The sequence below is a fragment of the Leucobacter celer subsp. astrifaciens genome, assembly GCF_001273835.1.
GTDB lineage: Bacteria > Actinomycetota > Actinomycetes > Actinomycetales > Microbacteriaceae > Leucobacter > Leucobacter celer.
The window spans coordinates 341717-454579 of the sequence record NZ_JHEI01000136.1 but is presented as its reverse complement, the minus strand read 5'-3'; the positions used below and the strand labels follow the sequence as shown (position 1 = coordinate 454579).

General features: G+C 68.6%; 100 protein-coding genes, 8 tRNA genes, 1 other RNA gene and 5 pseudogenes (2 of these 114 only partly in view). 49 read left to right on the top strand and 65 right to left on the bottom strand.

The window, feature by feature from the left end:
• Positions 1-2998: the 5' portion of an isoleucine--tRNA ligase gene (ileS, locus tag AMS65_RS10260; protein WP_053384035.1), read on the bottom strand. It extends 407 nt beyond the left edge of the window; the window shows 2998 of its 3405 coding nt (coding positions 1-2998); the start codon lies at positions 2996-2998; its stop codon lies beyond the left edge, outside the window.
• Positions 2999-3686: 688 nt separating this feature from the next.
• Here ileS and AMS65_RS10255 point away from each other — a divergent pair.
• The 4 genes from AMS65_RS10255 (at position 3687) to AMS65_RS10240 (ending at position 8770) form a co-directional block, all read left to right on the top strand.
• Positions 3687-5036 (top strand): quaternary amine ABC transporter ATP-binding protein, encoded by a 1350-nt coding sequence (locus AMS65_RS10255; RefSeq protein WP_053384034.1) that lies wholly within the window; start codon positions 3687-3689, stop codon positions 5034-5036.
• Positions 5036-5941: an ABC transporter permease gene (locus AMS65_RS10250; protein ID WP_053384033.1), complete on the top strand. Its 906-nt coding sequence runs from the start codon at positions 5036-5038 to the stop codon at positions 5939-5941. Before AMS65_RS10255 ends, AMS65_RS10250 begins: the two co-directional genes overlap by 1 nt.
• A 70-nt stretch (positions 5942-6011) precedes the next feature.
• Positions 6012-6914 carry a glycine betaine ABC transporter substrate-binding protein gene (locus AMS65_RS10245; RefSeq protein ID WP_053384032.1) on the top strand — a complete coding sequence of 301 codons (903 nt, stop codon included), beginning with the start codon at positions 6012-6014 and terminating at the stop codon, positions 6912-6914.
• Positions 6915-7150: 236 nt separating this feature from the next.
• The gene (locus tag AMS65_RS10240; RefSeq protein ID WP_083451619.1) at positions 7151-8770 is read left to right on the top strand and encodes an ATP-binding cassette domain-containing protein; all 1620 of its coding nucleotides are present in this window, start codon (positions 7151-7153) and stop codon (positions 8768-8770) included.
• Positions 8771-8855: 85 nt separating this feature from the next.
• Here the strand turns inward: AMS65_RS10240 and AMS65_RS10235 are convergent, their stop codons facing one another.
• On the bottom strand, positions 8856-9263 hold the full coding sequence (locus AMS65_RS10235) for a RidA family protein (protein WP_053384030.1): 408 nt from the start codon (positions 9261-9263) through the stop codon (positions 8856-8858).
• 75 nt (positions 9264-9338) lie between these two features.
• On the opposite strand from AMS65_RS10235, the gene AMS65_RS10230 reads away from it, so the two are divergent.
• The 4 genes from AMS65_RS10230 to AMS65_RS10215 all read left to right on the top strand — a co-directional run bounded on the left by AMS65_RS10230 (position 9339) and on the right by AMS65_RS10215 (position 13611).
• Entirely contained in the window at positions 9339-9974 is a 636-nt protein-coding gene (locus AMS65_RS10230) for a TetR/AcrR family transcriptional regulator (protein WP_053384029.1), read from the top strand.
• A 99-nt stretch (positions 9975-10073) separates the two neighbouring features.
• Positions 10074-12677 carry a valine--tRNA ligase gene (gene valS / locus AMS65_RS10225; protein ID WP_053384028.1) on the top strand — a complete coding sequence of 868 codons (2604 nt, stop codon included), beginning with the start codon at positions 10074-10076 and terminating at the stop codon, positions 12675-12677.
• 2 nt (positions 12678-12679) lie between these two features.
• A complete protein-coding gene (locus AMS65_RS10220) occupies positions 12680-12946 on the top strand; it encodes a hypothetical protein (RefSeq protein ID WP_053384027.1) in 267 nt (88 codons plus the stop codon).
• A 26-nt stretch (positions 12947-12972) separates the two neighbouring features.
• Positions 12973-13611: a hypothetical protein gene (locus tag AMS65_RS10215; protein ID WP_053384026.1), complete on the top strand. Its 639-nt coding sequence runs from the start codon at positions 12973-12975 to the stop codon at positions 13609-13611.
• Here the strand turns inward: AMS65_RS10215 and AMS65_RS10210 are convergent.
• The 8 genes from AMS65_RS10210 to AMS65_RS10180 form a co-directional block, all read right to left on the bottom strand.
• Complete coding sequence (locus AMS65_RS10210) at positions 13608-13964, bottom strand: hypothetical protein (RefSeq protein WP_053384025.1); 357 nt, start codon at positions 13962-13964, stop codon at positions 13608-13610. The two genes, AMS65_RS10215 and AMS65_RS10210, sit on opposite strands and share 4 nt — an antisense overlap.
• The gene (locus tag AMS65_RS19435) at positions 13961-14581 is read right to left on the bottom strand and encodes a hypothetical protein (RefSeq protein ID WP_157502201.1); all 621 of its coding nucleotides are present in this window, start codon (positions 14579-14581) and stop codon (positions 13961-13963) included. Before AMS65_RS19435 ends, AMS65_RS10210 begins: the two co-directional genes overlap by 4 nt.
• 76 nt (positions 14582-14657) lie before the next feature.
• Positions 14658-15932 carry an ATP-dependent Clp protease ATP-binding subunit ClpX gene (gene clpX / locus AMS65_RS10205; RefSeq protein WP_053384024.1) on the bottom strand — a complete coding sequence of 425 codons (1275 nt, stop codon included), beginning with the start codon at positions 15930-15932 and terminating at the stop codon, positions 14658-14660.
• 117 nt (positions 15933-16049) lie between these two features.
• On the bottom strand, positions 16050-16688 hold the full coding sequence (locus AMS65_RS10200; protein ID WP_053384023.1) for an ATP-dependent Clp protease proteolytic subunit: 639 nt from the start codon (positions 16686-16688) through the stop codon (positions 16050-16052).
• Positions 16689-16715: 27 nt separating this feature from the next.
• Entirely contained in the window at positions 16716-17312 is a 597-nt protein-coding gene (locus AMS65_RS10195) for an ATP-dependent Clp protease proteolytic subunit (RefSeq protein WP_075200940.1), read from the bottom strand.
• A 215-nt stretch (positions 17313-17527) separates the two neighbouring features.
• Positions 17528-19000, bottom strand: a complete 1473-nt coding sequence (gene tig / locus AMS65_RS10190; RefSeq protein WP_053384021.1) for a trigger factor — start codon at positions 18998-19000, stop codon at positions 17528-17530.
• 50 nt (positions 19001-19050) lie between these two features.
• Positions 19051-19128 (bottom strand) — tRNA-Pro (locus tag AMS65_RS10185).
• A gap of 106 nt (positions 19129-19234) precedes the next feature.
• Positions 19235-19804 carry a dihydrofolate reductase family protein gene (locus tag AMS65_RS10180; RefSeq protein WP_157502199.1) on the bottom strand — a complete coding sequence of 190 codons (570 nt, stop codon included), beginning with the start codon at positions 19802-19804 and terminating at the stop codon, positions 19235-19237.
• 183 nt (positions 19805-19987) lie between these two features.
• Here AMS65_RS10180 and AMS65_RS10175 point away from each other — a divergent pair, with 183 nt between their 5' ends.
• On the top strand, positions 19988-20617 hold the full coding sequence (locus AMS65_RS10175) for a phosphoribosyltransferase (RefSeq protein ID WP_053384155.1): 630 nt from the start codon (positions 19988-19990) through the stop codon (positions 20615-20617).
• Between the two features lie 202 nt (positions 20618-20819).
• On the opposite strand, the gene AMS65_RS10170 is transcribed toward AMS65_RS10175, so the two are convergent.
• The 7 genes from AMS65_RS10170 to dusB form a co-directional block, all read right to left on the bottom strand.
• A tRNA-Gly gene (locus AMS65_RS10170) sits at positions 20820-20890 on the bottom strand.
• A gap of 80 nt (positions 20891-20970) precedes the next feature.
• On the bottom strand, positions 20971-21609 hold the full coding sequence (locus AMS65_RS10165) for a gamma carbonic anhydrase family protein (protein WP_083451592.1): 639 nt from the start codon (positions 21607-21609) through the stop codon (positions 20971-20973).
• 53 nt (positions 21610-21662) lie between these two features.
• A tRNA-Asn gene (locus AMS65_RS10160) sits at positions 21663-21735 on the bottom strand.
• 116 nt (positions 21736-21851) lie between these two features.
• Positions 21852-22700, bottom strand: a complete 849-nt coding sequence (locus tag AMS65_RS10155; RefSeq protein ID WP_053384019.1) for an ATP-binding cassette domain-containing protein — start codon at positions 22698-22700, stop codon at positions 21852-21854.
• A gap of 11 nt (positions 22701-22711) precedes the next feature.
• A complete protein-coding gene (gene dnaG, locus AMS65_RS10150; RefSeq protein ID WP_053384018.1) occupies positions 22712-24640 on the bottom strand; it encodes a DNA primase in 1929 nt (642 codons plus the stop codon).
• Between the two features lie 85 nt (positions 24641-24725).
• A complete protein-coding gene (locus AMS65_RS10145; RefSeq protein ID WP_277620062.1) occupies positions 24726-26021 on the bottom strand; it encodes a deoxyguanosinetriphosphate triphosphohydrolase in 1296 nt (431 codons plus the stop codon).
• On the bottom strand, positions 26014-27210 hold the full coding sequence (gene dusB / locus AMS65_RS10140; RefSeq protein ID WP_053384017.1) for a tRNA dihydrouridine synthase DusB: 1197 nt from the start codon (positions 27208-27210) through the stop codon (positions 26014-26016). Before dusB ends, AMS65_RS10145 begins: the two co-directional genes overlap by 8 nt.
• Before the next feature lie 234 nt (positions 27211-27444).
• Here dusB and AMS65_RS10135 point away from each other — a divergent pair, with 234 nt between their 5' ends.
• Positions 27445-29247, top strand: a complete 1803-nt coding sequence (locus AMS65_RS10135; protein ID WP_053384016.1) for an HNH endonuclease signature motif containing protein — start codon at positions 27445-27447, stop codon at positions 29245-29247.
• 60 nt (positions 29248-29307) lie between these two features.
• Here the strand turns inward: AMS65_RS10135 and AMS65_RS10130 are convergent, their stop codons facing one another.
• Both AMS65_RS10130 and recO read right to left on the bottom strand, forming a co-directional pair.
• Positions 29308-30090: an isoprenyl transferase gene (locus AMS65_RS10130; RefSeq protein ID WP_053384015.1), complete on the bottom strand. Its 783-nt coding sequence runs from the start codon at positions 30088-30090 to the stop codon at positions 29308-29310.
• Positions 30091-30100: 10 nt separating this feature from the next.
• On the bottom strand, positions 30101-30823 hold the full coding sequence (gene recO / locus AMS65_RS10125) for a DNA repair protein RecO (protein ID WP_053384014.1): 723 nt from the start codon (positions 30821-30823) through the stop codon (positions 30101-30103).
• Between the two features lie 16 nt (positions 30824-30839).
• On the opposite strand from recO, the gene AMS65_RS10120 reads away from it, so the two are divergent.
• Positions 30840-31643, top strand: coding sequence for a trimeric intracellular cation channel family protein (locus AMS65_RS10120; RefSeq protein WP_053384013.1), 804 nt, complete (start codon positions 30840-30842; stop codon positions 31641-31643).
• A 17-nt stretch (positions 31644-31660) separates the two neighbouring features.
• Here AMS65_RS10120 and ruvC read toward each other — a convergent pair whose 3' ends face one another.
• Genes ruvC through thrS form a run of 4 tightly spaced genes read right to left on the bottom strand, consistent with a single transcriptional unit; the run spans position 31661 to position 35601 of the window.
• A complete protein-coding gene (gene ruvC, locus AMS65_RS10115) occupies positions 31661-32263 on the bottom strand; it encodes a crossover junction endodeoxyribonuclease RuvC (RefSeq protein ID WP_053384012.1) in 603 nt (200 codons plus the stop codon).
• 21 nt (positions 32264-32284) lie between these two features.
• Positions 32285-33049, bottom strand: coding sequence for a YebC/PmpR family DNA-binding transcriptional regulator (locus AMS65_RS10110; protein ID WP_053384011.1), 765 nt, complete (start codon positions 33047-33049; stop codon positions 32285-32287).
• Between the two features lie 54 nt (positions 33050-33103).
• On the bottom strand, positions 33104-33646 hold the full coding sequence (locus tag AMS65_RS10105) for an HIT family protein (RefSeq protein ID WP_053384010.1): 543 nt from the start codon (positions 33644-33646) through the stop codon (positions 33104-33106).
• Entirely contained in the window at positions 33634-35601 is a 1968-nt protein-coding gene (gene thrS, locus AMS65_RS10100; RefSeq protein WP_053384009.1) for a threonine--tRNA ligase, read from the bottom strand. Before thrS ends, AMS65_RS10105 begins: the two co-directional genes overlap by 13 nt.
• 105 nt (positions 35602-35706) lie before the next feature.
• Here thrS and AMS65_RS10095 point away from each other — a divergent pair, with 105 nt between their 5' ends.
• Complete coding sequence (locus AMS65_RS10095; RefSeq protein ID WP_241489409.1) at positions 35707-36507, top strand: AAA family ATPase; 801 nt, start codon at positions 35707-35709, stop codon at positions 36505-36507.
• Between the two features lie 62 nt (positions 36508-36569).
• Here the strand turns inward: AMS65_RS10095 and AMS65_RS10090 are convergent.
• Both AMS65_RS10090 and AMS65_RS10085 read right to left on the bottom strand, forming a co-directional pair.
• Positions 36570-36642, bottom strand: a tRNA-Val gene (locus AMS65_RS10090).
• Positions 36643-36748: 106 nt separating this feature from the next.
• A complete protein-coding gene (locus AMS65_RS10085) occupies positions 36749-37768 on the bottom strand; it encodes an AAA family ATPase (RefSeq protein WP_053384007.1) in 1020 nt (339 codons plus the stop codon).
• A 174-nt stretch (positions 37769-37942) separates the two neighbouring features.
• On the opposite strand from AMS65_RS10085, the gene AMS65_RS10080 reads away from it, so the two are divergent.
• From AMS65_RS10080 to AMS65_RS10070, 3 genes are all read left to right on the top strand, one after another.
• Positions 37943-38018, top strand: a tRNA-Gly gene (locus AMS65_RS10080).
• A 43-nt stretch (positions 38019-38061) separates the two neighbouring features.
• A tRNA-Cys gene (locus tag AMS65_RS10075) sits at positions 38062-38132 on the top strand.
• Positions 38133-38160: 28 nt separating this feature from the next.
• Positions 38161-38232: transfer RNA gene (locus AMS65_RS10070), tRNA-Val, on the top strand.
• 142 nt (positions 38233-38374) lie between these two features.
• On the opposite strand, the gene AMS65_RS10065 is transcribed toward AMS65_RS10070, so the two are convergent.
• Together AMS65_RS10065 and AMS65_RS10060 are read right to left on the bottom strand one after the other, a co-directional pair.
• Positions 38375-38878, bottom strand: a complete 504-nt coding sequence (locus AMS65_RS10065; protein ID WP_075200939.1) for a hypothetical protein — start codon at positions 38876-38878, stop codon at positions 38375-38377.
• A 49-nt stretch (positions 38879-38927) separates the two neighbouring features.
• Positions 38928-39689: a YqjF family protein gene (locus tag AMS65_RS10060; protein ID WP_053384005.1), complete on the bottom strand. Its 762-nt coding sequence runs from the start codon at positions 39687-39689 to the stop codon at positions 38928-38930.
• Between the two features lie 127 nt (positions 39690-39816).
• Between AMS65_RS10060 and AMS65_RS10055 the strand changes: the two genes are divergently transcribed.
• Together AMS65_RS10055 and AMS65_RS10050 are read left to right on the top strand one after the other, a co-directional pair.
• Positions 39817-40239 (top strand): DUF1801 domain-containing protein, encoded by a 423-nt coding sequence (locus AMS65_RS10055; RefSeq protein WP_053384004.1) that lies wholly within the window; start codon positions 39817-39819, stop codon positions 40237-40239.
• A gap of 38 nt (positions 40240-40277) precedes the next feature.
• Positions 40278-40919, top strand: coding sequence for a Pr6Pr family membrane protein (locus AMS65_RS10050; protein WP_241489408.1), 642 nt, complete (start codon positions 40278-40280; stop codon positions 40917-40919).
• 51 nt (positions 40920-40970) lie between these two features.
• Here the strand turns inward: AMS65_RS10050 and AMS65_RS10045 are convergent, their stop codons facing one another.
• Both AMS65_RS10045 and AMS65_RS10040 read right to left on the bottom strand, forming a co-directional pair.
• Positions 40971-41156: a CsbD family protein gene (locus AMS65_RS10045; RefSeq protein ID WP_053384003.1), complete on the bottom strand. Its 186-nt coding sequence runs from the start codon at positions 41154-41156 to the stop codon at positions 40971-40973.
• 113 nt (positions 41157-41269) lie between these two features.
• The gene (locus tag AMS65_RS10040; protein WP_053384002.1) at positions 41270-41506 is read right to left on the bottom strand and encodes an Rv0909 family putative TA system antitoxin; all 237 of its coding nucleotides are present in this window, start codon (positions 41504-41506) and stop codon (positions 41270-41272) included.
• A 209-nt stretch (positions 41507-41715) separates the two neighbouring features.
• Here AMS65_RS10040 and AMS65_RS10035 point away from each other — a divergent pair, with 209 nt between their 5' ends.
• The gene (locus tag AMS65_RS10035; protein WP_053384001.1) at positions 41716-42066 is read left to right on the top strand and encodes a VOC family protein; all 351 of its coding nucleotides are present in this window, start codon (positions 41716-41718) and stop codon (positions 42064-42066) included.
• A gap of 28 nt (positions 42067-42094) precedes the next feature.
• Here the strand turns inward: AMS65_RS10035 and AMS65_RS10030 are convergent, their stop codons facing one another.
• Genes AMS65_RS10030 through AMS65_RS10020 form a run of 3 tightly spaced genes read right to left on the bottom strand, consistent with a single transcriptional unit; the run spans position 42095 to position 44918 of the window.
• Positions 42095-42625 carry a type II toxin-antitoxin system PemK/MazF family toxin gene (locus AMS65_RS10030; RefSeq protein WP_241489407.1) on the bottom strand — a complete coding sequence of 177 codons (531 nt, stop codon included), beginning with the start codon at positions 42623-42625 and terminating at the stop codon, positions 42095-42097.
• Entirely contained in the window at positions 42622-43686 is a 1065-nt protein-coding gene (gene zapE / locus AMS65_RS10025) for a cell division protein ZapE (RefSeq protein WP_053384000.1), read from the bottom strand. The genes AMS65_RS10030 and zapE overlap by 4 nt, the downstream gene beginning before the upstream one ends.
• 56 nt (positions 43687-43742) lie before the next feature.
• Positions 43743-44918, bottom strand: coding sequence for an alpha/beta hydrolase family protein (locus tag AMS65_RS10020; RefSeq protein ID WP_053384151.1), 1176 nt, complete (start codon positions 44916-44918; stop codon positions 43743-43745).
• 123 nt (positions 44919-45041) lie between these two features.
• On the opposite strand from AMS65_RS10020, the gene AMS65_RS10015 reads away from it, so the two are divergent.
• From AMS65_RS10015 to AMS65_RS10000, 4 genes are all read left to right on the top strand, one after another.
• Positions 45042-45614, top strand: coding sequence for a DUF3000 domain-containing protein (locus AMS65_RS10015; protein WP_053383999.1), 573 nt, complete (start codon positions 45042-45044; stop codon positions 45612-45614).
• Positions 45615-45617: 3 nt separating this feature from the next.
• Positions 45618-46805, top strand: a complete 1188-nt coding sequence (locus tag AMS65_RS10010; RefSeq protein ID WP_053383998.1) for an HRDC domain-containing protein — start codon at positions 45618-45620, stop codon at positions 46803-46805.
• A 121-nt stretch (positions 46806-46926) separates the two neighbouring features.
• The gene (locus AMS65_RS10005) at positions 46927-48120 is read left to right on the top strand and encodes a thiolase family protein (RefSeq protein WP_394324727.1); all 1194 of its coding nucleotides are present in this window, start codon (positions 46927-46929) and stop codon (positions 48118-48120) included.
• 6 nt (positions 48121-48126) lie between these two features.
• Entirely contained in the window at positions 48127-50262 is a 2136-nt protein-coding gene (locus AMS65_RS10000; protein ID WP_053383996.1) for a 3-hydroxyacyl-CoA dehydrogenase NAD-binding domain-containing protein, read from the top strand.
• A gap of 25 nt (positions 50263-50287) precedes the next feature.
• Here the strand turns inward: AMS65_RS10000 and dxs are convergent, their stop codons facing one another.
• The 5 genes from dxs to AMS65_RS09975 all read right to left on the bottom strand — a co-directional run bounded on the left by dxs (position 50288) and on the right by AMS65_RS09975 (position 54972).
• A complete protein-coding gene (gene dxs, locus AMS65_RS09995; RefSeq protein WP_053383995.1) occupies positions 50288-52246 on the bottom strand; it encodes a 1-deoxy-D-xylulose-5-phosphate synthase in 1959 nt (652 codons plus the stop codon).
• Positions 52247-52545: 299 nt separating this feature from the next.
• Positions 52546-52737 (bottom strand): IS3 family transposase, encoded by a 192-nt coding sequence (locus AMS65_RS19075; RefSeq protein ID WP_053383994.1) that lies wholly within the window; start codon positions 52735-52737, stop codon positions 52546-52548.
• Entirely contained in the window at positions 52734-53594 is an 861-nt protein-coding gene (locus AMS65_RS09985; RefSeq protein WP_157502197.1) for an IS3 family transposase, read from the bottom strand. Before AMS65_RS09985 ends, AMS65_RS19075 begins: the two co-directional genes overlap by 4 nt.
• Positions 53591-53734, bottom strand: a complete 144-nt coding sequence (locus AMS65_RS19430; RefSeq protein WP_157502195.1) for a hypothetical protein — start codon at positions 53732-53734, stop codon at positions 53591-53593. Before AMS65_RS19430 ends, AMS65_RS09985 begins: the two co-directional genes overlap by 4 nt.
• Positions 53735-53814: 80 nt before the next feature.
• Positions 53815-54972, bottom strand: coding sequence for a hypothetical protein (locus tag AMS65_RS09975; RefSeq protein ID WP_157502193.1), 1158 nt, complete (start codon positions 54970-54972; stop codon positions 53815-53817).
• Between the two features lie 145 nt (positions 54973-55117).
• Here AMS65_RS09975 and AMS65_RS20845 point away from each other — a divergent pair.
• From AMS65_RS20845 to AMS65_RS20635, 3 pseudogenes are all read left to right on the top strand, one after another.
• Positions 55118-56276, top strand: a pseudogene (locus tag AMS65_RS20845) (IS256 family transposase); the annotation flags it as partial.
• Positions 56275-57516 (top strand): annotated as a pseudogene (locus AMS65_RS18745) (IS30 family transposase). The pseudogenes AMS65_RS20845 and AMS65_RS18745, both read left to right, overlap by 2 nt.
• 9 nt (positions 57517-57525) lie before the next feature.
• Positions 57526-57669: pseudogene (locus AMS65_RS20635) on the top strand (IS256 family transposase); the annotation flags it as partial.
• A gap of 136 nt (positions 57670-57805) precedes the next feature.
• Here the strand turns inward: AMS65_RS20635 and AMS65_RS09960 are convergent.
• Positions 57806-58438, bottom strand: coding sequence for a transposase (locus tag AMS65_RS09960; protein ID WP_053383991.1), 633 nt, complete (start codon positions 58436-58438; stop codon positions 57806-57808).
• A gap of 93 nt (positions 58439-58531) precedes the next feature.
• On the opposite strand from AMS65_RS09960, the pseudogene AMS65_RS20335 reads away from it, so the two are divergent.
• Positions 58532-59411 (top strand): annotated as a pseudogene (locus tag AMS65_RS20335) (IS3 family transposase); the annotation flags it as partial.
• A 47-nt stretch (positions 59412-59458) separates the two neighbouring features.
• Here the strand turns inward: AMS65_RS20335 and AMS65_RS09945 are convergent.
• A complete protein-coding gene (locus tag AMS65_RS09945; protein WP_053383988.1) occupies positions 59459-60094 on the bottom strand; it encodes a TetR/AcrR family transcriptional regulator in 636 nt (211 codons plus the stop codon).
• A gap of 163 nt (positions 60095-60257) precedes the next feature.
• On the opposite strand from AMS65_RS09945, the gene AMS65_RS09940 reads away from it, so the two are divergent.
• Genes AMS65_RS09940 through AMS65_RS09930 form a run of 3 tightly spaced genes read left to right on the top strand, consistent with a single transcriptional unit; the run spans position 60258 to position 63699 of the window.
• Positions 60258-61712: an APC family permease gene (locus tag AMS65_RS09940; protein WP_053383987.1), complete on the top strand. Its 1455-nt coding sequence runs from the start codon at positions 60258-60260 to the stop codon at positions 61710-61712.
• Complete coding sequence (locus AMS65_RS09935; RefSeq protein ID WP_053383986.1) at positions 61709-63337, top strand: N,N-dimethylformamidase beta subunit family domain-containing protein; 1629 nt, start codon at positions 61709-61711, stop codon at positions 63335-63337. The genes AMS65_RS09940 and AMS65_RS09935 overlap by 4 nt, the downstream gene beginning before the upstream one ends.
• Positions 63337-63699: a cupin domain-containing protein gene (locus AMS65_RS09930; RefSeq protein ID WP_053383985.1), complete on the top strand. Its 363-nt coding sequence runs from the start codon at positions 63337-63339 to the stop codon at positions 63697-63699. The genes AMS65_RS09935 and AMS65_RS09930 overlap by 1 nt, the downstream gene beginning before the upstream one ends.
• Before the next feature lie 716 nt (positions 63700-64415).
• Here the strand turns inward: AMS65_RS09930 and AMS65_RS09925 are convergent.
• The 5 genes and pseudogenes from AMS65_RS09925 to dut all read right to left on the bottom strand — a co-directional run.
• Positions 64416-65354 (bottom strand): annotated as a pseudogene (locus tag AMS65_RS09925) (integrase core domain-containing protein); the annotation flags it as partial.
• A 722-nt stretch (positions 65355-66076) separates the two neighbouring features.
• Positions 66077-68770, bottom strand: a complete 2694-nt coding sequence (gene acnA / locus AMS65_RS09920; RefSeq protein WP_053383984.1) for an aconitate hydratase AcnA — start codon at positions 68768-68770, stop codon at positions 66077-66079.
• A 126-nt stretch (positions 68771-68896) separates the two neighbouring features.
• Positions 68897-69748 carry a DUF3159 domain-containing protein gene (locus AMS65_RS09915; RefSeq protein ID WP_241489406.1) on the bottom strand — a complete coding sequence of 284 codons (852 nt, stop codon included), beginning with the start codon at positions 69746-69748 and terminating at the stop codon, positions 68897-68899.
• Positions 69745-70413 carry a DUF3710 domain-containing protein gene (locus AMS65_RS09910; RefSeq protein ID WP_053383983.1) on the bottom strand — a complete coding sequence of 223 codons (669 nt, stop codon included), beginning with the start codon at positions 70411-70413 and terminating at the stop codon, positions 69745-69747. The genes AMS65_RS09915 and AMS65_RS09910 overlap by 4 nt, the downstream gene beginning before the upstream one ends.
• Positions 70414-70500: 87 nt before the next feature.
• Positions 70501-70938 (bottom strand): dUTP diphosphatase, encoded by a 438-nt coding sequence (gene dut / locus AMS65_RS09905; protein WP_053383982.1) that lies wholly within the window; start codon positions 70936-70938, stop codon positions 70501-70503.
• Positions 70939-71029: 91 nt separating this feature from the next.
• Here dut and AMS65_RS09900 point away from each other — a divergent pair, with 91 nt between their 5' ends.
• Positions 71030-71503, top strand: a complete 474-nt coding sequence (locus tag AMS65_RS09900; protein ID WP_053383981.1) for a DUF3093 domain-containing protein — start codon at positions 71030-71032, stop codon at positions 71501-71503.
• Between the two features lie 65 nt (positions 71504-71568).
• Here the strand turns inward: AMS65_RS09900 and AMS65_RS09895 are convergent, their stop codons facing one another.
• On the bottom strand, positions 71569-71859 hold the full coding sequence (locus tag AMS65_RS09895) for a DUF4193 domain-containing protein (protein WP_053383980.1): 291 nt from the start codon (positions 71857-71859) through the stop codon (positions 71569-71571).
• 212 nt (positions 71860-72071) lie between these two features.
• On the opposite strand from AMS65_RS09895, the gene sepH reads away from it, so the two are divergent.
• On the top strand, positions 72072-73241 hold the full coding sequence (gene sepH, locus AMS65_RS09890) for a septation protein SepH (RefSeq protein ID WP_053383979.1): 1170 nt from the start codon (positions 72072-72074) through the stop codon (positions 73239-73241).
• 21 nt (positions 73242-73262) lie between these two features.
• Here sepH and AMS65_RS09885 read toward each other — a convergent pair whose 3' ends face one another.
• Positions 73263-74468 carry an alkaline phosphatase family protein gene (locus AMS65_RS09885; protein ID WP_053384149.1) on the bottom strand — a complete coding sequence of 402 codons (1206 nt, stop codon included), beginning with the start codon at positions 74466-74468 and terminating at the stop codon, positions 73263-73265.
• Between the two features lie 10 nt (positions 74469-74478).
• On the opposite strand from AMS65_RS09885, the gene AMS65_RS09880 reads away from it, so the two are divergent.
• Positions 74479-76989 carry a DNA gyrase/topoisomerase IV subunit A gene (locus AMS65_RS09880; protein WP_241489405.1) on the top strand — a complete coding sequence of 837 codons (2511 nt, stop codon included), beginning with the start codon at positions 74479-74481 and terminating at the stop codon, positions 76987-76989.
• Between the two features lie 117 nt (positions 76990-77106).
• Here AMS65_RS09880 and AMS65_RS09875 read toward each other — a convergent pair whose 3' ends face one another.
• Positions 77107-77403, bottom strand: coding sequence for a hypothetical protein (locus tag AMS65_RS09875; RefSeq protein ID WP_053383978.1), 297 nt, complete (start codon positions 77401-77403; stop codon positions 77107-77109).
• Between the two features lie 66 nt (positions 77404-77469).
• Here AMS65_RS09875 and AMS65_RS09870 point away from each other — a divergent pair, with 66 nt between their 5' ends.
• On the top strand, positions 77470-77832 hold the full coding sequence (locus tag AMS65_RS09870; protein WP_053383977.1) for a DoxX family protein: 363 nt from the start codon (positions 77470-77472) through the stop codon (positions 77830-77832).
• An 18-nt stretch (positions 77833-77850) separates the two neighbouring features.
• Here AMS65_RS09870 and AMS65_RS09865 read toward each other — a convergent pair whose 3' ends face one another.
• Both AMS65_RS09865 and AMS65_RS09860 read right to left on the bottom strand, forming a co-directional pair.
• Entirely contained in the window at positions 77851-78726 is an 876-nt protein-coding gene (locus AMS65_RS09865; protein ID WP_053383976.1) for an EamA family transporter, read from the bottom strand.
• 191 nt (positions 78727-78917) lie between these two features.
• Positions 78918-81011: a DNA gyrase/topoisomerase IV subunit B gene (locus tag AMS65_RS09860; protein WP_157502189.1), complete on the bottom strand. Its 2094-nt coding sequence runs from the start codon at positions 81009-81011 to the stop codon at positions 78918-78920.
• 201 nt (positions 81012-81212) lie between these two features.
• Here AMS65_RS09860 and AMS65_RS09855 point away from each other — a divergent pair, with 201 nt between their 5' ends.
• Positions 81213-81434, top strand: a complete 222-nt coding sequence (locus AMS65_RS09855; RefSeq protein WP_053383974.1) for a DUF7455 domain-containing protein — start codon at positions 81213-81215, stop codon at positions 81432-81434.
• Positions 81435-81576: 142 nt separating this feature from the next.
• Here AMS65_RS09855 and AMS65_RS09850 read toward each other — a convergent pair whose 3' ends face one another.
• Positions 81577-82830 carry an RNA polymerase sigma factor gene (locus AMS65_RS09850; RefSeq protein WP_053383973.1) on the bottom strand — a complete coding sequence of 418 codons (1254 nt, stop codon included), beginning with the start codon at positions 82828-82830 and terminating at the stop codon, positions 81577-81579.
• Positions 82831-83043: 213 nt separating this feature from the next.
• Complete coding sequence (locus AMS65_RS09845; RefSeq protein ID WP_053383972.1) at positions 83044-83976, bottom strand: proteasome assembly chaperone family protein; 933 nt, start codon at positions 83974-83976, stop codon at positions 83044-83046.
• Between the two features lie 184 nt (positions 83977-84160).
• Between AMS65_RS09845 and lpdA the strand changes: the two genes are divergently transcribed.
• Together lpdA and sucB are read left to right on the top strand one after the other, a co-directional pair.
• Positions 84161-85534: a dihydrolipoyl dehydrogenase gene (gene lpdA / locus AMS65_RS09840; RefSeq protein WP_053383971.1), complete on the top strand. Its 1374-nt coding sequence runs from the start codon at positions 84161-84163 to the stop codon at positions 85532-85534.
• A gap of 41 nt (positions 85535-85575) precedes the next feature.
• A complete protein-coding gene (sucB, locus tag AMS65_RS09835) occupies positions 85576-87357 on the top strand; it encodes a 2-oxoglutarate dehydrogenase, E2 component, dihydrolipoamide succinyltransferase (RefSeq protein WP_053383970.1) in 1782 nt (593 codons plus the stop codon).
• Here sucB and AMS65_RS09830 read toward each other — a convergent pair whose 3' ends face one another.
• Positions 87358-87810 carry a hypothetical protein gene (locus AMS65_RS09830; protein ID WP_053383969.1) on the bottom strand — a complete coding sequence of 151 codons (453 nt, stop codon included), beginning with the start codon at positions 87808-87810 and terminating at the stop codon, positions 87358-87360. It lies immediately after the preceding gene.
• A gap of 161 nt (positions 87811-87971) precedes the next feature.
• Here AMS65_RS09830 and AMS65_RS09825 point away from each other — a divergent pair, with 161 nt between their 5' ends.
• The 3 genes from AMS65_RS09825 to glnA (AMS65_RS09815) all read left to right on the top strand — a co-directional run bounded on the left by AMS65_RS09825 (position 87972) and on the right by glnA (AMS65_RS09815) (position 90701).
• Positions 87972-88661: a DUF4191 domain-containing protein gene (locus tag AMS65_RS09825; RefSeq protein ID WP_053383968.1), complete on the top strand. Its 690-nt coding sequence runs from the start codon at positions 87972-87974 to the stop codon at positions 88659-88661.
• A 3-nt stretch (positions 88662-88664) separates the two neighbouring features.
• Positions 88665-89093 carry an RDD family protein gene (locus AMS65_RS09820; RefSeq protein WP_053383967.1) on the top strand — a complete coding sequence of 143 codons (429 nt, stop codon included), beginning with the start codon at positions 88665-88667 and terminating at the stop codon, positions 89091-89093.
• A 183-nt stretch (positions 89094-89276) separates the two neighbouring features.
• The gene (gene glnA, locus AMS65_RS09815; RefSeq protein WP_053383966.1) at positions 89277-90701 is read left to right on the top strand and encodes a type I glutamate--ammonia ligase; all 1425 of its coding nucleotides are present in this window, start codon (positions 89277-89279) and stop codon (positions 90699-90701) included.
• A gap of 275 nt (positions 90702-90976) precedes the next feature.
• On the opposite strand, the gene AMS65_RS09810 is transcribed toward glnA (AMS65_RS09815), so the two are convergent.
• From AMS65_RS09810 to AMS65_RS09800, 3 genes are all read right to left on the bottom strand, one after another.
• A complete protein-coding gene (locus tag AMS65_RS09810; RefSeq protein ID WP_053383965.1) occupies positions 90977-94069 on the bottom strand; it encodes a bifunctional [glutamine synthetase] adenylyltransferase/[glutamine synthetase]-adenylyl-L-tyrosine phosphorylase in 3093 nt (1030 codons plus the stop codon).
• A gap of 2 nt (positions 94070-94071) precedes the next feature.
• The gene (gene glnA / locus AMS65_RS09805; protein ID WP_053383964.1) at positions 94072-95409 is read right to left on the bottom strand and encodes a type I glutamate--ammonia ligase; all 1338 of its coding nucleotides are present in this window, start codon (positions 95407-95409) and stop codon (positions 94072-94074) included.
• 128 nt (positions 95410-95537) lie between these two features.
• A complete protein-coding gene (locus AMS65_RS09800; protein WP_053383963.1) occupies positions 95538-95741 on the bottom strand; it encodes a hypothetical protein in 204 nt (67 codons plus the stop codon).
• A 76-nt stretch (positions 95742-95817) separates the two neighbouring features.
• Between AMS65_RS09800 and map the strand changes: the two genes are divergently transcribed.
• Positions 95818-96687 carry a type I methionyl aminopeptidase gene (gene map, locus AMS65_RS09795; RefSeq protein WP_053383962.1) on the top strand — a complete coding sequence of 290 codons (870 nt, stop codon included), beginning with the start codon at positions 95818-95820 and terminating at the stop codon, positions 96685-96687.
• 87 nt (positions 96688-96774) lie between these two features.
• A complete protein-coding gene (locus AMS65_RS09790) occupies positions 96775-97284 on the top strand; it encodes a bifunctional nuclease family protein (protein ID WP_053383961.1) in 510 nt (169 codons plus the stop codon).
• Positions 97285-97322: 38 nt separating this feature from the next.
• On the opposite strand, the gene rnpB is transcribed toward AMS65_RS09790, so the two are convergent.
• From rnpB to AMS65_RS09765, 6 genes are all read right to left on the bottom strand, one after another.
• Positions 97323-97708, bottom strand: an RNA gene (gene rnpB / locus AMS65_RS10690) — RNase P RNA component class A.
• A 51-nt stretch (positions 97709-97759) separates the two neighbouring features.
• Positions 97760-98491, bottom strand: coding sequence for a zinc ribbon domain-containing protein (locus AMS65_RS09785; RefSeq protein ID WP_053383960.1), 732 nt, complete (start codon positions 98489-98491; stop codon positions 97760-97762).
• 28 nt (positions 98492-98519) lie between these two features.
• Entirely contained in the window at positions 98520-99362 is an 843-nt protein-coding gene (locus AMS65_RS09780) for a Nif3-like dinuclear metal center hexameric protein (protein WP_053383959.1), read from the bottom strand.
• Between the two features lie 38 nt (positions 99363-99400).
• Complete coding sequence (locus tag AMS65_RS09775; RefSeq protein ID WP_053383958.1) at positions 99401-100060, bottom strand: methionine ABC transporter permease; 660 nt, start codon at positions 100058-100060, stop codon at positions 99401-99403.
• Positions 100060-101088 carry a methionine ABC transporter ATP-binding protein gene (locus AMS65_RS09770; protein WP_053383957.1) on the bottom strand — a complete coding sequence of 343 codons (1029 nt, stop codon included), beginning with the start codon at positions 101086-101088 and terminating at the stop codon, positions 100060-100062. Before AMS65_RS09770 ends, AMS65_RS09775 begins: the two co-directional genes overlap by 1 nt.
• Positions 101089-101175: 87 nt before the next feature.
• The gene (locus AMS65_RS09765) at positions 101176-102084 is read right to left on the bottom strand and encodes a MetQ/NlpA family ABC transporter substrate-binding protein (protein WP_053383956.1); all 909 of its coding nucleotides are present in this window, start codon (positions 102082-102084) and stop codon (positions 101176-101178) included.
• A 207-nt stretch (positions 102085-102291) separates the two neighbouring features.
• On the opposite strand from AMS65_RS09765, the gene AMS65_RS09760 reads away from it, so the two are divergent.
• The 5 genes from AMS65_RS09760 to AMS65_RS09740 all read left to right on the top strand — a co-directional run bounded on the left by AMS65_RS09760 (position 102292) and on the right by AMS65_RS09740 (position 107856).
• Positions 102292-103731, top strand: coding sequence for a glyceraldehyde-3-phosphate dehydrogenase (locus AMS65_RS09760; RefSeq protein WP_053383955.1), 1440 nt, complete (start codon positions 102292-102294; stop codon positions 103729-103731).
• Between the two features lie 43 nt (positions 103732-103774).
• On the top strand, positions 103775-104614 hold the full coding sequence (locus AMS65_RS09755) for a universal stress protein (protein ID WP_053383954.1): 840 nt from the start codon (positions 103775-103777) through the stop codon (positions 104612-104614).
• Between the two features lie 22 nt (positions 104615-104636).
• Positions 104637-105833 (top strand): glycoside hydrolase family 3 N-terminal domain-containing protein, encoded by a 1197-nt coding sequence (locus AMS65_RS09750; protein WP_053383953.1) that lies wholly within the window; start codon positions 104637-104639, stop codon positions 105831-105833.
• A 61-nt stretch (positions 105834-105894) separates the two neighbouring features.
• Positions 105895-106542 (top strand): MBL fold metallo-hydrolase, encoded by a 648-nt coding sequence (locus AMS65_RS09745; protein ID WP_053383952.1) that lies wholly within the window; start codon positions 105895-105897, stop codon positions 106540-106542.
• A gap of 75 nt (positions 106543-106617) precedes the next feature.
• The gene (locus tag AMS65_RS09740) at positions 106618-107856 is read left to right on the top strand and encodes an MFS transporter (RefSeq protein WP_053383951.1); all 1239 of its coding nucleotides are present in this window, start codon (positions 106618-106620) and stop codon (positions 107854-107856) included.
• Between the two features lie 24 nt (positions 107857-107880).
• Here the strand turns inward: AMS65_RS09740 and AMS65_RS09735 are convergent, their stop codons facing one another.
• On the bottom strand, positions 107881-109002 hold the full coding sequence (locus AMS65_RS09735) for a glutathione S-transferase family protein (RefSeq protein WP_083451587.1): 1122 nt from the start codon (positions 109000-109002) through the stop codon (positions 107881-107883).
• Positions 109003-109045: 43 nt separating this feature from the next.
• Positions 109046-109582, bottom strand: a complete 537-nt coding sequence (locus AMS65_RS09730; protein WP_083451586.1) for a flavin reductase family protein — start codon at positions 109580-109582, stop codon at positions 109046-109048.
• A 128-nt stretch (positions 109583-109710) separates the two neighbouring features.
• On the opposite strand from AMS65_RS09730, the gene AMS65_RS09725 reads away from it, so the two are divergent.
• The 3 genes from AMS65_RS09725 to AMS65_RS09715 all read left to right on the top strand — a co-directional run bounded on the left by AMS65_RS09725 (position 109711) and on the right by AMS65_RS09715 (position 110887).
• A complete protein-coding gene (locus tag AMS65_RS09725) occupies positions 109711-110196 on the top strand; it encodes a glutathione peroxidase (protein WP_053383949.1) in 486 nt (161 codons plus the stop codon).
• 91 nt (positions 110197-110287) lie between these two features.
• Positions 110288-110749, top strand: coding sequence for a peroxiredoxin (locus AMS65_RS09720; protein WP_053383948.1), 462 nt, complete (start codon positions 110288-110290; stop codon positions 110747-110749).
• Between the two features lie 65 nt (positions 110750-110814).
• Positions 110815-110887, top strand: a tRNA-Val gene (locus AMS65_RS09715).
• Between the two features lie 180 nt (positions 110888-111067).
• Here AMS65_RS09715 and AMS65_RS09710 read toward each other — a convergent pair.
• Together AMS65_RS09710 and AMS65_RS09705 are read right to left on the bottom strand one after the other, a co-directional pair.
• Positions 111068-112549 (bottom strand): hypothetical protein, encoded by a 1482-nt coding sequence (locus AMS65_RS09710; protein ID WP_206541983.1) that lies wholly within the window; start codon positions 112547-112549, stop codon positions 111068-111070.
• Positions 112542-112863: the final stretch of a hypothetical protein gene (locus AMS65_RS09705; RefSeq protein ID WP_053383947.1), read on the bottom strand. Its footprint extends 683 nt past the window's final position; only the last 322 of its 1005 coding nucleotides appear in the window; its start codon lies beyond the right edge, outside the window; its stop codon occupies positions 112542-112544. Before AMS65_RS09705 ends, AMS65_RS09710 begins: the two co-directional genes overlap by 8 nt.

Genomic DNA, 112863 nt, shown 5'->3' with positions numbered 1-112863 from the left:
GCCCCTCCTCGGTTCCATCGCCGACCTTCAGCGTGAGCTCGTACTCCTGCGGCTCGAGCGCGATGCCGCCGGCCACCAGGACGCCGTCCTCCTCGCTCCAGTCGCCGGACTTCGCGGCCTTGATGGCCTGCTGCACCTGCTTGCCGAGCCGCGGACCGGCAGCGCGGGCGTTCACCGCGAGCGTCTGCACGATGCCGTGCTCGTCCGCGCTGGTCTCGGTCTGCTGCACGAGGCGCACCGACTTGACGTTCAGCTCCTCGCGCAGGATGTCGGCGAAGGGCTCGAGCGCCTGCGGACGCGAGGTGACGACGGTGAGCTCCGCGAGCGGGAGCCGCACGCGCAGGCGGCGGGCCTTGCGCAGCGCGAGCGCCTGGGAGGTGATCTGCCGCACCTCGTCCATCGCGGCGACGAGCTCGGGATCCTCGGGGAACTCCGCGGCGTCCGGCCAGTCTTCGAGATGCACCGAGCGGCCGCCGCTGCGCCCCTCCGTGTAGCCGAGGCCGCGCCACAGCTCCTCCGTGACGAGCGGTGCCAGAGGCGCCGCGACGCGGGCCACGGTCTCGAGCACGGTGTACAGCGTGTCGAAGGCCTGCCGGTTCCGCGCCTTCTCGGCCGCGGGCTTGCCGTTGCCCCCCGCGACGCCCTCCCAGAAGCGGTCGCGCGAGCGCCGCACGTACCAGTTGGTGAGCACCTCCGCGTATCCGCGCAGCGCCTCGGCCCCCGAGGTCGTGTCGAGTCCGTCCAGGTGCGCTTCGACGTCGCGGATCAGCTGCCCGGTCTTGGCCAGGATGTACCGGTCGAGCGGGTCCGTCGAGTCGGTGCGCCGCACGGCGTCGAGTCCGTCGGCGTTGGCGTAGAGGCTGAAGAAGTACCAGCTGTTCCACAGCGGCAGGATGAACTGCCGCACGCCCTCGCGAATGCCCTCCTCCGTGACGATGAGGTTGCCGCCGCGCACGACGGGCGAGGCCATGAGGAACCACCGCATCGCGTCCGAGCCGTCGCGATCGAAGACCTCGTTGACGTCGGGATAGTTGCGCAGCGACTTCGACATCTTGTTGCCGTCGCTGCCGAGCACGATGCCGTGGCTGATCACGTTCGTGAATGCGGGACGGTCGAAGAGCGCGGTGGCCAGCACGTGCTGCACGTAGAACCAGCCGCGCGTCTGCCCGATGTACTCGACGATGAAGTCGGCGGGCTGGTGCGTGTCGAACCACTCCTGGTTCTCGAACGGGTAGTGGACCTGGGCGAACGGCATCGAACCGGAGTCGAACCACACGTCCATGACGTCCTCGATGCGGCGCATCGTGGAGCGCCCCGTCGGGTCGTCGGGGTTGGGCCGGGTCAGCTCGTCGATGTAGGGACGGTGCAGGTCGATTTCGCCGGCCTCGTTGCGCGGCAGCTCGCCGAAGTCGGCTTCGAGCTCCGCGACGGAGCCGTAGACGTCGACGCGCGGGTAATCGGGGTCGTCGCTCTTCCAGACGGGGATGGGCGAGCCCCAGTACCGGTTGCGGCTGATCGACCAGTCGCGTGCGCCCTCGAGCCACTTGCCGAACTGTCCGTGCTTCACGTTCTCGGGCACCCAGGTGATCTGCTCGTTGACCTCGAGCATGCGGTCCTTGATCTCGGTGACCCGCACGAACCAGCTCGAGACCGCCTTGTAGATGAGCGGATTGCGGCAGCGCCAGCAGTGCGGGTAGGAGTGCTCGTAGCTCGCCTCGCGCAGCAGGCGGCCCCGCTGCTTGAGCAGGCGGATGAGCGGCCGGTTCGCGTCCGCCCAGAGCTCGCCCGCCACATCGGGCACCGACTTCAGGAAACGACCGCTGTCGTCGACGCTCACGATCACGGGGATGTTCGCGACGGCGCAGATGCGCATGTCGTCCTCGCCGTACGCGGGCGCCTGGTGCACGATGCCGGTGCCGTCGGCGGTCGAGACGTAGCCGTCGACGAGGATCTGCCAGGCGTTCTCCGTGCCCCAGGCCTCCGCGTCGGAGTAGTAGTCGAAGAGCCGCTCGTAGCGCACGCCCGCGAGCTCGGAGCCGAGCACGGTGCGCACGACGGCCTCGCGAGCCGCGTCGGTGGAATCGTACCCGAGTTCCTTGGCGTGGTTCGCGACGAGATCGGCCGCGAGCAGATAGCCCCGCTCCCCCGCGGCGGCTCCGTCCGCACCGCCCGCCGGTCCGGCCGGGACGACGGCGTAGGAGATCCCCGGCCCCACGGCGAGTGCGAGGTTGGTCGGCAGGGTCCACGGCGTCGTCGTCCATGCGAGCGCGCTCACGCCCTCGAGCCCGAGCTCGGTCGCGCGGGATCCGGTCAGCGGGAAGGTGACGGTGACCGACGGGTCCTGGCGCATCTGGTAGACGTCGTCGTCCATGCGGAGCTCGTGATTCGAGAGCGGCGTCTCATCGCGCCAGCAGTACGGCAGGATCCGGGATCCCTCGTAGGCGAGGCCGCGGTCGTAGAGCTGCTTGAACGCCCAGATGACACTCTCCATGTAGCCCAGGTTGAGCGTCTTGTAGTCGTTCTCGAAGTCGACCCACCTGGCCTGGCGGGTGACGTACTCCTCCCACTCGCGGGTGTACTGCAGCACCGATGCCCGGGCCTTCTCGTTGAAGGTCGCGACGCCCATCTCCTCGATCTCGGACTTCTCCGTGATGCCGAGCTGCTTCATCGCCTCGAGCTCGGCCGGGAGCCCGTGGGTGTCCCACCCGAAGCGTCGCTCGACCTTGCGCCCGCGCATGGTCTGGTAGCGGGGGAACACGTCCTTGGCGTAGCCGGTCAGCAGGTGCCCGTAGTGGGGCAGGCCGTTGGCGAAGGGCGGGCCGTCGTTGAAGACCCACTCCTCCGCGCCCTCGCGGCTGCGGATCGACTCGCGGAAGGTGTCGTCCTCCCGCCAGAAGGCGAGGACCCGCTGCTCGATCTCCGGGAACTTCGGTGACGGGCTGACGCCGAACGCCTCGCCCGAGACGTTGGCTCCGGTCGACTGCTGGGGGTAGGGCATGGACTCCTCCGGGGCGGCTGCTTGATCTGACCTGCTGAAACGGCATTCCCGCCGGGACGAGCGCCGGATCCTGCGATCCTTCGCCCGCGGTACCACCCCGCTTGCCGCACCCGCCGTCCTGAACGGCGCGCGCAACCCCTTCGTTCGGCTATGACGGGCCGTACCCGTTCGGTTCTACCGGGCGGGCGACCCCGCCCCGACAGGGGCGCGGATCGACGCCGTTCTTCCGAAGACTCCCCGGTGATGGCCGGATCTCAGTCGATACCCACAGTCTAACGCACGCCTCGCCGCGCGACCGCTGGGAGCGAATGCGCCGCGCCGAGACCCGAGTATAACGTCCGCATAACGATGGACGGAATGTAAAATACCTGATCACAGCAAGGTAAGCGACGGATGTTGCATCACCGCCGCCCCTTCTCGCCTTGCACCCCGCACCAGGACGTTGTTAGCGTCGAGTCAGCGTCGAGTGAGCACCAGTGCCGCTCGTCGTGCCCCTCGGAACAAATTTCGCTGAGCTACAGCGAGTCGAAGGATGGCGCGACGGCAGCTGGCCGGCACACATTCCGCAATACGATATTCGGCCTGTTGGGAGGCCGCAGTTCGAGCGTGCGCGTTTTCCGCGCCGCACAGGCACGTCTATCCGGGCGTGTCCACGACCCGCGGCTTCCCACCGCAGAGGGGTGAACAAGTGAACAGAACAACCGAGCGCTCCGCCCGGGCGATCGATGGCGCGCCGGCAATCGAGGTGAAGCACGCCTACAAAGTATTCGGCCGTCGTCCGAAGGACGTCGTGAAGCGCCTGAAGCAGGGGATCTCCCGCGAGGAGCTCCGCTCCCAGGGCACGGCAGCAGTCATCGATGCCGGCTTCGAGGTGCGCGCCGGCGAGATCTTCGTCGTCATGGGCCTCTCCGGCTCGGGCAAGTCCACGCTCATCCGCATGTTGAACGGACTCAACCCGACCACCGAGGGATCCATCAAGGTGAACGGAAGCGAGGTCGTCGGCCGCAGCGCCGCCGAGCTGCGCGAGCTGCGGCGCGACCACATGTCGATGGTCTTCCAGCACTTCGCGCTGCTCCCCCATCGCTCCGTGCTCGACAACGTCGCCTACGGCCTCGAGCTGCAGGGCGTCTCGACGGCCGAGCGCCAGGAGCGCGCTCGCGGCTGGCTCGAACGCGTGGGCCTCGCAGGCTGGGAGCGCAGCCTCCCCGGCGAGCTGTCGGGCGGCATGCAGCAGCGCGTCGGCATCGCCCGCGCCCTCGCCGCAGACACCGACATCCTGCTCATGGACGAGGCCTTCTCGGCGCTCGACCCGCTGATCCGGCGCGAAATGCAGGAGCAGCTCGTCGAGCTGCAGCAGGAGCTCGGCAAGACCATCGTGTTCATCACGCACGACCTCAACGAGGCCATGTTCCTGGGCGATCGGATCGCCGTGATGCGCGACGGCCGCATCGTGCAGGTGGGCACCCCCAACGACATCCTCACCGACCCCGCCAACGACTACGTGGCCCAGTTCGTGCAGGACGTGGATCGGGCCCGCGTGCTCACGGCGGGCGACGTCATGGAGCCGCCGCGCGCAGTGGTGCCGGCCTCCGCCGGCCCGCGCACCGCGCTGCGCACCATGCGCGACCTGCAGACCTCGGCGTGCTTCGTCACGACGGGCGCCCGCACCCTGCTCGGTGTGGTTCGCGACAAGGACGTGCTGCGGCAGGTGCGCGAGGGCGGCACCGACCTGACGCAGATGCTCCGTCCGACGCCGTCGATCGTGACCCCGGATCAGCACATCGCCGACCTCTTCGAGCTCGCGGTCGAGAGTCCGCTGCCCGTCGCGGTCACCGACGACCAGGATCGCCTCATCGGCGTCGTGCCGCGCGTCACCCTGCTGGCGGCGCTCGCCGATCTGCCCGCCACCACGACCGAGATCCCGGTCATCGAGCCGACGCCCGACGTGCCGGCGGCCACGATCACCCGGACCCTTGCGGAAGACGATCCCGGCGACGCGATCGGATCCGGAATCGATATGCACGAGGAGGCACGCTGATGGACAACCTGCGCATTCCCGTGGGCGAATGGGGCGAGATCGCGTTCGATTGGTTCCGAGACACCTTCGAGTGGCTGATCGACATCATCACGATCGTACTCCGGGCGGTCACCAACGGCCTCGTGGACGGATTGCTGGCGGTGCCGTTCATCGTGCTGATCGCGCTCTTCGCGCTCATCGGATGGACGATCCGTTCCTGGCAGTTCGCGATCGGAACCGTGCTCGCCTTCCTGCTGATCGTGTCGATGGGGTTCTGGGAGAGCGCGATGCAGACGCTCGGTCTGGTGCTCATCGCCACCCTCATCGCGGTAGCCATCGCGGTGCCGCTCGGCATTCTCGCGGCGAAGAACGACAAGTTCAGCGCGGTCATCAAACCGGTGCTCGACTTCATGCAGACCATGCCGGCGTTCGTCTACCTGATCCCCGCGGTGCTGCTGTTCAGCATCGGCTTCGTGCCCGGCATCTTCGCGACCGTGATCTTCGCGCTCCCCCCGGGTGTGCGCTTCACGGAGCTGGGCATTCGAGGAGTCGATTCCGAGACGGTGGAGGCGGGCCAGGCGTTCGGCGCCGCACCCGGCAAGATCCTCCGCGGCATCCAGCTGCCCCTGGCCATGCCGACCATCATGGCCGGCATCAACCAGGTGATCATGCTCTCGCTCTCGATGGCGGTGCTCGCGGGCTTCGTCGGAGCCCGCGGCCTCGGCATGGACGTGGTGTCGGCCGTATCGACCCAGCGGCTCGCGCTCGGAATCGAAGCGGGCCTCAGCGTCGTGATCATCGCCGTGTACCTCGACCGGGTCACGGCGGCGCTCGGCAACCCGAACGATTTCCGAGGATCGCTCTCCGCGCTCGCGAAGAAGCGTCGCAGCGAGCGTCCCGCGACCGCTGTCGCCGCGGCCGCGTAGCCGGCTGCCTGGCCGACAGCGGCGCAGGCTCCTCGAATTCCACCTGAAAGAAGCGATGAAAGGAAACACTATGAAGAAGAAGTTGACAGGATTCCTCGCGCTCGCGGCCGTGTCCGCGCTCACACTGACCGCCTGCTCGAACGGCGGTGACAGCGGCAACGGCGGTGGTGGCGAAGGCGACAAGGGCACCATCACGCTCGGCTACATCGATGGCTGGACCGACGGCCAGAGCATGACCTACCTCGTGGCGAACCAGCTCGAGAAGCTGGACTACGACGTCGATATCCAGCCGCTGACCGACAACGGCCCGATGTACGCCGGCCTCGCGAACGGCGACATCGACATCTGGGCCTCGGCCTGGCCGGAGGTCACCCAGGCCAGCTACTGGGAGGAGTTCGGCGACGATCTCGAGTCGCACAGCGTGTGGTACGACAACGCGGTGCTCACGATCGCCGTGCCGTCGTACTCCTCGATCGACTCGATGGACGATCTCGCCGACAACGCGGATCTGTTCGACGGCGAGATTATCGGCATCGAGCCGGGCGCGGGCCTCACCGAGGTGACCCAGAGCTCCATGATGCCGGCCTACGGACTCGACGACTGGACGCTCGCGACCTCGTCGACGGCGGCCATGCTCACCGTGCTGGGCAACGCCATCGACAAGCAGGAGGAGGTCGTCGTGACCCTCTGGCGCCCGTTCTGGGCGTACAGCTCCTACGACATCAAGGATCTCGAGGATCCCAAGGGCGCCATGGGCGATCCCGAGGGCCTGCACATCATCAGCCCCGCGGGCTTCGGCACCGCGCACCCGGATATCGCCGAGCTCCTCGCGGGCATCCAGCTCAGCGACGAGGCCTACGGTGCGCTCGAGTCGCTGATCACCAGCGACGAGTACGAGGGCGACTCGGAGGGCGCTGTCGAGCGGTGGCTCTCGGAGAACCCCGACGCCTTCTCCACCGTCATCGCGGACTAACGAGCCGGTCCGGAACCCGTCGGGAGCTCCCCGACGGGTTCCACCCCGGTCGCCGATCGCGTCGCGGCCTGGCGGCGCGGCATCACGATCGAATAGACTCGTCACGTGCATTTCTACTTCTTCATCTAAGAGCGGTCTCCGCCAAGAGACCAGCTCCACGCACCGCTGCCGTGCGGCGATCCGCCGCACCCGGTGCCAGATGAAGAGAGAACTTTCACATGCACCACGCATCATCGATGCGTCCGCGCGCCCAGATCACCGCGCGCGACCTCACGATCGAACGGGGCGGCAGCCCCGTGATCCGCGGCCTGAATCTCACCGTGCGCGAGGGATCGCGCATCGCAGTCGTCGGCGAGAACGGCCGCGGCAAGTCGACGCTGCTCGCCGCCCTGGCCGGTCTGCTGCGCCCCTCCGCGGGCTCGGTGACCGCGCACGGCCGCATCGGCGTCGCCGAGCAGGAGATGCCCGCGGACGACGGCCGCACGATCGGCGAGGCCGTCGCGTTCGCGATCCGCGACTCGCTCGACGCCCTCGCGGCCCTCGACGCGGCATCGGCCTCGCTGGCCGCCGCGGGATCCGAGCGAGAGACCTCGCGTGCCGCCGACGCGTATGCGGCCGCGCTCGATCTCGCGACCCGGCTCGACGCCTGGGATGCCGAGCGGCGGGTCACCGTGGCCCTCGAGGCGCTCGGCGCGGAGACCGACCGCGGCCGACCGCTGCGCGAACTCTCCGTCGGTCAGCGCTACCGGGTGCGCCTGGCCTGCCTGCTCGGGGGCGACGCCGAGCTGCTGCTGCTCGACGAGCCGACCAACCACCTCGACGCGTCCTCGCTCGACTTCCTCACGGAGAGCCTGCGCGGTCGCCGCGGCGGGTTCGTCGTGGTCAGCCACGACCGGCAGCTGCTGCGCGACGCGGCGACGACCTTTCTCGACCTCGACCCCAGCATCGACGGTCTTCCCCGGGTGTACGGCGGCGGATACGGCGGGTGGATCGCGGGAAAGGCCGCGGATCGCGCCCGCTGGGAGCAGGCCTACGCCGAGCAGCGCGACGCCGAGGCACGGCTGCGCGACGACCTGGCGGCGGCGCAGCAGCGACTGATGAGCGGGTGGAAGCCGCCCAAGGGCACGGGCAAGCACCAGCGGGCGACGCGGGCGCCGGGCATCGTGCAGAGCGTGAGGCGCCGCCAGGCCGACCTCGAGGCGCACGCACTCGACGTGCCGGAGCCCCCGCTGCGCCTCGCGGCTCCCGAGTATCCCGTGACCGTGCGGGGCACCCTGCTCACCGCAGACCGGGTCTCGCTCGAGCCGCGCCTGCGCACGCCCGTCAGCTGCGCGCTGCGCGCGGGTGACCGACTGCTGGTGCGCGGCCCGAACGGCGCGGGCAAGTCCACGCTGCTCGGGATCCTCGCCGGCGAGCTGGATCCCGCAGCCGGACGGGTGCTGCGGCGGGAGGGCGCCGGGATCGAGATGCTGGCACAGGAGTCCGGGCTGCCGGAAGCCGGCCCGCTCTCGGCCGGAAGCCTGTACCGTCGACGAGCCGATGCGCTCGTCGCCCGCGGGGCGCTGCCGCAGTCCCGCGTCGTCCCGCTCGGGTCTCTCGGCCTGCTCGGCGCCTCGGAGCGGAAGAAGCCGGTCGGCGAGCTCTCGATCGGGCAGCGGCGGCGGCTCGCTCTCGCCCTCAGGCTCCTGGCGCAGCCGGACGTGCTGATCCTCGACGAGCCCACCAACCACCTCTCGATCGCGCTGATCGATGAGCTCACGGAGGCGCTCACCCGCTCCCCCGCGGCGGTCGTCGTGTCGACGCACGACCGGGGGATGCTGCGCGACCTCTCCGATTGGGAGTCCGTCGATCTCTGATCCCCCGGGCAACCGGGTGAGCCGCCCGGGAGAACCGGGCGGCTCACCCGGAACCCTCCGGCTCACCCGACCGCGCACGACCGGCTCAGGGCAGCACCGCGACCGCCTCGATCTCGATCAGGAGATCGGGTTCCCCCAGGGATGCGACGCCGAGCAGCGTGATGGGTCGCACGAAGTCGAAGCCCAGGCGCTGCGCGGCGCGCACGGCCCCCTCGCCGAGCTGCGCCACCTTCTCGGGCGCCCAGTCCACGACGTAGACGGTCAGCTTGGCGATGTCGGCGAACGTTCCCCCGGCCGCCGTGACCGCGGCGTGCAGGTTGGCGTACACCTGCTCGGTCTGCGCCGCCAGATCGCCCGGACCCACGGGGTTGCCGTCTGCGTCGCGCGCCACCTGACCGGAGATGAACACCAGTCTGGATCCCTCGGCCACCGACAGCTGGGAGTAGAACTCGGGCTGTGGGAGCGTCGGCGGGTTGAGCAGTTGGATCGACATGGCGGCCTCCTCGGGGTCGGCGGTGCGATTATTCGATAACACTGCTATTAAATAACATCGCTATAGAATGGTCAAGTGGTCCGTCCCTCCCGCCCCGAAATCCGCCGGCTGCTCATCGAGCGAGCCGCGGGCATGCTCGCGCGCCGCGAGACAGTCACCCTGCGCCGCCTCGTCGCGGGAACGGACGTCTCGACGATGGCGGTCTACACCTACTTCGACGGGATGCCGGGGCTGCTCGGGGCCGTGCGCCAGGAGGGGTTCAGCCGACTGGCGGCCCGCCTGTCCGAGCTCTCCGCGACGTCCGATCCCGTGGCCGACCTGGCGGCGGCCGGCGCCGTCTACACCGCCTCGGCGAGGGACAATCCCGAGCTGTACGCGCTGATGTTCGACGGGTCCCTGCCGCTGCCCGACGGGCAGGCCGCTGATGCGACCATGCGGCACCTCATCGACGCCGTGCAGCGGGCCGCGGAAGCCGGGCGCCTGGACCCCGGCCTCGACGCCGTGGAGTTCGCCAACGAGGTGTGGATGCTCGGCCACGGGGCGTGCATGCTCTTCGCGACCGCGGTGCTGCCCTTCGAGCGGGTCGAGCCCGTAGTGACCTCGGCCCTGACCCGCCTCTACCGGGCAGCGGGCGACGATCCGGAGGCCGCCGAGCGCTCCCTGGAGAGCGGCTGGGCGCGCGGCCTCCGCGCCGGGGCGAAGACGCGATAGCGGGACCGGGGCGATAGACTGTTCGGGTTGACCATCAGGCACCAGAGCCGAGCAGGCTCGCCCACGCGGTGCCGTCCATAGCGAAAACGGAGCCCCCTTATGAGCGCGATCCCCGAGAAGCCGGCCCTCGAAGGCCTCGAAGCGAAGTGGGGAGCGATCTGGGAGGAGCAGGGGACCTACGCCTTCCCGCGCGAGGGAGCGACCGCCGACGATGTGTACAGCATCGACACCCCGCCGCCCACGGCATCGGGATCGCTGCACGTGGGTCACGTGTTCTCCTACACGCACACCGACACCGTGGCCCGCTATCAGCGCATGCGCGGCAAGCGCGTCTTCTACCCGATGGGCTGGGACGATAACGGACTGCCCACCGAGCGCCGGGTGCAGAACTACTACGGCGTGCGCTGCGATCCCTCGCTCCCCTACGTCGAGGGCTTCGCGCCTCCGCACGAGGGCGGTGACGGCAAGAGCATCAAGGCCGCCGACCAGCAGCCCATCTCCCGCCGCAACTTCATCGAGTTGTGCGAACGACTGACGGTCGAGGACGAGAAGCAGTTCGAGGACCTGTGGCGCACGCTCGGCCTGTCGGTCGACTGGAAGCAGACCTACCGCACGATCGGCGGGGAGTCGCTGCGCGCATCGCAGCTCGCTTTCATCCGCAACGTGGAGCGCGGCGAGGCCTACCAGGCGCAGGCCCCCACGCTCTGGGACGTGACGTTCCGCACCGCGGTGGCCCAGGCGGAGCTCGAGGATCGCGAGCAGCCCAGCGCGTACCACACCCTCGCCTTCCACAAGAGCGACGGCTCGGGCGACATCCTCATCGACACGACCCGCCCCGAGCTGCTCGCGGCCTGCGTGGCGCTCGTGGCGCACCCCGACGACGAGCGCTATCAGCCGCTCTTCGGCAGTACCGTGCGCACCCCGCTCTTCGACGTGGAGGTGCCCATCGTGGCGCACCACCTCGCGCAGCAGGACAAGGGCACCGGTATCGCGATGATCTGCACCTTCGGCGACGTCACCGACGTGATCTGGTGGCGCGAGCTCGACCTGCCGAACCGCGCGATCCTCGGCTTCGACGGCCGGGTGCTCGCCGAGGCTCCTGAGGCGATCACGAGCGGACCGGGCCGGGAGGCCTACGCGCAGATCGCCGGGAAGACCGTGTTCAGCGCGAAGCAGACGATGGTCGAGCTGCTGCAGGCGTCGGGCGAGTTGACCGGCGAGATCCGCAAGATCACCCACCCCGTCAAGTTCTTCGAGAAGGGCGACCGTCCCCTCGAGATCGTGTCGACGCGGCAGTGGTACGTGAAGAACGGCGCCCGCGACGAGGCGCTCCGCGAGCGGCTGCTCGCGCACGGCCGCGAGCTCGACTGGCACCCCGATTTCATGCGGGTGCGCTACGAGAACTGGGTCGAGGGGCTCTCCGGCGACTGGCTCATCTCGCGCCAACGGTTCTTCGGCGTGCCCATCCCGGTCTGGTACCCGCTCGACGCCGAGGGCAACCCGGTGTTCGAGCAGCCGATCCTGCCCACCGAGGATCAGCTGCCCGTCGACCCGTCGAGCCACGTGCCCGCGGGATACAGCGAGGACCAGCGCGGCGTGCCCGGCGGATTCCAGGGTGAGGTCGACGTGATGGACACCTGGGCGACCTCGTCGCTCACCCCGCAGCTCGCGGGCGGCTGGGAGCGCGATCCCGAGCTCTTCGATCTCGTCTACCCCTACAGCCTGCGCCCCCAGGGACAGGACATCATCCGCACCTGGCTGTTCTCGACGCTGCTGCGCTCCGAGCTCGAGGCCGGGCAGCTCCCGTGGAAGAACGCGGGCATCTCGGGCTGGATCCTCGATCCCGACCGCAAGAAGATGTCGAAGTCGAAGGGCAACGTCGTCACCCCGGCCGGTCTGCTCGAGCAGCACGGCTCCGACGCGGTGCGCTACTGGGCGGCCTCGGCCAAGCTCGGCACCGACGCGGCCTTCGACCCGCAGAACCCGACGCAGATCAAGATCGGCCGTCGCCTCGCCATCAAGCTGCTCAACGCCGCCAAGTTCACGCTCGGTTTCGACTCCAGCGGCGCCGGCACCGTCTCCGAGCCGCTCGACCGCTCGATGCTCGCCGGTCTCGCGAGGGTCGTCGAGGACGCCACGCGCGCCTTCGAGACCTACGATCACCAGCGCGCGCTCGAACTCACCGAGTCGTTCTTCTGGACGTTCTGCGACGACTACCTCGAGCTCGTGAAGGAGCGCGCCCACGGCTCCGTCGCGGGCGGCGGCGAGGGGCAGCCGCAGGCCTCGGCCGTGACCGCGCTGCGCGCCGCGCTCTCGGCCTTCGTGCGCCTGCTGGCCCCGTTCCTGCCCTACGCGACCGAGGAGGTGTGGTCGTGGTTCGGCGAGGGATCGGTGCACCGCGCCGCCTGGCCCGTCGCGTCGGAGTTCTCGGAGCTCGCCGGGCCCGAGGCCGACGAGGGCCTGCTGAGCCTGGTGGGCGGCGCGCTCATCGGCGTACGCGGTGCGAAGACGGCGGCGAAGGCCTCGCAGCGCACTCCGGTCGAGCTGGCCGTGGTGCACGCGCCGGCCGCGGTACGCGATCGACTCGCCCTCGCGGCGGACGACCTCGCGGCCGTGGGCCGCATCGCGGAGCTGCGCGTCGACGCAGCCGACGTCGACGCGGTGACGGTCGCCGAGATCCGTCTCGAGCAGGCGGAGGCGTAGTCGTGCAGCTGGGGGCGCGCTGGGCGGCGGGGGCATCCCCGCACCGCGGTGTGCCCCCCGAGCTGCACGCGGCGATCGCCGAGCAGGAGGCCGCTCATCCCGAGGCCGACTCGTGGACCCTCACCTGGCTGGAGGGGCGACCCCGGTGCCTGCTGGGAGGTGCGGGCCTCGAGCCGGTCGCACTCGTGACCGCGGATGGCACGGGTAGTGTGGTGGTCGAGAGCGTCGCGGCGAACCACGAGGACGACGAAGACGACTGGTTGAACTGACGGTCGCGACATCGAGGGGGAACGACATGGTGCACCGGATCCGGTTCGACGGGCGAACCGCACGACGAGCCGGCATCGGCGCGGCGCTCGTGCTGGGATGCGCCCTCGGCGCGTCGGGCTGCGCCCCCGAGGCCGACGGCGCGGGCTCCGGGACGTCGACCCCGACCACGCAGAACGGATCCGCGAGCTCGGCCGGAGCCCAGTCGGACAGCACGGCCGACGCGGGCGGCTCGACGGGCACGGAGGGCGGGGCGGGGGCCTCGACCTCGGCCGAGGGAAAGCCCCGCGCCGCGAGCGACGGGCAGGGCGAGGAGAGCTGGCCCGAGCGCGAACCGGAGGGCGGCACCCCCAAGCACACCGAGATTCCCGCATCCTTCCCGAGCGGCGACTTCGTCACCGGTTCGGGTGCCGTGGTCGATGACGTCGGCGAGCGTTCCTCGGGCAGCTGGTTCCTGGTGCTGCGCGCCGCGGATGCGCGCGCGGCCGATGCGCAGTGGCAGACGGTGATCCGTTCGAGCGACTTCACCGTTGCGGACTCGGCGGCGACCCCCGAGGGCGGGGTGTCGGCGAGGCTGAGCAACCAGCGCCTCGTCGTCGACGCGCTGACGCTCCCGCAGGCCGACGGCAGCGTGCTGCTCAGCTACGACATCGAGCGAAACAGTTAGCCGACCTTCGCTATTGTCTCGAGATCGTATTCGACTCCATCGATCGCGGTTTCCCAGAACTCATAACTCACCGTGATATCGGGTGAGACTTCTGCCTTCAACGCACTGAATATCTCAGATCCCGATCGGTACTGCTGACGGCAGCGCTCGATGCTCGACCAGCCTTGCTCTGGGTCGTAGTGGGTCTGGAAAATATCGTTCCACGCATTGATTCGGTGGAACAGTTCGTCGGATATCAAGTTGGCATCGAAGTCCAAGGCCTCATCATCGCTGTCGTAGCACCACAGAGGGAAAGCCCCGTAGTCCGAAGCGAAGGTGATAGATGTGACCCGAGAGGCGGGTGACTCGCTCATCGTGCGCAGCTTCCCGGGTAGGCGGTGATGATCGTCTTGTGGTTCTTGGAGAGAACCACCGCAGCGTTCCAGGTGCGCTGATCCACAATTTTCCCCTTCTTGATGTGTGTCTGCGTAACTTTGGACTGGTAGCAAAGCTTGCTACCTTTCTGCACGTACACGTTCAGAGGAGCTTTGAGTATAGCCTTCACGGACCTCTTCATGAAGAGGTCCCAGTTGGCTTCGCTCTCGTTCTTCTTCCAGTTCAGCTTTTTAAACCAGTCCTTCTTGTGCCGATGGTCGATGTGCCGATAGCCGGATCCCGTCTTTGTGCCACAAAGAAGTTTCACCTTGCCTGTAAACGTGCCATGGGCTTTTACCTTATAGGTGGCGAGTTTCCACTTGGAGTTCCCCCAAACCATGCATTGCATGTGGCTTTCGGTACTGAGATAGGGAGCGACGAACGAGGGCTTTCGGGCTTCCGTTCGGGAAACACCGATGATTTCGCTTCCAATGGAAGTCACCACTCGGCTGTCCGACGGAGACGAGGCCTGGGAAACCAGTGCCTCCGGCCTGCTCGCGGGCGACAACAAGAACGTTGCGGCTAGTGAGATCGCCAAGAAAGAGGAGAGCTTCAAATGCGTTCCTTGAGTCTATGTTTAGCTATTCCAAACAGACTTCATCGCAAATCACTACAACTCTGACCCAGCCCACCTACGCGCTCTCGCGTTCTCCGCGGCGGGACTCCAGCACGAGCGGGGTGGACTCCCCCAGCACCGACTCGCGGGTGACGACGACCTTCGCGACGTCGCCGGCCGACGGCACCTCGAACATGACCGGACCGAGCAGGTTCTCGAGGATCGCGCGCAGACCGCGCGCACCCGTCTTACGGGCGACCGCCTGCTCGGCGATCGCCTCGAGCGCGGCCGGTTCGAACTCGAGGCCGACGCCGTCGAGTTCGAACATGCGCTGGTACTGCTTGACAAGAGCGTTCTTCGGCTCGGTCAGGATGCGTGTCAGAGCCTCGACATCGAGCGGGTCGACCGTCGCGACCACGGGAAGCCTGCCGATGAACTCGGGAATCAGGCCGAACTTGTGCAGATCCTCGGGTTGCACGTGGGCGAAGAGCTCCTCGTCGTTGCGCTTGCTCGCGACCGGGGATCCGAAGCCGATCCCGCCCTTGCCGAGGCGGGATCCGACGATCTCCTCGAGGCCCGCGAAGGCGCCCGCGACGATGAAGAGGACGTTCGTGGTGTCGAGCTGGATGAACTCCTGGTTCGGGTGCTTGCGGCCGCCCTGGGGCGGGATCGACGCCACGGTGCCCTCGAGGATCTTGAGCAGCGCCTGCTGCACACCCTCACCCGAGACGTCTCTGGTGATCGAGGGATTCTCGGCCTTGCGGGAGATCTTGTCGATCTCGTCGATGTAGATGATGCCGGTCTCGGCCCGCTGCACGTCGAAGTCGGCGGCCTGCAGCAGCTTGAGCAGGATGTTCTCGACGTCCTCGCCGACATAGCCCGCCTCGGTCAGCGCCGTGGCGTCGGCGACCGCGAAGGGCACGCCGAGCTGGCGGGCGAGCGACTGCGCGAGATAGGTCTTGCCGCAGCCGGTGGGACCGATGAGCAGGATGTTGGACTTCGCGATCTCCACCTGCTCGGAGGCGACGTCGGCGCTCGTGAGGGCCGACGCGGCGCGCACGCGCTTGTAGTGGTTGTACACGGCCACCGCGAGCGACTGCTTGGCGCGGTCCTGGCCGATCACGTACTGGTCGAGGAAGTCCGCGATCTCGCGCGGCTTGTGCAGGGTGAAGTCCGACGACTCGCTGGTCTGATGCTCGGACAGGCGCTCCTCGATGATCTCGTTGCAGAGCGCCACGCACTCATCGCAGATGTAGATCTGAGGGCCGGCGATGAGCTGCTGCACCTGCTTCTGCGACTTCCCGCAGAAGGAGCACTTGAGCAGCTCGCTGCTTTCGCCGATCTTCGCCATGCGCAGGCTCCTTCACACTCGTATGGGGTACGACTCTTTACGAGACTAGCGGGCGCCACTGACAATCATCGGCGGCACGCCGCGGGCCCCGACGGCGTACCGTCGAGGCCCGATGCACTACTGCGGCAGCACCGGCTGGGGGTTCTTGCGGCTCGTCAGTACCTGGTCGACCAGGCCGTATTCGAGCGCCTCCTGCGCGCTGAGGATCTTGTCGCGATCGATGTCGCGATTCACCTCTTCCACCGTGCGCTTCGAGTGCTTCGACAGCGTCTCCTCGAGCCACTCGCGCATGCGCAGGATCTCGCGGGCCTGGATCTCGATGTCGGAGGCCTGCCCGTGTCCGGCCTGCCCCGTCGAGGGCTGGTGGATCAGCACGCGGGCGTTGGGAAGCGCGAGTCGCTTGCCCGGGGTGCCCCCGGCGAGCAGCACGGCCGCGGCGGACGCCGCCTGCCCCAGGCACACCGTCTGCACGTGCGGACGGATGTACTGCATCGTGTCGTAGATCGCCGTCATCGCGGTGAAGGAACCGCCGGGCGAGTTGATGTACATGGTGATGTCGCGCTCGGGGTCCTGGCTCTCGAGCACCAGCAGCTGGGCCATCACGTCGTCGGCGGAGGCGTCGTCCACCTGCACGCCGAGGAAGATGATGCGATCCTCGAAGAGCTTCGCGTAGGGGTCCTGGCGCTTGTAACCGTACGCGGTGCGCTCCTCGAACGAGGGGAGCACGTAGCGGGCGCTGGGCATTGCAATGTTCATAGGAACTCGATCCACTCTCTCTCGTGCCTACTTGCTCGTACCGCCGCCGCCGACCACGTCGGTCGCGGAATCGCGGATGAAGTCGACGAAGCCGTACTCGAGCGCCTCCTCGGCCGAGAACCACCGGTCGCGGTCGCCGTCCTCGTTGATCTGCTCTACGGTCTTGCCCGTCTGCGCGGCGGTGATCTGCGCGAGCCGGTTCTTCATCGAGACGATGAGCTCGGCCTGCGTCTGGATGTCGCTCGCGGTGCCGCCGAACCCGCCGTGCGGCTGGTGCAGCAGCACACGCGCGTTCGGGGTGATGTAGCGCTTCCCCTTGGTCCCCGCGGTGAGCAGGAACTGCCCCATCGAGGCGGCCATGCCGATGCCGACCGTGACGATGTCGTTGGGCACGAACGACATCGTGTCGTAGATGGCCATGCCCGCGGTGATCGAGCCACCGGGAGAGTTGATGTAGAGGTAGATATCGGCTTCGGGATCCTCGGCTGCGAGCAGCAGGATCTTCGCGCAGATCTCGTTCGCGTTCTCGTCGCGCACCTCGGAACCGAGCCAGATGATCCGGTCCTTCAGCAGGCGATCGAACACGCTGTTCGGTGGCGTCTGTTCTGCCATTCGGCGCTCCATTCGTTGTTGCTTGATTCGAGGGTATCGACTCGCCGGTCACGAAACCGCCGTGTTCGCCCACGGCGTTGCAGAGGCGCGGGTGCAGGACTCGGGGCGCAGAAGCTCGAACCGCAGGAGCTCGAGGTGCGGACAGCAGGATCCCCCTGCCCCGATCGAATCGGGTGCAGGGGGATCCTCGCGTGCGGGAGATCCCGCGCGTGCTGCCGGCTGCGCGACTACTCGGCGGCGGCCTCCGCCTCGGCCTTCTTGGCGGCGCGGGTGGCAGCGGCCTTCTTCGCGGCTGCGGAGCGGGCGGCCTTCTTCGCAGCCTCCGCGTCCTCGGCGGGAGCCTCTGCCGCATCTGCAGCCTCGGCCTCCTCGACGATCTCCTCGGCTTCCTCGACGACCTCTGCCTCGGCCTCGTCCTCGCTGTCGACCGCGGTGAACTCGCTCAGATCGACCGCGTTGCCGTCCTGGTCGACGACCTCGGCCTTGGCGAGCGCGATCGCGAGCGCCTTGTTGCGGGTGACCTCGCCCAGGATGACGCCCATCTGGTTGCCCTGGCTGATCGCCTGGAGGAACTGGGTGGGCTCCATGCCGTACTGCTGCGCGGACTGGAAGATGTACTGCGAGAGCTCGTTTTGCGTCGGGGTGACACCCTCGGCCTCGACGATCGCGTCGAGCAGCAGCTGCAGCTGGATCTGCTGCTCGGCCGACTTGCGCACCTCGGCGCGGTGCTCGTCGTCCTCGAGGCGTCCCTCGCCCTCGAGGTGGCGGTGCACCTCTTCCTCGACGAGCTCCTCGGAGACCGGGATGCCGGCCTTCTCGATGAGGGTCTCGGTGAAGAGGTCGCGGGCCTGCTGCCCCTGGGCGAAGACCGAGGCGCGGCCGACCTGATCCTTGAGGCTCTCGCGCAGCTCGGCGATGGTGTCGAACTCGCTGGCGAGCTGGGCGAACTCGTCGTCGGCCTCGGGAAGCTCGCGCTCCTTGACCGCGGTGAGGGTCACCTCGACCTCTGCGTCCTGGCCCTCGTACTCGCCGCCGAGCAGCTGCGAGGCGAAGGTGGTCGACTCACCGGCGGTGAGGGTCTCGATCGCCTCGTCGGTGCCCTCGAGCAGGTTGCCGGCGCCGATCTCGTACGAGACGCCGCTGGCCTGATCCACCTCTGTGCCGTCGATCTTGGCGGAGAGGTCGAGCTCGACGAAATCGCCCTTCGCGGCGGGGCGCTCGACGGTCACCAGGGTGCCGAAGCGCTCGCGCAGCTTGGTGAGCTCGGCCTCGACGGCCTCCTCATCGACCTCGGCGTTGTCGACGGTGAGCTTGAGACCGTCGTATGCGGGAAGCTCGAACTCGGGGCGCACCTCGACCTCGAAGGCGAGAACGAGCGCGCTCTTCGGATCCTTGGCGTCGGGCCACTGCTCGACATCGGCGGTGGGGCGACCCATCGGACGCTCCTCGGCCTCTTCGAGCGCGGACTGGTAGAAGTCGTCGAGCGAGGCGTTGACGGCCTCCTGGATGACGGCCTCGCGACCGATGCGCTGGTCGATGATCGGAGCCGGAACCTTGCCCTTGCGGAAGCCGGGGATCGAGACCTGCTCGGCGATCGTCTGGTACGCCTGCTTGAGGTAGGGCTCCAGTTCGTCGAGCGTGACCTCGACGCTCAGCTTGGCGCGGGTCGGAGTGAGCTTCTCAGCGGTCGTCTTGGGCATTTGGCCTCTCATCGTCGGAGTGTCGTGCTGCGTATCGGACCGGATGGTCCTGGTCGGGGCGACAGGATTCGAACCTGCGACCTCCCGCTCCCAAAGCGGGCGCTCTAGCCAAGCTGAGCTACGCCCCGGAACCCGCAGGTTTCGCAGTCGGCGCGCACCGGAGCGCGCAACCCGAGCAAGTCTAGCCGAAACTCCCCGGGAAGATGCATTTCGGCGCTCCCCCTCCGTCGCCTATCAGCCGATGCGATCCCTCACCCGGTAGCGGAGGAATGCGGTCCCGCTGTCGAAGGCGCGCTGGTCGAGCAGTTCGAGCTCGGCGCGCATGTCGTCCGGGAAGAACCGCAGGCCGCCACCCACGGTCACCGGCGCGATCAGCAGGTGGATCTCGTCCACGAGCCCGGCGCGCAGCGCCTGGGACGCCAGCGTCGGACCGTCGACGGTGAGGTCGTGGTCGAGGTCGTGCTTCATCGCGCGGATCTCGGCGGGATCGAAGGAGCGGCGGATCGTCGTGCGCGCACTGCGAGGGCGGTCGAGCGTCGTCGAGAACACGACCTTGTCGCGTTCTCGCCACTCCCGCGCGTAGGCGGCGATGAAGGCGGGCTGGCCGGGCTCCTCGTCCGCCGTCTCCCAGTAGACCATGGTCTCGTACATCCGGCGCCCGTAGAGATAGGTGCCGACCGGGGCGCCGATCCCGGTCACGAAGCGATGCAGTTCCTCGTCGACGACACCCCAGCTGAAGTCGCCGTCCGCGTCGACGGCATAGCCGTCCGCCGACAGCATCATGGAGTAGATCAACGACCCCACCGCGGCCCTCCGATCGGAATCCTCTGCACCGAGCACTCGATTCGATGGTGCCACACGGTGCCCGGGCATGGAAGCGGTCGGCGCGCGAACGCCGGCACTGCGGCGCACCGGGGTGACGGGGCCGCCCGCCCCTTGACGGAGGCCGTTCGGGCGGGTAGACCGGAAGGAAGGGGCGTGATCGTCATGAGGAGCTTCCGGAACAGGGTCGAGGCGGGCGAGCTGCTGGGCCAGCGGCTGGGCGAGGCTCCCCCGTTCGCCGGCTCCGTGGTGCTCGGGCTCCCGCGCGGCGGCGTGCCCGTGGCCGCCGAGGTTGCGCGGGCGCTCGGTGCCCCGCTCGACGTGCTGGTCGTGCGCAAGCTCGGAGCGCCCGGGCACGAGGAGGTCGCGATGGGCGCCGTCGGGGAGGGTGACACGATCGTGCTCAACCGGAGCGTCATCGAGGCCGTCGGCGTCTCGGAGCGCGAGCTGAGAGCCGTCGAGTCGCGGGAGCGCGCGGAAGTCGCCCAGCGCGTCGGGCGGTTCCGCTCGGGACGCCCGCCGGTGGGGCTCGCGGGACGCACCGCGATCGTGGTCGACGACGGCATGGCCACGGGCGCGACCGCCGCGGTCGGATGCCGGATCGCACGGGCCCTCGGCGCGGACCGGGTCGTGCTCGCGGTGCCGGTGGCCTCCCCCGATGCGCTCGCGTCGTTCGACGTCGCCGACGAGATCATCTGCCTCGCGGCGCCCTCCGACTTCATGGCGGTCGGCCAGTTCTACGACGACTTCACCCAGGTCGCGGACGACGAGGTGATGCGGCTGCTGGCGGGCTGAGCCCCGAAGCACGAAACCCCCTGCCGCGAGGCAGGGGGTTTCCACTGAGGGGATGACGGGAATCGAACCCCGGCCGGCCGCTCAAGGCAAAGCGGAGCTTTGCGCGGCCACGCCGCTGGCGAAGCCAGTTCCGGGTTCTCGAAAGATTCCCGGAAGCCCCGAAGCACGAAACCCCCTGCCGCGAGGCAGGGGGTTTCCACTGAGGGGATGACGGGAATCGAACCCGCGTAATCAGTTTGGAAGACTGAGGCTCTACCATTGAGCTACATCCCCGAGCTGCGAACAGCGCGGTCGGTGCCGAGGCACCTCAACGATCATAGTGCATGAGCAGCGCTGCTTCGCACATCGGCGGGTCAGCCGCGCGTTGCGGAGCGGTGGTGGTGCGTGTACTCGAGGTAGATCTCGGCGTTGTGCCGCACGGCTTCGCGGTCGGCGTCCCGCAACTCCCGCACCACGCGGCCAGGCACGCCCGCGACGAGCGAGCGGGGCGGGATCACCGCGCCCTGGGGCACCAGTGCGCCGGCCGCGACGAGCGATCCCTCGCCCACGACGGCCCCGCTCAGCACGGTGGCGTTCATGCCGATGAGGCACCCGTTTCCGATCGTCGCCCCGTGCACCACCGCGTTGTGCCCGATCGAGACATCGTCGCCGATCACAGCGGAGCCGCCCTCTCCTCGCTGGGTGTGCACCACGACACCGTCCTGCAGATTGCTGCGCGCGCCGATCCGCACGGCGCTGGAATCGCCGCGCACCACGGCGTTGTACCAGACGCTGCTCTCGGCGCCGATCGTCACGTCGCCGACGACGATCGAGCCGGGCGCGAGCCAGACCGTGGCGTGAATGTCCGGGGTGCCGTACGGCTCCACCGAGATGACGCTGCCGTGGTGATCCACGCCGGCTCCGGGGCTCCCTGCGCTCTCTGGGCTCCCGGGGCCCTCTGTGCTGCCTGCCTTCTCGACAGGCATCGCACCTGGATCCTGGGTCTCCGTCATCAGATCTCCTCCGGGTAGCAAAAAGCCCCTACCTCTCGGTAGGGGCTCGATCGCTCCCCCGGCTGGGCTCGAACCAGCGACATCCTGATTAACAGTCAAGCGCTCTGCCAACTGAGCTACAGGGGATCATTGCCGAAGCAACCCCTCTATCTTAGCAAGACCGGAAATCGCTCTGCAAATCGGCACGGGCATCCCGGGCGGGTCCCCGCGGAGCCCCTCGGAGAAGCCCCTGGAGCGGCCGCCTACTCCTCGGCGATCTCGTCGTAGGCGGTCGCGCGCAGCGCCTGCGCGAGCAGTTGGACGTAGTCGTGATCCGCGTGCCGGAAGATCTCGTTGATGTCCCCCTGCCCCACCGTTCGCCCGTGCTGCATCACGAGCACGTCCTCGACGAGGGCCTCGAGCATGCCGATGTCGTGGCTGATCAGCAGCATGGTCGCGCCCGTGCGCTCGCGATACCAGCGCAGCAGCTCCACGATCTTGGGCCGATTGTTCGCGTCGACCCCGAGCGTGGGCTCGTCCGCGATGAGCAGCGTCGGATCGAGCATGAGCGAGCGCACCACCGCGACGCGCTGCCGCTGGCCCTTGGAGAGCTCGTAGGGGTATTCCTGCAGCTTGGCGAGCGGCAGTGCGACGATGTCCATCATCTCGGCGATGCGCTCACCGAGCGCCTCCCGGTCGAAGCGCTTGTTGCGCTCGACGATGGGCTCGAAGAGGATGTCTCCGACGTTCAGCTCGGGGGTGAGCGTGGCCCCGGCGTCCTGGGCCAGGTGGCCGACGTAGGCGGTGAGCCTCGCTCGAGTACGGCGGCCGAGGCGGCGCATCGAGACGTCCATGACGCTCGCAGCGCCCCCCGTGAGCTTGATCCGCCCGGACTTCTCTCCGGCGTCGGCCGCCCGGCCGGCGAGGAAACGGGCCAGCGTCGACTTGCCCGATCCGCTCTCCCCCAGCAGGGCCATCACCCCGCCCCGGGCGAGGTCGAAGCTCACGCCCTCCACGGCTTCGAACTCGCGCCCTCCCGCGTGCGCCGGATACGACAACGACAGATCTGAGACTCGGATGATCGGATCGGCTTCGACAACTGGCTTGGCCATGCCTGAAGAGTTTACTCCTCTCGCAGGCCTCGCCGTGCCGCCTCGAGCGCGACGAGCTGCTCCTGGATGCGCCTGGCACCGGAGTCGGTATGGTCCCCGATGCGCTGCATCCGGGCGAGCAGTTCGCGCTTGAGCGCGAGCAGATCCCTGTCGAGCAGCGAGATCACCACGTCGCGCGCGTAGGCAGCGAGCTGTTCGGGGCGCCGCTGCGGCATCGGGGCCATCGCGAGCTCCCGCACGAGGCCGCGGTGACTGTCGGGGGTCGCGGCGAGTACGGCGTCGAGCCAGCCGGGCGTGGCGAGCTCCGGCATCGCGGCCGCTACGGCGTCGCGCACCACCCGCAGTTCGGGCTCCATCACCTGCGCGGTCACGGCCTGCTGCATCAGCTCGGCACCGACGCTCGCACCCTGCTGCAGCATGGCCATGAGGGCGTCCCGCTCCAACCAGGTCGTCGGCGTGTTCCGCAGGCCCGAGAGCCGCACCCGCGGCGGCGCGGCGTCCGGGATCGACGCGTACGGGTCGTTCGGGTCCTGCGGATGCTGCGGCCCCGGCTGGCGCCGTCCCTGCGACAGCTGCTGAGGCTGCGACGATCGGGGATCCCGGGATCCGCCCTGCTCGCGCGGGCTGCGCTCGACCGTGCGAACCGCGTGCTGCACCTCCCCGAGCTCGAGCCCGAGCATGCGGGCGAGCTCGCGGGTGTACCCCGGCCGCAGCGAGGGATCCTTGATCTCGGCGATGATGGGGGCCGCTGCGCGGAGCGCGGAGACGCGACCCTCGACGCTGTTGAGGTCGAAGCGCGCGATCGACTGGCGCAGCGCGAACTCGAACAGCGGCACCTTGCGGGTGAAGAGCTCGCGAACGGCGTCGTCTCCGCGGTGCAGTCGCAGATCGCAGGGGTCGAGCCCCTCCGGGGCCACGGCGACGTAGGTCTGCGCGGTGAAGCGCTTCTCCTCGCTGAAGGCGCGCAGGGCGGCCTTCTGGCCGGCCTCGTCCGGGTCGAAGGTGAAGACCACCTCGGCCGCGGAGTCGTCGCCCATGATGCGGCGCAGCACGGCGATGTGGTCCTTGCCGAAGGCGGTACCGCAGGTGGCGACCGCGGTGTCGATCCCGGCGAGGTGGCAGGCCATCACGTCGGTGTAGCCCTCGACCACCACGGCTCGCTTGCCCCGCGAGATCCCGCGCTTCGCCAGATCGAGCCCGTAGAGCACCTGCGACTTGTGGTAGACCGGCGACTCCGGGGTGTTGAGGTACTTCGGGCCGTTGTCGTCGTCGTAGAGCCGCCGCGCACCGAAGCCGAGGGTCTGTCCGCTGGTGTCGCGGATCGGCCACACGACACGACCGCGGAAGCGGTCGTAGACGCCGCGCTGCCCCTCCGAGACGAGGCCGGCCTGCGCCAGCTCCTGAGGCGTGTACCCCTGCGCCCGCAGATGCTTCGTCAGGTGGTCCCAGCCGCGCGGCGCATATCCCACGCCGAAGCGCTCGCAGGCCGCGGCGTCGAAGCCGCGCTGCGTCAGGAACTCGCGGCCGGCGGTGCCCTCCTCGCCGGCGAGCTGCGCCGTGAAGAACTCGGCGGCGGCCTGGTTCGCCGCGAGCAGCCGGGCGCGATTCGGGCCCTCCTCGCGCCGCACCCCGCCCTCCTCGTAGGTGAGCACGTAGTGGATGCGCGCCGCGAGACGCTCGACCGACTCGGTGAAGGTGAGGTGATCCATGCGCTGCAGGAACGTGAAGGCGTCACCGGATTCGCCGCAGCCGAAGCAGTGGTAGTAGCCGAGGGCCGGTCGTACGTGGAAGCTCGGGCTGCGCTCGTCGTGGAACGGGCAGAGACCCTTCATGGAGTCGATGCCGGCGTTCTTGAGGGTCACGTAGTCGCCCACGAGATCGGCCAGATTGGTGCGACGCTTCACCTCTTCGACATCGCTCGCGCGGATCCGACCTGCCATAACTGCCGAGTCTATCCGTTCCCTCCTCGGCGAGCCGACGCGGTGGCGTCAGCGCCGCCGGCGCGGAGACGCGATGCGTTGTCTTTCAAGCCAGCGGCGCATCGCACAGGCGGCGGTACCAGGCGATCGCCGACTGGTCGGTCAGCGAAGCGACCTGATCGACCACCGCGCGCCGCGCTTCGGCCTCGGATCCGGCCGAGCGGAAATCGGCGGCGTAGGCCGGCTCGAGCTCACCCGATCCCGATTCCCAGAGCGTGTGCAGCAGCTCGATCAGCAGGCTGCGCTGACGACGATAGGTGGGCTGCCGACGCCCGCTCTGCATCACGAACGCGGCGACGATCCCCTTGAGCACTGCGATCTCGGCGCGGATCTCCCGCGGTACGAGCAGTTCCGCCGGCGCGTCCGAGTCGGTGCCGTAGCGGGCCAGCGGCCGCCCGTCGGCCGCCTCGAGCGTCGCCTGGATCGGCGCCCGCGCGAAGCGGCCGATCATGTCGCTCGTGAAGTTCTTCAGCAGGGCCTGATCGCGCCGCGATCCATCCCAGCGGGTCAGCCAGTTGCCGCCGGCGGCCATCCTGTCGTAGGCCTCTCCCAGTTCGTCGGAGCTGAATCGCCCCTCCGCCCACTCGGCGACGGCCCGGATCAGGGCCGAGTGGCCGGAGCGGGCCGTGAGGATCTCGGGGTCGATGTGCTCGCTGACGACCGCGTCCTCGAAGTCGTGCACGGAGTAGGCGATGTCGTCCGAGAGGTCCATGATCTGCGCCTCGATGCACTTGCGACGTGCGGGTGCGCCCTCGCGCAGCCAGTGGAAGACCTCGGCGTCGCTCTCGAAGTACCCGAACTTGGCGCTGCCCGGGGCGGCCTCGGCGAGTGCCCACGGGTACTTGCAGCTCGCGTCGAGCGTGGCCCGCGTCAGGTTGAGCCCGATGCTCGCACCGTCGGGAGCGAAGTGCTTCGGCTCGAGCCGCGTGAGGATGCGCAGGGTCTGCGCGTTGCCCTCGAATCCCCCGAAGTCCTGCATCCACTCGTTCAGGGCCTTCTCGCCGTTGTGGCCGAAGGGAGGATGGCCGAGATCGTGAGCCAGGCAGGCCGTGTCGACGACGTCCTGCGAGACGCCGAGCGCCACCGCCAGCTCGCGGCCGATCTGGGCCACCTCGAGGGAGTGGGTCAGCCGGTTCCGCGCGAAGTCGACGCCCGCGGCCGGGCTCAGCACCTGGGTCTTCGCGGCCAGGCGCCGCCAGCCGCTGGAGTGCAGCACGCGCGCGCGATCCCGAGCGAAATCGGTGCGCGCGCCACTGTGGTGCTCGGGCATGAACCGCTCGGAATCGGCCGGGACGTACCCGAACGGCGGCGCGGGATCGTGCCGCAGCAGCGTCTCAGCCACCGTCGGAGCCCCCGTCGACGCGTTCTCCCTCGGCGACAGCCGCGCGGTCGGCGCTGTCGCTGGTGCGACTGTCGAGCCAGCCGTCGGGCAGGTGCACGCGCTTCGGGCTGCCGGCCCGGCCGCGCTGCCCTTCGGCGCCCTCACCCGGATAGGGCATCGAGGCGTCCATCGTGGCGAAGATCTCGTCCATCTGCTCGAGCGACTCGACCGCTGCGAGGGCGCGTCGGGTGTCCCCGCCCACGCCGTAGCCCTTGTAGTACCAGGCCACGTGCTTGCGGATGTCGCGGCAGGCGCGATCCTCCTCGCCGTCGAAGAACTCGACCAGCAGCTCGGTGTGCCGTCGCATCGCGTCCATGACGAAGCCGAGCGGCGGCTTGGCCAGCGCGGCGTTCGCCTCGTCCCGGCTCAGCTCACCGGCCTCCGCGCGGAACGCCGCGGCGAGGTCTCCGAAGAGCCACGGGCGCCCCAGGCAGCCGCGGCCGACGACAACGCCGTCGCAGCCGGTTTCGCGCACCATCCGGATCGCGTCGTCCGCCGACCAGATGTCTCCGTTGCCGAGCACCGGCACGCTCGTCACGGTCTCCTTGAGGCGCGCGATGGAGCTCCAGTCGGCCTGGCCCGAGTAGAACTCGTTGGCGGTGCGTCCGTGCAGGGCGATCGCGGCGACACCCGCGCCCTCGGCCGCCCGGGCGGCATCGAGGTAGGTGAGGTGATCCGCGTCGATCCCCTTCCGCATCTTCACCGTGAGCGGGATCGGCCCGGCGGCGCGCACGGCCCCCTCCACGATGGCGCGGAACAGATCGCTCTTCCAGGGCAGCGCCGATCCCCCGCCCTTGCGGGTCACCTTGGGCACCGGGCAGCCGAAGTTGAGGTCGATGTGGTCCGCGAGGTCCTGGTCCACCAGGAACCGCACCGCCTCGGAGACCGTCTTCGGGTCCACCCCGTAGAGCTGGATGGAGCGCGGCGTCTCGCTCTCGTGGTGCTTGATGAGCCGCAGGGAGGCGGGGGTGCGCTCCACGAGGGCGCGGCTCGTGATCATCTCGCTCACGTAGAGACCCGCCCCGTACTCGCGGCAGAGTCGACGGAACGCGGTGTTGGTGATGCCGGCCATGGGCGCCAGCACGACGGGCACCTCGAGTTCGAGGGGCCCGATGCGCAGGCGTGCATCGGTCAGTGTCTGGGAAGTCATATCGCCTCTATTCTCTCACGCGGCCCGCTCACGCGTTCCGTTCGCGCGGTCGGTTCGCGCCGTGCGTGCGGCCCGGGATCTCGTCCGGCCCGTTCCCGCGCCCACTCGCCGCGTTGGTGGTTGCTCAACAACGTTGCTGCGTGCTGCTTGTCGGATACCGAGATCTTCCCGGAGCGGCTCCCCTCTGCCCGTTTCCCGGCCGTGAATGTCAGTGGTCTCTGGTGCACTGTCCTCATGAACGCACCGCTCCTCGACCCGGGACCCGACCCTCACCCCTACGGTGAGGCGCTCGGTGTCGTCGAGATGCTCGAGCGTCGCCAGCGCGAGATGGACGCCGCGCGGGTGACGCTGATCGCGGCGGCGCTCGACCAGGTGGTGGAGGCCGCGGGATCGAGCGGGAGCCGAGAGATCGCCTATCGCGCGCTGCGGGCGGAGCTCGCAACGGCGCTCGGCCAGAGCGAGCATCTCGTCGAGCAGCAGATGAGCCTCGCGCACAGCCTGACGCATGAGTACCACGACGTTCACGAGGCTCTGGATCACGGCGAGATCGCCTATGCCCATGCGCGGGTCATCGTCGACGCCGGCACCGTCATCGGCTCGGGGCGGGCCGCGGAAACCGTCGCGCGCCGTGCGGGATACCTGCACGAGGTGCTCGCCACGGCCTCACGCGAAACACCGAACCGTCTGCGTCCCATCGCCCGCGCGCTCGCGGAGTCCTGGGCCGAGAGCACGGTCGAGCAGCGCCACCGGGAGGCCCGTGCCCGCCGGCATGTGGCGCTCGTGGACGAGGACGACGGAATGGCTCTGCTGATGGCGCGGCTCCCCGCTGTCGAGGCGCACGCCGCCTTCGATCGCCTCACCCGCATCGCGCAGGCCTGCGCGCGTGGCGAACGCGTCGTGCGCGATCTCGCCGCACCGAGCACGGTGGCAGCCGGCACGAAGGCAGCCGACACGGGAGCGGCCAGCGCGACGGAGGCCGACACGGCGGAGGCCGGCGCGACAGAGGCGGACACGGCGGAGGCCGACACGGTAGCAGCCAGCGCGACGGCAACCGGCACCGCCGCCGACACCGCCGCCGCGCCCAGCACCGCATCGCGCACCCGAGATCAGCTGCGGGCGGATGTCCTCGCAGACCTCCTGCTCTCTTCCGACGAGCACACCCTCTTCGCAGGCGACGCCGCGGAGTCCATCCGGGCGCGCGTGCAGATCGTCATCTCGGCGGACGCGCTGCGGGGCGAGTCGGGCGGCGAAGCCCGCACCACAGCGGACCACGGAACGCATCGCGGAGCGGACCACGGAACGCATCGCGGAGCGGACCACGGAACGCATCGCGGAGCGGACCACGGAACGCATCGCGAAAAAGACTGCGGAACGCACCGCGGAACACGCCACGGACCAGGCCATGGATCGGCTCTCGAGACCCCCCGCAAGACGGAGCACACGACGCACGGCAAGGTGCACGGCGAAACACCCGGCGAAACGGGCGCTGAAGCAGGTGGCGGTGCGACCTGCGAACTGCTGGGGTACGGCGCGATCGACCGCGGTGATGGCCGGCGCCTCGCCGGCGGTGCGCCGGGCTGGGATCGGGTGCTCGTCGAGCCGGCCACCGGATCGGTGCTCAGCGTCGACCGGTACCGGCCCAGCGAACAGATGCGCCGCACGCTGGGAGCCAGAGACCGGCACTGCAGGTTCCCCGGCTGCCGCGTGCCGGTCTCCCGGTGCGATCTCGACCACACCGTCGATGCCGCCCTCGGCGGCGCGACGGCGACCGACAATCTCGCCCATCTCTGCCGCGGGCACCACGTGCTGAAGCATCACTCCGATTGGACGGTGACGCAGCAGGCCGGCGGGGAGCTGCGCTGGACCAGTCCTGCCGGGAGGACCTACGTCGACCGGCCGGAGAGGTTCGGCGGATCCTGCAGACCGCGCAGACCCGAACGAGACTGGAAACCGCCCGAGCAGGCCCGCTCTCCCCTGCTCAGAGCAGTCCGCGCCGTCCGATTCGCGCGCGTGGATGATTCCGTGGCGGCATTCTGACCGCGCGACCGCAGCCCCCCCCCAGCCCGCGCGAGCGCTCTCGCCCCGCCTGCAGCACCGTCATCCGGTCGGCTGATCCACCGCGCCTCCGAAACGACGGTCGCGCGAGTGGTAGATCTGGATCGCGCGCCACAGCTCCCCCCGGCCGAAGTCCGGCCAGAGCGTGTCGAGGAACACCATCTCGGCGTAGGCCGACTGCCAGAGCATGAAGTTGCTCGTGCGCTGCTCACCGGAGCTGCGCAGGAAGAGATCGACGTCCGGGAGCTCCGGCACGTAGAGGTGCCGTTCGATCGTGCGCTCGGTGATCCCGTTCGGCGACAGCCTGCCGGCCTTGACATCGGCCGCGATGGAGCGCATCGCGTCGGTGAGCTCGTTGCGCCCTCCGTAGTTGACGCACATCGTCAGGGTGAGCCCGGTGTTGCCGGCCGTAGCGCGCTCGGAAGCCTGCAGCTCGCTGATCACCGACCCCCATAGGCGCGGTTTGCGGCCGGCCCAGCGCATCCGCACGTTCCAGGCGTCGAGCTGAGCTCTGCGGCGGCGCAGCACGTCGCGGTTGAAGCCCATCAGGAAACGCACCTCGTCGGGCGATCGACGCCAGTTCTCGGTGGAGAAGGCGTACACGCTCAGGTGCTTCACGCCCGCCTGGATGGCTCCCGCCACCACGTCGAGCAGCGCCTGCTCCCCCATGCGATGCCCCTCGACGCGCGGGAGGCCTCGTCGATTGGCCCAGCGGCCGTTCCCGTCCATGACGATCGCCACGTGCTGCGGCGGCGGGCCGGTGAAGCTCGGGGGCTGCTCGCCGGTCCAGTCGACCGGAACGAGGGTGTCGGGGGCTTGGGGCATGCGTGAAAGTTTATGCCCGCGGAGCGCTGAAGGAGCGCAACCCGCGCTCGAGGTGCCACTGCGTGTAGGCCGCGGCGATCCCGGCCGCCTGCCCCCGCTCTCGCTCCGAGGAAGCGAGCGCGGTGTCCCAGTCCCCGGCGAGCAGCGCCGAGAGCAGCACGATGCTGCCGGGGTCGAGCCGCGGCGATCCCGGGGGCCTGCAGTCCTCGCAGACCACCCCTCCGAGCTGCACCGCGACCGCCGTGTGCGGCCCGGGCGCCCCGCAGCGCACGCAGGCCGCGAAACCGGGCGTCCACCCCGCGAGCGACATCGCGCGCAGCACGTAGCCGTCGCGCACGAGATCCGGCGGGATCCGGCCCGCGGCGAGCGTGCGCAGCGCCCCCACGAGCAGCGCGTAGAACTCTCGTGAGGTCTCCCCCTCGGCCAGCCGCTCGGCGGTCTCCACGATCGCGCTGCCCGCTCGGTACCGGTCGTAGTCGGCGCTGATCGAGGGACCGTACGCTCCCAGCGTCTCCGCCTGCGTGATGGTGTCGAGTGTGCGGCCCTCGAAGCACTGGATGTCGGCGACCATGAACGGCTCGAGCCTCGCACCGAACTTCGACGAGGTGCGTCGCACGCCCTTCGCCACGGCGCGCAGCAGGCCCCGACCGCGAGTCAGCAGGGTGACGATGCGGTCGGCCTCGCCCAGCTTGTGCGTGCGGAGCACAACGCCTTCTTCGCGATACAGGGGCACACCACGATTATCCCGCATGCGGGAGAATGGTCGGGTGCTCGCCGACACCTTTCACATCCCGCTCGCAGTCGACCTCGTCGCGGTCGGTGTGGGGAGCCTGCAGGGCGCGCTCTTCGCGGCCGGTTTCAAACGCATCGACCTGCTGGGCGTCGCGATCATCGGCATCGCATCGGGCATCGGCGGCGGATTCCTCCGCGACATCCTGCTCGGTATCGCCCCGGCCACGCTCAGCGTGAACCACTACCTCATCGTCGCGACGGGCGCCGCCTTCATCGGCATGCTGCTGCCGCGGCTGCTGCAGAAGGTGGATCCGGTGATCACGCTGCTCGACGCGCTGAGCATCGGAATGTTCGGCGCGATCGGTGTGACCAAGGCGCTCGCGATGGGTCTTCCCGTCGTCCCGGCGATCTTCATCGGCACGGTCGCCGCGGTCGGCGGCGGCGTGCTCCGAGACCTGATGCTCAACATACCGATCGGACTCATGCACGTGGGATCGCTCTACGCCGTCGCGAGCCTCGCCGGCGTCGCCGTGCTCGTCGTGCTGCAGGCCTTCGGCGTCGAGGTGTTCATCGCGGGCATCGTGTGCGTCGTCGTCACCGCCGCGGTCCGGCTGCTCTCGGTGCGCTTCGGTTGGAGCCTGCCCGAGCAGCGGGCGCTGAGCAGGATCCAGCTGCGACGCCAGCGCCAGGTGGAGCAGGCGATCGAGGAAGCGCTGCACACGGGAGCGATCACACTGCCCGACGAGATGTTCGAGACCGACGACCCGGACCACCGCGCCGACGACCGCGACGCAGACGAGGATCCGCCCGCTCCCCGCTGACGGAGATCCGCCCGTGCTCAGGTACGGGCGCCGCGCCGACGGCCGAGCTTCGACTCGGCCTCCCGCCAGGCGCGCTGCGCGGGAGTCTCTCCCCCGGGCGTCGCGGACGGCCGGTCGAAGCGCTCCATGCGGCTCGCCGCCCCGCCCCGGCCGAGGTGCCACGCGTGCGTGATCGCCAGGGCCAGCGCGTCGGCGGCGTCCGCGGGTTTGGGCGGTGCCCCGAGCCCCAGCAGCCGCGTGACCATCGCGGTCACCTGCGCCTTGTCGGCGCTGCCGTACCCGGTCACCTGCGCCTTCACCTCGTTCGGGGTGTACAGCGCGACGGGGATCCCGCGCTGCTGGGCGAGGAACATGACGACGCCGCTGATCTGGGCGACACCCATCACGCTCGCGACGTTGTCCTGGGCGAACACCCGCTCGAGCGCGATGCTCGCGGGCTTCTCGCCGTCGAGCAGGCGCTCGATACTCGAACCGATCCGGTGGATCCGCTCGGGCAGGGGGGTATCGGCAGTGCTCGTGAGCACCTCGACATGCTCGAAGGAGACCTTACGAGAGGGCCCCGCGGTCACGATGCCGACACCGCAGCGGGTGAGTCCCGGGTCGATCCCGACGATCCTCACAGCGCAGCCTCGCGGATCGCGCTACTCGTCGTTCCCGAGCTCGGCCTGCACCTCGGGGCTCAGGTCGAAGTTCGAGAAGACGTTCTGCACGTCATCGCTGTCCTCGAGCGCGTCGATCAACCGGAAGACCTTCCGCGCGGTATCGGCGTCGATCCCCACCTTGAGGTTGGGTACGAACTCCGCATCGGCCGAATCATAGTCGATGCCGGCGTCGACGAGCGCGGTACGGGCGGCGACGAGCTCCGACGACTCGGTGATGACCTCGAACGCCTCGCCGTTCGGGGTCTCGTTGACCTCCTCCGCGCCGGCCTCCAGCACCGCGGTGAGCACGTCATCCTCGGTCGTGCCCTCGGCGGGAACGGTGATGACGCCCTTGCGCGCGAAGTTGTAGGCCACGCTGCCGGGATCGGCGAGGGTACCGCCGTTGCGGCTGAGCGCGGTGCGGACCTCGGCGGCGGCCCGGTTCTTGTTGTCGGTGAGGCACTCGATCATGAGGGCGACACCGTTGGGGCCGTAGCCCTCGTACATGATCGTCATGTACTCGACGGCGTCGCCGTCGAGGCCTGCGCCGCGCTTGATCGCGCGATCGATGTTGTCACCGGGGACCGAGTTCTTCTTGGCCTTCTGCACGGCGTCGACGAGCGTCGGGTTGCCCGAGAGGTCGGCGCCGCCGATGCGCGCGGCGACCTCGATGTTCTTGATGTACTTGGCGAAGGCCTTCGCGCGCCGCGAATCGATGATGGCCTTCTTGTGCTTGGTGGTCGCCCACTTGGAGTGTCCGGACACGGGAGCTCCTCTTTCCTGAAAGTCGAATCGGTAGGTAAGTCTAGGAGGTGCGCGCTACGGATGCGGCCAGGCCGCCGCAATCGCCTCGCGCACGTCGCCCAGCAGCTGGGGCAGGGCCTTGGTCTTGGCGATGATCGGGAAGAAGTTCGAATCGGAGGCCCAGCGGGGCACGATGTGCTGATGCAGGTGCGCCGCAATCCCGGCACCTGCGATCTCGCCCTGATTCATGCCGATGTTGAAACCGTCGCAGTTCATCACCCCGCGGGCCACGCGCATGGCGATCTGCGTCAGCTCGCCGATCTCCGCGATCTCTTCGGCCGAGGCCTCATCGTATTGGGAGATGTGGCGGTAGGGGCACACCATCATGTGCCCGTTGTTGTAGGGGAAGAGGTTCAGCAGCACGTACGCGGTGCGGCCGCGCGCCACGATCAGGGCGTCCTCGTCGCTGCGCTCGGGCGCCGCGCAGAACGGGCAGTCCGAGCGACCGGGCTGATGGTGATCCGCCACGTACACCATGCGGTGCGGCACCCACAGGCGCTGCATGTCGTCCGGCGTCCCCACGGCGCCGGAGTCGCGCACCGACTCTACGCCGTCCACGCCGTCGACACCTGCTCGTGAGTCGCGATCGACCGCACGATCCGCTCGACCGCCTCGCTCACGGGCACGCCGTTCATCTGCGTCCCATCGCGGAAGCGGAAGCTGACCGCGCCCGCGGCGCGATCCTCCTCGCCTGCGATGAGCTGGAAGGGCACCTTGGCCTTGGTGTGCGTGCGGATCTTCTTGGGCATGCGGTCGTCGCCGTGATCCACCTCGGCGCGCACTCCGCGCTCGCGCAGCTGCGAGATGATGCCGTCGAGGTACTCGCCGTACTGCTCGGCGACGGGGATGCCGACCACCTGCACGGGCGAGAGCCACACGGGGAACGCGCCGGCGTAGTGCTCCAGCAGGATCGCGAAGAAGCGCTCCACGGAACCGAGCAGTGCGCGGTGGATCATCACCGGCTGCTTGCGCGTGCCATCGGCCGCGGCGTACTCGAGCTCGAACAGCTCGGGCTGGTTGAAGTCCAGCTGCACGGTCGAGAGCTGCCAGGTGCGACCGATCGCGTCCCGCGCCTGAACGGAGATCTTGGGGCCGTAGAAGGCTGCGCCACCCGGATCGGCGATCAGCTCGAGACCCGACTCCTCGCCGACCTGGCGCAGCGTCTCGGTCGCGATCTCCCACTGCTCGTCAGAGCCCACCGACTTCTCGGGATCCCGCGTCGACAGCTCGAGGTAGAAGTCGTCGAGGCCGTAGGCGCGCAGCGTCGCGAACACGAACTCCAGCTGTCGCTTGACCTCGTCGCGCACCTGCTCGTCGGTGACGTAGATGTGCGCGTCGTCCTGGGTGAGGCCGCGCACACGGGTGAGGCCCGAGAGGGTGCCGCTCTTCTCGTAGCGGTAGACGGTGCCGAACTCGGCGAGGCGCAGCGGCAGCTCGCGATAGCTGCGGGCGCGGGCGCGGAAGATGAGGTTGTGGAACGGGCAGTTCATGGGCTTCAGGTAGTAGTCCTGGCCCTGCTTGACCACGTGGCCCTCGTCGTCGGTCACCTCGTCGAGGTGCATGGCCGGGAACATGCCGTCCTTGTACCAGTTGAGATGCTGGCTGGTCTCGAAGAGGGTGCCCTTGGTGATGTGCGGGCTGTTGACGACATCGTAGCCGTTCTTCAGCAGCTCGCTGCGCATGAACGTCTCGATCTCGTGCCGGATGATGCCGCCCTTGGGGTGGAACACCGCGAGGCCCGATCCGATCTCGTCGGGGAAGCTGAACAGGTCGAGTTCGACGCCCAGTTTGCGGTGGTCGCGCTTCGCGGCCTCCTCGAGCCTGGTCTGGTAGGCGCGCAGCTCGTCCTTGGTGGGCCACGCAGTCCCGTAGATGCGCTGCAGCATCGGGTTCTTCTCGCTGCCGCGCCAGTACGCGCCGGCGCTGCGCATGAGCGCCCAGCCGTTGCCGATCATGCGGGTGCTCGGCAGGTGCGGGCCTCGGCAGAGGTCCTTCCAGCAGAGCTCGCCGGTCTTCGGATCGACGTTGTCGTAGATGGTGAGCTCGGCGCCGCCGACCTCGACACTTTCGTTGTCGGCTCCCGCCTCCGCGCCGCCCTTCAACCCGATCAGCTCGAGCTTGTAGGGCTCGTTCGCCAGTTCCGCGCGCGCCTCGTCCTCGGTGACGACGCGGCGGACGAAGCGCTGCCCCTGCTTCACGATCTTCTGCATCTCGGCCGAGATCGCCTTCAGATCCTCGGGGGTGAAGGGCTCGGCCGGATCGAAGTCGTAGTAGAACCCGTCGGTGATGGGCGGCCCGATGCCGAGCCTGACCTCGGGGTTGATCCGCTGCACCGCCTGCGCGAGCACGTGGGCGGCCGAGTGCCGCAGGATGTTGAGCCCGTCCTCCGAGTCGATCGTGATGGGCTCCACCGTGTCGGTGTCCGTCACCTCCGCCGCGAGGTCGCGCAGCTCGCCGTTGACGCGCATCGCGACGATCGAACGATCGGTGAACAGGGAGAAGCCATCGGCCACGGGTGAGCTCCTTCGGGAGGGAACAGCTGACCCGACGATTCTAGTCGCCCGGACCGACCTGCTGCGCGACCGCCCGATGTCAGTGGTGCGGGCGAGTCTGAACGCATGACTCGAAACACGGAGATGTCAGGGGCTCGAATGCGAGACGCCGACGATTGGCAGACCGACTCCCGCAGGATCCGGCGCGTGCACGTGCACGGAGACGCGGCGATCGATGAGCATGCGTGGCCGGCGACGGTGCCGGCGATCCGAGCCTTCCTCGACGGCGTCCGCAGAAACGGCGGATGGGAGTTCACCGCGGGCGTGACGTTCCTCGTCGGCGAGAACGGCTCCGGCAAGAGCACGCTGCTCGAAGGGATCGCAGAGGCGGCGGGACTGCCCGCCGAGGGCGGGAGCACGAACGGCGGCCGAGCGACGTGGCGCACGGAGTCGCCCCTCGGCGAGTGGCTGCGGATCGAGCACGGACTGCAGTCCTCCAGGTGGGGCTTCTTCCTCCGCGCAGAGACCATGCACGGCTACTACTCGTACCTGGAGGACATCGGCGGACCGGATCCGGCTTTCCATCGGATGAGCCACGGGGAGTCCTTCAACGAGCTCCTCGCGGAGAAGCTCGACCCCGAGCAGTTCGTGACGGGTCTCGCCCTGCTCGACGAGCCGGAGGCCGGGCTCTCCTTCCAGTCCCTTCTGAGCTGGGTGACCGCGTTGGACCGCATGAGGTCTCGCGGTACGCAGGTGCTCTGCGCAACGCACTCGCCGGTTCTGACCTCGCTCCCGGGAGCCACGATCCTCGAGCTCGGGGACTGGGGCATCCGCGAGACGAGCTGGGAGGAACTCGAGCTCGTGCAGCACCACCGCAGGTACCTCGAGGCGCCCGAGCGCTACCTCCGGCATCTGCTGGCGGAATGAGCTCGGCGCCGGTGGTCCCGCGCGCAAAAGGCCCCGACGATTCCGCCGGGGCCTTTTCTCTGTGGGCGATACCAGACTCGAACTGATGACCTCTTCCGTGTGAAGGAAGCGCGCTACCAACTGCGCCAATCGCCCGTGTGCTGCAGGATCTGCGATCCGCACCAACCCGAACGATAATACACGGATTGACGGGTGGTCGTGGCGCCCTCCGCCCGTTCGGCATGTTCTCGCGGGATCACGCTCAATCGTCCGGGCGTGTCGTAACAGGGGCGAGGTCGCTGTTGAGCTGCTGGTCCAGTTCCGAGCTGATCTCGCTCAGCGTCGCGAGCTGATCCCGCAGGCCGTTGTAGTGATCGATGTCGGCCTGCAGGGCCTCGAGCGTCCGCTCGAGATCGGCCCGCCTGGCCTCGAGTTCATTCCTGATCCGCTCGAACTCCTCCGGTTTCTCGGAGAACTCCGAACGCTTGTTGCGCGCCGAGAAATCGGCGGCGGCGGTATTGAAGGCAGCCACCTCCTGGTCGTAGTCGGCCTTGCGGCGCTCCACGTCCTCGCGCAGCGTCGACATCTCGCTCTTCAGCCCATCGGCCTGATTCTGCAGTTCGAGGAACACCGAGTGGTACTCCTCGAAACGCGCGACCAGCGCTCCGCGATCCTCGAACCACTGCGCATAGTGCTTCTCCAGCCACGGGGGCAGTTCGCTCACCTCGGTACCGAGCACCGAGTGCAGTTCGTTGGCGAAGGCGGCGTCGGAGAGATGCTCGTACACCGACATGCGCTCCCTGAGTTCCGGATCCTCAGCCGCGAGACGCTCGAATTCCTGACGCAGCTTCTCGCCCAGCGCGATGCGATCGCCCTCGCCCAGGCGACCGTATGCGGCGTGGAGCAGCTCGTGGGCCGCCGTGACCTCGACGATTCCCTGAATCCGGTCATCGGTCACGTCGAAGAGGTGGATTCGATCAGCCTTGTAGCACCCCAGCACGTGCCCCTGTTCCGAGTGGTCGACGCCGGCGCACTGCTCGTTGAAATGGCCGCTGCCGTCGATGGTCGGACGCGTCGCCAGGAAGATGCGCTCGCCGGCCCCGGTGAGCCGCAGTTCGACGAGCACCTGCTCCACCCGGGGGCTCGACTCGAAACCCTGGGCGGAGAGGTGGTCCCGGATCTCCTGACGGTGCGTCACGCTGAAGACGAGCAGTCCGATCGCTGCGAGGAGCAGCACCAGCCCCAGTATGCGCTTCGCTCTGCTCCGTGGCCGTTCCCCCATGCATCAACCGTATCCGCGAGGGGGATCAAAGCGAGCCCCGACCCGGGCATTCCGGTGTAACTTCTGAGCAACATCGGCGGGATTCCGGGCGGCGCGCCCGGGCTTCTCGGGCAGATTTGCGCGGAGCCGCGGAACCCCCCTATAGTTGTTCAGGTCGCGGCAACGCGGCAGAGTGCGGATGTAGCGCAGTTGGTAGCGCATCACCTTGCCAAGGTGAGGGTCGCGAGTTCGAGTCTCGTCATCCGCTCCAGTGACCGGGGAAACCCGGTCGCTTTTGTGGTGGCAACCACTACGGTGGCGTGGCCGAGAGGCGAGGCAGCGGCCTGCAAAGCCGTATACACGGGTTCGAATCCCGTCGCCACCTCGCTGAGATAACTGAATAGCCTGATCAGGCGCGATTGGCGCAGCGGTAGCGCGCTTCCCTGACACGGAAGAGGTCACTGGTTCGATCCCAGTATCGCGCACTTCAGAAGCCCCGGCACAGCCGGGGCTTCTTTCGTTCACGATACGGGAACCTCGCGCAGCGACCCGCGAGAATTGCGAACGCTTCGCCTCCGCCCAGAAATTCTCGCGCTGGTTCGATCCCAGTATCGTCCGCGTCCGCCTTCAGTGCGTGATGATCGCCTTCGCGAGAATGATGACCGCTCCGAAGGACGCGGTCGACAGCGCACCGAGCAGGCGAATGTGAGGCTTTGCGCCCTTCCTCAGGTAGGCGATGTACCCGAGCCCGGCCAGAGCGGCGACGCAGACCCAGAGCGCGGCCCAGGTCGCTGTGGCATCGCGAATCAGACCGAGACTGCCCAAGAGGAGCGGAATCGCGGGCAGCAGGGTGGAGGCGAGCATTCCCCGCGACTTCACGACTGCTCCGCGAGTCGCCTCCCCGATGCCCATCCGCCCGCCCTCTGCGGTGTCCGATCCGTGGCCGGCGACAGCTCCCGCGTATACATGCGCTGACCAGAACACCGCGACGGTCACCAGGGTGAAGAGCAGTGTCTTCCACGCAGACGCGCCTGCGCTTCCCGACGCCGCGATGAGCCCGGACACCAGTACCAGACCGTACACGCCCTCTTCGGTCGACATGGCGCGGCTGAGGGAGAACTGTGAACTCATGCCCCCACTGTAGACGCCTCGGAGGGCCGGCCGGGCCGTGCGCCCGAGTTCACCGCATCCCGCACGGGCGCGGCGCCGACACCAGCGTGTGCACCGGTTCCGCGACGTGCGCGATCGGTTCGATCCGCGGCTGCGAGAACCCGAAGCGCGCGTGAGCGTTCGTGCCCAGATCCTCGACGATCGCTGCGCGCAGGCTCCACGGCTCGTGGTGCACGGGATAGCGCCACAGGCGGCCGGCGCGGTACGCGAACATGTTCCAGCGCGCGGTCAGCCAGGCCTCGAGACCCGTGGTCGCGTCGACGTCGTTCGCCGCGCGCACCGTCGCGTTGAACGAGATGTCCGAAGGCGCCGTGAGCGCGGCGGAGTCCGCCCGCAGAAATCGGTAGCTCAGCGTCCGCCCCGGCGCCGGCTGCGCCTCGCCCCGCGCTCGATGGTACGGGAGCCCGAGCGCGCGCGTCGATGCGACGAATCCCCGGCTCGTGCACCAGAGCCCGAGAAACCAGACCCCGCGGTTGCCCTCCAGATCGTAGACGTAGACCCGCACGTTGAGTTCTGGGAACGTCGAACGGGGCCCGAGCGCGGGAAACGGCGGCACCCGCACGCCCGACATGACGAACGGCACCACCCCGAGCCAGGTCTGCCCATCGTACTCGTCGACGATCAGCCCGCGCGGCAGCAGGCGCTGCACCCGGCCGGCCGGCACCGTCCAGTGGAGCATGGAGAGCGATTCCCAGGTCTGCGTGTTGATCGGGATCCGCGGAGCATCCGCCGGATGCGGATCCACCGGCGCCGGGCGGATACGGTGCTGCATCGGAGGCTCCCTTCGCTGCGGCTCAGTATACGTGCGCCACGACTCGGGCACCGCGGCGCGCAGCAGCGGTACGATCGAGACACCCCGGAAGCCCGGGCCGCACTGCGCGCGACCGCGAGGAGATCCCATGGCAGCGAAGCAACCCGCGATGTCGCCATCGGATATGCCGGTGGCCGAGGTACTCGACCGCGCCACAGGGCCCAGGCGAGCCGAGGCCGACGAACTGCTCGCACTGCACGCCGAGATCAGCGGCGAGCAGCCCGTGGTGTGGGCCGGCCGCATCATCGGGTTCGGCGAGTACGAGTACCGCTACGAGAGCGGCCGCGGCGGCCGCGCTCCCCTGCTCGCCTTCGCGCCGGGATCCGCTCGGCACACGATCTATCTCCCGAACCACTTCTCGGAGCGCTGGCCCGATCTCATGGCAGACCTCGGCACGTACCGGGCCAGCAAGGTCTGCCTCTACCTCACCCGTCTGACGGGCGTGGATCGCAGCGTGCTCCGCGCGCTGCTGGAGCGTTCGCTCGAGGACACGCTGTCTCAGCTGCCGTAGAACTGCTGGAACAGAACAGCTGCAATAGAGTGGCCTTCGTGTCCGAAGTCCGACCAGTGCCGAGCGCCACCAGACCCGTGGCGATGATCCGCATCGCCGTCGGAGCGGCGGTCCTTCTCGTCGTCGCATACGCCTACGTCGAGGGCCTCGGGCACGGCCGTGTCAATCCATTCGATTACTTCGGCTACTTCACGAATCTCACGAGTGTGCTCACGAGCGGGATCCTCATCGCGTCAGGGATCCGCACCCTGCAGAGACGCCCGGCTTCGACACGTCTGGCGGCGGCCCGGGCCGCCGCCACCGCGTGCATGATGGTGGTCGCATTGATCTACAACGGTCTCGTGCCGGGCACCGCCTCGGCGCCGCCGTGGGTGAGCGCGGTGCTGCACGCCGTGCTCCCCTGCTATGCGGTGCTCGACTGGCTGCTCGTCGGAGACAGGCCGGCGCTTCCCTGGAATCGTCTCTGGATCGTGCTCCCCTACCCGCTTCTGTGGCTCTGCGTGGTGCTCGTGCGCGGGGCGACCGATGGCTGGGTGCCGTACGGCTTCCTGCTGCCCGAGCGCGGGGCGGCGTCGCTCGCGCTGCACGCGGGGTCGCTGCTCCTGGTGCTGCTCATCGCCGGCGTGGCGGTCTGGAGTTGCAGCAGGCTGCCGGGCGCGTCGAGGGCCACCACTCGGTGATGGCCCTCGAGCAGCACCGGCAGTACCGGCGCAATACCGGCAGTACCGGCGTCACCGATCGAAGACGTCCTTCGCCGCGTCCTTGGCCTTCTCCGCAGCGCTCTTGAGGTCGCCCTTGGCCTGATCGGCCTGGCCCTCCGCGACTTTCTTATCGTCGTCGGTCACGCGACCGACGGCCTCCTTCGCCTTGCCCTTCAGCTTGTCCATCTCGGCCGACAGCTTGTCCGATGCACTCATTGGAACCCTCCTTCGTGGTGTCGGTCACCACTCTCCCAACGCGGGGTGCCAGGTTCCAGGGGGTTGCCCGCGACGCGCATCTGTGCCAAGGTGAGGCCCGCCGGTCCCGGCGACTACTCGTTGCCGATCTTGCCGTCGAGATTGTCGCGCGCCTCGGTGATCGTGTCGGCGTGCTTGCCCCCGGTCACCTTGTTCGCGAGACCTGCAACGCCGTCGAGGATCTTGTCGCTGATCTGCTCGGCCTGCTCGCTCTTCAGCACCTCCTCGATCTTGTCGGCGTTCTCCTTCGCGAATTCGCCGGCCTTGCCCGCGAGGTCGGAAGCCTTCTTGCTCAGATCGTCGATGCCCATGTGCGTTTCCTCCGTATCGCGGCCGATCCGTTCGGCGCGCTGCCGCCATTATCCCGGTTTCCGCCCCTCGCCGGAAGTGGTTCGAGACGCAGAACCGGATCGCGCGGTCAGCGGCCGTGCACCCCCTTGAAATCGGAGTCGCGACGAGCGCAGACTGGGATCATCTGCTGCTGCGCCGCCCGTGCGCCGCACGACCGAGAGGAAGCGCCATGATCGGAAGGCTGTACGCCACGGTTCTCGACTGCGCGGAACCGGCGCTGCTCGCCGAGTTCTACCGGAGCGTTCTGGGAGGCAGGATCGAGGTCGACGGAGACGACTGGATCGATCTCGTTCCCGGCGACGGCGGCCCGCGGCTCAGCTTCCAGCTCTCTCCGGGGCACGTGGCGCCGCGGTGGCCGGGCGACGACGGCGACCAGCAGTTCCATCTCGACGTGCAGGTCGACGACTTCGACGCCGCCGAGACGGAGCTGCTGCGGCTCGGCGCCCGCTTCCTCGAGGCGCACGAGGGCTTCCGCGTCTATCTCGACCCGGCGGGCCATCCCTTCTGCACGGTCGGCTGAGAGTTCGGGCTCGGACTCGGGAACCGGCTCAGACCCGGATGCCGTGCGCGCGCGCAACCGTCTCGACGGCGCGCGCGAAACGGTCGCGCCCGAGAACGTGGCCCTCGCGCCGCATGCCCTCGTCGGGGATGCGCAGCACCCGGTCGGGAGCGAGGAAGCTCTCACGGCCCTGGCCGTCCCAGCCGCCGGCTCCCACCGACACGAAACCCCGATGCTGCTTGGTGCTGAGATAGCAGCCCGCGGTGGTGCGGGCATCGATCCGGGCGATGATGAGCACGGGACGGTCCTTGCCCCGACCGTCGTTCTCGACGTACGGCACCCACGTCCACACGATCTCGCCCGGATCCGGATCACCGTCCGGATGCGGCTGATAGCTGGGCCGCAGGTCCCGGATCTCGGCCGGCGTCAGATCCCGCGTCGCGGTCGTCGTCGGAGGGGCTGCCGGTCTCGCAACGCCGGCGGATCCGGAGCGTCGCGAGGCCCTCAGGAACGCCGCGGCGAACGAGCGCAGGAACTCGAGCAGTCCGCCGCCCGGGCGGCCAGCACCCTGACCGGTCACTGCGCGATCTCGCTCGCCGTCAGCGCGTTGAGGCGCGAGATGCAGCGCAGATACTTCTTGCGGTATCCCCCGTCGAGCATGCCGCCGCCGAAGACCGAGGTCAGGGGGATTCCCGTGGCTCGGAGCGGGATCTGCGCGTCGTAGACCCGGTCGATGAAGGCGACGAAGCGCAGCGCCGCCGACTGGTCGGTGAGCTCGTGGACCTCGCGCAGTCCGATGCACTGCACGCCCTGGAGCAGCCCGACGTAGCTCGAGGGGTGAACGGTGGCGAGGTGTGCGATCAGCTCCGAGAAGTCGTCGTCGGACATGCGTTCCCCGGAGGCCGCCACGTCGGCGAGTGCGAAGCGGTAGGCGTCGTCGCCGAGCACGACGGCATCGCCCTCGATGTCGCGCTGACGGTAGTCGACGCCGTCGATGCGCACCGCCGCGAACCGGTCGGACATGGCCTGGATCTCGCGCATGAAGTCCGCCGCGGCGAAGCGTCCCTCCCCCAGCGCGTTCGGGGGCGTGTTGGAGGTGGCCACGATACGGGATCCGGTGGCCGTGAGGTCGCCAATGAGCCGCGTCATGAGCATCGTGTCACCCGGATCGTCGAGTTCGAACTCGTCGATGCAGATCAGCTGCGCGCCCTGCAGCACCCCGACGGCGCCGTTGTAGCCGAGGGCCCCCACGAGCGCGGTGTACTGGATGAAGGTGCCGAAGTAGCGCCGGCCCGCGGTGGCGTGCCGGGTCGCGGCGAGCAGGTGCGTCTTGCCGACGCCGAAGCCTCCATCGAGGTACACGCCCGGTCGCGTCGAGGCGCCCGGTCCCGGTTCGACCGGCTTCTTCCGGCCGAAGCCGAAGAAGCCGCCGCGAGCGGCCGGCGCTGCCGGCTGAGTGAACGCGCGCAGCAGGTCGCGCGCCTCCTCCTGCGAGGGGTACTCGGGGTCGGGTCGGTACGATTCGAACGAGGCGTGATCGAACTGCGGCGGCGGCACGAGGTTGGCGACGAGGTCGGTGCCGGAGATGCTGGGGCGACGATCGACGAGGCGTGCTGATCTGTGGGGCTTGTCAGAGGACATCGGAGCTAGTGTATCGCTGGTGTCCTCCTCTGCCTCAACCGCGCTTCAACTGCGCTTCAACCGCGCCAGGCCGGGTTCGGCAGGGCGCGCGCGAACTGCTCGGTGACGCGCTCCCACGGTTCGGGATCCACGTTCCACAGCTTGACGTGCTCGCCGCGGCGCTGCAGCCGCAGCTGCACCAGTTCGGGCCTCGCCTCGGCCAGCTGCCGGGCGCCCGCGCAGGGGACGAAAGTGTCCTCCTCGCCGGCGTGGATGAGTACGGGGACCTGCAGCTCCGCTGCGAACGCCGCCGGGTTGAGGCCGCCGAGGGCGAGGCCGCCGGGCTCCCCCGCGCGTACGATCCCGCGGCCCAGCAGCTCGATGCCGAGGTCGGCGATGAAGCCGGGAGCCGACCGGCCCGCGGCGTGGTAGCGCAGCAGGGCGCTCCAGTCGACGGCGGGCGAATCCAGGATCAGGCCGTCGACCGTGCCCCGGTGTGCACCCCGGGTCGCGGCGACCAGGCACGCGGTGCCGCCCATCGACCATCCGACCAGGGTGACCCGCTCGGCTCCGCGCCGCACCGCCTCCCCGATGGCCGCGTCGACGTCGCGGCTCTCGGCGATGCCCGCGCCGTAGCGTCCGTGCTCTCCGAGCGGAGCGCCCGGATCGTTGCGATAGCTGATGATGAGGCTGGTGATGCCGGCTCGAGCGAGCGGGGCGACTCCGCGAATCGCCTCCTCGGGCAGCGCGCCGCGGCCGTGCACGTGGATCGCCCAGCGCTTCTTGCGCGCCCGCTTCGGGCGCACGAGCCAGGCCTCGGCGTCCCCCAGCTCGGTCGGGTAGACGATGCGCTCGGTGCGGTAGCCGAGTTCGTCCGGGTCGGTGTACCACCAGCCCGTGATCCGTCCGAGCACACCCTCCCGCAGCTCGCCCCGATCGATGCGCAGCGCCTCCCGGGCGACCCCGTCCCGCCCGCGGGCGAGCACGGGGCTGAGTCGAGCGTGCCCGGATCCCCCGTCGAAGATCAACGAGTAGCGGCCCGGCAGGTCGGCATCGGGCCCGCGGAGCCACACGATGGTGCCGCCGGACTCGTGCTCCAGCCGCGCGACGCGCACCGGTGACTCCGGCTCGCCGGGCGTCACCGCCATGCGGGCGAGCAGCACACCGATTGCCGCGGCTCCGACCGCCCCCACCGCAACCGCGCCCGCACCGATGCCGAGCGCCCGTCCGAGCCTGCGTTCCCACTGCTCCATGGCCACGACTCTACTCGCGGCCGGGTCACCGGTGCCATCTCCTCGATCGAAGGGGCAGGATCCGCGCGTCCCCGGCGTGGCAACACGGCATCGTTCACAGCAAACTCTAGTGTTCCCTGTGTGATGGCAAGGATCGGGCAGGAGTCCGTTGAGTTCAGTGTCGCCGCCGAGCAGATTCGCCGGGCGCACCTGCGCGACGAACTCGTCGTGCAGGAGATTCCCGCTCCCGAGCGCATCGCGCCGCAGTCGATCGCGCTGGCGGCCGGCGTCGCCCGCGGCCCCCGTCGCGGTCTGACGCCCGAGGGGTCGATCGATTCCCATCACGGAGCTGGCCGCTTCGTACTCATGCGGGATCCCGACTCGGCGGACGAGTGGGGCTCGCCCTATCGCGTCGTCTGCTTCGCGCAGGCCCCCCTCGAGGTCGAGATCGGGGTCGATCCCTTCATCTCCGACGTCGCCTGGTCGTGGCTGGTCGACGCGCTCGACGCGCGAGGCGCCGAGCACACCTATCTCTCCGGCACCGCCACGAAGACCCTCTCCAGCGGTTTCGGCACGCTCGAGGCTCAGGGCGACGCCGCGCAGATCGAGCTGCGCGCGTCCTGGACCCCGCTCGGTACGGGCTTCGCCGCGCACGCGGAAGCCTGGTCCGAGCTGCTCTGCCTGCTCGCCGGCCTGCCGCACCGCGAGGGGTCCTAGCGCATGGTCGAGCAGTCAGAACTCGACACCGACTGGTCGCTCGTCACGGAGGACCGCGACCTCGAGCGCGCAGCCGACGAGCTCGCCTCCGGTTCGGGGCCGGTCGGCGTCGACGCCGAGCGCGCCTCGGGCTTCCGGTACGGCGCCGAAGCCTACCTCGTCCAGGTGTTCCGGCGGGGTGCGCGCCCCTTCCTCTTCGATCCGACGCTCCTGAGCAGCTTCACGCCGCTCGCCGAAGCCATCGATGACGAGGAGTGGATCCTCCACGCCGCCAGTCAGGATATCCCGTGCCTCGACGCGCTCGGCCTGCGCCCCCGGATGCTCTTCGACACGGAGCTCGCGGCGCGGCTGCTGGGCTACGAGCGGGTCGGCCTCGGCGCGATCGTGGAATCGCTGCTGGGCATCAAGCTCGAGAAGGCGCACTCCGCCGCAGACTGGTCGCAGCGCCCCCTCCCCGAGCCGTGGCTCGAGTACGCGGCCCTCGACGTGGCGCTGCTGCCGGATCTGCGCGACGCCGTGATGCGGGATCTCGACGCGCAGGGCAAGATCGATTTCGCACTGCAGGAGTTCGAAGCGGTGCGCACCCGCCCGGAGAAGCCCCGCGCCGCTGAGCCGTGGCGCAAGCTCTCGGGCGGGCACGCACTGCGTACTCCTCGCGCGCTCGCAATCGCCCGTGAACTGTGGCTGGCCCGCGATGAGCTGGCGCGCGAGCGCGACATCGCCCCTGGGCGCCTGATCCCCGATTCCTCGATCGTCGCGGCAGCGGCCGCGAACCCGCGCTCCAAGGGCGATCTGGCTCGGCTGCAGACGTTCAGGGGACGCGCGAGCCGCAGCGAGCTGGAGCGCTGGTGGCGGGCCGTGCTCGTGGGCAAGACCACCGACGAGCTGCCGGGCCCGAAGTCGCGGGAGCCCGGCACGATCCCCCATCACCGGGGCTGGCCCCAGCGCCACCCCGAGGCGGCCGCGCGGCTCGCAGCCGCCAGGGAGGGCGTCGCGGCCGAGGCCGAGCGGCAGCGCATCCCGCTGGAGAACCTGTTGACGCCGGATCATCTGCGCGCGATCGCCTGGCGGCCCCCGCAACCCGCCACCGCCGAGCACATTGCACTCCGTCTCAAAGAGCTGGGTGCACGCGACTGGCAGATTGGAATAACCACACCAATTATTGCCGCTGCTTTTGTTGACATCGCATAATGAAATTCTGCGAGATGCACTGATTTGCGGTGAATCCTCACGGGCACTCCCCAAAATGAGACTCCGTCTCTAAGATGGGTACGGACGCAGTTCACATACCGATGGAGGCGAAGTGGCCGCAATGAGAGAGGTCGTGTTCGTGGACGGGGTGCGCACCCCCTTCGGACGCGCTGGAGACAAGGGCATGTACGCGGGGACGCGGGCCGACGACCTGGCGGTCAAGGCACTGCAGGGGCTGATCGAGCGCAACCCCGACCTGCCGCTCGACCGCATCGACGACGTGGGGATCGCCGCGACGACGCAGCAGGGCGACCAGGGCCTCACCCTCGGACGCACCGTCGCAATGCTGGCTGGGCTTCCCGTGACCGTGCCGGGCTTCGCGCTCGACCGCATGTGCGCCGGTGCCCTCACGGTGGCGTCGTTCATGGGCGCGGCGATCGGCTCGGGACAGTACGATCTAGCCATCGCGGGCGGTGTCGAGCACATGGGCCGTCACCCGATCGGACTCGATGCCGATCCCAACCCCCGCTTCGTCGCCGAGAAGCTCGTCAGCCCCGACGCCCTCAACATGGGCATCACCGCGGAGCGACTGCACGATCGATTCCCCGAGCTCACGAAGGAGCGCGCCGATCGCTTCGGCATGCTGAGCCAGCACAAAGTGCAGGCCGCCTACGATCGCGGCGACATCCAGGCCGACCTCGTGTCGGTGGCCACGCGCTCCGCGAGCGGGTGGGGCCTCGCGACCGAGGATGAGGGACGTCGTCCCCAGACCACCATGGAGGTTCTCGCGGGTCTCAAGACCCCGTTCCGCCCGCACGGCCGCGTGACCGCGGGCAACGCGTCCCCGCTGACCGACGGCGCGACCGTGTCGCTGCTGGCGGGCGCCGACACCGCCAAGGAACTCGGGCTCTCGGCCAAGATGCGCCTCGTCGGCTTCGGCTTCGCCGGTGTCCAGCCGGAGGTCATGGGCCTCGGCCCGGTCCCCTCCACCGAGAAGGCCCTGCAGCGCGCCGGCCTCACCATCGACGACATCGGGCTCTTCGAGCTCAACGAGGCCTTCGCCGTGCAGGTGCTCTCCTTCACCGATCACTTCGGGATCGCCGACGACGATCCCCGGGTCAACCCGTGGGGCGGCGCCATCGCGTTCGGCCACCCGCTCGCGGCTTCGGGCGTGCGACTCATGATCCAGCTGGCGCGCCAGTTCGAGCAGCGCCCCGAGGTGCGCTACGGCGTCACCGCGATGTGCGTCGGCCTGGGCCAGGGCGGCACCGCCATCTGGGAGAATCCTCACTTCGACGGCAAGAAGGGCAAGTAAGCAGCCATGACCGATTACAGCAGCATCGACTTCTCGCCCATCATCGACGCCTCCGCCGACGAGGTCGTCACCGAATCGTACGTGCGCGATGTCGCACTCCCCTCCGGCGGCACCCTCGCGCTCATCACGCTCGACAACGGCCGCGACCACACCCGTCCCAACACGCTCGGCCCGCGCACCCTGCAGGGCCTCGCGGGCGTGCTCGACGAGCTGCGCGACCGGGCCGCGGCCGGGGAGATCGCCGCGGTCGCCATCACCGGCAAGCCGTTCATCTTCGCCGCCGGCGCGGACCTCTCGAAGGTCTCGACCCTCGCCACCGAGCAGAACGCGCGCCTGATGGCGCAGTACGGCCACTTCGTGCTGGGCAAGCTCGGCACGCTGGGCGTGCCGTCGTTCGCCTTCGTCAACGGCCTGGCCCTCGGCGGAGCCATGGAGATCGCACTGCACTGCGACTACCGCACCCTCGACGCCTCGGCTGCGGCCCTCGCCTTCCCCGAGGTCTTCCTCGGCATCATCCCCGGCTGGGGCGGCGCCACCATCGTGCCGAACCTCATCGGCATCGAGAAGGCGCTCGAGGTGATCGTCTCGAACCCGCTCAAGAACAACCGCATGCTGAAGCCGAAGCAGGCCTACGAGCTCGGCCTCTTCGACGCGATGTTCGGCGCCGCCAGCTTCCTGGAGCGCTCCGTCGCCTGGGCCGACGGCGTGGTCGCCGGAACGGTGAGGGTCGAACGCCCGAACGTGCCGGGCAAGCTCGAGCGGCTCACCAAGTGGCCGGCCGCGATCAAGATCGCCCGCGACACGCTCAAGGCGCGCATCGGTACCGCCGCCAAGGCCCCGTACATCGCACTGGATCTGCTCAGCGCGGCCAAGGACAACGATCTCGAGCGCGGCTTCGAGCGCGAGGACGAGGCGCTGGCCGAACTGATCTCGGGAGACCAGTTCGCTGCCTCCATCTACGCCTTCGATCTGGTGCAGAAGCGTGCGAAGCGCCCGGCCGGCGCCCCCGACAAGGAGCTCGCGAAGCCCGTCAAGAAGGTCGGCGTGATCGGGGCCGGCCTGATGGCCAGCCAGGTCGCGCTGCTCTTCGCGCGCAAGCTGCGGGTGCCCGTGCTCATCACCGACCTCGACCAGGCGCGCGTCGACAAGGGCCTCGAGTACATCCGCGGCGAGATCGACAAGATGCAGGAGAAGGGCCGGCTCAGCGCCGACGACGCCAATCAGGTCAAGGCACTCGTCAGCGGCACCACCGACAAGAGCCTGTACGCCGACTGCGACTGGGTGATCGAGGCGGTCTTCGAGGAACTCGGGGTGAAGCAGCAGGTCTTCGCCGAGATCGAGCCGATCATCTCCCCCGAGGCCGTGATCGCGACCAACACCTCCTCGCTGTCGGTCGAAGAGATCGGCGCGAAGCTCGAGCATCCCGAGCGGCTCGTCGGCTTCCACTTCTTCAACCCGGTCGCGGTGATGCCCCTCGTCGAGGTCGTCAAGATTCCGACGACCGACGACGCGACGCTCGCGACCGCCATGGCCGTCGCGAGGAAGCTCGGCAAGAGCGCGGTCATCACCGCCGATCGCCCGGGCTTCGTCGTCAACCGCCTGCTGGCGAAGGTGATGGGCGAGGCCGCTCGTGCTCTCGACGAGGGCACGCCGATGCCCGTGGTGGAGCGCGCACTCGCACCCATCGGCCTGCCGATGGGACCGTTCGAGCTGATCGACCTGGTCGGCTGGAAGGTCGCCGCGCACGTGCAGGACACGATGGTCGGCGCCTTCCCGGAGCGCTTCTACGCCTCGGAGAACCTGCACCGACTGGCCGAGATCGACGAGCCGCTGAGCAAGACGAAGCACGGCAAGGTCGAGGACCTCTCCAAGGCCGGCAAGAAGGCGATCACCCTCGGCAAGACCCAGGTGAGCGAGGAGGAGATCCTGCGCCGCGTCGAGGACGAGCTCGCGGGCGAGATCAGGATCATGCTCGACGAGGGTGTGGTCGCCGCGGCCGAGGACATCGACCTCTGCCTGATCCTGGGCGCGGGCTGGCCCTTCCAGGCGGGCGGCACCACGCCGTATCTGGACCGCGTGGGGGCGAGCGAGCGCGCCTTCGGCGCCGCCTTCCACGATCCGCGGATCGCCGGCGCGCACTAGCGAGACGAGCCTCCCGGTCGCCTGCCTACTCGGGGCGGGCGACCGGGATCCGCTCGCCGCGCACCTGCGCGGCGACGTCCGCGGCGATCCGCGCCGCGGTCAGGCCGGCCTGCTCGAGCAGTTCGTCCCTCGAGGCATGCTCCGGGAACGCGTCGGGCGTGCCGAGCTCGCTTACGGCGGTGTCGACGCCCGCGTCGCGCAGCGCCTGACGGATGCGCGTGCCGACCCCTCCCACGCGGATCCCGTCCTCGATGCTGATGAGCAGGCGATGCGAGCGGGCGAGCTCGATCACCGAGCCGGCGACGGGCACCACCCATCGCGGGTCGACCACTGTGCAGGCGATGCCCTGCTCCGCGAGCAGTTCCGCGGCCTCGAGCGCGACACGCGCCATGGGGCCGACCGTGACGAAGAGCACGTCGTTGGAGGCGATGCCCCCTTCAACAGGCTCAGGGGGCGTGGTGGGCTCAGAGAACGCGCGCAAGACGTCCACGCCGTCGGCGGTGCGGCGCAGCGCGGGCAGTGCGCCGCCCGCCGCGCCCTTCGGGTATCGGATCACGGTGGGCCCGTCGGACACGGCGACGGCCTCGCCCAGCAGCTCGCGCAGCGTCGCCTCATCGCGCGGAGCCGCGATCCGGATCCCGGGAACGATCTGCAGGGTGGCGAGGTCCCACACCCCGTTGTGACTCGCCCCGTCCGGGCCGGTGATCCCGGCCCGGTCCAGCACGAAGGTGACTCCCGCTCGGTGCAGGGCGACGTCCATGAGCAGCTGGTCGAAGGCCCGGTTCATGAAGGTCGCGTAGATCGCGACCACCGGGTGCAGCCCCCCGTACGCGAGGCCGGCGGCGCTCGTCGCGGCGTGCTGCTCCGCGATGCCGACGTCGAACACACGATCGGGGTGGCGCTCCGCGAGCAGGTCGAGTCCGGTGGGCGCGAGCATCGCGGCGGTGATGCCCACGATGCGATCATCGGCCTCGGCGAGCTCCAGGATCCGCTCCCGGAACACCGAGGTCCAGCTGCGGCCGTTCGACGGCTGCATCGGCTCGCCGCTGCCCGGGTCGATCCGGCCCACGGAGTGGAACTGGTCGGCGATGTCGTTCTCGGCCGGCGCGTAGCCCCGCCCCTTCTCGGTGATCACGTGGACCAGCACCGGTCGCCCGTAGTCCTTGGCCTGGCGCAGCGCCTGCTCCGCGGCCTCGAGATCGTGCCCGTCGACGGGGCCCACGTACTTGATATCGAGGTTGGAGTAGAGGTCCTGGTTGCCCGAGGCCCTGCTGGCGATGCCGCGCATGGCCCCTCGGGCGGCGCGGTACACCGTGCGTCCGGGTGATCCGAACGCCGAGAAGAGCTTCTCGCTCCCCTCCTGCAGGTCGCGGTAGCTGGCCGTCGTGCGCACCGAGTTGAGAAAGCGCGCCATGCCGCCGATCGTGGGGGCGTAGGAGCGGCCGTTGTCGTTGACGACGATCACCAGGTTGCGGTCGTTGTCGTCGGTGATGTTGTTCAGCGCCTCCCAGGTCATGCCCCCGGTGAGCGCCCCGTCCCCCACGACGGCGACCACGTGGCGATCCCGCTGCTCGGGATCCGTCACCGCCCGGCGGGCGAAGGCGCGGGAGATCCCGTCCGCCCAGCTCAGGGAACTCGACGCGTGCGAACTCTCGACCACGTCGTGCGGGGACTCGGAGCGCTGCGGGTAGCCGGCGAGACCCCCGCGCTGCCGCAGCCGCGCGAAGTCCTTGCGCCCGGTCAGCAGCTTGTGCACGTAGCTCTGGTGGCCGGTGTCGAAGACGATGGGGTCGCGGGGAGAGTCGAAGACGCGGTGCAGGGCGATGGTGAGCTCCACGACCCCGAGATTGGGACCGAGGTGCCCTCCGGTCTTCGCGACCTCGGCGATCAGGAACTCGCGGATCTCCGCCGCGAGCAGTCGGCACTCGTCGAACGAGAGCGCATCGAGATCGCGAGGATCCTCGATCCGGTCCAGGATCGCCACGCAGCACCTCCGCTCCCCGGCTCCGCTGCCGGAGCACTGATCCAGCCTACCGCCTGGAGAAGGCGGAAGGGTCCGAGCGCCTCTCGGCGCCCGGACCCTTCCGCTGCGGTGGTCTGAAGCGACTACACCAGCGAACGCAGCACGTACTGGAACTTGCTTCATGAAATGAGCGGTAGTTCGCGGCACCGGAGAGTAGTGTCCCGTAGTGTGGTGGGGTTTCCGGTGGGGTTGCCAGTGTCGTAGACGTTGGTGAGCCATCGTGCGATGGTCAGTGAGGTGATCCGCCCTGAGTTTCGTTCCTATCGGGCGGCTTGGGAGACGGGTGTTCCCAAGGGTGTGTCGAGGCCAGCGTAGTAGTCGGCTTCGACCTCGGCGGGAGTGCGCATGTCGAGCTCTCCGTGGAGGCGCTGATTGTTCCACCACCACACGTATTCGAGCGTCGCGAGTTCGACCTGCTCGACCGTGCGCCACGGACCGCGGCGGCGGATCAATTCGGTCTTGTAGAGCCCGTCGACGGCGTCGCACCGAGCTCCTCGATGCGATCCGTGTAGACGACGGCGAGGTAATTCGACCCGTGGTCGGCGTGGTGGACGAGTCCGTCGAGGTTCCCGTCCGCAGCCCACGCCGCCATGTTCAACGCTTGGAGCGGCAGGATGTCGGCTTTGAGCGTCGAGGCGACGTTCCACCCGACGATGCGGCGGGAGAACACATCAGTGACGAACGCGACGTAAGCGAACCCGGACCACGTCGCGACATAGGTCACGTCCGCGACCCAGAGCCTGCGGGGCGCGTCGGCGGTGAACCGCCGCTGCACGAGATCTTTCGGCTTCTCGTTCGCCGGGTCGGACTTTGTGGTGAAGACCTTCTTCGACCGTTTCACCCCGTGAACGCCCGCGATCCGCATCAGCCGGCCGGTCTGATCCCGACCGATCACCCACCCCTGCCGACGCAGCAGCGCATGCATCTTGCGGACCCCGTAGACGCCGTAGCTCTCCGCATGCAGCCGCGCAATCTCTGGGATCAGCAGCTCGTCCCGCAGTTGCCGGGCTGATGCGGGACGCGTTTTCGCGGCCCGGTATCCGCGGGCGGTAAGGAAGCCCACCTCGGCTTGCCGCATCACACGGCAGACGAGCTCGACCCCGAAACGATCACGCATCTTGTCGACGAACGCGATCATCTCGACGAGGGGCGGCCGAGCTCGGTCGCGAAAAACACGCTCGCTGACCGGAGGATCTCGTTCGCCTTCTCCAACTCGGCAATCTGCTTCTTCAATCGCTTGATCTCCGCCTGCGCCTCGCTCGCGGTCCCCGGCCGACGGCCCTCGTCGACATCGAGCCGCTTCTTTCACAATTGCAGCGTCTCGGGGTTGACGCCGAGCCTGGCGGCGACGTGCTTGATCGCGGCGTGATCGGTCTTGTGATCGGGGCGAGCCTCACTCAGCATCCGCAGCGCGCGCTGACGGAACTCGTCCGGATACGGTCCTGACATAACTCCATCCTCCAAAAGGAAAGGACGGAACGAAACTCAGGGCGAATCACTCCGGCATCATGGCAAGATACCCTCGGTTGTTATTCCTGGTCGGCCGGGCAACTGATCCCGCGGCTGGCCACTGCGTCGAAAGCCGCTCCGCTCGTGTTCAGTCCTGCTTCTGTTCGCGCATGGGTGAAGTAGTCGCAGAAGTCCGCGCTGACCGTGGAAGACAACAATGCGACGTTCGGCTGCCACGTCCCCTCTGTGGCGTCTAACGCCCAGAGGTCAAGCAGGGCTGAGGCAACGTTACCTTGCGTGAGTTGTCCTCCAGGCCAGGACCCGCCGCCTTCGGGCGCGAACGGGGTTACTTCTCCATCCGAGGCTACAAAATGAGGTTCGCCGAGTACCCAGGCAGCGGCTGCGTCCGCGAACCCTTCCGTCCATGCGCAGCTGGGCGAACTTGGCTGGTCCACGTAATGAGGGTCACAGTCCACGACCTCAGGAAACTTTCCGTCGTATAGCTCGTTCTGCCACCAATGCGCAACTTCATGTATGACGAGATACCGCGACGCGACATCACCACCCGAGAGGACTATGTATCCGGACTCGGGGCGATCCCAGAACCCACCGTCCTCCTCGGGAACGTCCTCATTCCAGGTCACGGTCAGGGTGTTGCAGTGTTCAAGGGTCTGCTGATGCTTGGTCCAGCACGGACTCTCTGACTCCCGCGTAAGGTACAGCTCCGAAACCGCTGATACCACTTTGAAGGCTCCGGCCATCTCATCGGGAACATGAACTTCCCCGAGGCTGATATCACCCGCGTGCAAATCGATATCCTCGACAGTGAACGCGAACGGCGCCTCACCGGCATCTGGATCAACGACCCGCCAGATCGTGTCGCGTTCCGTATGAAACACCAGCGAGGCTGCCAAACCACTTTCTGGAGCAACACCGCAGGCCGAGAACCCTCCCTCACTGTCCGTGAACCCGCTAGAGATTTCCTCAGGGCCGTTCCCACCGCGAACCCTGAGCGACCAGCTCGCAGCTGCGGCAGGGGTGGTGTCCTCAGAATCCGCTTCCGCATCGTAAAGCCCAAGCACCAAGACGCCCTCGACACACGCGGCGCCGGTTGCTTCGTGCGAGGCGTCCGCCTCTATCGCAGAGCCACACCCGACAACAAACAGAACGACATGGGCGAGCAGCACGGCGAGAAGACCACGACTTCTGGTTCGTTTGCTCGCATCTGGTATTGCCATGCTGACGCCTTCCCGTTCGTGTCCCTCAAGTGTACCTCGCGGCACGACTGAATTGGGTCTGTCGGGAAGTTTGTGTGTGAGGGGTTCGGCGTGATCGGCGCGGCGTGAGCCGCGCGGGAAGATAAGTCACGCGATGAACACTGATATGACATTGACAACTGAAGACGGCGAGCAGGCTGATCCGCGAACGGGCGAGATCCTTCCGGCCTCGCCGGATGTGACGGCCGTGGCGGACCAGTTGGTCGCCGCCGCTCGCGAGCGGGGCATCGATCTAACCGGCCCGAACGGGCTGCTGACGGGCCTGACTCGGCAGGTGCTGCAGTCCGCCCTCGAGGCTGAGATGTCCGTGCACCTCGGGTACGAGAGCGGCGACCGCGCAGGCAAGCAGACGACGAACTCTCGGAACGGGTCGACGCCGAAGACGGTGCGCACCGAGATCGGTGAGGTCACAATCCAGGCGCCCAGGGATCGGGCGGGCACGTTCACCCCGGTGGTGGTGCCGAAGCATCAACGCAGGATCGCGGGGTTCGACGACGCGGTGATCTCGCTGTATGCGAAGGGGATGACCACCGGCGATATCGCCAAGCACCTCTCCGATCTCTACGGCAGCGAGGTGTCCCGAGGCCTCGTCTCGACGGTCACGGACAAGGTCATCGGCGACATGCAGGAATGGCAGGCCCGCCCCCCTCGACTCCGTCTACCCGGTGGTGCTCATCGACGCCCTCGTCGTGAAGGTCCGCGATGGGCAGGTCGCGAACCGGCCCGTCTATGTCGCTGTCGGGATCGACCTCGACGGGCGTCGTGACGTGCTCGGGCTGTGGATGGGACCGACGGGTGGGGAGGGCGCGAAGCAGTGGATGAACATGCTCACCGAGCTGCGCAACTGCGGCGTGCAGGACGTGTACATCGTCTGCTGCGACGGCCTCAAGGGACTCCCGGACGCGATCGGCGCGATCTGGCCTCTCGCGACGGTGCAAACATGTGTCGTGCATCTGGTGCGCAACTCGCTGCGGTACGCGTCGAAGAAGTACTGGTCCAAGATCACCGGGCAGCTCCGCGAGGTCTATACCGCCCCGACCGTCGAAGAGGCCGAGGCGAGGTTCGCGGAGTTCGCCGAGCAATGGCGGAGCCTGTATCCGGCAATGATCCAAATGTGGGAGAACGCTTGGGGCGAGTTCACCCCGTTCCTGTTGTTCCCGCCGGAGATCAGACGATTGATCTATACGACGAATGGGATTGAGTCGCTCAACGCGAGGTTCCAGCAGGCGACGAGGCGTCGCGGGCACTTCCCGAACGAGCAGGCTGGGTGGATTCAACCGGTCAACGCAACACCTGATTCGATCGAGGTGTTACGTGATGGGAAGACCAGTAGCAGTGCAGCGAGAATTCTGGGCGGCAGTCCGCTCGGGGATGGTCGTCGCCGAGGCCGCCTATGCGGTAGGGGTGTCGAAGACCGTTGCTTGGAGGTGGTTCCGACACGTTGGTGGTGTGATGCCGGAACCGTTTCCTGCTTCCCTGCCTTCGCAGGCTGTTCGACGGCTGTCGTTCCAGGAGCGAGAAGAGATCGCCTGTCTGAGCGCCGCCGGTCACGGCGTTCGGGCGATCGCTCGTGCGATTGGACGCTCGCCCTCGACCGTGAGCCGGGAACTGCGACGCGGACTCGTGCGCCGTAAGTCTGGCTAACGGGCGACCGTCGCTCAGGCGGTGGCCGATCGCCGCTCTCGGCGACCGAAGCCTCGACTGTTCGAAGCCGCTGACAGGCTCCGCGAGCACGTGCAGAATCGACTACATGCCAAGGACAGCCCTGAGCAGATCAGTCGGCGACTCGAGCTCCTGCTTCCCGACGATATCGGGATGCGTGTGAGCCACGAAACCATCTACCGCAGTCTCTACGTGCAAGGTCGCGGCGGCCTACAGCGGGATCTCGTTCGGTGCTTGCGGACCGGGAGAGCGCTTCGTAAGCCCAGGCGGACGACGGAGCGACGTGGGCGGATCCCCGGGATGGTGAGCATCACCAACCGGTCGGCAGAAGTTGAAGACCGAGCCATACCTGGCGACTGGGAGGGCGACCTCATCACCGGCGCCGAGAACAAGTCCGCGATCGGAACCCTCGTTGAGCGCGTCACAGGCTACGTGATGCTGCTGCATCTGCCTGGCGCCCACGGCGCGGTCGAGGTCGAAGAGGAGATGATCCGAGTGGTGGCCGACCTGCCCGCAACTCTTCGCCGCACGCTCACCTGGGACCAGAGGCAGGAGATGCGCAATCACGCTCGGATCGCTGCCGCGACGGACATGGACGTCTACTTCTGCCACCCAGGCTCGCCCTGGCAGCGCGGGAGCAACGAGAACACCAACGGGCTACTGCGACAGTACTTCCCGAAGAGCACCGATCTCTCCGGATACCACCGCGACTATCTCAAGTTCGTCGCTGCGCAACTGAACAATCGGCCCCGCAAGCGCCTCGGACGGAAAACACCGGCTGAAGCGCTCGACCGGCTACTCTCAGACGAGCAAGACCCACCCAGTGTTGCGTTGACCGGTTGAATCCACCCCGCGCTGAAGTGCCTGTACCTGGTGACGCGATCGCTTGACCCCACCGGCGGCGGGCGGGCACGCTGGGTGATGAGGTGGAAGCCCGCGCTGAACGCGTTCGCGTTCACCTTCGCCGGACAGCTCGAGAGAACCACCCACGAATGAAAACCGCTGGACCTCACACACCGTTCATCGGACAGACCCCAACGGTTCTCCAGGGTCCTTGCTGCCGGATCAGTTCGGTCTTGTAGAGGTTGTTGATCGCCTCAGCCATCGCGTTGATGCTCCTATATTTGTCAACTCATGATTTCCCGGTTCTCGGGTTGACTTTGACCAGGTGGTAGAGCTCTCGGATCACGTAGCGTTTCAGACAGCGGATAATGTCGCGCTTGCTCTTGCCCTCGGCTGTCCTCCGGGCCACATACTCGAGCGTGGGTTGATGAAATCGCATCCGCACGATCACTGTCCGATAGATCGACGCGTTGAGTTGCCGGTGCCCGCTATGGTTGATGCGATGCTTCCCGCTCGTCATCCCTGACCCGGCAGGGACCGGGCTGACGCCCGCGAGTTTCGCGAACGCCGCTTCGGACTTGATCCGTTCAGGATTGTCTCCAGCAACGATCAGGATCTCGGCTGCGGTATCCACACCGATGCCGAACTCGTCAACGAGGTGCGGCGCACGTTGGAGGACGAGTTCCTCGATCATGATGGCAAGGTCTTTGAGCTCCTCGTCGAGCAGAAGCCAACGCTTCGCGAGCGGCCGCAGGGCGTGCCGGTTCGCGTCTTCTGGAGACTCAAGGCCGCGTGGGTGAAATGCGGCGCAGTGACGCGCGAGAGTACGTTGCGTCTTCCGTGCTGTCTCGGCGCGGAGCTGTTCTGGCGCGTGCACGAGCATCGCTTTGAGCGTCACCATCGTGACTGCACGCTGTTTCACCGCAGTATCGTTGGCGACTTTGAGTTGGCGCTTGACCCCTGATCTTGGACACGTTGATTCCAGCAGGATGCTGGGGAAGCGAGAATCCAAGGGATGGCAAGGAAGAACTACACGGACGAGTTCCGGCAGCGTGCGGTGGACTTGTACGAGTCCACGCCGGGCGCGACGTTGAAGGGCGTCGCAGCGGATCTGGGGATCTCCCGCGGTGCGCTGAAGGAGTGGGTCGACAAGCACGGCTCCGGGACCACGACCGCCGGCACGGCGTCGACGCCCGCGCCAGGTCGGGCGGAGTCACGGACGGCGAAGATCCTCCGGCTGGAGGCCGAGAATGCGAGGCTGAACGCCGAGCGGGACAAGCTCGAAACGGAGCGGGACATCCTCCGCCAGGCGGCGAAGTATTTCGCCGGGGAGACGAACTGGTGAACCGCTTCCAGTTCGTCGAGGACCACAAGGACGCCTACGGCGTGAAGCGGTTGTGCGAGGTCATCGAGATCGCCCGGTCATCGTTCTACGCATGGCTGGACGCCGCCCCGGACGGGCGGCGCGGGCGGAGGCGGACCAGACTCTGGCGGCGCTGATCCGCCGGGTGCAGGACCCCGCACTGGGCGGTGACCGCGCCTATGGTGCGCCGCGCGTCACGGCCGACCTGAACGACGGTGTCGCTGCGGCGGAGCGGGTCAACCACAAGCGCGTCGCGCGGGTGATGCGTGAGCACCGGCTCGCGGGGATCCGGCTGCACAATCGGGTGAAGACCACGATCCCGGACCAGTCCGGCCGCCGATTCCCCGACCTGATCGGATGCGACTTCTCCGTCGGGGAGCCCGGCCGCCGCTACGTGGGCGATATCACCTACCTGCCGATCACGGACGGCTCGAACCTCTACCTCGCGACCTGCATCGACCTCGGCTCCCGCAAGCTGACCGGGTGGGCGATGGCCGACCATATGCGCACCGAACTCGTCGAAGACGCTCTCCGCGGTCGCGGCTTCCGAGCGCACGCGCCCGGCATGTGGCCATGTGGTTAGACAGAGCGCGAAGATTCGGGGGAACGCATTACAACTCGTGCGAGTTCTTGCTGATCGGCGATGACCAGTCTTAGGAGAACCTTGGCTACAGTGTCCGGTGTGAAATCCTGGGAGTCTTTACGCCAGAACATTGCCTCGTTGGCAATAGCGTCCAAGAGTTCGAGGACGACGGCCGGATGCTCCGCGATGAACTGGCCCGCATCGATCCCGCGGGATAGGAGCTGCCGTGTGGTGCTTCGTCCGAGTTGAAGTGCTCGTCCCCATTCGGGGAAGCGTTCGGCGACCCGCGGAGGCAGCCGGAAGAGCCATCCAGTCTCCGTCGTCTTGTTGAGTTCGACGACCAACTCGTCGCGGAAGAGTAGATACAGCTCGAGCGGTGGATCGTTCCTTCCGTGTTGGAAGCGGCCGCTGAGCAGTGCGGATTCCTGAATTCTTGCGCGGACGAGTTCGTGCCCGATCTCCTCCTTGCTCGAAAAATAGTGGAAGAGAGACGGTTGTTTCACCTCCACGGCTTCGGTGATCGCGCGCGTGCTCGTACCTTCATATCCGAGTTCGGTAAACAGCCGCGCGGATTCGCGCAACATGCGCTCCCTCGTGCTGCTGGCGCCAGTGATCTTCCTGGGTCTGGCCATCGTGCCCTCCCTGACTGGAGCTAAAACCTTCTCAATAAGCCTATCGAAAACCTTCTCAATAAGGCTATCGAGTGATACATTGTTTGAATAATCTATCGAATGATCGATTATTGACGCGTGCTCCGCCCGCGTCTTGAGAACCTTCTACCTGGATGGATGCAACGTGGCACCCCCTGAAACTCGAACTCCCGCACTCGGCGCTCCGGCACTCGTATTCTTCGTCTTGGCGGCAGCTGCCCCGCTCACGATCCTCGCCGGTTTCGTGCCGCTCGGCATGCTCGCCGGTGGCGACGCGATCGTGCTCGGATTCCTCTATCCCGGCCTCGTCTACCTCCTGTTCGCGGTAGGGTACACGACCATCGCGAAGCACGTACGAGGTGGCGGGGCGTTCCTGACGTACATCGCGGCTGGGCTCGGAGCCCGCGCCGGCTCGGTCGCGGGAATGGTCGCCTATGTCGGGTATCTCGGCGGTCAGATCGGTTTCACCGCGTCGGCAGCGGTGTTCGCCTCGCTCACCGTCGAGGGCCTCACCGGTGTGCGATTGCACTGGTTGCCGGTCGCGATCGCCATCACCGCTCTGGCGCTCACACTCGGGCTACGGAAGGTCGGCGTCGGCGCTGTCACGGTCGCGATACTCCTCATCGCCGAGATCGCGATCCTCGTCGTGTTCGCGATAGCGGTCATCGTTCAGGGCGGGTACGAGGGTCTCACCGTGTCCGCCTTCGCGCCCGAGAAGTGGGTGAGTGCCGCGCTGCCAGGCGTGTTCGTCCTGACGTTCACCGCCTTCGTCGGTTTCGAGCAGACCACGGTGTACCGCAACGAGACGAGGAATCCGAACCACACGATTCCGCGCGCCACGTATGCAGCGGTCGGTGTGCTGCTCGTCAGCTACACGTTCGGAGCCTGGGTGATCCTCCAGGCGGCCGGGGCGTCGCGATTCGATGCGCTCCTCGCCGGAGACCCCTCTCGCCTCGTGTTCGACCTCAACGACGAGTTCGTCGGCCCGGCAGCGACGGCGATCATGCTCGTCCTCGTGGTCACCAGCTTCTTCGCGGGGGTCGTCGCACTGCAGAACACCTCCTCCCGGTACCTGGTCAACCTGGCGCGGGGCGGTCTGATGCCCCAGGGCCTGTCCCTGCTCGCGAAGTCGGGGAGTCCCTACACCGCCAACATCGTGCAGGGGGCACTGGTGATGCTCGCGCTGTGCGTGTTCGCACTCATCGGAGCCGACCCGTACACGCAGGTCGTGGTCTGGACCAATACGCCGACGATCATCGCCGTCCTCCTACTGCAGATCCTCACCTCGGTCTCGGCTATCCGGTACTTCCGCCGCGACGACCGGGGAGAAAGAGTCTGGAAACGACTGATCGCGCCGGCCCTCTCCGCTCTGCTGATCACCCTCACACTCGGACTGCTCATCTCCAAGATGGGCGCTCTGACCGGACTCGGGCCGGCGGGCAACGCGTGCGTCATCGCACCGCTCGTGCTCGCCGCGCTTTATGGATTCCTGCGTGCGCGGCGAATCGATCCGGGCACCGCCCTCCTCGCCACGCTGGGGTCGACGGCGGAAGCCGAGACCGCAGGCCACACATCCATCAACGAGAAAGCAGGAGCATGAACACTCGCATCGATTACGCTTGGTCGACCCCCGGGGGAGTCCTGGAACGACCGGGCGAGGTGCCCGGAGCCACCGAACTCTGGGGATACAATGATCGTTTCACCTACCGCTCGGGTGAACAGGTGGATCTCAGGGTGCACACCACGGCCGACACCTTCGACGTGGAGATCATCCGCGACGGCGCCCGACCCGAGACGGTATTCCGTGCGGAAGGCATCAGGGGGCAGCGGCAGACCACTCCCGACGACGCGTATGCGCGAGGCTGCAACTGGGCCGGCTCGCTCCAGATCGATCTCACCGAGGCCTTCGTGCCGGGCTACTACCTGGTCGTCTTCCGCACCGTGGACGAGCACGGCCGCGTGGTGGAGCAGGAGTCGTTCTTCATTGTTCGCCCTTCGAGTCCAGAGGACGTCGATCTCCTCCTGGTCCACGCGACCTCCACGATGCTCGCCTACAACGACTGGGGCGGCGGCAATCACTACCGCGGCCTGCCCGACGGCGACCGAAACGACACTCCGTCCCCCTTCTCGTCGACGCGCCGCCCCATTGCTCGCGGCATGTTGCGGAAGCCCATCGGAGCGCCGCGCAATGCGCACCTCGACGTCAGCGTACCGATGGGATGGGAACCGCGCCACCCCACCTACGAGTGGGCATGGCAGCGCGGATACTCGCGACACCACAACGACGCCGGCTGGGCGAACTACGAACGCCCCTTCACCATCTGGGCCGAGGAGCAGGGGTATCGAGTCGGGCACCTCACGCAGGCGGAACTCCACGGCGAGTCCGACGCTCTGGATGGGTATCCCTGCGTCGTCATCGTCGGCCATGACGAGTACTGGTCGTGGGAGATGCGAGACACGCTCGACGCCTACGTCGACGGCGGCGGACGCCTCGCCCGCTTCGGAGGCAATTACGTCTGGCAGGTGCGACTCGACCTCGAGAACGGCGTGCAGACCTGCTTCAAGGATCCGACCGCCGACCCGATTCGCGAGACCGATCAGTCGCGACTGACAACGGCGTGGGACGCACCCGAGATCGGCCGTCCGGGAGCCGCAACGATGGGGCTCACCGGTCTCGGCGGCGCCTACATTAGGTATGGGTCCGCCGTTCCGCGCGGCAGTGGCGGGTTCACCGTGTATCGCGAACACCACTGGGCGCTCAAGGGCACCGACCTCTACTACGGGGACGTCTTCGGCCAGGCACCGTTGTGCGTCGCAGCGTTCGAAGTCGACGGATGCGACTACACTTTCCGGCACGGCCTCCCCTATGCCACGGGTGAAGATGGTGCACCCGAGAACCTTGAGATCATCGCGATGGCACCAGCGGTGTCCGGTGGTGGTGATCGATGGGAGGGCAGGGTGCCGATCGGAGCTCCGGCCGCCGAGGTGGAGGGTCTCCTCCAGGGCATCTACCCCGACGGAATCCCGCCACACCATCAGGGCAACGGTTACGGTTCGGCCATGATCGCCGCCTTCTCGCGCGGCGACGGCGAGGTGTTCTGTGCGGGGACCACCGACTGGCCTTACGGGCTCGAAGCGAACGACCCATTCGTCACTAGGATCACCCGCAACGTTCTCGACCGATATCTCGCGGCGCGTTCCGACGATGGCGAGGAGGAGCTCTGATGCCCGCGATTCACGAAATTCAAACCATTGGAGAGGACCCGAGCACAGCAACCGCTCCAGCGCTTTCGGACTACCAGGCCCACTCCAAGGGGTGGGCGGAGACGGAGTTCCCTGTCGCGACCGAGGCTGGCGTCACCGCCGGCCGCTGGACGGGTGAACCCGGCTGGGTGGAGTTCGATTCCTGGCCCTACCGCGAGTTCTGCGTCATCCTGGAAGGCCGCGTGGCGGTCGAGAGCCGGGACGGGACCGAACGATTCGAATACGGCCCCGGCGAGGCCTTCACCATCCCACAAGGATTCAATGGAAGATGGGTGACACTCGAACCCACCCGGAAGGTGTTCATCGGGATCGAGACGCACTAGTGTTTTTCGCCGTTGATTCGTTGTAGAAGTCATCCAAGGGATTCGAGGGTGTGATGTCTCAGGACATAGTGGACAGTTCTGCATCAGGACATCCCGGACACTTGATGTATCAAGACATCGTGGACACTTCAGAGGTTCGGGGCTCGGTTGTAGCGGACGAAGCCGACGTGCTTGACGCCGGGTTCGGGGATGGGGTGCTCGGCGATGAGTTCCCCGGTGTGGCTGTTCCAGAACGTCACGGTGACCTCGCCGATGATGACGTGGAGTTCCTGACCGACGTGGTGCTTGCCGATGCCGTAGACGACGTTGCGGATGCTCACTCGCCCGTCCATGCGGACGGTGCGCCGGTATTCGCCGGGCGGGGCGGTGGTGCCGGTGCTGTGGATGACGTTCCGGATGTTCTTCGGGCGGGCTGTGCCCGCGCCGCGGGGGCGGCCGTTGCTGACGTGCTTGGTGCCGGGTTTCGGCCAGGGATGTTCAAGGAGGAGTTCGCCGGTGTGGTCGTAGAACTTCACGCCTTCCGTGAGCTCGGCGGCGTAGATGGTGTGCCCGCCGAGTTCTCGGGCGATCTGGTAGGTCACGCCCCGAACCCGGACGTAGCCGCTTGACTGCACCCGCATCGCCCGCAGACGTTCAAGATCCAGGGGTTCGTCCGGAGCTTCGCCAGCAGGGTCGAGGAGGATCGGCTGGGCAAGCGTCAGACGCGGCCGGGGCCGCTCTGCGTTCTCGGTCGCGTCCCATGCCTGCTGCGGGGTGATCCTGCCAGGCAACCCCTGGTGTGGGCGTTCGGTGTTGTAGATCACATCGAAACGGTCGACCTGATCTTGCAACTCGGCGATCGTTTCTGCGAGAGGTTGCTTATCGAGCCAGCGGAACAGCGTCTGATGGAAGCGCTCGTTCTTGCCCTGCGTCGTCGGCTTCCCCGGCTTGCCCGTGATCGCGGTCACGCCCAGCGAGGTGACGTAGGCAGTGAGCTGCCCCTCCCAGCCCCTGCGGGACGTGTTGAGCGCGGAGCCGTTGTCAGTGAGGAGGCGCTGCGGAACCCCGTGCTTCGCGATTCCCTTCTTCACCACAGCAAGAGCACCCTCCGTGGTCTCACCGGTCGCGACGTGGGAAGCGACCGCAAGGCGAGAATGATCGTCTTCGAGCTGGAAGATCACACACTTGCGGCCCCCGGCGAGGACGTACTCGGTGGCGTCGAGCTGCCAGCACGCATTCGGTGCCGGATACACGAACCGGCGATAGGCGGAGCGCGGCTTCTTCCGAGGCTCTTTCCGGGCGACTCCCGCCTGCCGGAATATTCGTGCGAGCGATGCGACCGACGGTGCGGTCAGGCCGAGCGAGCGCATCTTGTCGTGAACGCTGATCGGCCCGTGATCCAGACCTGACGATTCCAGGGCCGCACGCACCTCGACAGCTTGCCGCTTCACGTCATCGGTGATCGTGCGGGGGCTGGACTTCGGACGCCGGGTCTTCGGCTCCAGCACGGCGGCTTGCCCTTCCTCGATCGCGCGGGCGCGGAGGGTGTAGAACGTGCTGCGGGCGATGTCGTGCTCAGCACAGAACGTCGACACCGACCCGCGCGGAGCGTCGTCGGGCCAGCGGGCGATCGCGAGGCGGATACGGGGATCAACGGGTGGGTTCGGTTTCGGCACTCGATCTATTCCATCGAAGAAGTGTCCACACCAACGAGCCCAGTATTGTCCGAGATGTCTTGATACCCGAGTGTCCGAGATCTCCTGAGACATGACACAACAGCCAGCCGTGTTCTGCGTCGAATGAGATAAGAGCGGCAGCTCACATGACGTCGATATCCTCCGGGACGATGAACGAGCGGTGTCGTCGGTACACCGCATACCCGCCCTGGGGTGATCGTATCGAACTCGGGTTCACTTGCCTGGTCGAATACGAGCACGACCTATCAGCGCAAGCCACTGTGGCTGGTGAAACTCTCCCGAGTGTTCTCGATGCTCCCCTGTTTGGTGTCAAACCACGCCTACACTCGTCCGGCTACCGTTTCCGCGACGCCCGTACGGGTCTCGCCTCAGACGACGTGAAGGGTCACCGTTGCAGGTGCTTGAACCACGCAGCCTCGCGCCGCCATTCCGTTTCTGATCAAGCGATAGTAGACCTGATAGCAGCGAAGGCCCCTCAACCAGATCGCGGTGGAGGGGCCTTCGCTGTTCCAGAGCGCCGGAATACTGACTCCGCCTGGTAGGCCTCTAATTACGAGAATGGCCCCGATCCTTAGGCAAGGGTCGGGGCCATTCTCTCTTGACAGCGGTTAGCTCTATGCTATCGTCACGCGGGATTCGGTGACTGCGGCTCCTATGAGGAGCCGTGAATTTGGCTCTCGCGCTGGGGCTATACTCGGATCTCAACTACCGACAAGTTCGCGGAGCACGTACTGCAGGATGCCGCCGTTGCGGTAGTAGTCGGCCTCACCCGGGGTGTCGATGCGCACCACGGCGTCGAAGGCCACCTGCGAGCCGTCGGCCTTGGTCGCGGTCACCGCGACCGTCTTGGGCGTGACACCCTCGTTGAGCTGCTCGACACCGGTGATGTCGAAGGTCTCGGTTCCGTCGAGCCCGAGGTCGTCGGCGCTCTGCCCCTGCGGGAACTGCAGCGGCAGCACGCCCATGCCGATGAGGTTGGAGCGGTGGATGCGCTCGAAGCTCTCGGTGATGACGGCCTTCACGCCGAGCAGGCTCGTACCCTTCGCGGCCCAGTCGCGCGACGAACCGGAGCCGTACTCCTTGCCGCCGAGCACCACGAGCGGAACGCCGGCCGCCTGGTAGTTCTGCGCTGCGTCGTAGATGTAGGCCTGGGGGCCGTTCTCCTGCGTGAAGTCGCGGGTGAAGCCGCCCTCCACGCCTGCTCCCCCGTTGGCACCGGCGAGGAGCTGGTTGCGGATGCGGATGTTCGCGAATGTGCCGCGGATCATGACCTCGTGGTTGCCGCGGCGCGAGCCGTAGGTGTTGAAGTCCTTCGGGGCGATGCCGTTGGCGACCAGGTACTGACCGGCCGGCGTCTCGGCCTTGAAGCTGCCCGCGGGGCTGATGTGGTCGGTGGTGACCGAATCGCCGAGCTTCAGGAGCACACGGGCGCCCGAGATGTCGGTCACCGGCGACGGCTCGAGCTGCATCCCGTCGAAGTAGGGGGCCTTGCGCACGTAGGTCGACTTCTCGTCCCAGGCGAAGGTGTTGCCATCGGGCGTGGGCAGCGACGTCCAGTGCTCGTCGCCGTCGAAGACCGTCGCGTACTTCGACGTGAACATGTCGGAGTCGATCGAGTCGTCGGCGATCTTCTGCACCTCGACCGGGTCGGGCCAGATATCGCGCAGGAAGACGTCGTTGCCGTCGTCGTCCTGTCCGAGGGACTGGGTCTCGAAGTCGAAGTCCATGGTGCCGGCCAGCGAGTACGCGATCACGAGCGGCGGGCTCGCGAGGTAGTTCATCTTGATGTCGGGGTTGATGCGGCCCTCGAAGTTGCGGTTGCCCGAGAGCACCGCGGTCACCGCGAGGTCGTGCTCGTTGACCGCCTGCGAGATCTCCTCGTTCAGCGGGCCCGAGTTGCCGATGCAGGTGACGCAGCCGTAGCCGACCGTGTAGAAGCCGAGCTTCTCGAGATCGCGGTTCAGGCCCGACTTCTCGTAGTAGTCGGTGACGACCTTCGAGCCGGGGGCGAGTGTGGTCTTGACCCACGGCTTCGCCCTCAGGCCCTTCGCGGCCGCGTTGCGTGCGAGCACGCCGGCGGCGAGCATCACCGAGGGGTTCGAGGTGTTGGTGCACGAGGTGATCGAGGCGAGGGTGACCGCGCCGTGATCGATCTCGAACTCGCGGCCCTCCTGATCCTTGACCTTGGCGGGGTTGGCTGCCTGGGCGTAGTTCTTGAGGTCGGTCTCGAACTGCGCCTTCGAGTGGGAGAGCTCGATGCGGTCCTGCGGGCGCTTCGGGCCGGCGATCGAGGAGACCACGGTGCCGAGGTCGAGCTCGAGGTACTCGCTGAACTCGGGCTCGCGCGTGGCGTCGTGCCACATGCCCTGCGCCTGCGTGTAGGCCTTGATGAGCGCGATCTGCTCCTCGCTGCGGCCGGTGAGGCGCAGGTAGTCGAGCGTGACGTCGTCGACGGGGAACATCGCGGCGGTCGATCCGAACTCGGGGCTCATGTTGCCGATGGTCGCGCGGTTGGCGAGCGGCACCGATCCGACGCCCTCGCCGTAGAACTCGACGAACTTGCCGACGACGCCGTGCTTGCGCAGCATCTGGGTGATGGTGAGCACCACGTCGGTCGCGGTCACGCCCGCGGGGATCTGCCCCGAGAGCTTGAAGCCGACGACGCGCGGGATGAGCATGGAGATGGGCTGGCCCAGCATCGCGGCCTCGGCCTCGATGCCGCCGACGCCCCAGCCGAGCACGCCCAGGCCGTTCTCCATGGTGGTGTGGGAGTCGGTGCCGACGCAGGTGTCGGGATAGGCCTGCAGCGCGCCGTCGACCGTGCGGGTGAAGGTGACGCGCGCCAGGTACTCGATGTTGACCTGGTGCACGATGCCGGTCCCAGGGGGAACGACCTTGAACTCGTCGAACGCGCCCTGCCCCCAGCGGAGGAACTGGTAGCGCTCGCCGTTGCGCTGGTACTCGATCTCGACGTTGCGGGCGGCAGCGCCCGGGGTGCCGTAGACGTCGGAGATCACGGAGTGGTCGATGACCATCTCGGCCGGTGCGAGCGGGTTGATCTGGTCGGGAGTGCCGCCGAGATCGACCACGGCCTCGCGCATCGTCGCGAGGTCGACGACGCAGGGGACGCCGGTGAAGTCCTGCATGATCACACGGGCGGGCGTGAACTGGATCTCGGTGTCGGGCTCGGCAGCGGGATCCCAGCCGCCGAGCGCATCGATGTGCTCCCGGGTCACGTTGGCGCCGTCCTCGGTGCGGAGCAGGTTCTCCAGCAGCACCTTCAGGCTGTACGGGAGGCGCTCGTGACCGGGCACCCGGTCGATCCGGTAGATCTCGTACTCCTGCTCGCCTACGGCGAGGGTGCTCTTCGCGTCGAAGCTGTTGACGGCTCCCATGAGGCTCCTCCGTAAATCTGCCGCCGGGGATATCCGACGGCTCCTGTTCGTCGGCCGAACGGTCCCGGCCGAACTAAAGTCTCTCGATGTCGAGATAATTCTACACCGAATCGGACACCTTCATTGTCACTCGGAAGACGTGTCTTGCCCAGTGTTTTCAAGGGATCCTGTCCCCGAATCATCTGATGAAGCCGCGGGGCCCCGCGCCGCGTCGAAACCGGCGGACACGCGGCTGAGCACGAGCCAGGTCAGGATCGCGGCCAACGCGAAGAGCGGCACGCCCATCAGCAGCCGGGCGAGGCCGAGCGCATCCGTCGCGGCCGTGTCGCCCGCCTGCGCGGCGAAGTACAGCGGCAGCTGCACGATCAGGCGCGCGGAGAACGCGGCGATCCAGAACAGCGTGCACAGCCGAGCGGCACGGCGCAGCAACGGTTCTTTCCGCCACTCCGTCAGCGATCCTCGCATGAAGCCGAGCAGCAGGCCGATCAGCGGCCAGCCCACCAGCAGCGAGATCGTGTGCGCCGCGATCCAGGCGCCGTTGATCCAGAACCCCGGCAGGTAGTAGTCCTCGCCGCGGCCGGTGAACAACGTCACCCCGACGCAGATGACCACCCCGAGCAGCCCCGACAGCGCGGCCTGCATCGGCTCCCGGCGGATCAGGCGCCAGGCGAATGCCAGCGCGGCCAGCACGAGCGGCGCGATCGCCGAGATCCGGGCGTCACGGGTGAAGACGAAGAGCGTCAGGTAGACGGTCGCGGGCACCAGCGTCTCCGCGATCCCCCGCCAGCCGCCGATCGCCTCCAGCAGACCCCGGGCCGACACCGCCTCGCCGTGGAGCCCGGCTTCGACCACACGCCCGAGACCGGCGCTGCGGCGCCCCTCGGGCCCGGTCGCCGGCTCGGACTGCTGCGCCTGATCCGGCTGCTGCACCGGCTCCGACTGTTCCGGTTGCTCCGCGTGCTCCGGCCGATCGTTCACGCCTGCTGAGCCCCGCCCTGCGGAGCCTGGCGCTGGGCCTGCACGCCCGCGGGCACCTTCAGCGGCAGCAACTCGCTCGGCGGCATCGGCTGCTCGCCTCGCACCACCACGAGTTCGCGGAAGAGGTCGATCACAGACTCGCGCGCGTCGGAATCGACCGCAGCCTTGCCCATGATCACTCCGCGCAGCATCCAGCGCGGACCGTCGACCGCGATGAAGCGCACCACACGAGTGCCGCCGCCCTGATCGGCGGGCGCCTGGCTCTGCACGAGCAGCTCGGGGCCGAATGCGCCGGCCTCCTCCGCAACCGTTGCGCCCTGCGCCGTCATCTGCTGGGTCAGTTCGCCTCTGACGCCGTGCCACAGGCCGGTCGTCTTGGGGGCGGCGAAAGCCTGCACCTGCAGCAGCGAGTCGGCGTACTCGAGCGAGACCGCGACCACGCGGTTCGCACGCTCGTCGACCTCGAGGCGCAGCTGCAGCCCCTCGCGCGGGGCCACCTTGATACCGCCCAGGTCGACGTAGGGACGCATCGCCGGCACCTCGCTCGCGTCGAAGGGACCGGCCTCGGCACGGTCCTCCGGCGCCGACTTCGAGTCGTCGAGCTCGGAGACCGGTTCCTCGCGCAGTTCGACCTCGTCGGCTCCGCGCTGCTCTGCTTCGCTCATCTTCCTCAAAACTCCTTGTTCACGCCCCGCTTCGGAGGCCCTTCCAGCGGCCGCGCGTGCGCGCGGCCCGAATCCTTCGGGCGCGGATCAGCCCCGCACGCCGGTCGACCCGAAGCCGCCCGCTCCCCGCTCGCTCTCCGGCAGCTCCTCCACCGGAACGAACAGCGCCCGCGAGACGGGCATGAAGATCACCTGCGCGATCCGATCGCCCGGCTCGACCCGGAAGCTGTGCTCCCGGTCGGTGTTCAGCAGCGTGACCTTGACCTCGCCGCGGTAGCCGGCGTCGACGGTGCCGGGGGTGTTGAGCACCGTGATCCCGTGCTTCGCCGCGAGTCCGCTGCGCGGCACCACGAAGGCTGCATACCCCTCGGGCAGCGCAATCGAGACACCCGTACCGATCAGCGCCCGCTCGCCCGGCGCGATCTCGACCGCCTCGGCGGCGCGCAGGTCGGCACCGGCGTCGTCGGCGTGCGCGTAGCTCGGCGGGTTCTCGGCTCGGATGGGGATCTCTACGACATCGGTCACCCGGACAGGCTATCGGATCGAACGTCGATCGGGCTGCGTCCGCGGAACGGCTCTCGGCGAACCCTACGCATCCGAGGAGGATAATAGAGACATGACCGGCGCCACCTCCCCCGACGTATCCACCCGCAACTATCGCGAACGGCTCATCCCGGGGCCGGGTCTCTTCGTCGCCCTGCTCCTCGCCATCCCGGCGGTGGCTCTCGTGCTGACGCCCGTCAATGCGGCGATCGCGATCCCGACCGGCGTGATCGTCTATCTGATCGTCTCGGCGACGCTGCTCCTGCTCAGCCCGACCATCACGGTCGCCGAGGGGAAACTCGTCGCGGATCGCGCGACGATCCCCGTCGAGCAGCTGGGCGGGATCGAGCTGCTCGGCTCGGAGGGGCTGCGCGCCGCGATCGGCCCCGGGCTCGACGCCCGCAGCTTCATGCTCGTGCGCGGCTGGATCCACCGCGGCCTGCGCATCGAGAACATCGACCCCGCGGATCCCGCTCCCGTGTGGATCCTCACCACGCGGCACCCGCAGCGCCTCGCCGACGCGATCGAGGCGGCCCGGCGGGGCTAGCTCGTCAGTGCGAGCATTCCTGGCGCAGTGGCGCCAGCGCGGAATGCGCTAGAACGCTGCGCGTTCTAATGCGAGCATTCCGCGCAGATCGGACCGAGGTCGGTCTCGTGATCGATCTGCGAGCGGTGCCGTACGAGGAAGCAGCTGACGCAGGTGAACTCGTCGTCCTGCTGGGGCAGCACGACGACGTCGAGCTCCACATCGGACAGGTCCGACCCCCCGATGAACATACTGGGGTTGTCGGCGTCTTCCGAGTCGAGTCCCGAAACACCCTTCGCGGGGCCGCGTTCCTTCAGCGCCTCGATCGACTCGGCATCTTCTTCGGACTTGCGCGGGGCGTCGTAATCGGTGGCCATTCTCTCCTGCATTCCCGTGCCGTGCGACGGCACTTCCAACCTGCGAGCGGCCATAGTCTGCCTTACGATGCGCATCGGACGCAAACTCTGCGACTGCGAGTTCTCTGAGCGCGTAGCGCCGCGCCGCGAACTTTCGCACGCGCCGAGTCAATGCAGCGGGAACACCCGGTGCTGTGCAAGCCTGGTTCGCGAACCACGAAAGGGATGCGCCGATGGACGAATTGCGCTTTGTGCGACGCGATGACCGGTCGCTGATTGTGGCGAACGACGCCGAGGAGGAGTTCCGCCTGGTCGTCGACGATGCGGTGCTGAGCGAGCTCCGGCACCTCAGTCGGCGCGAACGGGATACCGCCCGGGTGCGCCCGCGCGAGATCCAGGCGCTCATCCGTGCCGGCAGGTCCCGCGCCCAGGTCGCCAAGGAGATGGAGCTCGACGAGGCCGATATCGAGCGCTACGCGGAGCCGGTCCTGGCGGAGCGGCGATACATCCTGGAGCGCGCGCACGCCGTGGCCGTGCGCACCGACGCCGAGGACGAGGCCGACCAGCGCTTCGGAGCCGTGATCTCCGAGCGGCTCATCGCTCTCGGCGCCGACACCAGCGAGTGGGAGTCCTGGCGCGACGAGGAGACCGGCTGGATGATCAGCCTCGAGTTCATCTCGCACGATGTCGCCCACCGCGCGGTGTGGTCATTCGAGCATCGCAAGGGCACGCTCTCCCCGGTCAATCCGGACGCCGTCACCCTGTCCAAGCTGGGCGACGTCGGCGATCGTCTGATCCCGAAGCTGCGAGCGGTCGACAACGCCGAGCAGTCGGGCCGCTTCGACTCGGACGCGTTCGACGCTTCCCAGCTGCCGATCGAGATCGAAGACGAGGCACCCGCCGAGACGCGGGACGAGACGCCGCCCGTGCTCTCCGACACCAACGCAGAGTACGAGCGCCGCCGTGAGATCGATCAGCGCGCCATCAAGACCGGCGAGCAGGAACCCGCCGATCTCAGCCAGACGGCCGATCTGCTCGACGCCCTGCGCAAGCGGCGGGGAGAGCGGGATCGGGATCGGGGCGCCGCCGAGCAGCATCCGGCCGGCGGGAGCATCGGGGCACCGGAGACCACCTCCGAGGACGGCGCTCCTCCGCGGGCCCGCAGCATCTGGCAGGGCTCCGGCGTGTCCTCCGACCGCACCTCCTCCGATCACGTCTCCCCGGCTCCCACCGAGGCGGGTGCACCCTCCAGGCCCGTCGCGGTTCCCGAGACCCGCGACGACGACGCGGAGACCCCCGGCCGCGAACCGCAGCAGGAGCGTCCGGCCCGCAAAGGCCGCGCGTCGATCCCGAGCTGGGACGACATCCTCTTCGGCACCCGCAGCGACGAGGATCCCGCGTAGCAGCAGCGCCTCACCGCGGCCTCAGCCGCGCATCGCCGCTGCCTCGGCCACCGCGGATCCGAAGCCGGTGCCGGCGAGCAGCCCCGCGAGCGCCAGGGGCACTCCGCGCTCGTCCTCGCTGAACGATCCGTGCTGCCCCACCATGGCGAGCGCGCGGGGGTCGTCGGTGCTGCTGTAGTAGGCGACCTGCTTCCGCGCGGCCAGGAGCACGTCGCCGAGGCGCGGGGCGACCTCCGGCGCGACGGGACCGAAGCAGCCGGACGCGATGGCCCGCTCACGCGTGACCGCCCAGGCCCGGGATCCCTCCGCCTCCGCCCATCTCGCGGCCACGGCCGCGGCATCGGCCCCCTCGCGCAGATACAGCGAGCGGAAGCGGGGCTCGCCCCCGATCTCAGCGACATCCTCCAGCAGCCGGGGATTCGCGTCGAGCATCACCTGCTGGTGCGGCTGCACGTCGACGATGCCGTGGTCGGCCGTGACCACGACACCGGCGTCGCGGGGCAGCACGCGCAGGAAGCCGTCGAGAGCCGCATCCAGCTGCTCGAGGCGGCGCAGCCACGCGGCGCTCTGCCAGCCCTTCTCGTGAGCGACCTTGTCGAGCTCATCGATGTACAGATAGGCGACGACGGGGTCTCCGGACCGCAGCAGGCGCGAGGCGACCTCGAAGCGATCCTCGATCCGCTGCCCCGGATGGTACTCGGCACCGGTGAGGATGGCCTCGGTCAGGCCACCGGTGGCGTGCGCCGGCCGCCCGATCGCCACCGGCCTCGCCCCCAGCCGCTCGGCGAGCCCGAACAGCGGGGCGGAGCGCTGCCAGGCGGCGCGATCCTCGATGCCCTGCCAGTCCTTGAGGGTTGTGACGAGCCCGAGCCTCGGATGCCTGATGCGATAGCCGATGAGCCCGTGCTCCCCCGGCAGCCTGCCCGTGGTGAGCGTGGTGAGGGCGGCCCCCGTGGTCGACGGGGCGACCGTCTCGATGCGCCGTCGCTGCAGCCGCGCGAGGGTCGGAGCGTGGCCCTTCGCGGCGGTGAGGTTGGCGTGGCCGAGCCCGTCGACGACCACCATCACGAAGGATCTCGCGGCCGGCAGGCGGTCCGCGATCCCGCTCGAAGCGGCGAAGGCGAGCTCCTCCGGCAGGTCTGCGTCGAGGCCTCGGGCGACCGTCGCGAGTCCGCTTGGCAGAATCGCGGCAAGCCTCGCACCGTTGTCGGCGGTCGTCGGTAGCATGAACTCCATTATGACCGACGCACCCAGCGCCTCCCCCGACAACGCCTCCGCCCCGGGCGCCCGCGCCGCGCACGAGATGGCCGGCGAGCGCATCGAGGACATCGACATCTCGCAGGAGATGGAGGGATCGTTCCTCGAGTACGCCTACTCGGTGATCTACTCGCGCGCACTGCCCGATGCCCGCGACGGGCTGAAGCCCGTGCAGCGCCGCATCCTCTTCATGATGCAGGACATGGGGCTGCGCCCCGAGAAGGGGCACGTCAAGTCGGCCCGCGTGGTCGGCGAGGTCATGGGCAAGCTGCACCCCCACGGCGACGCCTCGATCTACGATGCGCTGGTGCGTATGGCCCAGGGCTTCGCGATGCGGCTGCCGCTCGTCGACGGCCACGGCAACTTCGGCTCGCTCGACGACGGCCCCGCGGCCTCTCGCTACACCGAGGCCCGCCTCGCGGGGGCGGCGCTCGCGATGACCGAGTCGCTCGACGAGGACGTGGTCGACTTCGTCCCCAACTACGACAACCAGATCATGCAGCCCGACGTGCTGCCCTCGGCGGTGCCGAACCTACTGGTCAACGGTGCGAGCGGCATCGCGGTGGGCATGGCGACGAACCTCGCTCCTCACAACCTCATCGAGGTGGTCGACGGCGCCAAGCATCTGCTCCACCATCCCGATGCCACGGTCGACGAACTCATGGAGTTCATCCCGGGGCCCGATCTGCCGGGCGGCGGCACCATCGTCGGCCTGGACGGGGTGAAGGACGCCTACCGCACGGGCCGCGGCGCCTTCCGCACCCGGGCGAAGGTCTCGGTCGAGCCGCTCGGGCCGCGGCGCACCGGTCTCATCGTGACCGAGCTCCCCCACCTCGTGGGTCCGGAACGGGTGATCGAGAAGATCAAGCAGGGCGTCGACGCCAAGAAGCTCTCCGGCATCTCCGACGTCGCCGACCTCACCGACCGCAAGAACGGGCTGCGCCTCGTCATCACCCTCAAGACCGGCTTCTCACCCGAGGCCGTGCTCGAGCAGCTCTACCGCTACACACCGCTCGAGGACTCGTTCAGCATCAACTCGGTGGCGCTCGTGAACGGCCAGCCGCAGACTCTGGGCCTGCGCGAGATGCTGCGCGTCTTCCTCGACCACCGCATCTCGGTCATCACGCGCCGCTCCGAGTTCCGGCTGCGCAAGCGGCGCGAGCGGCTGCACCTCGTCGAAGGCCTGCTCATCGCGATCCTCGACATCGACGAGGTCATCCAGCTCATCCGCACGAGCGACGACGCCGACACCGCCCGCACGCGCCTCATGCAGGTGTTCGACCTCTCCGAGGCGCAGGCCGAATACATCCTCGAGCTGCGCCTGCGCAGGCTCACCAAGTTCTCCCGCGTCGAGCTCGAGGCCGAGCGCGATCAGCTGCGCGCCGAGATCGAGGCGCTCCTCGAGATCCTCGGCAGCCCCGAGAAGCTGCGCCAGGTCGTATCCACCGAGCTCGACCAGGCCGCCGAGGCCTTCGGCACTCCGCGCCGCACCCTGCTCACGGGCGCCGTCGCCAGGCCCACCCGAGCCCCCTCCTCCTCCGCTGCGCTGCAGGTGGCCGACACCCCGTGCACGGTACTGCTCTCGGCGACGGGCCGCGCCCTTCGCGTGGACCGGGATCCCGAGGCCGCCGAGTCACCCCGTTCCGCATCCCGCGCCACCAAGCACGGCGCGCTCTCATCGAGCGTCGACGGCACCGTGCGGGGCGAGCTCGGAGCGATCCTCAGCGACGGCACCCTGCACCGCTTCACGCCCGTCGATCTGCCGCTCGTCCCCGCCGCATCGATCGCGTTCTCGGCCGGCGTCAAACTCACCGATTACCTCGGCATCACCGACAAGAAACTACGTGTAGTCGGGCTCGTACCCCTCGGCGGCGACGGCGAGGGGGCCTCCGGATCCGAGATCCCGATCGGGCTCTTCACCGCGCAAGGCACGGTGAAGCGCGTGGTGCTCACCGATCTGCCGGCCAAGCCCTCCTTCGAGGTCATCGGGTTGAAGCCGGACGATCGCCTGGTGGGCGCTTTTCCCGCCCCGGACGACACGGAGTTCGCGGTGGTGACGAGCGATGCCCAGCTGCTGCGGTTCGCCGCCTCGTCGGTGCGCCCGCAGGGCCGCCCGGCGGGCGGTATGGCGGGGATCAGGCTCGGAACCGACGCCCGCGTCGTGTTCGCAGGCGCGGTGCCGGAGGGCGCCGAGGCCCGCGTCGTCACCATCGCCGACAGCTCGATCACGCTGCCGGGGACGGACGTCGCGACGGCAAAGGTCTCGGAGTGGGCCGAGTTCCCGGCCAAGGGCCGTGCGACCGGCGGTGTGCGAGTCCAGCGCTTCCTCAAGTGGGAGGATCAGATCGCCTGCGCCTGGGTGGGCACGGGCGAGCCGCGCGCCCTCGCGGCCGACGGCGCTGCGCGCAAGCTGCCGACCGAGCTCGGCAAGCGGGACGGGTCGGGCCAGCCCATCGACGGGGCGGCTGCCTACATCGGCGCGGCTCCCTGACCCCCTGCCCCCGGTCCCCCTGTCCCCCCTGCCCCCTCCTCGTGCTCAGAATCGGGGACGCTGAGGCGCGCTTCGCACGATGAAAACCCGACCTGAGCGTCCCGGATTCATCGGTGTTCAGCACGGAGGCGTCCAACCGCCCTTGACGAGCGCGTCGAAGGTCTGGGCGCGGAGCTCGGCACGCCGACGGTACAGCAGCTCGGAGGTCACCCGGATCACGTCCCAGCCGGCGCGAGCGTAGTCGCGGTGCTTCTGCACGTCCCGGTTCCACTGGCCGGTATCGGTTCGGTGATGATCGCCCTCGTACTCCTGCACCACGCGGTACTCGGGGAAGGCTATCTCGCTGCATCCAAGCAGACGGCCTCCGAGCCCGTACACGTCGAAGTCGAGCGCCGGGAGGCGGCTGGCGGGCACCGGGAGTAGGCTGACGAGCGAACTGCACGACGCCTTCGCGGCGATCGACGGAAGGCGGGTGACCTCGTGATTCTGCTCCCCGACCCCTGGTGGCCGCAGGCGCTGCTCGCGGCGATCGTCCTCGGCGACGCGCTGATCTCCCTCCGGCCGCCCGCATTCATCCGAGACTGCCTCGACGGCGTCGGGTTCCCCCGCGACTGGTGGTGGACGCTGATCGTCATCAAGCTGTTCGCGGCCGCGGGACTGATCTGCGGTATCTGGCTGCCCGGCGTGGGGTTCGCCGCGAACGTCGGCGTCGTCGGCTACTTCGTGTGCGCGGCGGCCTCGCACGTGCGAGCGCGCTTCCTGGGCACCGCCTTCTGGATCAACTGTCTCGGCATGCTCGTGCTGGCGGCGGGCGCGCTGCTGCTGAGCTACCTGCCGCGGTGATCCTCTCGCGGCGGCGCCTCACAGTCCGATCAGCAGCACCCCGAGCACCACGATCACGGCGGCCAGCACCCGCAGTATCGGCCGGCTCTCCCGATAGCGGATCACCCCGTAGAGGCCGACGAGCACCACGCTCGCCTCGCGCATCGGGGCGACGAGCGACACGGGGGCCAGCGTCATCGCGGTGAGCGCGAGCACGTAGGAGAGCGGCGAGAGCACCCCGAAGACGAGCAGACGGCGCCAATTGCGGCGCAGCGCGCCGCCCAGCCGCGCTGCCGCGTCGCCGCGGCGCAGCAGCATGGCGGTGAAGAGCACCACCTCCACCGCGCAGCAGCCCACCATGAACGCCACGGGCGCCACCCCGAGCTCGGTCACCACGTACGCGTCCCACACGGTGTAGACGGCGATGGCCGCTCCGGTCAGCAGCCCGTAGACGAGCGCCGGATCGGCGCCGCGCCTGAGGCCCCGCGCCGCGGGCCTGCCGACGATCCCGAACGCGACCACACCCCCGACGACGAGCGCCACCCCGAGCAGGGCCGTCGGCCCCGGGCGCTCTCCCAGCAGGGCCATCGCGATCAGCACGGTCAGCAGCGGCCCCGTGCCGCGCGCCGTCGCGTAGACCGTCGAGAGGTCTCCGCTCGCATACCCTCGCTGCAGCACGAGCATGTAGGCGACGTGGAGCACGCCGGACGCCCCGACGCCCAGCAGGAACCCGGCGAGGTCCGCCCGCCCGATTCCGCCCGTGAGCGGGATCACGACGGTCCAGATCGTGGCGCTGCACAGTGCGCCCCACCACAGGAACGGCACCCCGGAGCGGCTCGATCCGTGAGCGGCAATGTTCCAGGCGGCGTGGGCCACAGCGGCGGCCAGCGCGAGGCAGATGGCGAGAACGGGCATGGCAGAACCTTCTGCCCGATGCGATCGGCGCGTCGGGCGAGGTTCCTCCGGGCTTTTGTCCTGTCAGATGACGGCGGATCGTGGGACCCGCCGTGGCGCCGCTCGGACCAGGCGGGCCGCTCACACGGACCCCGGAACCCTAGGCGCTATCGGGTCCAGCCTATCAAGGGCGCGCCCGCCCCCTCTGCCGCTCAGGCGTCGATGCGCTCGCGGTCCAGGTCGTCGGCGTTGTCGATGATGAATTCCTTGCGCGGTGCGACCTCGTTGCCCATGAGCAGCTCGAACACCTGCGAGGCCGCGTGCGCGTCCTCCACCCGCACCCGGCGCAGTGTGCGGTGCTCGCGATCCATCGTGGTCTCCGCGAGCTGATCGGCGTCCATCTCGCCGAGCCCCTTGTAGCGCTGGATCGGCTCCTGGTACTTCTTGCCGCGCTTGCGCAGATCGGCGAGCAGCCCCTGCAGCTCCTTCTCGCTGTAGGTGTAGATGACATCGTTCGGCTTGCGCCCGGCGTTCTGCACGATCACCCGATGCAGCGGCGGCACCGCGGCGTAGACCCGGCCCGCCTCGAGCATGGGTCGCATGTACCGGAAGAAGAGCGTCAGCAGCAGGGTCCGGATGTGCGCGCCGTCGACATCGGCGTCGCTCATCAGGATCACCTTGCCGTAGCGCGCCGAGTCGAGCTCGAAGTCTCGGCCCGATCCCGCGCCGATGACCTTGATGATGGCCCCGCACTCGGCGTTCCCGAGCATCTCGGCGACGGACGCCTTCTGCACGTTGAGGATCTTGCCGCGGATGGGCAGGAGCGCCTGGAACTCGCTGTCGCGCGCCGGGCGCGCGGTACCCAGCGCGCTGTCGCCCTCCACGATGAACAGCTCGGTCTCGGCGACCTCCTTCGAGCGGCAGTCGATGAGCTTCGACGGCAGCGACGAGCTCTCGAGCGAGCTCTTGCGCCTGGCGGTGTCGCGCTGCGCCCGCAGCGCGATCCGCGCCTTCATCTCCGAGACCATCTTCTCGAGCAGCGCGCCCGTCTGGGTGCGATCGTGCTTCTTCGCGGACTCGTAGCGCTCGGTCAGTCCCTTCACGATCGCACGCGAGACGATCGCGCGCACCGCCGCGGTGCCGAGCACCTCCTTCGTCTGGCCCTCGAACTGCGGCTCGGGCACCCGCACCGTGACGACGGCCGTGAGGCCCGTGAGGATGTCGTCCTTGTCGGGCTTGTCGCTGCCCGCCTTCAGTTTGCGCGCGCTCTGCTCGATCTGCTTGCGGAAGAACTTGGTGAGCCCCTGCTCGAAACCGCTGAGGTGCGTACCGCCCTTGGGGGTCGCGATGATGTTGACGAAGCTCTGCACCTCGGTGTCGTAGCCCGTGCCCCAGCGCAGGGCGATGTCGACCTCGCAGTGGCGCTCCACCTCTCGGGAGACCAGGTGCCCCGTCTTCTCGTCCATCACGGGCACCGTCTCGGTGAACGTACCGGCGTCGGTCACCCGCCAGGTATCGGTGAGCGGAGCGTCGACCGCCAGGAAATCGACGAACTCCGAGATGCCGCCCTCGTAGGCGAAGCGGTGCACGGGCGGATCGCCGGATTCGTCGAGCGACTCCGGCCGGCGGTCGGTGATCTCGATCGCGAGCCCCGGAACGAGGAACGCGGTCTGCCGCGCGCGGGCGACGAGGGACTCCGGTTCGAACCGCGCCGAGGCCAGGAAGATCTGAGGATCGGCCCAGTACCGCACCCGCGTGCCCGTGAGGCCCTTCTTCACCTTGCCGACCACACGCAGCTCCGACGACTCCTCGAAGGGGGTGAACGGGCTGTCGGGCCCCTCGCCGGAGAAGACGCCGGGCTCGCCGTGCCGGAACGACATCGCCCAGGTCTTCCCGTCGCGGTCCACCTCGACGTCGAGGCGCGCCGAGAGGGCGTTGACCACCGAGGCGCCCACCCCGTGCAGGCCGCCGGAGGAGGCGTATCCGCCGCCGCCGAACTTGCCGCCCGCGTGCAGCTTGGTGAACACGAGCTCCACGCCCGAGAGACCGCTCTTCGGCTCCACATCGACCGGGACGCCGCGGCCGTTGTCCGACACGGTCACGCTGCCGTCGTCGTGCAGGGTGATCCCGATCTCGTCGCCGTATCCGGCGAGGGCCTCGTCGACCGAGTTGTCGATGATCTCCCAGAGGCAGTGCATGAGGCCGCGCGAGTCGGTCGTGCCGATGTACATGCCCGGCCGCTTGCGCACTGCTTCGAGCCCCTCGAGAACGGTGAGATGTCGCGCGGAATAGCTCGAATCTGGCACTGTTGGGATCTCCTCTGTTAGATAACGCATCTACCCTAGGGCAGACCGCCGACATCGCGCGGCCACGGACCCGGCGAGTGCGGAACGAGGGGCCGGGAGGCTACGCGTTCAGCGAACCCGAGCGCCTGCTGCGAGGAAAACCGGCCTCGGCATGCTTGGATAGAGGTGTACCCATTGGAAACCGAGGAACGGGAGGACGCCATGACGACGATCGAGCAGGATCGTACCGAAGAGGTCGAAGCAGCGGACCGCCCGCTCACCGCGCTGGACCGTTGCGACAGCTGTGGTGCACAGGCCTATGTCCGGGTGATGCTGAACGGCGGCGAGCTGCTGTTCTGCGGGCATCACGCGCACAAGCACGAAGCGAAGCTCCGCCCCCTGGCGGAGGTGTGGCACGACGAGAGCCACAAGCTGACGGCGTAGCCGTCATCCTGCGCGAGCGCAGCGAGTCGCAGGATCCACAGCAAACCGTCACCCTGCGGCCGTGCAGCGGATCGCAGGCTCCAGAGCCAGAACACCAACAGAAAAGCCCCGGGCACTGCCCGGGGCTTTTCCTGTACGCGGCCTACTCCAGGTAGTCGCGCAGCTGCTGCGACCGCGAGGGGTGACGCAGCTTGGCCATCGTCTTCGACTCGATCTGGCGGATGCGCTCGCGCGTGACACCGAAGGTGTCGCCGATCTGGTCGAGGGTCTTCGGCATGCCGTCGCCCAGCCCGAAGCGCATGCGGATCACGCCGGCCTCGCGCTCGGAGAGCGAGTCGAGGAGCTGCTCGAGCTGCTGCTGCAGCATCGTGAAGCCCACGGCGTCGGCGGGCACGACCGCCTCCGTGTCCTCGATGAGATCGCCGAACTCGCTGTCGCCGTCCTCACCGAGCGGCGTGTGCAGCGAGATCGGCTCGCGCCCGTACTTCTGCACCTCGATGACCTTCTCGGGGGTCATATCGAGTTCGCGGCTCAGCTCCTCGGGCGTGGGCTCGCGGCCCAGGTCCTGGAGCATCTGCCGCTGCACGCGGGCCAGCTTGTTGATGACCTCGACCATGTGCACCGGAATGCGGATGGTGCGGGCCTGGTCGGCCATGGCGCGGGTGATCGCCTGGCGGATCCACCACGTCGCGTAGGTCGAGAACTTGAAGCCCTTGGTGTAGTCGAACTTCTCGACCGCGCGGATGAGGCCGAGGTTGCCCTCCTGGATGAGGTCCAGGAACTGCATGCCGCGACCCGTGTAGCGCTTCGCGAGCGACACGACGAGGCGCAGGTTCGCGCCGAGCAGGTGGCTCTTGGCGCGCTGACCGTCGCGGGCCACCCACTTCAGCTCGCGCTCGAGCTTCTTGGGCAGACCCTTCTCGGTCGCGAGCTTCTCCTCGGCGAACAGACCCGCCTCGATGCGCATGGCCAGCTCGACCTCTTCGGCCGCGTTCAGCAGTGCGACCTTGCCGATCTGCTTGAGGTAGTCCTTCACCGGGTCGGCGGTCGCGCCGGGGATCGCCGTGGTGATGGTCGGCACGTCCTCCTCGTCGGAGGCCTTGAGCACGATCGCTCCGGTGGGGAGCGGCTCGTCGACGGTAGAGACCTTCTTGTCCTCCTCCGGAGCCTCGACGTGCTCCTCGAGCTCGGCATCCTCGTTCACGGCCTCATCGACGAGATCCTTCTTGGCAGCGCGCTTCGTCGCGGGCTTCTTGGCCGCGGGCTTCTTCTTCGCGGCAGCCTTCTTCGGAGCCGCAGCGACCTCCTCAGTGGTTTCTGTCGCAGTGGCTTCGTCAGCCTGCTTCGCCGCTTTCGCGGAAGTGGCGCGAGTCTTGGTCGTGGATGCAGTTGCCACGCAGCCGCCTCTCTAGTCTCGGATCCCCCGTCGGTCCCAGCCGATCCGGCCAACGGGTGCTCACAGCATGAAAACCCATGTCAAGTCCGAATTATTCCCGCGTTGCGGATCACCACTCGGATTGAATGGGCTAGGTCATCAATTATTGCACGGCGCGGGAGACTTTTCTGACAGTCCCGCCGCCGGGCGAGGCGGGCTCCGGCGGCGCCGGGATCAGCCCTCCCCGGGCTCGGCGTCGTTCGCCTCGCCCTGCCGCTCGGCGAGGAAGCGCTCGAGCTCGCTCGCGAGCTGGTCGGCCGTGGGGATCGAACCGTCCTCGCCGATCAGCGGGGAGCGCACGTTCTGATCCTCCATGTACGCGTCGTAGCGCTGCTCGAGCGTGCGCACCATCTCGAGCGATTCCTCGTTCTCGGAGATCTGCGTGTCGACCTGCGCGTGGAACCGCCGCGACTGTTCCCGCACGTCGTCCGTCGGCAGGATCAGCCCCGTCGCCGCCATGATCCCGTCGAGAGAGGTGTGGAGCGCCTCCGGGTACTCGGTGTTGGCGAGATAGTGGGGGACGAGCAGCGCGAGCCCGACGACCTCCTCCCCCAGGCTGTGCAGCCGGTACTCGAGCACGTGCCCGGCCGAGGCCGAGAGCTTGGTGGTGGGACGCCATACGGAGCGCGCCTCGATGAGATCGTCGCGGGATCCGCTCACCGTCATGGAGATGGGCCTCGTGTGCGGCACCGGCATCGGGATCGCGTGCGTCCACACCGTGACCGACACCTCGAACTCGTGCACCAGCATCAGCACGGCATCGATGAACTGGTCCCAGCGGAAATCGGGCTCGTACCCGCTGAGCAGCAGGAAGGGCGCGCCGAGCTCGTCGTGCGCGAGGCACAGGGTCAGCTCCTCGGGCGAGTAGTCGACCAGGTGATCCTCGTCGAAGGTGATCACGGGCCGCCTGGCGCGGTAGTCGAGCAGCAGGTCGGCGTTGAAGCGCAGGATCTCCTCGGGGCGAGAGCGCTCCCAGAAGTACTCCTCGAGCTGCTCCACCGCACCTCCCGCGTCGCTGAGCCCCTGCATCACCACGACGAGCGGCAGCCCGCGCGGGACGCGCGCACGGCGCTCCGCGTATTCTGCCGAGAAGATGGAATCTGTCACGCTTCCATCCTATGAACGTCGGAGCCCGATCGGAGGGGATCCGGTCACGCCCTCAGCGAACCCCCGACGCGCATTCCACCCGGCAGATGTGCGCGGCACCCGCGGGTGTAGGCTGGACGCAGTGCGTCCGACGACCATATCCGGACCGCCGACACCGTTGCGAATACACCGAGGGAGATCCCACTTGGCCGATCAGCAGTTTGACATCGTCGTCCTGGGTGGCGGGAGCGCCGGATACGCCGCGGCGATCCGGGCGACGCAGCTGGGATTCAGCGCCGCCGTCATCGAGAAGGACAAGCTCGGAGGCACCTGCCTCCATCGCGGGTGCGTGCCGACCAAGGCGCTGCTGCACGCGGCGGAGATCGCCGACGTGGCCCGCGAGGGCGAGACCTACGGCATCCTCTCCAGCCTCGCCGGCATCGACGCGGCCAAGGTCAACAGCTACCGCGAGAACCTCATCGCGGGGAAGTTCAAGGGCCTGCAGGGGCTGCTCAAGGCCAACGGCATCACGGTCATCGCGGGTGAGGGCAAGCTGGTCTCCCCGACCACCGTGCAGGTGGGCGAGGACCGCATCATCGGCAAGCACGTCGTGCTCGCCACCGGGTCCTACTCGCGCTCGCTGCCCGGGCTGGAGATCGGCGGCCGCGTGATCACCAGCGAGCAGGCGCTCGAGCTGCAGGAGGTGCCGAAGCGGGTCGCGATCCTGGGCGGCGGTGTGATCGGCGTCGAGTTCGCGAGCGTGTGGCGCTCCTTCGGAGCCGAGGTCACCATCGTCGAGGGTCTCCCCCATCTCGTTCCGAACGAGGAGGAGTCGGTCTCGAAGCAGCTGGAGCGCGCGTTCAAGAAGCGCGGGATCGCGTTCAAGCTCGGCGTCCGCTTCCAGTCCGTCTCGCAGGACGCGAACGGCGTCGTCGTGACGCTCGAGGACGGCACGACCGTCTCGGCCGACTACCTGCTGGTGGCGGTCGGCCGCGGGCCGGCCACGCAGGGGCTCGGCTTCGAGGAGATCGGGATCGAGATGGATCGCGGCTTCGTGCTCGCGAACGAGCGCCTCGCGACCAACGTGGCCGGCGTCTACGCCGTGGGCGACATCGTCCCGGGCCTGCAGCTGGCCCACCGCGGCTACCAGCAGGGCATCTTCGTCGCCGAGGAGATCGCGGGCCTCAACCCCGTCGTGGTGCAGGACGTCAACATCCCGAAGGTCACCTACTGCGATCCCGAGATCGCGTCCGTCGGGCTCACCGAGGCGAAGGCCAAGGACCAGTACGGCGCCGAGAACGTGACCAGCTACGAGTACAACCTGGCGGGCAACGCGAAGAGCTCGATCCTCGGCACCTCCGGAACCGTGAAGGCCGTGCGGGTGAACGACGGCCCCGTGGTCGGTCTGCACATGATCGGCGCCCGCGTGAGCGAGCTGGTCGGCGAGGCGCAGCTCATCGTCAACTGGGAGGCGTACCCGGAGGATGTGGCGCCGTTCATCCACGGCCACCCCACCCAGAACGAGACCATCGGCGAGGCCATGCTGAAGCTCGCGGGCAAGCCGCTGCACGCGGTCTGACAGCGGCCCACAGACATTAAGCAACGAACGGAGAATGCACGATGAGTGAATCGGTGGTCCTCCCCGCACTGGGTGAGAGCGTGACCGAGGGGACGGTGACCCGCTGGCTGAAGAACGTCGGCGACACCGTCGAGGTGGACGAGCCGCTGCTCGAGGTCTCGACGGACAAGGTCGACACCGAGATCCCCTCCCCGGTGGCGGGAGTGCTCGAGGAGATCCTGGTCCAGGAGGACGACACCGCCGAGGTCGGCGCTGTGCTGGCCCGAGTGGGCGATGGCAGCGGTTCGTCCGCGGCTCCCGCAGCCCCGGCCGCGGCCCCCGCTGAGGCCGAGCCCGAGGCGGCTCAGCCTGAGAACCCGGCGCCCGCCGCGGAGCCGGCTCCCGCAGCAGAGCCGCAGGCGTCCGCAGCAGAGCCGCAGGCGGCCGCAGCAGCTCCCGAGCCGGCCGCACCCGCGACCTCCGGCGACAGCCAGGAGATCGTGCTCCCGTCCCTCGGCGAGAGCATCACCGAGGGCACCGTGACCCGCTGGCTGAAGAACGTCGGCGACACCGTCGAGGTGGACGAGCCGCTGCTCGAGGTCTCGACCGACAAGGTCGACACCGAGGTGCCCTCGCCGATCGCCGGTGTGCTGCAGGAGATCCTGGTGCAGGAGGACGACACGGTCGAGGTGGGCGGCGCGCTCGCGCGCGTCGGCAGCGGCGCGGCTGCAGCTCCGGCAGCTCCGGCAGCTCCGGCAGCCGAGCCTGTCGCAGAACCCGAGCCCGAGCCGCAGGCCGAGCCTGCGGCGCCGGCGGCCTCCCCGGAGCCCGCCGCACCGGCCGCTCAGCCCGCACCGGCTCAGCCTGCGCCGGCCCCGGCCGCACCGGCCCCGGCCGCACCGGCTCAGGCCGACTCCGCGTCCGCGCCCGACAGTGCCGCCGGCTACGTCACGCCCATCGTGCGCAAGCTCGCGAACGATTCCGGCGTCGACCTCAGCACGGTGACCGGCACGGGCGTCGGCGGCCGCATCCGCAAGGAGGACGTGCTCGCCGCGGCTCAGAGCGCGGCGCCGGCCGCGGCCGAACCGGCAGCGGCCCCGGCCGCTCCCGTCGAGGTCGAGGTCTCGCCGCTGCGGGGCACCACGCAGAAGATGAGCCGACTGCGCAAGGTGATCGCCGAGCGCGCCGTCGCGTCGCTGCAGAGCACCGCCCAGCTCACCACGGTCGTCGAGGTCGACGTCACCCGCGTCGCTCAGCTGCGCCAGGCGAAGAAGGACGAGTTCCTCGCCAAGACCGGCTCGAAGCTCTCCTTCATGCCGTTCTTCGCGCTGGCTGCGGCCGAGGCGCTGCGCAGCTACCCGATCGTCAACGCGACCGTCGAGGGCGATTCGATCGTCTACCCGGCTGCGGAGAACATCAGCATCGCGGTCGACACGGAGAAGGGCCTGCTCACGCCGGTGCTCCGCGATGCGGGCGAGAAGAACATCGCCCAGATCGCCGGGGAGATCGCCGACCTCGCAGCTCGCACGCGCGACAACCAGCTCAAGCCGGACGAGCTCGCGGGCGGCACCTTCACGCTGACCAACACCGGCTCGCGCGGGGCGCTCTTCGACACCCCGCTCGTGTTCCTCCCCCAGAGCGCGATCCTGGGGACGGGTGCGGTCGTCAAGAAGCCCGCGGTGGTCTCGACTCCCGAGGGCGACGCGATCGCGGTGCGCTCGACCGTCTACCTGGCGCTCTCCTACGATCACCGGATCATCGACGGCGCCGACGCGGCCCGCTTCCTGGGACAGGTGCGCCAGCGCCTCGAGGCCGGCGACTTCGCCGCGGACCTCGGTATCTGATCAGGGATCCGATCGACGGCTCGGGCCGCGACTCCTCCGGGGGTCGCGGCCCGAGCCGCATCCGGGCGCCGCGTCATCCCTCGGGCGCGGCGTGATGCGCTGCGCGATCGCGTACCCGACGATCTCGCGCGCCTGATCGGGCGACCACTCCTGCCCGAGCGCGTCGATCTCCCGCACGGCTTCGCGGAGCGCCTCGACGAGAAGTCCGGCCACCCCCGCGGTGTCCCAGCGCTGGAGCGCACGCGCGGTGCCCTCGACCGGCAGCCCGACGGTGCGGCACCCGGCGTCGTGACCGCGCAGGAGGTGCCCCGCCTCCCGACGGTCGGGCGCGGCGCACCGCCCATGGGCGCGCAGCTCGATCCCCGCGGCGCAGAGCCGCTCGAGCCGGGCCGCGAGCGCCGCGCCGGCCCCCGGCGCGGGCCCCGGCGGGCGGAGGCGCGAGATCCTGAGCATCCCTCCATTCTGCGCGCTGTGCGACGCATCGGCGCCGACCGCGAAGCATCTGGGGATACGATGCCTTCCACCGCCGCCTCGCGCCCGCTGTGAGCGAACAAGCAGGGGCATCCCGGCTCGCACGGCGCGCACCCTCACCAAGAGGCGATACCCTTGATGTCATGGCAGAAGAGAAGGCAAAGCGAACCGGCCGTATTCGGCAGATGGTGGAGATCTACAAGACCACGAAGGTCCATGATCGCAACCTGCCGTGGACGCTCCTGCTGTGCTTCATCGCCCCCGTCGCTGTCTCGGTGCTGCTCGCCTGGCTGCTGAGCGACAACTGGTTCGGCTGGGTGCTGTGGCCGATCACCGGCATCCTCGTCGGCATCCTCCTCGTGATGATCGTGCTCGGGCGCCGTGCCGAGAAGATCGCCTATGAGCAGATCGAGGGCCGTCCGGGCGCGGTCGGCGCGGTCGTGCAGAGCGCGCTGCGCCGTTCGTGGCGCGGCTCGGAGGTGCCCATCGCCATCAACCGGAATCAGGACGCGGTCTACCGGGTCGTCGGACGCGGCGGCATCGTGCTCATCTCCGAGGGCTCGCGACAGCGCACGCAGCGCATGGCCGCCGACGAGGAGCGGAAGATCCGTCGCGCCCTGCGCAACGTCGAGATCGTGCACCTGTACGTCGGCCCGGACGGAGACGGTGTTCCCCTCGCCCGGCTCTCCAAGACCCTGGTCAAGCTGAAGCCGAAGCTCAACCGCAACGAGGTCGCCGCCGTCTACAACCGCCTCTCCTCGCTGCAGGCGGCACCGGTCGGCATCCCGAAGGGGATGGACCCGAACCGCATCCGCTCCCAGCGCCCGCGCTGATCGATGCCGAACTCCGCTCCGCAGCGCTTCGGCGAGCTCGAACCCAGCACCTGGCCCGGTGAGCGTCTCGGCCTCCCTGAGTCGGGTCCGCACTCGGTAGCCCGGCTCGGCAGACGCGTGCTCGCGATCTTCCTCGACTGGGGCCTCGCCGCACTGCCCGCGTACCTGCTGATCGGCGGAGCCCACCCGGAGTGGTGGAACTACGCGATCTTCGCGGTGATGCAGATCATCTTCATCCCGACGATCGGCGGTTCCATCGGTCACCGGCTGTTGGGCCTGCGGGTGGTGCCCATCTCCGGCGGATGGGTCGGCCTCTGGCGCCCGCTCCTGCGCACCGTGCTGCTGTGCCTCGTGATCCCGGTGCTCGTCTGGGACTCCGACCAGCGCGGCTTCCACGACAAGATCGCCGGGACGGTGCTCATCCGCGCGTGAACGGCGACTCGTCGGCCTCCCGATTTCCGGGATGTTTCGGCGCGGATCCCGCCCGACTCGCGTAACACGCACGAAACACTGGAATCACGCTTCTGAAATCACGGTCGCGTAGGGTTGAACGAAGTCGTTCGGTTCCGCCCCGCGATCCCGAACGGAACTGCGCACAGGCGAAAAAGGAGCAGCATGTTCAACACCCCGCAGGAAGTCATCGACTTCATCAAGGAGACGGACGTCAAGTTCGTCGACATCCGATTCACCGATCTGCCGGGAGTGCAGCAGCACTTCAACATCCCCGCTGCGACGGTGGATCTCGACTTCTTCGAGGTCGGTCAGATGTTCGATGGCTCGTCGATCCGCGGCTTCGCGGGCATCGCCGAATCGGACATGCAGCTGATCCCCGACGTCACGACCTCCTACATCGATCAGTTCCGCGCCGAGCGCACGCTGATCGTCATCTGCGACATCTTCAACCCCCGCACCGGTGAGATCTACGCGAAGGATCCCCGCCAGGTCGCCAAGAAGGCCGAGCAGTACCTCGCCTCCACCGGCGTCGCCGACACCGCGTTCTTCGCCCCCGAGGCCGAGTTCTACATCCTCGACTCGGTGCGCTACGAGACGACCCCCCGCCGCACCTTCTACGAGGTCGATTCGGAGGAGGCGTCCTGGAACTCCGCTCGCAAGGTCGAGGGCGGCAACCTGGGCAACACCACCCGCGAGAAGGGCGGCTACTTCCCCGTCTCCCCCGTCGACAAGCAGGCTGATCTGCGCGACGACATCTCGCTGCGCCTCATCGAGGCGGGCCTGCACCTGGAGCGCTCGCACCACGAGGTCGGCGCCCCCGGCCAGGCCGAGATCAACTACCGCTTCAACACGCTCGTCAAGGCCGCCGACGACGTGCTCAAGTTCAAGTACGTGGTGAAGAACACCGCCGAGCTCTGGGGCAAGACCGCCACCTTCATGCCGAAGCCCGTCTTCGGCGACAACGGCTCGGGCATGCACACCCACATGTCGCTCTGGAAGGGCGGCGAGCCGCTGTTCTACGACGAGAACGGCTACGCGCAGCTCTCGGACATCGCCCGCTGGTACATCGGCGGCATCCTGCACCACGCTCCCGCGCTGCTCGCCTTCACCAACCCGACGATCAACAGCTACCGCCGTCTGGTCAAGGGCTACGAGGCGCCCGTGAACCTCGCCTACTCGGCGGGCAACCGCTCCGCCGCGGTGCGCATCCCCCTCACGGGATCGAACCCCAAGGCCAAGCGCATCGAGTTCCGCGCTCCCGACGCGTCGGGCAACCCGTACCTCGCCTTCGCGGCCCAGATGATGGCAGGCCTCGACGGCATCCGCAACCGCATCGAGCCGATGGAGCCGATCGACAAGGACCTCTACGAGCTGCCCCCGGAGGAGGCGAAGAACATCCCCCAGGTGCCGGGTTCGCTGGAGGAGGCCCTCGACGCACTCGAGGCCAACCACCAGTTCCTGCTCGAGGGCGGCGTCTTCACCGAGGAGCTCGTGCAGACCTGGATCGACTACAAGCGCGAGAACGAGATCGCCCCGATGGCGCTGCGTCCGCACCCCTTCGAGTTCGAGCTGTACTACGGCGTCTGAGCTCGACCGAGACGCCCCTGCAACGAGGACGCCCCCGGCCGTATGGCCGGGGGCGTCCTCGTTTCGGTTCAGGCAACGACGCTGTTGCGTGCGTGCGATCGGTCAGGATTCGAGTTCGTCCTCGAATTCGGCCCCGTCTTCGGCGAGCAGAGCCTCGAGAAATGATTGTAAGTACTGCATAACGATCAGGTTACGCTTCGATAACGTTTTTGGCTAGCCCTCCAAGTAAACAAATGGCGCATGTTTCGTGAAGTGACGGTGACGCGGTCTTCGGATCAGTACCGCGAGATGTGCGCGTCCTCGGTGTAGCCGAAGAACTCCCGCTCGAACACCGCCCGCGCCCGCCGAGACGCGGCGAACCAGCGCTCCTCGAATTCGGCGGTGCGCCCGCTCGGCAGGTCGAGCACCCCGGCGATCCCCTCCAGATCGACCCAGTCGGCGGGCATCGTGTCCGAGGGCCGTCCGGTCCACAGCTTCAGGGCCGAGCGCACGCTGCTCGCGAAGCGCCAGGACTCGGCGAGGTATCCGGCATCGTCCGCGGAGATCAGTTCGAGCTCCACCGCGGCGTCGAGCGCGCGCAGTGTCGAGACGGTTCGCAGCACCGGGTGCCGGGCGCCCTCCCGCAGCTGCAGCAGCTGGACGAGCCACTCCACGTCGCTGATCCCCCCGGGGCCCAGTTTGAGGTGGCGCCGCGGGTCGGCGCCCTGGGGCAACCGCTCGGCCTCGACGCGCGCCTTGATGCGACGCACCTCTCGCACCTGCTCCTCGCCGAACGCGCTCGGGTATCGGATCTCATCGGCCATCGCGATGAAATCGGCCCCGAGCCGCACGCTTCCGGCCACGTGCCGCGCCCGCAGCAGAGCCTGCGCCTCCCAGGTCACCGACCAGCGCTCGTAGTAGCTCCGGTAGGCGTCGAGACTCCGCACGAGCGGCCCGTTCTTCCCCTCGGGGCGCAGGTCGAAGTCGAGGTCGACCGGGAAGCGGGGATCCGACACGAGCCGCCGCAGCTCCGAGATGATGCGCGCGGCCGCTCTCGAGGCGCGATCGGCGGGTGTCCCTTCGGGTGCGCGGAACACCGCGACGAGATCGATGTCCGACGCGAAGCCGAGCTCGCGACCGCCGTACCGCCCCATGCCGATGAGCGAGAGCTGCAGGCCTGCGGGCGCCGGCTGTCCCCCGGCCCCGGAACCGGCACCGGCCTCATCAGCGCTCTCGGCGCGGAACAGCGCGATCAGCAGGCCGTCGAGCAGCGCGGTGTGGGCCGCGTCGAGGCCCGCGGCGACCTCTGCGTCGTCGATCACGCCCACGACCCGCCCCATGGCGAGCCGCAGCACCTCCCGCCGATGCACCGCGCGCAGAGCGGCCGCCACGGCCTCGATGCTCTCCCGGCGCGAGGCGAGCGACTGCATCTCGTCGAGCAGCGTCGCGAGCGCCACCGGGCGCAGGGACTCGTCGCGCTCGAGCCAGGCCACGGCGTCGGGGATCGACTCGAGCAGTTCGGCGGCGAAGCGGGAGCACGAGAGCACCCGGGTGAGCCGCTCGGCGGCCCCGGTGCCGTCGCGCAGCAGCCGGAGATACCACGGGTTCTCGTGGTTGGCCTCGCTCACCCGCCTGAAGGCGAGCAGCCCGTAGTCGGGGTCGGTGCCCTCCGCGAGCCACTGCAGCAGCACGGGCATGAGATTGCGCTGGATCCGCGAGCGCCTCGAGGTTCCCCTCGTGAGCGCGGCGAGGTGGCGCATCGCGCCGTTGGGATCCCGGAACCCGATGCTGGTGAGTCGCGCCCGCGCTTCTTCGCTGCCCAGCACCAGCTCCTCCTCGGGCAGCGCGGCCACGGCGCTCAGCAGCGGCGCGTAGAAGATCTTGAGGTGCAGCTCCCGCACCTCCCGCTTCGTCCGCTCCCAGAGCGCGAGCAGCTCCTCGCCCGTCCCCGCCAGTCCGCTGGCCCGGGCCAGCACCCTGAGCCCCTCGTCGTCGGTCGGCATGATCGCCGTGCGCCGCAGTTCGCGCAGTTGCAGCCGGTGCTCGAGCACCCGGAGCAGCCGGTAGTCGTCGGAGAGCCGCTCGCCGTCGCTGCGGGCCACGTACCCGCCCTCCACGAGCGCGCGCAGCGCCGGAAGCGTGCCGCGCAGGTGCAGCCGCTCGTCGTACTGCCCGTGCACCAGCTGCAGCAGCTGCGCGCTGAACTCGATGTCGCGCAGCCCTCCGGGACCGAGTTTGATCTGCACCTCGAGGTCCTCGTCCGCGATGTGCTCGGTGACGCGCTGCCGCATGCGCTGCACGGAACCGACGAAGTCCTCGCGGGACGCCGACGCCCACACGAGGTCTCGGGTGCCGCGCACGAACCGCTCCCCGAGCTCCAGCTCGCCCGCGAGCGGCCGCGCCTTGAGCAGGGCCTGGAACTCCCAGCCCTTGGCCCAGCGCTCGTAGTAGCTGAGCATCGAGCCGAGCGTGCGCACGAGCGGACCGTGCCGTCCCTCGGGGCGCAGGTTGGCGTCGAGCTGCCACAGCGGCGGCTCGAGAGCCGGATCGTGGATCCCGCGCATGACCTCGCTGGCCAGGCGCGTGCCCAGCCGGATCAGCGCGTCGCCGTTCACGGACTCGTCGTCGGCGCTTTCGACGACGAAGATCACGTCGACGTCCGACACCACGTTGAGTTCCTCGGCGCCGCACTTCCCCATGGCGACGACGGCCAGGCGGAGCGCGGCGAGACGCTCTGCGGCGACCGGAGGCCCCGAGGCCCCCGCGGCGAGGGTGGCCCGGGCCACCGCGAGAGAGGCCTCGATCGCGGCGGCGGCGAGCCCGGACAGCGATGCCGCCACCTCCTCGAAGGTCTCGAGAGCGGCGCCGCTGCGCCCCCGGCGCAGATCGTGCAGCATCAGCGAGGCGAGCATCTCCCGGTAGCGCACCCGCAGCTCGTTCCATCCCGCTTCGCCCGCGAGCGTCGCCGGCGAAGCGGACGACGGGCCGGCATCGGCGACGGCCGCGAGCAGTTCCTCGCGCGCGGTCTCGGCGTCGATGAGGCGGCCGCCCTCGGCGAGGATCTCGCCCAGCCGCTCCGGTCTGCGGGCGAAGAAGTCGCCGAGCGCCGGAGAGGCGCCGACCAGCAGGCCGAGGCGCCGCAGCGATCGGGCGTCGAAGGATCGGAGCAGCCCGAGGTGCCGCTCGGCCAGATGCCGCACCCGCACCAGAGCGGCGTCCGGATCCGCTGCCCGCGCGAAGGCCTTGAGCAGATCCGGGATCGGAGCGTCGATCGATCGGGCGAGCTCCTGCAGCTCATCGCGCGATGCGGAGAGGTCCTGGAAACCGGCGCGTGCGACATCGGCGAGCTTCAACGCCGACGGCGCACCACCCGTGTCCGCACCGGGCATGGCTACACCGTGTCGAGCATCGAGGAGAGCTCGTAGGGGGTCACCTGGCTGCGGTACTCGGACACCTCGCGGCGCTTGTCTCGGATGAGGTAGGCGAACACCTGCTCGCCGAGCGTCTCGGCCACCAGCTCAGAGCGCTCCATCACGGCGAGGGCGTGGTCGAGGCTCGTGGGCAGCGGATCGAAGCCCATCGCCCGTCGCTCCCCGTCGCTCAGCGCCCAGACGTTGTTCTCGGCCTCGGGAGGCAGTTCGTACTCCTCCTCGATGCCCTTGAGCCCGGCCGCGAGCAGTACGGAGAAGCCCAGGTACGGATTCACCGCGCTGTCCATGCCCCGGTACTCGACGCGCGCCGCGTCGCCCTTGCCGGGCTTGTACATGGGCACGCGCACGAGCGCCGACCGGTTATTGTGCCCCCAGCTCACGAACGAGGGCGCCTCGTCGCCGCCCCAGAGCCGCTTGTAGGAGTTGATGTACTGGTTCGTGACCGCGGTGATCTCGGGCGCGTGACGCAGCAGGCCAGCGATGAAGCGACGGCCGGTCTGCGAGATCTGGTACCTGGCGCCCGCGTCGTAGAAGGCATTGGAGTCGCCCTCGAGCAGCGAGACGTGGGTGTGCATGCCGGAGCCGGGCTGGCCCGCGAGGGGCTTCGGCATGAAGGTCGCGTGCACGCCCTGCGAGATGGCCACCTCCTTCACGACGGTGCGGAACGTCATGATGTTGTCGGCGGTGGTGAGCGCGTCGGCGTAGCGCAGATCGATCTCGTTCTGGCCCGGACCCGCCTCGTGGTGGCTGAACTCGACCGAGATGCCGAGCTCCTCGAGCATGTTCACGCTCTCGCGCCGGAAATCGTGCGCGGTGCCGCCCGGCACATTGTCGAAGTAGCCGGCGCGATCCACCGGCACGGGGCCCTCGGGACCGAAATTCTTCGACTTGAGCAGATAGAACTCGATCTCGGGGTGCGTGTAGAAGGTGAAGCCCTGCTCGGCCGCCCGCGCGAGCGTGCGCTTGAGCACGTTGCGCGGATCCGCGACGGCCGGCTCGCCGTTGGGGGTGCGGATATCGCAGAACATGCGGGCCGTCGGAGCGGTCTGACTGCGCCAGGGCAGCAGCTGGAAGGTCGACGGATCCGGCACCGCGAGCAGGTCGGATTCGTACGCGCGGGTGAGGCCCTCGATCGCCGAACCGTCGAAGCCGATGCCCTCGCTGAACGCGCCCTCGACCTCCGCCGGGGCGAGCGCCACCGATTTCAGCGTGCCAGAGACGTCGCTGAACCACAGGCGCACGAACTTCACGCCGCGCTCCTCGATGGTGCGGAGAACAAAATCGCGCTGCTTGCTCACACCGGCTCCGTTTCGTTCGTGCGCGATCCGGGCCGGTTCGCCGGTCGGATCGAGCGGCGCCCTCGCGCCGCCAGCATCAGACTATCGCGGCCCCGTGACATTCGTGTTACAGGGCCGAAATGCGTCGCTCAGTCGTCTGCGGCCTCCTCCTCCGCCCACTTGCGGGCGCGCTCGGCGATAATCTCCTCGGCGCGCGCCGCCTCATCCCGGGTGGCGAACGGCCCCAGCCGATCCACTGACAGCGACTGCGGCCCCTCCTCCACCTCTCGCGTGCGCGTGTTGAACCAGTACGTCTCCTGCGGGTCGTCGATACCCCAGTCCTTCTTGCTCATGCTGCCACTCCGATCGTTACGTCGTCCGACACCTCGCACCGGCCGTCTGCCCGGCGCACTTCATAGACTATGAGGTATGCCTTTCGATGCACACGGTCATCTCGTTCCCGGTACGCTCCCGCCCGCCCGCACGGTCCCGGCCCGCATTGCGCGTCCGCCGTACGTGGGACTGGCCGAGCCGCCCGCCTACACGGGCGACAACACCTACACGGAGGCCGAGATCGCCCGGATCCGCGCCGCCGGTCGCATCGCGTCACGGGCGCTCGACGCCGTGGGCGAGGCCGTGCGACCGGGAGTCGCGACCGCCGAGCTCGACCGCATCGCGCACGAGTACGTGGTCTCGCAGGGCGCCTATCCCTCGACGCTCGGCTACCGGGGCTACCGCGCTTCCTCCTGCACCTCCGTCAACGAGGTGATCTGCCACGGCGTCCCGGACGACACCGTGCTGCGCGAGGGGGATCTCGTCAACGTCGACGTCACCGCCTATCTCGACGGCTTCCACGGCGACACCAACCGCACCTTCCGCGTCGGAGAGGTCCGGGAGGAGGCCGAGCTGCTGATCGAGCGCACGCACGAGGCCATGATGCGGGGCATCCGGGCGGCCAAGCCCGGCCGCCAGGTCAACGTGATCGGCCGTGTGATCGAGACCTACGCCAAGCGCTTCGGCTACGGCGTCGTGCGCGACTTCACCGGGCACGGCGTCGGCTCGTCGTTCCACTCCGGGCTCATCATCCCGCACTACGACTCCGCGCCCGCCTACAGCGACGTGATCGTGCCCGGCATGGTGTTCACGGTCGAGCCGATGCTCACGCTCGGCACGCACGAGTGGGATCAGTGGGACGACGGCTGGACCATCACCACGCGCGACAAGAGCCTCACGGCCCAGTTCGAGCACACCGTCGTGGTGCGCGAGGACGGCTTCGAGCTGCTGACCCTCTCCGAGTAGCGCGCTCCCCCGCCCCTTGCGCGGTGCGGCGCCCGCGAGGAGACTCGAAGAGAGGGATCGGCGCCCGGGGACGATCGGAGGAGGCTGATGGTCGAGGTGAGGGTGAGGGGGATGGCCCAGGACGCCCAGGGCCAGTTCGTCCTGCTGCTCGAACCGGTCGCGGAGGGGCCGGACGGGGGACGGATCCTGCCCATCTGGATCGGCCAGCAGGAGGCCGCATCGATCCTCGTCGCCGTGCAGGGCGCGACCACGCCCCGACCGCTCTCGCACGATCTCATGGTGCGGCTCGTGAGTTCCCTCGGGGCGCGCATCGATCGGGTGGAGATCAGCCGGATCGAGGACCGCACCTTCTACGCGGATATCCACCTGCGCACGCCCGCCGGTCCGCGGGTCATCGACGCCCGCCCCTCGGACGCCATCGCGATCGCCCGCCGAGCGGGCGCACCGATGCACGTGGCGGAGAGCGTGCTGGACGAGGCGGGCGTTCCGGATCCGGCGGATCACGCGGAAGAGGGCGAGGAGGAGCTCACCGAGGAGCAGCTCGCCGAGTTCCGCAGATTCATCGACGACGTCGAGCCGGAGGATTTCGAGGACTGAGCGCGCAGGGCCAACCGGGCCGGTGAGCCGAAGAGAAGGGAATGGGCCGGATCATACGCCGGGTTCTGTCTCCTCGAGCCCGTGCGGGCCCGGGGCGACGGTCATCTCTCTCGGGGCACTGTTGCCAGTACCCTCCAGCGGCCTACCCGAAGACTCGGCGGGGAGCGTCAACGTCTTCTGTCTGGCCTTGCTCCGAACGAGGTTTACCTGGCCGCCCGTGTCACCACGGACGCCGGTGGTCTCTTACACCACCCTTTCACCCTTACCCGGTCCGGCGAACCGGATCGGGCGGTCTACTCTCTGTTGCACTTTCTCGCGGGTTGCCCCGGGTGGGCGTTACCCACCGTTCTCCCCTGCGGAGCCCGGACGTTCCTCGGCGCGTGCACCGCACGCGGCGCCGCGACGCGACCGTCTCACCGACCCATTCCGAATCACAGTCTATCCCGCTATTCCTCGGCGGCGTCGCTCCGGCCCGTTACTCCTCGTCGGCGCCGCGCACGAGGATCGCCCCGGTGCCCGGGCAGAACACGACCTCGTCGGGAGCCGTCGCTCGGATGTCGCTGAGCTCGGCCGGCGCGAGCGCCATGTTGCTCGCCTCCGACACGTTGCCCCGCAGCCGCGCCGCGCCGATCCCGATACGACCGCGCAGCTCTTCGTAGACCTCGATCAGATCGCGCTGGATCTCCGCCGCGAGCCCGGCACGCTCCTCGGTGTTCGATGAGATCTCGCGGTCGAGCCGCTGCTCCGCCTCGTCGATCCGCTGCTGCAGCGCCGCCCGTCGCTCGTCGACCCCGCCCAGCAGGCGCTCCGCCTCTGCGAACTCCGCCTGCGCGCGCTCCTGCACCTCCATCAGCTCGAGCTCGCGATCCTCGAGCTCGCCCTTGCGCCGCGCGAGCGTGTCCAGCTCGCCCTGCAGCGCCTGCGCCTCCTTGCTCGATGTGCTCACGGAGAGCATCTGCTCGTCGCGCTCGCGACGCTGACGCACCATCGTGATGTCGGCCTCGACGCGGGCGATGTCGGCGTTCTGGGAGTCGAGCTCGCGCTGCGCCGACATGAAGCGGTCGCGTGCCGCGGCGATCTCACCGGCGAGGCCCGCGATCTCGGCCCGCTCGGGCAGCGTGGCGCGCTTGCGCCGCAGCTGAGCGATCGTGTGGTCGAGCTGCTGGAGATCGAGCAGCAGTCGCTGCTGGCGGGGGCTGGCCTTCATGGCTGCAAGCCTAGCGCTTTCGACCGGCTCAATCGGCGCTCGCACCCACCGCGAACGTCCACGGGTCGGTGCGCAGCCCGCTCACCCGGAATTCCACACCCGGCAGCCTCTCCCCGAGCAGGGTCGCCGCACCCTCGAGCCACAGGGACTCGCTCGCCCAGTGCGCCACGTCGACGAGCGCCGGCCCGCCGGCCGCCGCGGAGAGCTCGACGGACTCCTGCGCCGGGTGGTGCCGCAGGTCCGAGGTGAGGTACACATCGGCGCTCCGAACTGCCGGGTGATCGAGCAGGCTGTCCCCCGCGCCCCCGAGCAGCGCGATCCTGGAGACGGGCCGCAGCGGATCGCCCGCCACGCGCACGCCGCTCACGGTGGGCGGCAGGATCGCCGCCACCCGCTCGGCGAAGTCCCGCAGCGCGATGGGTTCGCGCAGCGTTCCGACGCGCCCGATCCCGAACACCTCGTCCGGTCGCGGTCCGTCCCCCGGCACGATCGCCTCGGCGCGCTCGAGGCCGAGCCGAGCGGCGAGCACCGCGGAGACGCCGCCCTCGGGCTGGTCGGCGTTCGTGTGCGCGGCGTACAGCGCGCACCCGCCGCGGATCAGGCGCGCGAGCAACGCCCCCTTCGAGGTGTCCTCGGCGAGCGTGTGGATGCCGCGCAGCAGCAGCGGGTGGTGGGTGAACAGCGCGTCGGCTCCCCACTCCAGCGCTTCGCCGACGGTGGCCTCGACCGCGTCGACGGCCAGCAGCACTCTCCGCAGCGGAGCCCCGTCCGCACCCGACACGAGACCGACGCGATCCCACGCCTCCGCCGTGCCGACCGGCCACAGCTCCTCGCAGGCCCGTCGCAGATCGCCCAGGGTGAAGTCGCTCATGGTCCGAGCCTATCGGGCGACGACCCGCCCGGTGCCGCCTACCTCCGCAGCACCTTGCGGGCGAGCGCGTTGCCCACCACCTGCGCGAGCTGCACGATGATGACCATGACCAGCACCGTGCCCCAGGTGATCCAGGGATTGAACTGGCGGAAGCCGTACTGCAGCGCGAGGTTGCCGAGACCGCCGCCGCCGATGATGCCGGCGAGGGCCGACATGTCGACGATCGCGATGAACGCGAAAGTGTAGCCGAGGATCAGCGGGCCGAGTCCCTCGGGGATGAGCACCGTGAGGATGATCCGCAGCGGGCCCGCTCCCATGGCGCGCGCGGCCTCGATGACACCCGGATCGACCGTGAGCAGGTTCTGCTCGACGAGGCGCGCAATGCCGAAGGTGGCCGCGAACGAGAGCACGAACATGAACGCCGGGCTCTGGATGCCGGTGCCCACCACGATGCGCGCGAGCGGCTGCAGCGCCACCATCAGGATCAGGAACGGGATCGGGCGGAAGAAGTTGACGAGGACGTTCAGCAGCCAGTAGACCGGCTGGTTCGGCGTGAGCCCGCCCTTGCGGGTGACGACGATGGAGACGCCGATGATCAGGCCGAGCAGGCCGCCGATCAGCAGTGCGACGGCGACGTAGAGCAGCGTCTCGCCGGTCGCGACGAGCACCTTGGGCAGGAATTCGATGACGGCGTCCATCAGGCCAGCACCTCCAGTTCGGTCTGCTGCCCGAGCGCGGCGATGCCGTGCTCGACCTGCAGCTCATCGCCGATGAGTTCGAGGGTGAGCTTGCCGAAGCTCCGCCCGCCGACATCGGTGATGCCGCCGTGCACGATGCTGACGCCGATGCCCCGGTCGGCGAGGGTCTGGAAGACGACGGGCTGATCCACGCCTCCGTCGACGAAGGTGACCGCGACGAGCTTGCCGCGGTGCTTCTCCTGCAGCCTCCGCAGGTGCTCGGGATCGGGCTGCGTCGGCAGCGCCGTGGCGACGAAGCGCCGCGAGGTCTCCGCCTGCGGGCGCGAGAACACGTCGAAGACGTCTCCCTGCTCGACGGCGCGGCCGCCGTCCATCACCGTGACGCGATCGGCGATCTCGCGCACCACCTCCATCTCGTGCGTGATGAGGATGATCGTGATGCCCAGCTCCGCGTTGACCCGCTTCAGCAGCGCGAGCACCTCCTGCGAGGTCTCGGGGTCGAGGGCGCTCGTCGCCTCGTCGGCGAGCAGCACGCCCGGATTGGTCGCGAGCGCGCGGGCGATGCCCACCCGCTGCTTCTGGCCACCCGAGAGCTGCTCCGGATAGGCGCTCGCCTTGTCCGCGAGCCCGACGAAGGACAACAGCTCGGCGACGCGGTCCTTGCGCTCGGCAGCGGGCATTCCCGCCACGACGAGCGGATAGGCGACGTTCTGCGCCACCGTCTTCGAGCGGAAGAGGTTGAAGTGCTGGAAGATCATGCCGATCTCGGTGCGTTCGCGGCGCAGCTCGCGCTCGCTCATCGCGGCGACATCGTTCTCGCCGACCAGGATCCGGCCCGAGGTGACGTGCTCGAGGCCGTTGATGAGGCGCAGCAGCGTGCTCTTGCCCGCACCCGAGTAGCCGATGATGGCGTGGATCTCGCCCGACGCCACGTCGATCGAGACGTCGTCGACCGCGGTGATCGTGCCGGCAGCACGACCGCGCACGGGATACTCCTTCACCACCCGTTCGATCGTCACTCTGGTCATGCTGCACCTTCCCTGTGATGCGGATGCGGCGGGTGCGCGATCCGCGCACCCGCCTCCGTCGTCGCGCCCGGAGGGCGCAGAACGAGCTTAGTTGCCCGCGAGATCCTGCTGCACCGTGGCGAGGCTCTCCTGCAGCTCCGCGGCGGGAGTCTGCACGAAGACGGCGGTGTCGCCGGAGTTCGCGTAGACGCCGTCGAGCACGTCCTGGCTGTTCTGGTAGATCTCGACGAGCTTCAGGTAGGTCGGGTTGTTCGTGTCCTCGGCGCGCGAGACGAACAGGTTGATGTAGGGGAAGGCCGCCGGATCGTTCGGATCGTCCTGCGCGATGGCGTCGGAGGCGACGAGGCCCGCGTCGCCCACGAAGTCGTTGTTGATGATCGCCGCGGCGACGTCGCCGAGCGAGGTCGCGGTGAGCGCCGCGTCGAGCTCCTGCACCTTGACGCGCGACTCCGACTCGACGATCTCGTCCGGCGTGGACACCACGGATCCGCCACCCTCGAGCTCGAGCAGACCGGCCGACTGCAGCACCAGCAGGGCGCGGGCGCGGTTGACCTCGTCCGAGGGAATCGCGACGGTCTCGCCGGCGGGGATGTCCTCGACGCTGTCGTACTTCTTCGAGTAGAGGCCCAGCGGGTAGATCGCGGTGGCCCCGATCGGCTGCAGGTCGTCGCCGGTGGCGTTGTTGTGCTGGGCCAGGAAGATGGTGTGCTGGAACTGGTTGAGGTCGATCTCACCGCTCGTCAGAGCGGGGTTCGCGAGGTTGTAGTCGGCGAAGTCGACGAGCTCGACCTCGATCCCCTCCTCGGCGGCGGCGTCGACGAAGATCTCCCAGTAGGGGTCGCTCGCTCCGACCACACCGAGCTTGACGGTCTCGGTGCCGGCCTCTCCCGACGCCTCGTCCGCCGGGGCATCGGACGACGGGCCCGCGCAGGCGGTCAGCAGCAGCGCGAAGGCTGCGATTGATGCGGCGAGCACGCCGCGCTTCTTGAAGGTCATGATCATCCTCTGCAAATCGAGTCTGGTGCGGAAACGCGCCGCAGCGCACGCGGCGGCGGACCGTTCCAGCGTGACGGATGTCGCATAGGAGCCGAAATCGCGGTGTCACACGGCGTCATCCGCATGGGATACTGGAGCTGACGTCGACGCGTCGCCGGCGGGCAGGCCGATCCCTCTTCACACCATTGAAAGGAACCCTCCGTTCACATGATTCAGCGTGCTGATGCTCACCTTGAGGCGTGGAAGGCGAAGCAGGAACTCGCAGAGCGGATGATTCCGCTGATCGGGCAGCTGTACCGCGACCACGACGTGGTCATGTCCGTGCACGGCCGGAGCCTGGTGGGGCGCTCCCCCATCGACATCATCCGAGCCCACAGCTTCGCCCGGAAGATCGACGACGTCGAGCTGCCGCTCGCAGAGACCTCCGCCGTGGTCGAGGCGCTCGCCCGCATCCAGCCCGGCCCCGTCTCGGTCGACCTGGCCCTGCTCGCCAACGGCTTCCGCACCGCCGGCGGCGACGACCTCGACGCCTACCTGCGGGAGCAGCTCGCTCCGGCGATCGACGCGCAGCCCGGCCAGGGCACCGACGTCGTGCTCTACGGCTTCGGCCGCATCGGCCGCCTGCTCGCCCGCATCATCATCGACCACTCCGGCAGCGGCAACGGCCTCAACCTGCGCGCCATCGTGGTGCGCAAGGGCTCGGAGAACGACCTCGCCAAGCGCGCGAACCTGCTGCGCCGCGACTCCGTGCACGGCCCGTTCAACGGGACGATCAAGGTACTGGAGGACGAGGACGCGATCCTGGCGAACGGCGTGCGCATCCAGGTCATCTACTCGAACGATCCGGCCAGCGTCGACTACGCGCAGTACGGCATCAAGGACGCCATCCTGGTCGACAACACCGGCCGGTGGCGCGACGCCGACGGGCTCTCTCAGCACCTGCAGAACACGGGCATCGCCCGCGTGCTCCTCACGGCACCCGGCAAGGGCGACATGCTCAACGTGGTCTTCGGCGTCAACAGCGACAAGATCACCGCCGAGCACACGATCCTCAGCGCCGCGTCGTGCACCACGAACGCGATCACGCCCGTGCTCAAGGTCATCAACGACCGCTTCGGCGTCAAGCGCGGCCACGTCGAGACGGTCCACTCGTACACCAACGATCAGAACCTCATCGACAACTTCCACAAGGGCGACCGCCGCGGCCGTTCGGCGGCGCTCAACATGGTGCTCACGGAGACCGGCGCCGCGAAGGCCGTCTCGAAGGCGCTGCCCGAGTTCGAGGGCAAGCTCACGGGCAACGCGATCCGGGTTCCCACCCCCGACGTGTCGATGGCGGTGCTGAACCTGCAGCTCGAGAGCGAGACCACGCGCGACGAGATCAATCAGTTCCTCGAGCAGGTCTCGCTGACCGGTGCGCTGCGCACTCAGATCGACTACGTCGAGTCGGCCGAGATCGTGTCGACCGACTTCGTCGGCTCGAACCGTGCCGGCATCGTCGACGGACTCGCCACGATCGTCACCGGGGACAGCGCCGTGCTGTACGTCTGGTACGACAATGAGTACGGCTACAGCTGCCAGGTGGTTCGCATCATCGAGCAGCTCGCCGGAAACCACCCCGCGCACCTTCCGGCGCGCGAGGCCTGAGCCGCGGTCGCGGCCTCAGCACACCCGAGAGAAAGGACCGGAGATGTCGGAGAAGTACCTCATCGGAGTAGACGGATCTGAGCAGAGCCGGGTGGCCCTCGCGTGGGGCCTCGCGCGCGCGACCGAGCACGGCGCTTCCGTGGAGCTGCTGCACGTGGCCGACGACTCGTTCCTCTCGGAGAGCGTCGCGTTCCTCTCGGAGGCGCAGGAGGCCTCGGAGCAGATGCTGCAGGGCGAGACGGAGTTCGCCCGCAGCCTCGGCTTCGAGGGCCGCATCTCGGGTACCGCGGTGGTGGGCCACCCCATCGCGGAGGTGGAGGAGGCGTCCAGGCGCGCGGACCTGCTGGTGCTCGGCGCGCACGGCGGCAGCCGCTTCGCCGGATCGTTCTTCGGCACCCGCGCGGTCAAGGCGGCGGCGACGGCTCACTGCCCGGTCGCGGTCGTTCCGAAGCACGAGCCCGGGACCGGCGTGGTGGTCGGCGTCGACGGCTCGGAGGCCTCCAAGCGGGCCATCGCGTTCGCGGCCGAGGAGGCCTCGCTGCGCGGCACCCCCCTGGTCGCGGTGTACGCCTGGATGCCGCCGCTCACGCCCGGCCTCGAGTACCTGTGGAGCGAGGAGCTCGTCGAATCGCAGCGCGCCGCGGCCGAGGAGGCGATCGCCATCGGCGTCGCGGGGCTCGCGAGCCGCTACCCGGATCTGGAGGTCCGCCGGGAGATCGTGCAGTCTCCCCCCGTCGCGGCGCTCGTGCAGGCGGCGGAGCACGCCGAGCTGCTCGTCGTCGGCAGCCGCGGCCGCGGCGGCATCTCGCGGCTGCTGCTCGGCTCGGTGAGCCACGGCGTGCTGCAGGCGCTGCCGTGCCCGGTCGTGGTCACCCGGGCGTAGCCGACGCTCGGACGCATCGCGGATGAGGATCACTCGGTCCCTGACCTGGCTCGCCGTGGGCGCAGCGCTCCTGCTCGCGCCCACGGCCTGCGCCTCGGCTCCGACGGAGAGCCCGGGCGACGGCGGCGGTTCGGGTACCTCGAGTGAGGCCCCCACCGCGGCTCCAGCACCGGACGCGCCGAGCCCCGCGGAGGCTCGGCATCGGCAGGCCGCGGATCTGGTCGCCGCCGCCTCCACCCGCGAGAATGTCGCGAGCGTGCTGATGGCCACCGCGCCCGGCACCGATCCCGAAGCCCTGGGGGCCTTCGTGACCGATCACGGCCTGGGCGGCTTCATCCTGATGGGCGGCAACGTGCCGGGCACTCCGGAGGAGCTCTCCGTCATCACCGCCGGTTTCTCCCCCGACCCCGCCTATCCCGCGCTCGTCGCCATCGACGAGGAGGGAGGCATGGTGTCGCGCCTGCCGTGGGACGACTTCCCCGGCGCCGACACGCTCAAGTTCGAGGATGCCGCGGCCACCGAGCGGGCCTTCGCCGGTCGTGCTGCGCTGCTCGCCGAAGCGGGGATCAACGTCAACTTCGGGATCGTGGCCGACGTCGCAGAGGACCCCGCCGGTTTCATCTATTCCCGCGCGCTCGGCGCGACCCCGTCCGATGCCGCCTCGCGGGTCTCCGCGGCCGTGCAGGGCGAGCGCGGCACCGTCTTCTCCACGCTCAAGCACTTCCCGGGGCACGGGGCCGCGCCGGGCGACTCGCACGCGCAGATCCCGAGCTCCGGCGTCGCCCTCGAGGACTGGTCGGCCGGGGAGGCGCAGCCGTTCCGAGCCGGCATCGACGCCGGGGCGGAACTCCTGATGTTCGGCCACCTGGCGTTCACCGCGGTCGACGCCGCCCCGGCGTCCCTCTCCGCGGAGTGGCATCGCCTCGCCCGGGAGGAGATGGGGTTCACCGGCGTCGCAGTATCCGATGACCTCGGCATGCTGCTCTCCTCCGGCATCGACGAGTTCAGGGACCCCGTGCGCAACGCCGCGGCGGCCCTCGCCGCCGGCAACGACCTGCTCGTGCTCGTGGCGGGCAGCGACCAGGAGACGCTGACGGCGACGATCGATGGACTGACCGCGGAGGTGGAGCAGGGCAGGATCCCGCAGGAGCGCCTGGAGGAGGCCGCGGTGCGGGTCGCCGAGTTGCGCCTCGAGGCCGGCGAGCGCACGAGCGGGTAGCCGCCGAGCGAGCGGCGTCCGCCGATCGCTAGGGTTGATGGACGAGGAAAGGCGGAGCGGCATGACTGAGGTGCGGATCGAGCGAGTGGTCACGAGCGGACTGATCGGGGCGGGCCGACCCGGCTTCCCGCCCGAGGGTGTCGCGCTCGAGAACAACGTGTGGGTGATCGGCGACGACGCCGAGGCGATCGTGATCGACGCGGCGCACGACGCCGACGCGATCGCCCGCGCCGTGGGCGATCGCGAGACGCTCGGGATCCTGCTCACGCACGGCCACGAGGATCACGTGAACGCGGCCCTCGCGACCGCCGCGCTGCTCGACACCCACCTCTACCTGCACCCGGCGGACCTCTTCCTCTGGGAGCAGACCCACGGCTCCCAGACGCCCGATTTCGAACTCGCGGACGGCGCGGGCTTCACGGTGGCCGGCACGGAGATCGTGACCCTGCACACCCCGGGACACACCCCGGGGTCGGTCTGCTTCGCGGCCCCCGCGCTCGGCACCGTGTTCTCGGGCGACACGCTCTTCCGCGGCGGGCCCGGAGCCACCCGGTGGGAGTACTCCAGCTTCGAGCAGATCGTGACGTCGATCCGCGGCCAGCTGTTCACGCTGCCCGCCGACACGAGCGCGCGACCCGGTCACGGCGACAGCACGACCATTGCGCAGGAGCAGCCGGACCTCGAAGCCTGGCTCGCCCGCGGCTGGTAGAGCGGAACGCCGCTCGAGGGGTAGTCTTTCCTGGTCGCAGTGCTGCGCCGATCCCGCCCCGCTCGAAAGGCGCCCATGCACCAGTTCACCCCGCTCCGCCGCAACCTCGCGCTCTTCGCGCTCGCGCTGGGCGGCTTCGGCATCGGCGTCACGGAGTTCGCCGCGATGGGGCTGCTGCCGGACATCGCGCGCGAACTGATCCCGGGGTTCGAGCAGTCCCCCGACACGGTCATCGCGCAGGCCGGCCTGCTCATCTCGGCCTATGCCCTCGGGGTGGTCGTCGGCGCTCCCGTGTTCGCCGTGCTCGCGGCGCGCATGTCGCAGAGCCGCCTGGCGTTCTGGCTGCTCGGTCTGTTCATCGTGGGCACGGTCGCCTCCGCGCTCATGCCCACCTTCGGCACGCTCGCGCTGTTCCGCTTCGTCGCGGCGCTGCCCCACGGCGCCTACTTCGGCGTGGCCTCGCTGCTCGCCGCCCGCATCATGGGGCCGGGCAGTCAGGGGCGCGGCGTCGCGCTCGCCATGTCGGGTCTCACCATCGCGAACGTGTTCGGCGTTCCGATCGCCACCTGGCTCGGCCAGGCCTTCGGCTGGCGCATCGCGCTCGTCTTCGTGGCGCTGATCTTCGCCGCCGCGCTGCTGCTCGTGCTCGCGTTCCTCCCCCGCTTCCCCGGTAACCCGGACCGCAGCCCGCTCAAGGAGCTCTCCGCCCTGCGCAATCCGCGCACCTGGATCATGATCGCGGTCGGATCGGTCGGCTTCGGCGGCTTCTTCGCGGTCTACTCCTACATCGCCGAGGTCACGACGCGGGAGACCGGGCTCGGCCCGGGCATCGTCCCCTGGGTGCTGGCCTGCCTCGGCGTCGGGATGACCATCGGGAACCTGCTCGGCGGTTGGGCGAGCGATCGCGACCTCAGGCGCACGATCACGTGGGGCTTCATGTCGTTCATCGCGGTGCTGGTGCTCTACACCCAGGTGGCGCAGTTCGCCGTGGGGCTCTTCGTCAGCGTCTTCCTGCTCGGACTCACCTCGTCGACGTTGATCCCCTCGATCCAGACCCGCCTGATCCGCATCTCGGACGAGGCGGCGCTGCTCGGGGCGGCGGTGAACCACGCCGCGTTCAACGTCGGCAACAGCCTCGGGGCGTGGCTCGGCGGCGTCGTGATCGCCGGCGGACTCGGCTATCTCGCACCCGGCTGGGTCGGTGCCGCGCTGGGAGCGCTGGGCTTCGCGCTCGCCATGCTCAGCCTGGCGGTCGAACGGCGCGACAAGGCCCGCGACCTGAACACGGTCGGGATCCCGATCAGGGGCGACTGACGAGAGCCGCGGTCGGCACGGCGGTCACGCCGGGTACAGCGGATTGTGCCCGGCTGCGACGCGTTCGCTCGCGGGGACCGGCCCCGGCGCGGTGCCCTCGCCGAACGGCGAGCCGCCGAGTCGTTCCCGCCCGTGAGGCTCGAGCCAGTTCGAGAGCTCCGGCCCGGCCGGCACGATGCGGGTCGGATTGATGTCGGTGTGCGTCGCGTAGTAGTGCCGCTTGATCTGCGCGAAGTCGACGGTGTCGCCGAAGCCCGGCGTCTGGAACAGGTCGCGCGCGTAGGCCCAGAGCCGATCCATCTCGGCCAGCTTGTTGCGGTTCGTCTTGAAGTGCCCGTGATACACCGCGTCGAAGCGCACGAGCGTCGTGAAGAGGCGCACATCGGCCTCGGTGATGGTGTCGCCGACGAGATAGCGGCTGCCGGCCAACCGGTCCTCGAGCCAGTCCATCGCCTCCCACAGCCGCGCGTACGCGGCGTCGTAGGCCTCCTGGCTTCCCGCGAAGCCGCAGCGGTACACGCCGTTGTTGATCTCGGTGAAGACCCGCTCGATCACGGGCCGCATCTCCGCGAGCCGATCCTCGGGCAGCAGATCCGGTGCGCCCTCCCGGTGGAACTCCCGCCACTGCGTCGAGAAGTCGAGGGTGATCTGCGGGTAGTCGTTGGTGACGACCGCCCCGCTCGGCACGTCGACGATCGCCGGCACCGTGATGCCGCGCGGGTAGTCGGGAAAGCGCTTGAAGTAGTTCTGCTGCAGGCGCTCGGTGCCGAGCACGGGGTCGACACCGCCGACGTTCTCAGGCGATCCCTCGAGATCGAAGGTCCAGGACCGCGCGTCGTGCACCGGGCCCGGGCGCCCCAGCGAGATCACGTTCTCGAGCCCGAGCAGGCGCCGCACGATCACGGTTCGATTGGCCCAGGGGCAGGCCGCGGCTGCGACGAGCCGGTACCGCCCGGGCTCCACCGGCCACGCCTCGGCGTCGGGAGCGAGGCCGTACCCGACCGACCCGATCTTCGAGGGCGGCGGTGCGGGCAGCGCGCGCACGGCCGCGGGATCCGTCACGATGCGATCCTCGATGTACTGGGTGTCCCGCTCGAACGCCTCGCCGCCCGTCACGTAGCCGCCCATCGCCTGCTCGTCCGCCATGATCCCGTCCTCCCGCTCGATGCTCCCAGCCTAGATCGTCCCGCTACTCGGCGCCCCGGGGATCGTCCGCGAGCGTGCGGAACTCCCGATCGTGGTAGACCATCGGCGCGTGGGCGTCGCCGAAGCGGGCATCCAGCACCTCGGCGACGACGATCACGGAGGCGCCCACACCCAGCGAGTGCAGCGTGCGGCAGCGCAGGGCGACCCGCGATTCCGGCAGATGCGGCTCACCCGTCGGCAGCTCCGTCCACCCTTGATCGGCCGTGAAGCGCTCCGCTCCCGAGACCGCGAAGGAGCGCGCGACATCGGCGTGCCGTGCGTCGAGCAGGTGCACCAGATAGCTGTCGGCGCCCAGGATTCCCCCGGCGCTGCCGGTCGCGCGCGTCACGGAGAACGAGATCGCCGGCGGGTCGATGCCGACGGAGGCGACGCTCGATGCCGTCAGGCCCACCGGCCCCTCCGCCGTCTGCGCGGTGATCAGCGCGACCCCCGTCGGGTGCTCCCGGAACGCCCGTTTGAGCGCCTCCGCCCCGATCTCCGTGTCGATGTCCCGCTCCGGCCCGCTCAGGTCCGACCCCATTCCGCATTCTCCCTTCCGAGCGCGATCCCATCCGAAGGATCATGCTCCACGGCATCCTCAACGCGGCGTCTCCCGTGAACATTCCGAACCGGTCACCGCGTCCGCGACCACGAGCGTACTCTGGTGTCATGAGGCTGCGCGAGATCCCCCTGACCACCATCGACGGCACCACGACGACGCTCGCCGAGTACGCCGACCGGGCGGTGCTCGTCGTGAACGTAGCGTCGCGCTGCGGGCTGACCCCGCAGTACACGAAGCTCGAGGAGCTGCAGCGGCGATACGAGGACCGGGGGTTCACTGTGCTCGGCTTCCCCTGCAACCAGTTCATGAACCAGGAGCCCGGCGACGCCGAGGAGATCAAGACCTTCTGCTCGACGAGCTACGGGGTCACGTTTCCGCTCATGGCGAAGGTGCGCGTCAACGGGCGCCGCAAGCACCCGCTCTACGAACTGCTGCACGAGGTGCCCGATGCGGCCGGGAAGACCGGCCGGGTCAAGTGGAACTTCGAGAAGTTCGTGGTGGCGCCGGACGACTCGATCGCGCGGTTCCGGCCGACGGTGGAGCCCGACGATCCCGCGGTGATCGACGCGATCGAGACCGCCCTGCCGCGCTGAGCGCGATCGACCCGGAGTAGGGTTGACGAGGACCCGTCAGCGGACGCGGACCCGTCATCACAGGGGCGCATCGCGCCGGAAAGGGGGCACCATGGTGCTCGAGGTCGGCGCGCAGGCGCCGGATTTCACGCTGTCGGATCAGCACGGCGAGGAGCTGACGCTGTCGGAGCTCGTCGCGGAGGGGCCGGTCGCGCTGGTCTTCTTCCCGCTCGCGTTCTCGGGCATCTGCACCGGTGAGCTGTGCGAGCTGCGCGACAACCTGTCGGTGTTCTCCGACAGCAAGGTGCGGCTCGTGGGCGTCTCGGTCGATTCCGTCTACGCGCTCAAGGCGTGGGCCGAGCAGGAGGGCTACGAGTTCTCGATCCTCTCCGACTTCTGGCCGCACGGCGCGGTCGCGCAGCAGTACGGCGTGTTCGTCGAGGAGGCCGGCATCGCGACACGCGCGACGCTCGTGATCGGCGAGGATCGCCGCGTGCTCGCGTCCTTCGAGACGGCGCCGGGCCAGCCCCGCGACTTCGCGGCGTATCGCGACGCACTGGCCGCGATCGGCTAGTCTCCCCGATTCGCAGCCGCGCGGCGGTCTCCCCTACACTATGGGGAGCCCGCCGCGCGGGCGAGGGGCCTGTAGCTCAGCTGGTAGAGCGCCACGTTTACACCGTGGATGTCGTCGGTTCGATCCCGGCCGGGCCCACTCGAAGCACCACAGAGGGAGTCGCCACCGGGGTTCGAGAACGCCGCGTCGAAATACCTCGCCCTCGAAGCGAATGCTCCCGAGCAGTGTCCACGGACGATGGCATTCTGGTCGATGTGGTCTGAACCCTCATCGGCCAGGCGCTCGATCCCGCCCGGGCTTACTTCCCCGGCCAACCCGTTAGTCGAGGAAGTAGGCCAGAACTTTCTCTTCGGAGTCCAAGACTTCCTCCGAAGCCACGCCAACCTCCAGCGCAAGGTTGACGGACCCGACGAGTGCTACTCTCACGTCTGGCGAGAACGCGCGCCCGAGCATCTCGATGTAGTCCGACATGGCTGCGTCGAGCTGCTCAACAAGCTCCTGGTACTCAACAGCAAGCCGCTCATCAAGCACGCGCTGTTCTTCGAGGTAGCGCTCGATGAGTTCAGATTCACGCCTGGAAAGTGAACTTGACGCTGTCCGGTACAGCACCAAGCCCACAGTGTTGCCGATCACGGCACCGAGGATAGGCACCGGGATGAAGGCCTGACCGATGAAGGAAGACAGCGCGCCCACTGCGGCCTCCAACGAGATGAGTTCGGCGTTCTCGATGAACTCCTGCTCGTCGATCTCGCTGCGCCGGAGCTTGTTTGCCTGCTCAGCGACGCCGAAAGCAGCGGTGACAATCGCGCTGGCCGCCGCAGCGGATGTCGCGGTGAAGTTGGTGAGTGTATAGATACTCAAACCGCGCGTTCCCCCCTTGGCGAAGCCGAAGCCGGTCTCACAGGCGATTGCCGCCCAGTCGTCGCCAGTGAACTCGCTCAGCCTCTTGCCTGTGCGCCGCTTCGCAACCACGGCCATGACAAAGGTTGCGCTTCCTTCGATCGCAGCTGCCGTGACGGTCACCTGCGAGCCCTGCTTCAGAGAAGGTTTACTCTCCAGATAGGCGGAGTCACGCTGACCCTGATCAGTCTCGCGCAGGGAGTCCTTCTCCGCCGCCATCGTCGCACCGTATGCTCCTTGCTGCACCTCACGGTAGCCAAGGTGCGACGGTTCGAGGGATTCAAAGGGAACCGAGCCTTCCTCGAAGAATGCTTGAACTCTCTGCCAGTCCTTGAACGATAGCCCATCGCTCGAGCGCGAGAGAGCCTTACCCGCCTCCTCGCGGGGCATGAGGTAAAGCTCCCGCACCACTTCGTAGTGGTTGCTCGGGATCTGGTACCTGTGGCCGCTCTCGATGAAGCCGGGGTACCTTCTTAGATGCTCGGCAATCGCGCCGAGTCCGAAATTACCTCCTGCCGCATAGAACTTCTGCTGGATCGCGACCCCTTCCCGCATGAGATCGAACGGCCCGTTGTCGTCTACCCACTCATAGACCTTGTTCCCGCCCAGAATCTGACTTCGGGCATTACTGACTCCGGTCTCGGCAACCTCAGCGATGAACCCGTGCATGCCTTTCAGCCCGCCCCGGTTACTCGCGACTACCTTCTTGATCTCGTCAACCGCCTCATCGACACTGGCCAGGGCATCACGGAGATTTACGTCCTGCCTGCGGAGAGCATCTACCAGCTGATCCAGCCGGAGCTGGTTAAGGTAGTTCGCCCACGCTGCGACTGCCTGCTCCTGTCCGCTCTTCGCGATCTTTGCGGCGTCGCCCTCGACGCTCCTCGTCCCGCTATTCACCGTCGCCCTCCTGCTCGATGCGAAGGCTCAGCTGAGCTGCGCACGCTTTCGTGTTGTTCACCAGGGCAGCAAGCTGAGACTGTTGTTCTTTGGGCAGTGTCCTGAAGTCGACACCGAAGAATGGCAGTGCTTCCCTATAGTTCTTCGAGAGCATCTGACGCAGGGATGCCGTGCGCTGCAGAAGGTCGCCGATTTGCCCATCCATGGCTCTCACGAGCGCGGTGTTCTGCTTCACAGCTGTGAGCGCTTCCTGCTTCGCTTCGCGGTTCTCGAACTTCTTCTTCGCGAAAAGCGCGATCGAGGCGAGGAGTGTG

What these genes read in the sequence shown, in the direction of transcription:
- AMS65_RS10250 (WP_053384033.1), top strand. Translation starts at nt 5,036, where the DNA reads ATGGACAACCTGCGCATTCCCGTGGGCGAATGGGGCGAGATCGCGTTC.
- AMS65_RS10245 (WP_053384032.1), top strand. Translation starts at nt 6,012, where the DNA reads ATGAAGAAGAAGTTGACAGGATTCCTCGCGCTCGCGGCCGTGTCCGCG.
- AMS65_RS10240 (WP_083451619.1), top strand. Translation starts at nt 7,151, where the DNA reads ATGCGTCCGCGCGCCCAGATCACCGCGCGCGACCTCACGATCGAACGG.
- AMS65_RS10235 (WP_053384030.1), bottom strand. Translation starts at nt 9,263, where the DNA reads ATGTCGATCCAACTGCTCAACCCGCCGACGCTCCCACAGCCCGAGTTC.
- valS (WP_053384028.1), top strand. Translation starts at nt 10,074, where the DNA reads ATGAGCGCGATCCCCGAGAAGCCGGCCCTCGAAGGCCTCGAAGCGAAG.
- AMS65_RS10215 (WP_053384026.1), top strand. Translation starts at nt 12,973, where the DNA reads ATGGTGCACCGGATCCGGTTCGACGGGCGAACCGCACGACGAGCCGGC.
- AMS65_RS10210 (WP_053384025.1), bottom strand. Translation starts at nt 13,964, where the DNA reads ATGAGCGAGTCACCCGCCTCTCGGGTCACATCTATCACCTTCGCTTCG.
- clpX (WP_053384024.1), bottom strand. Translation starts at nt 15,932, where the DNA reads ATGGCGAAGATCGGCGAAAGCAGCGAGCTGCTCAAGTGCTCCTTCTGC.
- AMS65_RS10200 (WP_053384023.1), bottom strand. Translation starts at nt 16,688, where the DNA reads ATGAACATTGCAATGCCCAGCGCCCGCTACGTGCTCCCCTCGTTCGAG.
- AMS65_RS10195 (WP_075200940.1), bottom strand. Translation starts at nt 17,312, where the DNA reads ATGGAGCGCCGAATGGCAGAACAGACGCCACCGAACAGCGTGTTCGAT.
- tig (WP_053384021.1), bottom strand. Translation starts at nt 19,000, where the DNA reads ATGCCCAAGACGACCGCTGAGAAGCTCACTCCGACCCGCGCCAAGCTG.
- AMS65_RS10175 (WP_053384155.1), top strand. Translation starts at nt 19,988, where the DNA reads ATGAGGAGCTTCCGGAACAGGGTCGAGGCGGGCGAGCTGCTGGGCCAG.
- AMS65_RS10165 (WP_083451592.1), bottom strand. Translation starts at nt 21,609, where the DNA reads ATGACGGAGACCCAGGATCCAGGTGCGATGCCTGTCGAGAAGGCAGGC.
- AMS65_RS10155 (WP_053384019.1), bottom strand. Translation starts at nt 22,700, where the DNA reads ATGGCCAAGCCAGTTGTCGAAGCCGATCCGATCATCCGAGTCTCAGAT.
- dnaG (WP_053384018.1), bottom strand. Translation starts at nt 24,640, where the DNA reads ATGGCAGGTCGGATCCGCGCGAGCGATGTCGAAGAGGTGAAGCGTCGC.
- dusB (WP_053384017.1), bottom strand. Translation starts at nt 27,210, where the DNA reads ATGACTTCCCAGACACTGACCGATGCACGCCTGCGCATCGGGCCCCTC.
- AMS65_RS10135 (WP_053384016.1), top strand. Translation starts at nt 27,445, where the DNA reads ATGAACGCACCGCTCCTCGACCCGGGACCCGACCCTCACCCCTACGGT.
- AMS65_RS10130 (WP_053384015.1), bottom strand. Translation starts at nt 30,090, where the DNA reads ATGCCCCAAGCCCCCGACACCCTCGTTCCGGTCGACTGGACCGGCGAG.
- AMS65_RS10120 (WP_053384013.1), top strand. Translation starts at nt 30,840, where the DNA reads ATGCGGGAGAATGGTCGGGTGCTCGCCGACACCTTTCACATCCCGCTC.
- AMS65_RS10095 (WP_241489409.1), top strand. Translation starts at nt 35,707, where the DNA reads ATGACTCGAAACACGGAGATGTCAGGGGCTCGAATGCGAGACGCCGAC.
- AMS65_RS10085 (WP_053384007.1), bottom strand. Translation starts at nt 37,768, where the DNA reads ATGGGGGAACGGCCACGGAGCAGAGCGAAGCGCATACTGGGGCTGGTG.
- AMS65_RS10065 (WP_075200939.1), bottom strand. Translation starts at nt 38,878, where the DNA reads ATGAGTTCACAGTTCTCCCTCAGCCGCGCCATGTCGACCGAAGAGGGC.
- AMS65_RS10060 (WP_053384005.1), bottom strand. Translation starts at nt 39,689, where the DNA reads ATGCAGCACCGTATCCGCCCGGCGCCGGTGGATCCGCATCCGGCGGAT.
- AMS65_RS10055 (WP_053384004.1), top strand. Translation starts at nt 39,817, where the DNA reads ATGGCAGCGAAGCAACCCGCGATGTCGCCATCGGATATGCCGGTGGCC.
- AMS65_RS10045 (WP_053384003.1), bottom strand. Translation starts at nt 41,156, where the DNA reads ATGAGTGCATCGGACAAGCTGTCGGCCGAGATGGACAAGCTGAAGGGC.
- AMS65_RS10040 (WP_053384002.1), bottom strand. Translation starts at nt 41,506, where the DNA reads ATGGGCATCGACGATCTGAGCAAGAAGGCTTCCGACCTCGCGGGCAAG.
- AMS65_RS10035 (WP_053384001.1), top strand. Translation starts at nt 41,716, where the DNA reads ATGATCGGAAGGCTGTACGCCACGGTTCTCGACTGCGCGGAACCGGCG.
- zapE (WP_053384000.1), bottom strand. Translation starts at nt 43,686, where the DNA reads ATGTCCTCTGACAAGCCCCACAGATCAGCACGCCTCGTCGATCGTCGC.
- AMS65_RS10020 (WP_053384151.1), bottom strand. Translation starts at nt 44,918, where the DNA reads ATGGAGCAGTGGGAACGCAGGCTCGGACGGGCGCTCGGCATCGGTGCG.
- AMS65_RS10015 (WP_053383999.1), top strand. Translation starts at nt 45,042, where the DNA reads ATGGCAAGGATCGGGCAGGAGTCCGTTGAGTTCAGTGTCGCCGCCGAG.
- AMS65_RS10010 (WP_053383998.1), top strand. Translation starts at nt 45,618, where the DNA reads ATGGTCGAGCAGTCAGAACTCGACACCGACTGGTCGCTCGTCACGGAG.
- AMS65_RS10005 (WP_394324727.1), top strand. Translation starts at nt 46,927, where the DNA reads ATGAGAGAGGTCGTGTTCGTGGACGGGGTGCGCACCCCCTTCGGACGC.
- AMS65_RS10000 (WP_053383996.1), top strand. Translation starts at nt 48,127, where the DNA reads ATGACCGATTACAGCAGCATCGACTTCTCGCCCATCATCGACGCCTCC.
- AMS65_RS19430 (WP_157502195.1), bottom strand. Translation starts at nt 53,734, where the DNA reads ATGTCAGGACCGTATCCGGACGAGTTCCGTCAGCGCGCGCTGCGGATG.
- AMS65_RS09975 (WP_157502193.1), bottom strand. Translation starts at nt 54,972, where the DNA reads ATGGCAATACCAGATGCGAGCAAACGAACCAGAAGTCGTGGTCTTCTC.
- AMS65_RS09945 (WP_053383988.1), bottom strand. Translation starts at nt 60,094, where the DNA reads ATGGCCAGACCCAGGAAGATCACTGGCGCCAGCAGCACGAGGGAGCGC.
- AMS65_RS09935 (WP_053383986.1), top strand. Translation starts at nt 61,709, where the DNA reads ATGAACACTCGCATCGATTACGCTTGGTCGACCCCCGGGGGAGTCCTG.
- AMS65_RS09930 (WP_053383985.1), top strand. Translation starts at nt 63,337, where the DNA reads ATGCCCGCGATTCACGAAATTCAAACCATTGGAGAGGACCCGAGCACA.
- acnA (WP_053383984.1), bottom strand. Translation starts at nt 68,770, where the DNA reads ATGGGAGCCGTCAACAGCTTCGACGCGAAGAGCACCCTCGCCGTAGGC.
- AMS65_RS09910 (WP_053383983.1), bottom strand. Translation starts at nt 70,413, where the DNA reads ATGAGCGAAGCAGAGCAGCGCGGAGCCGACGAGGTCGAACTGCGCGAG.
- AMS65_RS09900 (WP_053383981.1), top strand. Translation starts at nt 71,030, where the DNA reads ATGACCGGCGCCACCTCCCCCGACGTATCCACCCGCAACTATCGCGAA.
- AMS65_RS09895 (WP_053383980.1), bottom strand. Translation starts at nt 71,859, where the DNA reads ATGGCCACCGATTACGACGCCCCGCGCAAGTCCGAAGAAGATGCCGAG.
- sepH (WP_053383979.1), top strand. Translation starts at nt 72,072, where the DNA reads ATGGACGAATTGCGCTTTGTGCGACGCGATGACCGGTCGCTGATTGTG.
- AMS65_RS09885 (WP_053384149.1), bottom strand. Translation starts at nt 74,468, where the DNA reads ATGCTACCGACGACCGCCGACAACGGTGCGAGGCTTGCCGCGATTCTG.
- AMS65_RS09880 (WP_241489405.1), top strand. Translation starts at nt 74,479, where the DNA reads ATGACCGACGCACCCAGCGCCTCCCCCGACAACGCCTCCGCCCCGGGC.
- AMS65_RS09865 (WP_053383976.1), bottom strand. Translation starts at nt 78,726, where the DNA reads ATGCCCGTTCTCGCCATCTGCCTCGCGCTGGCCGCCGCTGTGGCCCAC.
- AMS65_RS09855 (WP_053383974.1), top strand. Translation starts at nt 81,213, where the DNA reads ATGACGACGATCGAGCAGGATCGTACCGAAGAGGTCGAAGCAGCGGAC.
- sucB (WP_053383970.1), top strand. Translation starts at nt 85,576, where the DNA reads ATGAGTGAATCGGTGGTCCTCCCCGCACTGGGTGAGAGCGTGACCGAG.
- AMS65_RS09830 (WP_053383969.1), bottom strand. Translation starts at nt 87,810, where the DNA reads ATGCTCAGGATCTCGCGCCTCCGCCCGCCGGGGCCCGCGCCGGGGGCC.
- AMS65_RS09825 (WP_053383968.1), top strand. Translation starts at nt 87,972, where the DNA reads ATGGCAGAAGAGAAGGCAAAGCGAACCGGCCGTATTCGGCAGATGGTG.
- AMS65_RS09820 (WP_053383967.1), top strand. Translation starts at nt 88,665, where the DNA reads ATGCCGAACTCCGCTCCGCAGCGCTTCGGCGAGCTCGAACCCAGCACC.
- glnA (WP_053383966.1), top strand. Translation starts at nt 89,277, where the DNA reads ATGTTCAACACCCCGCAGGAAGTCATCGACTTCATCAAGGAGACGGAC.
- AMS65_RS09810 (WP_053383965.1), bottom strand. Translation starts at nt 94,069, where the DNA reads ATGCCCGGTGCGGACACGGGTGGTGCGCCGTCGGCGTTGAAGCTCGCC.
- AMS65_RS09800 (WP_053383963.1), bottom strand. Translation starts at nt 95,741, where the DNA reads ATGAGCAAGAAGGACTGGGGTATCGACGACCCGCAGGAGACGTACTGG.
- map (WP_053383962.1), top strand. Translation starts at nt 95,818, where the DNA reads ATGCCTTTCGATGCACACGGTCATCTCGTTCCCGGTACGCTCCCGCCC.
- AMS65_RS09790 (WP_053383961.1), top strand. Translation starts at nt 96,775, where the DNA reads ATGGTCGAGGTGAGGGTGAGGGGGATGGCCCAGGACGCCCAGGGCCAG.
- AMS65_RS09785 (WP_053383960.1), bottom strand. Translation starts at nt 98,491, where the DNA reads ATGAAGGCCAGCCCCCGCCAGCAGCGACTGCTGCTCGATCTCCAGCAG.
- AMS65_RS09780 (WP_053383959.1), bottom strand. Translation starts at nt 99,362, where the DNA reads ATGAGCGACTTCACCCTGGGCGATCTGCGACGGGCCTGCGAGGAGCTG.
- AMS65_RS09775 (WP_053383958.1), bottom strand. Translation starts at nt 100,060, where the DNA reads ATGGACGCCGTCATCGAATTCCTGCCCAAGGTGCTCGTCGCGACCGGC.
- AMS65_RS09770 (WP_053383957.1), bottom strand. Translation starts at nt 101,088, where the DNA reads ATGACCAGAGTGACGATCGAACGGGTGGTGAAGGAGTATCCCGTGCGC.
- AMS65_RS09765 (WP_053383956.1), bottom strand. Translation starts at nt 102,084, where the DNA reads ATGACCTTCAAGAAGCGCGGCGTGCTCGCCGCATCAATCGCAGCCTTC.
- AMS65_RS09760 (WP_053383955.1), top strand. Translation starts at nt 102,292, where the DNA reads ATGATTCAGCGTGCTGATGCTCACCTTGAGGCGTGGAAGGCGAAGCAG.
- AMS65_RS09755 (WP_053383954.1), top strand. Translation starts at nt 103,775, where the DNA reads ATGTCGGAGAAGTACCTCATCGGAGTAGACGGATCTGAGCAGAGCCGG.
- AMS65_RS09750 (WP_053383953.1), top strand. Translation starts at nt 104,637, where the DNA reads ATGAGGATCACTCGGTCCCTGACCTGGCTCGCCGTGGGCGCAGCGCTC.
- AMS65_RS09745 (WP_053383952.1), top strand. Translation starts at nt 105,895, where the DNA reads ATGACTGAGGTGCGGATCGAGCGAGTGGTCACGAGCGGACTGATCGGG.
- AMS65_RS09740 (WP_053383951.1), top strand. Translation starts at nt 106,618, where the DNA reads ATGCACCAGTTCACCCCGCTCCGCCGCAACCTCGCGCTCTTCGCGCTC.
- AMS65_RS09735 (WP_083451587.1), bottom strand. Translation starts at nt 109,002, where the DNA reads ATGGCGGACGAGCAGGCGATGGGCGGCTACGTGACGGGCGGCGAGGCG.
- AMS65_RS09730 (WP_083451586.1), bottom strand. Translation starts at nt 109,582, where the DNA reads ATGGGGTCGGACCTGAGCGGGCCGGAGCGGGACATCGACACGGAGATC.
- AMS65_RS09725 (WP_053383949.1), top strand. Translation starts at nt 109,711, where the DNA reads ATGAGGCTGCGCGAGATCCCCCTGACCACCATCGACGGCACCACGACG.
- AMS65_RS09720 (WP_053383948.1), top strand. Translation starts at nt 110,288, where the DNA reads ATGGTGCTCGAGGTCGGCGCGCAGGCGCCGGATTTCACGCTGTCGGAT.